At 53.4% G+C, this 115,343-nt stretch carries 98 protein-coding genes and 1 riboswitch (2 of these 99 only partly in view); of the genes, 45 read left to right on the plus strand and 53 right to left on the minus strand.

Annotated features, from left to right (window positions below; all coding sequences use genetic code 11):
• Positions 1-2,059, plus strand: the 3' portion of a protein-coding gene (locus LX66_RS12620) for an efflux RND transporter permease subunit (protein ID WP_145713878.1). The gene continues 1,124 nt to the left of window position 1, outside the view; 2,059 of the gene's 3,183 nt are visible here — the last part of the coding sequence; its start codon lies beyond the left edge, outside the window; its stop codon occupies positions 2,057-2,059.
• Between the two features lie 73 nt (positions 2,060-2,132).
• On the opposite strand, the gene LX66_RS12625 is transcribed toward LX66_RS12620, so the two are convergent.
• From LX66_RS12625 to LX66_RS12645, 5 genes are all read right to left on the minus strand, one after another.
• A complete protein-coding gene (locus LX66_RS12625) occupies positions 2,133-2,552 on the minus strand; it encodes an SdpI family protein (RefSeq protein WP_145713881.1) in 420 nt (139 codons plus the stop codon).
• A 240-nt stretch (positions 2,553-2,792) separates the two neighbouring features.
• Positions 2,793-5,465: an AsmA family protein gene (locus tag LX66_RS12630; protein WP_145713884.1), complete on the minus strand. Its 2,673-nt coding sequence runs from the start codon at positions 5,463-5,465 to the stop codon at positions 2,793-2,795.
• A 55-nt stretch (positions 5,466-5,520) separates the two neighbouring features.
• On the minus strand, positions 5,521-6,288 hold the full coding sequence (locus LX66_RS12635; protein ID WP_145713887.1) for a LytR/AlgR family response regulator transcription factor: 768 nt from the start codon (positions 6,286-6,288) through the stop codon (positions 5,521-5,523).
• Positions 6,269-7,315, minus strand: a complete 1,047-nt coding sequence (locus tag LX66_RS12640; RefSeq protein WP_145713890.1) for a sensor histidine kinase — start codon at positions 7,313-7,315, stop codon at positions 6,269-6,271. Before LX66_RS12640 ends, LX66_RS12635 begins: the two co-directional genes overlap by 20 nt.
• The gene (locus LX66_RS12645) at positions 7,312-8,625 is read right to left on the minus strand and encodes a cytochrome P460 family protein (RefSeq protein ID WP_145713893.1); all 1,314 of its coding nucleotides are present in this window, start codon (positions 8,623-8,625) and stop codon (positions 7,312-7,314) included. The genes LX66_RS12640 and LX66_RS12645 overlap by 4 nt, the downstream gene beginning before the upstream one ends.
• 168 nt (positions 8,626-8,793) lie before the next feature.
• On the opposite strand from LX66_RS12645, the gene LX66_RS12650 reads away from it, so the two are divergent.
• On the plus strand, positions 8,794-9,375 hold the full coding sequence (locus LX66_RS12650) for a Crp/Fnr family transcriptional regulator (RefSeq protein ID WP_145713895.1): 582 nt from the start codon (positions 8,794-8,796) through the stop codon (positions 9,373-9,375).
• Positions 9,376-9,382: 7 nt separating this feature from the next.
• Here LX66_RS12650 and LX66_RS12655 read toward each other — a convergent pair whose 3' ends face one another.
• From LX66_RS12655 to LX66_RS12675, 5 genes are all read right to left on the minus strand, one after another.
• A complete protein-coding gene (locus LX66_RS12655; protein ID WP_145713898.1) occupies positions 9,383-10,003 on the minus strand; it encodes an alpha/beta hydrolase in 621 nt (206 codons plus the stop codon).
• Between the two features lie 10 nt (positions 10,004-10,013).
• A complete protein-coding gene (locus LX66_RS12660) occupies positions 10,014-10,949 on the minus strand; it encodes a ring-cleaving dioxygenase (RefSeq protein WP_145713900.1) in 936 nt (311 codons plus the stop codon).
• Positions 10,950-10,980: 31 nt separating this feature from the next.
• The gene (locus LX66_RS12665; RefSeq protein ID WP_145713904.1) at positions 10,981-11,307 is read right to left on the minus strand and encodes a hypothetical protein; all 327 of its coding nucleotides are present in this window, start codon (positions 11,305-11,307) and stop codon (positions 10,981-10,983) included.
• A gap of 3 nt (positions 11,308-11,310) precedes the next feature.
• The gene (locus LX66_RS12670; protein WP_145713906.1) at positions 11,311-11,856 is read right to left on the minus strand and encodes a YceI family protein; all 546 of its coding nucleotides are present in this window, start codon (positions 11,854-11,856) and stop codon (positions 11,311-11,313) included.
• Between the two features lie 75 nt (positions 11,857-11,931).
• A complete protein-coding gene (locus LX66_RS12675; RefSeq protein ID WP_145713908.1) occupies positions 11,932-12,666 on the minus strand; it encodes a pirin family protein in 735 nt (244 codons plus the stop codon).
• Between the two features lie 102 nt (positions 12,667-12,768).
• On the opposite strand from LX66_RS12675, the gene LX66_RS12680 reads away from it, so the two are divergent.
• Both LX66_RS12680 and LX66_RS12685 read left to right on the plus strand, forming a co-directional pair.
• Positions 12,769-13,359 (plus strand): TrmH family RNA methyltransferase, encoded by a 591-nt coding sequence (locus LX66_RS12680; RefSeq protein WP_145713911.1) that lies wholly within the window; start codon positions 12,769-12,771, stop codon positions 13,357-13,359.
• Positions 13,360-13,504: 145 nt separating this feature from the next.
• Positions 13,505-15,904: an ABC transporter permease gene (locus tag LX66_RS12685; protein WP_145713913.1), complete on the plus strand. Its 2,400-nt coding sequence runs from the start codon at positions 13,505-13,507 to the stop codon at positions 15,902-15,904.
• A gap of 61 nt (positions 15,905-15,965) precedes the next feature.
• On the opposite strand, the gene LX66_RS12690 is transcribed toward LX66_RS12685, so the two are convergent.
• Entirely contained in the window at positions 15,966-18,347 is a 2,382-nt protein-coding gene (locus LX66_RS12690; RefSeq protein ID WP_145713915.1) for a ribonucleoside-diphosphate reductase subunit alpha, read from the minus strand.
• 110 nt (positions 18,348-18,457) lie between these two features.
• Complete coding sequence (locus LX66_RS12695) at positions 18,458-19,429, minus strand: ribonucleoside-diphosphate reductase small subunit (protein WP_145713918.1); 972 nt, start codon at positions 19,427-19,429, stop codon at positions 18,458-18,460.
• A gap of 118 nt (positions 19,430-19,547) precedes the next feature.
• Positions 19,548-19,716: riboswitch (cobalamin riboswitch) on the minus strand.
• 262 nt (positions 19,717-19,978) lie between these two features.
• Here LX66_RS12695 and LX66_RS12700 point away from each other — a divergent pair.
• Positions 19,979-22,108 carry a TonB-dependent receptor gene (locus LX66_RS12700; protein WP_158642621.1) on the plus strand — a complete coding sequence of 710 codons (2,130 nt, stop codon included), beginning with the start codon at positions 19,979-19,981 and terminating at the stop codon, positions 22,106-22,108.
• Between the two features lie 9 nt (positions 22,109-22,117).
• Here LX66_RS12700 and LX66_RS12705 read toward each other — a convergent pair whose 3' ends face one another.
• The gene (locus LX66_RS12705) at positions 22,118-24,544 is read right to left on the minus strand and encodes an ABC transporter permease (RefSeq protein ID WP_145713924.1); all 2,427 of its coding nucleotides are present in this window, start codon (positions 24,542-24,544) and stop codon (positions 22,118-22,120) included.
• A gap of 214 nt (positions 24,545-24,758) precedes the next feature.
• On the opposite strand from LX66_RS12705, the gene LX66_RS12710 reads away from it, so the two are divergent.
• Both LX66_RS12710 and LX66_RS12715 read left to right on the plus strand, forming a co-directional pair.
• Entirely contained in the window at positions 24,759-25,640 is an 882-nt protein-coding gene (locus tag LX66_RS12710) for a helix-turn-helix domain-containing protein (protein ID WP_145713927.1), read from the plus strand.
• A gap of 81 nt (positions 25,641-25,721) precedes the next feature.
• Complete coding sequence (locus LX66_RS12715; protein WP_145713930.1) at positions 25,722-26,702, plus strand: aldo/keto reductase; 981 nt, start codon at positions 25,722-25,724, stop codon at positions 26,700-26,702.
• 12 nt (positions 26,703-26,714) lie between these two features.
• Here the strand turns inward: LX66_RS12715 and LX66_RS12720 are convergent, their stop codons facing one another.
• A complete protein-coding gene (locus LX66_RS12720; protein ID WP_145713933.1) occupies positions 26,715-27,281 on the minus strand; it encodes an NADPH-dependent FMN reductase in 567 nt (188 codons plus the stop codon).
• A 44-nt stretch (positions 27,282-27,325) separates the two neighbouring features.
• Positions 27,326-28,879 (minus strand): hypothetical protein, encoded by a 1,554-nt coding sequence (locus LX66_RS12725; protein WP_145713936.1) that lies wholly within the window; start codon positions 28,877-28,879, stop codon positions 27,326-27,328.
• Between the two features lie 216 nt (positions 28,880-29,095).
• Between LX66_RS12725 and leuC the strand changes: the two genes are divergently transcribed.
• From leuC to LX66_RS12750, 5 genes are all read left to right on the plus strand, one after another.
• On the plus strand, positions 29,096-30,493 hold the full coding sequence (gene leuC, locus LX66_RS12730) for a 3-isopropylmalate dehydratase large subunit (protein ID WP_145713938.1): 1,398 nt from the start codon (positions 29,096-29,098) through the stop codon (positions 30,491-30,493).
• A gap of 118 nt (positions 30,494-30,611) precedes the next feature.
• Positions 30,612-31,358 (plus strand): methyltransferase domain-containing protein, encoded by a 747-nt coding sequence (locus LX66_RS12735; protein ID WP_145713940.1) that lies wholly within the window; start codon positions 30,612-30,614, stop codon positions 31,356-31,358.
• Positions 31,359-31,387: 29 nt separating this feature from the next.
• Entirely contained in the window at positions 31,388-31,987 is a 600-nt protein-coding gene (gene leuD / locus LX66_RS12740; RefSeq protein WP_145713943.1) for a 3-isopropylmalate dehydratase small subunit, read from the plus strand.
• A 62-nt stretch (positions 31,988-32,049) separates the two neighbouring features.
• Positions 32,050-33,129: a 3-isopropylmalate dehydrogenase gene (gene leuB, locus LX66_RS12745; protein WP_145713945.1), complete on the plus strand. Its 1,080-nt coding sequence runs from the start codon at positions 32,050-32,052 to the stop codon at positions 33,127-33,129.
• Between the two features lie 105 nt (positions 33,130-33,234).
• Positions 33,235-34,740 (plus strand): 2-isopropylmalate synthase, encoded by a 1,506-nt coding sequence (locus LX66_RS12750; RefSeq protein WP_145713948.1) that lies wholly within the window; start codon positions 33,235-33,237, stop codon positions 34,738-34,740.
• A gap of 31 nt (positions 34,741-34,771) precedes the next feature.
• On the opposite strand, the gene LX66_RS12755 is transcribed toward LX66_RS12750, so the two are convergent.
• Positions 34,772-35,503: a M15 family metallopeptidase gene (locus tag LX66_RS12755; protein WP_145713952.1), complete on the minus strand. Its 732-nt coding sequence runs from the start codon at positions 35,501-35,503 to the stop codon at positions 34,772-34,774.
• A gap of 112 nt (positions 35,504-35,615) precedes the next feature.
• On the opposite strand from LX66_RS12755, the gene LX66_RS12760 reads away from it, so the two are divergent.
• From LX66_RS12760 to LX66_RS12805, 10 genes are all read left to right on the plus strand, one after another.
• Complete coding sequence (locus LX66_RS12760) at positions 35,616-36,398, plus strand: SDR family NAD(P)-dependent oxidoreductase (protein WP_145713954.1); 783 nt, start codon at positions 35,616-35,618, stop codon at positions 36,396-36,398.
• Positions 36,399-36,434: 36 nt separating this feature from the next.
• Positions 36,435-37,181 (plus strand): hypothetical protein, encoded by a 747-nt coding sequence (locus tag LX66_RS12765; protein WP_145713957.1) that lies wholly within the window; start codon positions 36,435-36,437, stop codon positions 37,179-37,181.
• Between the two features lie 83 nt (positions 37,182-37,264).
• Positions 37,265-38,122 (plus strand): fumarylacetoacetate hydrolase family protein, encoded by an 858-nt coding sequence (locus LX66_RS12770; RefSeq protein ID WP_145713960.1) that lies wholly within the window; start codon positions 37,265-37,267, stop codon positions 38,120-38,122.
• Positions 38,123-38,159: 37 nt separating this feature from the next.
• The gene (locus LX66_RS12775) at positions 38,160-38,489 is read left to right on the plus strand and encodes an L-rhamnose mutarotase (protein ID WP_145713963.1); all 330 of its coding nucleotides are present in this window, start codon (positions 38,160-38,162) and stop codon (positions 38,487-38,489) included.
• An 8-nt stretch (positions 38,490-38,497) separates the two neighbouring features.
• Positions 38,498-39,325: an amidohydrolase family protein gene (locus tag LX66_RS12780; RefSeq protein ID WP_145715688.1), complete on the plus strand. Its 828-nt coding sequence runs from the start codon at positions 38,498-38,500 to the stop codon at positions 39,323-39,325.
• A gap of 21 nt (positions 39,326-39,346) precedes the next feature.
• On the plus strand, positions 39,347-40,126 hold the full coding sequence (locus LX66_RS12785; RefSeq protein WP_145713966.1) for an L-fucose dehydrogenase: 780 nt from the start codon (positions 39,347-39,349) through the stop codon (positions 40,124-40,126).
• Positions 40,127-40,177: 51 nt separating this feature from the next.
• Positions 40,178-41,422 (plus strand): L-fucose:H+ symporter permease, encoded by a 1,245-nt coding sequence (fucP, locus tag LX66_RS12790; protein ID WP_145713969.1) that lies wholly within the window; start codon positions 40,178-40,180, stop codon positions 41,420-41,422.
• 67 nt (positions 41,423-41,489) lie between these two features.
• Positions 41,490-42,257: an MbnP family protein gene (locus tag LX66_RS12795; RefSeq protein ID WP_145713972.1), complete on the plus strand. Its 768-nt coding sequence runs from the start codon at positions 41,490-41,492 to the stop codon at positions 42,255-42,257.
• Entirely contained in the window at positions 42,254-43,315 is a 1,062-nt protein-coding gene (locus tag LX66_RS12800; protein ID WP_244620386.1) for a cytochrome-c peroxidase, read from the plus strand. The genes LX66_RS12795 and LX66_RS12800 overlap by 4 nt, the downstream gene beginning before the upstream one ends.
• Before the next feature lie 189 nt (positions 43,316-43,504).
• On the plus strand, positions 43,505-43,867 hold the full coding sequence (locus LX66_RS12805; protein ID WP_211366190.1) for a septal ring lytic transglycosylase RlpA family protein: 363 nt from the start codon (positions 43,505-43,507) through the stop codon (positions 43,865-43,867).
• A gap of 91 nt (positions 43,868-43,958) precedes the next feature.
• Here the strand turns inward: LX66_RS12805 and LX66_RS12810 are convergent, their stop codons facing one another.
• The 4 genes from LX66_RS12810 to LX66_RS12825 all read right to left on the minus strand — a co-directional run bounded on the left by LX66_RS12810 (position 43,959) and on the right by LX66_RS12825 (position 51,214).
• Positions 43,959-44,528: a DNA-3-methyladenine glycosylase I gene (locus LX66_RS12810; RefSeq protein WP_145713977.1), complete on the minus strand. Its 570-nt coding sequence runs from the start codon at positions 44,526-44,528 to the stop codon at positions 43,959-43,961.
• 97 nt (positions 44,529-44,625) lie between these two features.
• Positions 44,626-46,842 carry a DUF4954 family protein gene (locus tag LX66_RS12815; protein ID WP_145713980.1) on the minus strand — a complete coding sequence of 739 codons (2,217 nt, stop codon included), beginning with the start codon at positions 46,840-46,842 and terminating at the stop codon, positions 44,626-44,628.
• Between the two features lie 118 nt (positions 46,843-46,960).
• Positions 46,961-48,796 (minus strand): glutamine--fructose-6-phosphate transaminase (isomerizing), encoded by a 1,836-nt coding sequence (gene glmS, locus LX66_RS12820; RefSeq protein WP_145713984.1) that lies wholly within the window; start codon positions 48,794-48,796, stop codon positions 46,961-46,963.
• 48 nt (positions 48,797-48,844) lie between these two features.
• Positions 48,845-51,214: a S9 family peptidase gene (locus LX66_RS12825; protein ID WP_145713987.1), complete on the minus strand. Its 2,370-nt coding sequence runs from the start codon at positions 51,212-51,214 to the stop codon at positions 48,845-48,847.
• Positions 51,215-51,261: 47 nt separating this feature from the next.
• Between LX66_RS12825 and LX66_RS12830 the strand changes: the two genes are divergently transcribed.
• A complete protein-coding gene (locus tag LX66_RS12830; RefSeq protein ID WP_145713990.1) occupies positions 51,262-51,795 on the plus strand; it encodes a histidine phosphatase family protein in 534 nt (177 codons plus the stop codon).
• A gap of 5 nt (positions 51,796-51,800) precedes the next feature.
• Here LX66_RS12830 and LX66_RS12835 read toward each other — a convergent pair whose 3' ends face one another.
• From LX66_RS12835 to LX66_RS12845, 3 genes are all read right to left on the minus strand, one after another.
• Positions 51,801-52,592 (minus strand): DUF899 domain-containing protein, encoded by a 792-nt coding sequence (locus LX66_RS12835; RefSeq protein WP_145713993.1) that lies wholly within the window; start codon positions 52,590-52,592, stop codon positions 51,801-51,803.
• Positions 52,593-52,730: 138 nt separating this feature from the next.
• Entirely contained in the window at positions 52,731-54,107 is a 1,377-nt protein-coding gene (mgtE, locus tag LX66_RS12840; RefSeq protein ID WP_145713996.1) for a magnesium transporter, read from the minus strand.
• Between the two features lie 41 nt (positions 54,108-54,148).
• A complete protein-coding gene (locus LX66_RS12845) occupies positions 54,149-55,018 on the minus strand; it encodes a bestrophin family protein (protein ID WP_145713999.1) in 870 nt (289 codons plus the stop codon).
• Between the two features lie 128 nt (positions 55,019-55,146).
• Between LX66_RS12845 and LX66_RS12850 the strand changes: the two genes are divergently transcribed.
• The 6 genes from LX66_RS12850 (at position 55,147) to hutG (ending at position 61,595) form a co-directional block, all read left to right on the plus strand.
• On the plus strand, positions 55,147-55,536 hold the full coding sequence (locus LX66_RS12850; protein ID WP_145714002.1) for an SET domain-containing protein: 390 nt from the start codon (positions 55,147-55,149) through the stop codon (positions 55,534-55,536).
• Between the two features lie 86 nt (positions 55,537-55,622).
• Positions 55,623-56,129: a MarR family winged helix-turn-helix transcriptional regulator gene (locus tag LX66_RS12855; RefSeq protein ID WP_145714005.1), complete on the plus strand. Its 507-nt coding sequence runs from the start codon at positions 55,623-55,625 to the stop codon at positions 56,127-56,129.
• 19 nt (positions 56,130-56,148) lie between these two features.
• Positions 56,149-57,717 carry a histidine ammonia-lyase gene (gene hutH / locus LX66_RS12860; RefSeq protein WP_145714008.1) on the plus strand — a complete coding sequence of 523 codons (1,569 nt, stop codon included), beginning with the start codon at positions 56,149-56,151 and terminating at the stop codon, positions 57,715-57,717.
• Complete coding sequence (hutU, locus tag LX66_RS12865; protein WP_145714011.1) at positions 57,695-59,371, plus strand: urocanate hydratase; 1,677 nt, start codon at positions 57,695-57,697, stop codon at positions 59,369-59,371. The genes hutH and hutU overlap by 23 nt, the downstream gene beginning before the upstream one ends.
• A 14-nt stretch (positions 59,372-59,385) precedes the next feature.
• Positions 59,386-60,609, plus strand: a complete 1,224-nt coding sequence (gene hutI, locus LX66_RS12870; protein WP_145714014.1) for an imidazolonepropionase — start codon at positions 59,386-59,388, stop codon at positions 60,607-60,609.
• Positions 60,606-61,595: a formimidoylglutamase gene (gene hutG, locus LX66_RS12875; protein WP_158642622.1), complete on the plus strand. Its 990-nt coding sequence runs from the start codon at positions 60,606-60,608 to the stop codon at positions 61,593-61,595. Before hutI ends, hutG begins: the two co-directional genes overlap by 4 nt.
• 7 nt (positions 61,596-61,602) lie before the next feature.
• Here hutG and LX66_RS12880 read toward each other — a convergent pair whose 3' ends face one another.
• Positions 61,603-62,433 (minus strand): CHAD domain-containing protein, encoded by an 831-nt coding sequence (locus tag LX66_RS12880; RefSeq protein ID WP_145714019.1) that lies wholly within the window; start codon positions 62,431-62,433, stop codon positions 61,603-61,605.
• A 101-nt stretch (positions 62,434-62,534) separates the two neighbouring features.
• On the opposite strand from LX66_RS12880, the gene LX66_RS12885 reads away from it, so the two are divergent.
• A complete protein-coding gene (locus LX66_RS12885; RefSeq protein ID WP_145714022.1) occupies positions 62,535-63,140 on the plus strand; it encodes a hypothetical protein in 606 nt (201 codons plus the stop codon).
• Between the two features lie 75 nt (positions 63,141-63,215).
• On the opposite strand, the gene purU is transcribed toward LX66_RS12885, so the two are convergent.
• The 7 genes from purU to LX66_RS12920 form a co-directional block, all read right to left on the minus strand.
• Complete coding sequence (gene purU / locus LX66_RS12890; RefSeq protein ID WP_145714025.1) at positions 63,216-64,079, minus strand: formyltetrahydrofolate deformylase; 864 nt, start codon at positions 64,077-64,079, stop codon at positions 63,216-63,218.
• Positions 64,080-64,225: 146 nt separating this feature from the next.
• Positions 64,226-65,566 (minus strand): ankyrin repeat domain-containing protein, encoded by a 1,341-nt coding sequence (locus LX66_RS12895; protein ID WP_145714028.1) that lies wholly within the window; start codon positions 65,564-65,566, stop codon positions 64,226-64,228.
• 4 nt (positions 65,567-65,570) lie between these two features.
• On the minus strand, positions 65,571-66,761 hold the full coding sequence (locus LX66_RS12900; RefSeq protein WP_158642623.1) for an ankyrin repeat domain-containing protein: 1,191 nt from the start codon (positions 66,759-66,761) through the stop codon (positions 65,571-65,573).
• A 175-nt stretch (positions 66,762-66,936) separates the two neighbouring features.
• Positions 66,937-68,271, minus strand: a complete 1,335-nt coding sequence (locus LX66_RS12905) for a pectate lyase family protein (protein ID WP_170232375.1) — start codon at positions 68,269-68,271, stop codon at positions 66,937-66,939.
• A 24-nt stretch (positions 68,272-68,295) separates the two neighbouring features.
• Positions 68,296-69,900 (minus strand): DUF5123 domain-containing protein, encoded by a 1,605-nt coding sequence (locus LX66_RS12910; protein ID WP_145714034.1) that lies wholly within the window; start codon positions 69,898-69,900, stop codon positions 68,296-68,298.
• Positions 69,901-69,935: 35 nt separating this feature from the next.
• The gene (locus LX66_RS12915) at positions 69,936-71,759 is read right to left on the minus strand and encodes a RagB/SusD family nutrient uptake outer membrane protein (protein WP_145714036.1); all 1,824 of its coding nucleotides are present in this window, start codon (positions 71,757-71,759) and stop codon (positions 69,936-69,938) included.
• A gap of 19 nt (positions 71,760-71,778) precedes the next feature.
• Positions 71,779-75,003, minus strand: coding sequence for a SusC/RagA family TonB-linked outer membrane protein (locus tag LX66_RS12920; RefSeq protein ID WP_145714039.1), 3,225 nt, complete (start codon positions 75,001-75,003; stop codon positions 71,779-71,781).
• A 418-nt stretch (positions 75,004-75,421) separates the two neighbouring features.
• Between LX66_RS12920 and LX66_RS12925 the strand changes: the two genes are divergently transcribed.
• Entirely contained in the window at positions 75,422-75,916 is a 495-nt protein-coding gene (locus LX66_RS12925) for a metallophosphoesterase family protein (RefSeq protein ID WP_262713211.1), read from the plus strand.
• Positions 75,917-76,022: 106 nt separating this feature from the next.
• Here the strand turns inward: LX66_RS12925 and LX66_RS12930 are convergent, their stop codons facing one another.
• Entirely contained in the window at positions 76,023-78,293 is a 2,271-nt protein-coding gene (locus LX66_RS12930) for an aconitate hydratase (protein ID WP_145714043.1), read from the minus strand.
• Positions 78,283-78,477, minus strand: a complete 195-nt coding sequence (locus LX66_RS12935) for a hypothetical protein (protein WP_145714046.1) — start codon at positions 78,475-78,477, stop codon at positions 78,283-78,285. The genes LX66_RS12930 and LX66_RS12935 overlap by 11 nt, the downstream gene beginning before the upstream one ends.
• Positions 78,478-78,501: 24 nt before the next feature.
• Here LX66_RS12935 and LX66_RS12940 point away from each other — a divergent pair, with 24 nt between their 5' ends.
• The 3 genes from LX66_RS12940 to LX66_RS12950 all read left to right on the plus strand — a co-directional run bounded on the left by LX66_RS12940 (position 78,502) and on the right by LX66_RS12950 (position 80,261).
• Positions 78,502-78,723, plus strand: coding sequence for a PspC domain-containing protein (locus tag LX66_RS12940; RefSeq protein ID WP_145714049.1), 222 nt, complete (start codon positions 78,502-78,504; stop codon positions 78,721-78,723).
• A 23-nt stretch (positions 78,724-78,746) separates the two neighbouring features.
• A complete protein-coding gene (locus LX66_RS12945) occupies positions 78,747-79,313 on the plus strand; it encodes a thioredoxin family protein (protein WP_145714052.1) in 567 nt (188 codons plus the stop codon).
• 144 nt (positions 79,314-79,457) lie between these two features.
• Positions 79,458-80,261: a DUF4382 domain-containing protein gene (locus LX66_RS12950; RefSeq protein ID WP_244620387.1), complete on the plus strand. Its 804-nt coding sequence runs from the start codon at positions 79,458-79,460 to the stop codon at positions 80,259-80,261.
• Positions 80,262-80,359: 98 nt separating this feature from the next.
• Here LX66_RS12950 and LX66_RS12955 read toward each other — a convergent pair whose 3' ends face one another.
• Together LX66_RS12955 and kdsA are read right to left on the minus strand one after the other, a co-directional pair.
• Positions 80,360-80,761 (minus strand): hypothetical protein, encoded by a 402-nt coding sequence (locus LX66_RS12955; RefSeq protein ID WP_145714055.1) that lies wholly within the window; start codon positions 80,759-80,761, stop codon positions 80,360-80,362.
• Between the two features lie 52 nt (positions 80,762-80,813).
• Positions 80,814-81,650 (minus strand): 3-deoxy-8-phosphooctulonate synthase, encoded by an 837-nt coding sequence (kdsA, locus tag LX66_RS12960; RefSeq protein WP_211366193.1) that lies wholly within the window; start codon positions 81,648-81,650, stop codon positions 80,814-80,816.
• A gap of 195 nt (positions 81,651-81,845) precedes the next feature.
• Between kdsA and LX66_RS12965 the strand changes: the two genes are divergently transcribed.
• Positions 81,846-82,784 (plus strand): NAD-dependent epimerase/dehydratase family protein, encoded by a 939-nt coding sequence (locus LX66_RS12965; protein WP_145714057.1) that lies wholly within the window; start codon positions 81,846-81,848, stop codon positions 82,782-82,784.
• A gap of 183 nt (positions 82,785-82,967) precedes the next feature.
• Positions 82,968-83,789, plus strand: coding sequence for a glycerophosphodiester phosphodiesterase (locus tag LX66_RS12970; RefSeq protein ID WP_145714060.1), 822 nt, complete (start codon positions 82,968-82,970; stop codon positions 83,787-83,789).
• 95 nt (positions 83,790-83,884) lie between these two features.
• Here the strand turns inward: LX66_RS12970 and LX66_RS12975 are convergent, their stop codons facing one another.
• From LX66_RS12975 to LX66_RS13015, 9 genes are all read right to left on the minus strand, one after another.
• On the minus strand, positions 83,885-85,132 hold the full coding sequence (locus LX66_RS12975) for a sulfate adenylyltransferase subunit 1 (protein WP_145714063.1): 1,248 nt from the start codon (positions 85,130-85,132) through the stop codon (positions 83,885-83,887).
• A gap of 82 nt (positions 85,133-85,214) precedes the next feature.
• Positions 85,215-86,123, minus strand: coding sequence for a sulfate adenylyltransferase subunit CysD (gene cysD / locus LX66_RS12980; protein ID WP_145714066.1), 909 nt, complete (start codon positions 86,121-86,123; stop codon positions 85,215-85,217).
• A gap of 108 nt (positions 86,124-86,231) precedes the next feature.
• Complete coding sequence (locus LX66_RS12985; protein WP_145714069.1) at positions 86,232-86,921, minus strand: phosphoadenylyl-sulfate reductase; 690 nt, start codon at positions 86,919-86,921, stop codon at positions 86,232-86,234.
• A 113-nt stretch (positions 86,922-87,034) separates the two neighbouring features.
• Positions 87,035-87,451 carry an RrF2 family transcriptional regulator gene (locus LX66_RS12990; protein ID WP_145714072.1) on the minus strand — a complete coding sequence of 139 codons (417 nt, stop codon included), beginning with the start codon at positions 87,449-87,451 and terminating at the stop codon, positions 87,035-87,037.
• Positions 87,452-87,519: 68 nt separating this feature from the next.
• Positions 87,520-88,236: a 4-hydroxy-tetrahydrodipicolinate reductase gene (gene dapB, locus LX66_RS12995; protein WP_145714074.1), complete on the minus strand. Its 717-nt coding sequence runs from the start codon at positions 88,234-88,236 to the stop codon at positions 87,520-87,522.
• Positions 88,237-88,298: 62 nt separating this feature from the next.
• Complete coding sequence (locus tag LX66_RS13000) at positions 88,299-88,994, minus strand: DUF5683 domain-containing protein (RefSeq protein ID WP_145714077.1); 696 nt, start codon at positions 88,992-88,994, stop codon at positions 88,299-88,301.
• Entirely contained in the window at positions 88,987-89,904 is a 918-nt protein-coding gene (locus LX66_RS13005) for a ParB/RepB/Spo0J family partition protein (RefSeq protein ID WP_145714080.1), read from the minus strand. Before LX66_RS13005 ends, LX66_RS13000 begins: the two co-directional genes overlap by 8 nt.
• The gene (locus LX66_RS13010; RefSeq protein WP_145714083.1) at positions 89,888-90,709 is read right to left on the minus strand and encodes a ParA family protein; all 822 of its coding nucleotides are present in this window, start codon (positions 90,707-90,709) and stop codon (positions 89,888-89,890) included. The genes LX66_RS13005 and LX66_RS13010 overlap by 17 nt, the downstream gene beginning before the upstream one ends.
• A 72-nt stretch (positions 90,710-90,781) precedes the next feature.
• Positions 90,782-91,462, minus strand: coding sequence for a metal-dependent hydrolase (locus LX66_RS13015; protein ID WP_145714086.1), 681 nt, complete (start codon positions 91,460-91,462; stop codon positions 90,782-90,784).
• 338 nt (positions 91,463-91,800) lie between these two features.
• On the opposite strand from LX66_RS13015, the gene LX66_RS13020 reads away from it, so the two are divergent.
• The 4 genes from LX66_RS13020 (at position 91,801) to lon (ending at position 97,615) form a co-directional block, all read left to right on the plus strand.
• The gene (locus LX66_RS13020; RefSeq protein ID WP_145714089.1) at positions 91,801-93,072 is read left to right on the plus strand and encodes a metallophosphoesterase; all 1,272 of its coding nucleotides are present in this window, start codon (positions 91,801-91,803) and stop codon (positions 93,070-93,072) included.
• Positions 93,073-93,221: 149 nt separating this feature from the next.
• Positions 93,222-94,196 carry a hypothetical protein gene (locus tag LX66_RS13025; protein ID WP_145714093.1) on the plus strand — a complete coding sequence of 325 codons (975 nt, stop codon included), beginning with the start codon at positions 93,222-93,224 and terminating at the stop codon, positions 94,194-94,196.
• A 152-nt stretch (positions 94,197-94,348) separates the two neighbouring features.
• Positions 94,349-94,972 carry a porin family protein gene (locus LX66_RS13030; RefSeq protein WP_158642624.1) on the plus strand — a complete coding sequence of 208 codons (624 nt, stop codon included), beginning with the start codon at positions 94,349-94,351 and terminating at the stop codon, positions 94,970-94,972.
• Between the two features lie 240 nt (positions 94,973-95,212).
• The gene (gene lon / locus LX66_RS13035; RefSeq protein WP_145714098.1) at positions 95,213-97,615 is read left to right on the plus strand and encodes an endopeptidase La; all 2,403 of its coding nucleotides are present in this window, start codon (positions 95,213-95,215) and stop codon (positions 97,613-97,615) included.
• 76 nt (positions 97,616-97,691) lie between these two features.
• Here lon and LX66_RS13040 read toward each other — a convergent pair whose 3' ends face one another.
• A complete protein-coding gene (locus LX66_RS13040; protein WP_145714100.1) occupies positions 97,692-98,015 on the minus strand; it encodes a type II toxin-antitoxin system RelE/ParE family toxin in 324 nt (107 codons plus the stop codon).
• The gene (locus LX66_RS13045) at positions 98,005-98,229 is read right to left on the minus strand and encodes a hypothetical protein (RefSeq protein ID WP_145714103.1); all 225 of its coding nucleotides are present in this window, start codon (positions 98,227-98,229) and stop codon (positions 98,005-98,007) included. The genes LX66_RS13040 and LX66_RS13045 overlap by 11 nt, the downstream gene beginning before the upstream one ends.
• A gap of 103 nt (positions 98,230-98,332) precedes the next feature.
• On the opposite strand from LX66_RS13045, the gene porQ reads away from it, so the two are divergent.
• On the plus strand, positions 98,333-99,382 hold the full coding sequence (porQ, locus tag LX66_RS13050; protein WP_145714105.1) for a type IX secretion system protein PorQ: 1,050 nt from the start codon (positions 98,333-98,335) through the stop codon (positions 99,380-99,382).
• 7 nt (positions 99,383-99,389) lie between these two features.
• On the opposite strand, the gene LX66_RS13055 is transcribed toward porQ, so the two are convergent.
• A complete protein-coding gene (locus tag LX66_RS13055) occupies positions 99,390-100,121 on the minus strand; it encodes a pyridoxine 5'-phosphate synthase (RefSeq protein WP_145714107.1) in 732 nt (243 codons plus the stop codon).
• A 155-nt stretch (positions 100,122-100,276) separates the two neighbouring features.
• Positions 100,277-101,605, minus strand: coding sequence for an adenosylhomocysteinase (gene ahcY / locus LX66_RS13060; RefSeq protein ID WP_145714109.1), 1,329 nt, complete (start codon positions 101,603-101,605; stop codon positions 100,277-100,279).
• 483 nt (positions 101,606-102,088) lie between these two features.
• On the opposite strand from ahcY, the gene LX66_RS13065 reads away from it, so the two are divergent.
• Together LX66_RS13065 and LX66_RS13070 are read left to right on the plus strand one after the other, a co-directional pair.
• A complete protein-coding gene (locus LX66_RS13065; protein ID WP_158642625.1) occupies positions 102,089-108,181 on the plus strand; it encodes a Calx-beta domain-containing protein in 6,093 nt (2,030 codons plus the stop codon).
• 25 nt (positions 108,182-108,206) lie between these two features.
• Positions 108,207-109,130, plus strand: a complete 924-nt coding sequence (locus tag LX66_RS13070) for a PorP/SprF family type IX secretion system membrane protein (protein WP_158642626.1) — start codon at positions 108,207-108,209, stop codon at positions 109,128-109,130.
• A 277-nt stretch (positions 109,131-109,407) separates the two neighbouring features.
• Here LX66_RS13070 and LX66_RS13075 read toward each other — a convergent pair whose 3' ends face one another.
• The 5 genes from LX66_RS13075 to rplU all read right to left on the minus strand — a co-directional run bounded on the left by LX66_RS13075 (position 109,408) and on the right by rplU (position 112,852).
• Positions 109,408-109,905, minus strand: coding sequence for a GNAT family N-acetyltransferase (locus LX66_RS13075; protein WP_145714117.1), 498 nt, complete (start codon positions 109,903-109,905; stop codon positions 109,408-109,410).
• A 90-nt stretch (positions 109,906-109,995) separates the two neighbouring features.
• Positions 109,996-111,669 (minus strand): DNA polymerase/3'-5' exonuclease PolX, encoded by a 1,674-nt coding sequence (locus LX66_RS13080; protein ID WP_145714120.1) that lies wholly within the window; start codon positions 111,667-111,669, stop codon positions 109,996-109,998.
• Between the two features lie 119 nt (positions 111,670-111,788).
• Entirely contained in the window at positions 111,789-112,169 is a 381-nt protein-coding gene (locus LX66_RS13085; protein WP_145714122.1) for a histone, read from the minus strand.
• Positions 112,170-112,265: 96 nt separating this feature from the next.
• Positions 112,266-112,520, minus strand: a complete 255-nt coding sequence (rpmA, locus tag LX66_RS13090) for a 50S ribosomal protein L27 (RefSeq protein WP_145714125.1) — start codon at positions 112,518-112,520, stop codon at positions 112,266-112,268.
• Between the two features lie 29 nt (positions 112,521-112,549).
• Positions 112,550-112,852, minus strand: a complete 303-nt coding sequence (gene rplU, locus LX66_RS13095; protein ID WP_145714128.1) for a 50S ribosomal protein L21 — start codon at positions 112,850-112,852, stop codon at positions 112,550-112,552.
• Positions 112,853-113,182: 330 nt separating this feature from the next.
• Here rplU and LX66_RS13100 point away from each other — a divergent pair, with 330 nt between their 5' ends.
• A complete protein-coding gene (locus tag LX66_RS13100) occupies positions 113,183-114,676 on the plus strand; it encodes a GH3 auxin-responsive promoter family protein (RefSeq protein ID WP_145714131.1) in 1,494 nt (497 codons plus the stop codon).
• A gap of 68 nt (positions 114,677-114,744) precedes the next feature.
• Positions 114,745-115,343, plus strand: the 5' portion of a protein-coding gene (locus LX66_RS13105; RefSeq protein ID WP_145714135.1) for a 1-deoxy-D-xylulose-5-phosphate reductoisomerase. It continues 568 nt past the right edge of the window; the window shows 599 of its 1,167 coding nt (coding positions 1-599); the start codon lies at positions 114,745-114,747; its stop codon lies off the right edge, out of view.

Below are 115,343 nucleotides of genomic sequence, written 5' to 3' on the forward strand. Positions count from 1 at the left end.
GGTATCCATCATCGCTACATTTATCTTCTTTATACCCTTAGGCTTCACCATTAATACCCTGACGCTGTTCGGCTTTGTGCTGGCCATTGGTATCGTGGTGGATGATGCCATTGTGGTGGTAGAAGCGGTGCAGCATAATATCGACCACGGGAAGATGTCGCCGAAGGAGGCTACGGCGCAGGCTATGAAAGAAATATCCGGGCCGGTGATCGCCATTGCGCTGATCCTGGCGGCGGTGTTTGTACCGGTGGGCTTTATACCCGGTATCGTAGGGCGCCTCTACCAGCAGTTTGCCATCACCATCGCCATCTCCGTGTTGATCTCCGCTTTTGTGGCCCTGTCGCTCACGCCGGCGCTGTGCACGCTCATCCTGCGGCCCATGCACCTGGACAAAGATTCAAAGGGCCTGAACCAGTTCTTCTACCGGTTTAACCGCTGGTTTGGGCATACCACATCACGTTACTCCGTGGGCGTGAAAAAGAGCATCCGCTATTCCCGCTTTGTGCTGATCATATTGCTGTGCATTTGTGTAGGTGCCATCATGCTGTTCAGGGCCAAGCCTACCGGCTTTATCCCCACGGAAGATGAAGGACGTATCTACATTACCTATGACCTGCCGGAGTCTTCTTCCACAGAGCGTACCGTAGCTACACTGAACCAGATGATGAAGATACTGGACAGCGTACCGGCTATCGGTCACTATGCGGCACTGGGCGGTTTGAACGTGGTAAACTTTGCCACCAAGTCCAACAGCGCCACCATCTTCTGCCAGCTCCGGCCCTGGGACGAGCGTAAGGAGAAATCCGAACAGCTCTCCGCCCTGGTAGCTACCTTGCAACAGAAACTATCCCGGTTTAAGGAAGCCAACGTGGTGGTGATCACCCCGCCGGCTATTCCAGGCCTGGGGCAAACAGGCGGTTTCTCCTTTGTGCTGCAGCAAAGAGGCGGTACGGATATCAAGGCGTTTGAAAGCGTATTGCAACGTTTTACCATGGCCATTAACCAGCGTCCTGAAATATCCCGGGCCTTCTCCTTCTTTACGGCCCGCACCCCCGGTTACCGGTTGGATATAGACCGGGAAAAGGCCAAGAAGCTGGGCGTACAGATATCAGATATTGCCACGGCCCTGCAAACTTACATGGGGAGCGCCTATATCAATGACTTCACCATCTACGGGCGCAATTTCCGCGTGGTAACACAGGCGGATTCCACTTACCGTGGCAGCATCCAGGACCTGGGGCAGTACTTTGTGCGTAACCAGGCCGGTAACATGGTGCCGTTGAGTGCGCTAACCAGCTATAAGGTAATCGAGAGCGCACCGGTAATCTCGCACTACAACCTGTTCCGCTCCGCGGAGATCAACGGTAGCGCGGCGCCGGGCTACAGTAGTGGTGATGCCATTAAGGCCCTGCAGGAAGTGGCGGCACAGGTGCTGCCGGAAGGTTATGGCTACGAGTTCTCCGGCCTTACGCGCGAGGAAATATTGTCCGGTTCCAAAACCGTGTACATCTTTGCGCTGTCCATCGTCTTCGTGTTCCTGTTCCTGGCAGCGTTGTATGAGAGCTGGTCGGTTCCGTTCTCCGTACTGCTGGCAGTGCCCATCGGTATGTTTGGCGCCATCCTGGTGCTGACCTTACTGCCCAAGCTTAGTAACAACGTATATGCGCAGATCGGTATGATCACCCTGATAGGGCTGGCGGCCAAGAACGCCATCCTGATCGTGGAGTATGCAAAAGAGCGTGTGGACCGTGGCATGGAAGTGGTGACGGCAGCGGTGGAGGCAGCCAAGCTGCGTTTGCGGCCTATCGTGATGACCTCGCTGGCTTTCCTGTTGGGTATTTTACCGCTGGTGCTGGCCTCCGGCGCCGGTGCGGAAGCGCGTAAAACCATGGGCTGGACCGTATTGGGCGGTATGTTCACAGCCACCTTCCTGGCTATATTTATTGTACCGGTACTGTTCGTGGTGATCACCCGTATCTCCTACGGCAAGGAGAAATTGCGGAAATTACGCGAAAGCTATAACAATATCCCTGAGCACGACGTGCAGGGAAAAATCTGATAAAAAATTCCAAATCCCAAAAGCCAAATTCCAAATTGACGGCAATTGCCTGACTAACGGTAACAGTTCCGTATTATTGATGGCCTGCCTGCGGTTTGGAATTTGGCTTTTGGGATTTGGAATTTCTCAATTTTCCATCTTCATCAAAATCCTGCCCCAGTTTCCATTCCGTATACCCCACCATGTACAACGCACCGATTACTACCGGGCTGATGGTTACGTAAAAGAACAGTTCCGTTTGCGCAGTAAAGAAAATCGCGCAGGCGATGCCGAAAACGAACAGCAGCAGGCCTATACGCCTGGAAATATGGGCGGCATAAGCGTTGGCGGCGTGCCAGGTCTCCTGGTTCTGCGTGGAGTAAAAGCTGCGGTAGCCGTACCAGGTGCGGATGCTTTTGGGCGGGTACCGCCGTATAAAGTAGCCCATGAAGAGGAATGCCAGGCCTGCCAGCAGGCTGGCATTGCAGTAGGTGCTGTGAAGGAACGTTTTCATACACGCGGCCTTTGTTGACACCCAGAAGTTACGAAAAAATAACGGCTTATTTTATCAATATCCCCTTATACAGCATGCCATCTCCAGCCGGCATCTCCAGTTGCAGCAGGTGGCTGATCAGCGGAGCAATAGCAGTGAGATACAGAGTGCAACAAGTACTTTTTGCATATAAGCTTTTTTGAAAGATAAAATACCCCCCAGGTAAGTGGGGGGTATTCAGATAAAGTTTATGTTAACTTTTTAATTCTCTTTCTTCTTGAAAATGCCTTTCAGTGTATTCTTCAACGTTTGTTCCGTCTCTTTTCCAACGTTCTGCTTTTGCTGGCCGGTGGTATCTTTTTCCCCGCCCAGTTGCCTGGCCAGTTGGTCTTTCAGGGCATTGGTGGCTTTTTGCCCTGCCTGCTGCAGGGAGTCTTTTACAGCGCTTTTTGCGGAATCCACTTTATTCTTTACCAGTTCGGTGGCCTGGGTTTTCAGGCCTTCCGCAGCACGGGAAGCGGTTTCCTGCAGGTCTGTTTTGTAAGTGGGTTTGGTAATGTTGCCGCCCAGCAGCACCTGCAGGTGCACACTGTCGCTCACATTCACCGGGATGCCTTTGTTGCTGGCCTGGGTTACCAGGTTGTTCACCAGTGAATTGGCCTGCTGTCCCATGATGCTGCGGGGCAGGGCCAACTGCAGGGTATAGTCCAGTGACTGGTCAAACCCGTGGGAGCCGGCAATGGCCATGTTAATATCTTTCAGCTTCACAGTAAAAGGGCTCACCTTTACGCGGCCGTCCTCGAAGGAGAAATAGCTTTTGATATCGCGCAGGGAAATATCTTTTAACTGGCTTACGTTCAGTTGGTTGGCCAACTGGTCTACAGGGGCGAATTTTTTCAGGAAGCCTTCTATCAGCAGCAGGCTGCCTTCGCCGTCCAGTGAGCTGAGCACCGGCATCATGTCTTTACCCAGTTTGCCCTGCAGGTTCAGCTTGGAAGTGATTTTGCCGGACAGGAACTGGCCGATGGGCATCAGCTTCTGCACGGTATTGAATGCATTAAAGGTCTGTTGCACATCCAGGTCCTGCACGTTATAGGAAAGGTTGATATCCGGGTTTTGCCTGCTTTGTTTGGTGCTGTAGCTGCCGTTTACTTCCATGGTGCCTTGCAGGGCGTTGCCTTTTACCTGTTCCAGCGTCACGGTTTCATCTTTTATCCGCAGGTTGCCTGTAAGGTTGGTCAGGTCCAGTTTATCGTAATGCACTTTGCCCACCTGTGCCTGCAGGCCAAAGTCCAGGTTACCGGGTACGGCAAAGGGCGTGGCAGCGGCGCTGTCGGCAGGGGTTGCTGCGGCGGTGGCGCTGGTGGTGCCCATCCATTTATCCAGGTCCACATTGTCTGCCTTTACGGCCAGGTTGCCGTCCAGCGCCTGGTTCTTGAACATATAGGCCAGCAGGTTATTCACCTCGCCATTGGCCTGGAAGTTGGTGCCCATGTACTGGCCGTCGAACTGTTCTACCGCTACATTGCGCGGGTTGAATTTCAACGAGAGGTTATTCACCTTCACGCCATCGGGATAGTCTTTGCTGCGGTACAGCAGGTTGTTCACCAGCAGGCGGCCGGCAGCATAAAACCTGTCGTATTGTTGTTTTTCAATGGCGCTCATATTGCCTTTGGCGCTGATGTCCGCATCCAGCAGGCCGGTGAGCTGGGTACCTTCTTCCAGCTTTACGAACTGTGTTACTTTAGACAGGTCCAGCTTGCCTTTGGCAGCGCCGTCCACGTACATGTCCGATACCGGTGTTTTTACCAGCAGGCGCAGGTCCAGCGGGGTATTGTCCATTTCCAGGTGTGCGGCCGGCATGTCCACCACGGTGTGATCCGGTACGCCGTCCGGGTTGTTCACGTGCATGGTCAACTGTATGTTCTTTACGGGCTTGGGCAGGTCAGGATACTGGAAGAAGCCGTTCTTCACGGCCAGGTTTATGGCAAAGGCGGGCATTTGCGCAGGGCTGTAGGTGCCTTTCACAAAGCCGTCAAAGGCGGCGGTGCCTTCTGTTTTGATCTTGCCAAAATCCTGCTGGTACACGGCCGGCACCAGCGAAAGCAGGTCTTTGAAGTTGGTGGAGGGCGCTTTAAAGCTCAGGTCCATGCCGTAGGTGCTGTCATTCACCAGCTTGAAGAAGCCCTGAACGGCCAGCTCCAGGTTATTCAGCAACACTTTGCCGTTCTTGAAGGTGTAGGTGCTGCTGCGGTTGTCTATCTCAATATCCGCGTCTATTTTGGTGGCGGCGTGAGAGAGGTAGGGGATCAGCCCGTAGCGGAAGGTCACCGCATCGGCGGTGGTACTGGTGCTGAGAGTGAACAGGTCCTGGGTAAAGTCGCCCTTGCCCTCGTGGGTCAGGTGATCCACGATCATCTGCATATTGCCCTGCTGGTCATCATAACTGATATAAGCGTCCTCTATTTTATAGCGCTGCAGGCTCATTGAGAAAGGCTGCGCAGCGGCGGTATCCGTATCGGTTTGCGTGGTGTCCGGTTTGGTAATGTCCCAGTTGGCATCGCCGTTGCTATGCACAATAGCGTGCACGCGGGGCTGCTCCAGGGTTACGTTGTAGATCTCCATCCGGTCGCCTTTGATCACGCTCATCAGGTTCAGGGCCGCATCCACTTTTTTTACGGCCAGCAGCGTATCGCCTTCAAAGGGGGCTACATTAATGACCTGCAGGTCTTCCAGTCCCACGGCCAGCCGGGGAAAATGCCGGATCAGGCTAATGTCCACATCCTTGAAATCCACTTTGGCGTTCAGTTGTTTGTTCAGCTCTGTTTTCACAATGGCCATGATCTTGTCCTTGAAGAAGTAAGGGATAGCAATGGCGGCTACTACCAACACAATAAAAACAACCAGTACGATCTTCAGTATTTTTCGCAACATAGGAACAACATGATATTTTAAAGGGTGAGATGTGAAGATAATAAGAATTGTGGTATTACCTTTCTTCCAGCCAGGCAAGAAAAGCGGTGGTTTTGTCCTTGCCTATCAATAATTCGTCGCCGGTGGGTACTTTCAGGTGTACCAGCAGCTTGCGGGCAAAATAGTGCTCCACTTCCTTTACGGCGCTGAAATTCACCAGGTATTGCCGGTTTATCCGGAAGAACTGCCTGGGCGGCAATTGGTTATGTACTTCTTCCAGGGATGGCTGGATGGGGTATTCCTCCCGGTCAAAGGTAACAATGGTGGTGGCTTCGTGGCGGATATAGAAATAGGCGATATTATCGGTAGGCACGGTTAAATATTTGTTATTGCTGAATACCAGGAAGCTCTTTTTCCCGCCGCTTTGCCCCGCCAGTTGCAGCAACACCGAAATATCCGGGGCCTGGGGCTTTGCCGCCTGGAAATAGTTCTCAAAGCGGCGCACCTTTTCAAATGCGGCGGCCAGGGTATCCTGTGAGAAGGGCTTCAGGATGTAGTCTATACCGTTAGCCTTAAACGCTTCTATGGCATATTCGTCATAGGCGGTACAGAATATTACCGGCGCTTCCACCTTTACGGCGGAAAATATCCCGAAACAAAGCCCGTCGGACAGTTGAATGTCCATGAAGATAAGTGCCGGCTGCGGGTTGCCGGAAAGGTATTTTACCGCTGTCTGTACGCTTTGTATCACGCCTACGATCTCCGCATCCGGCCGTACGGAGAGGATGAGCCGTTCCAGCGCTTTGGCTGTTTTTACTTCGTCTTCAATAATGAGTATCGTCATAGATCACCGGCAGTTTAATCCTGAAAAAAGCGTCGTCCTTTTCAATGGTGATTTCCCTGTGCAGCAGGTGCTGGTAGCGCTGGTTGATGTTCTCCAGGCCGGTACGGGTGGATACTTCGGGCATGAGCTTCAGTTGCAGCCGGTTTTCCACCACGATGCTGCTGCCTTCCGAATACAAACGGATATGTAAGGGCTGCTCCAGGGAGATCACGTTATGCTTTACACAATTCTCTATGAGCAGTTGCAGGGTAAAAGGTGGAATGTAGGAGCGCTCATGCGCCGGGTCAATGGCTATGTCCAGTTGCATGCCGCCTTCAAACCGGGCTTTCAGCAGGAAGAGGTAAGCCTGCAGGATGGTCATTTCCTGCGACAAGGGAATGATGTCCTGCCTGCGGTTTTCCAGCGTAAAACGGTAAAAGTCCGACAGCTTTACGATAAAATCCGCCGTATGCGGGTCCTGTATCTCTACCATGGATTTAAGCGTAGTCAGGCTGTTGAACAGGAAATGCGGGTTTACCTGCTGTTTCAGCAGCTCGTACTGCGCGCCCAGGTGTGCGGCCCTGCTGCTTTCCAGCTCCGTATTGATCTGCTGCACATAGTGGCCCTGGTATAGCAGGTGCAGGAACAGGTAAATGGTGAGATTGATGAGAATGCCCCTGAACTGGTACATCAGCATCATGGACAGGAACTGGTAATGCGGGAATGCCAGTTGGTGGCAAAGCACCAGCACGGCCATCAGCACTATACCCCACAGCAGGCTTCCTGCCAGGTGCCGGTTAAAGAACTTCCGCGTGATCTCCTGGCTGCTGAATTTTGGCAGGCGGTAGATGTTGAAGTACCATACAAACAGGGAGAACAGGAATGCGATTGATGCATCCACGGCCAGCTCCGGCCCTTGTATTCCCAACCGCATGATCTTGGGAATGGAGGCCAGTATGCCCATAAACAGGGCGCTCAGCCAGATCAGCGCCGGCGATACAGAGAACACTTTCTTTTTCCTGGTATATATGGAGCCTGCTGGCGTCATGGTATTACGGACGGCTTTTGCGCCAAAATATACTTAATTCTGGCATTTACCTGCAAGGTATCTGTATTGGGGACCGGCGCAAGTGCCGCGCCTGCATACTGCCGGTAGGTGGCGGGTGCAGCTACCTGCACTACTTCTACAGATTGCGGTGTGCCGGGAATGTTGGCACCAAACCAGTGCGGGTCCTCCCGCTGCCGCCAGGTCACCAGTGTCAGCTCCGCCCCGGTAGGATAGCCGGTATCCATGGCTTCCGCAGCATGGTCAAATGCCAGTTGGTTGCCGTAGAGGGTGGACATCGTGTTTTGCTTCCGGTCGATGGAGGAAGTGATTACCTTCAGCCCTTTTTCGCTGAATTGGAAGGCGGGGAGCGTGGTGGGGATAGTAAAAACATAATCTTTGTCCTTCATGGGCCGGTGGCAGTTCACGCATTCCGTGGTGAACAGGAGGTGCTTGCCGTAAGGCGCCAGTTGCGGGCCTCTCCAGCGCGCCCAGCCCCATCCCTTGGTGTCCGCATATTTTTTGTCGTCTTTGATCATGAATTCCACCTGCCAGAATTCGCCGGTGCGCACCTGGCCGTCTGCGTCCTGGAGCTCTTTCCAGGCTGCCTTGGCAAAGATAGTGCCGTTGGGCCAGGGGTTAGTGCGGTTTTCGCGGATGGCTTTCATGGCGATGTCGTTGCCGTAGATCACGCGCATGGTGCCGTTGTCAAACCGGTCGGAGATGGTGACCACCTGCCAGTTGCGGTAGTCTGGTATATAACCGATTCCGTTAGGCGCGTTCTGCACCTGGCCGGGTTGGAGCGCGCCGGCCGTCCACTGCCGGTATTGCTTGTCTGCGCCTGCAATGGCGGCACTATCTGCCGGTTGGATGGACACCAGGCTGCCCACGTAGTTTTTCAGCAGGGCCAACTCAGCGGGCGTTATTTTAGCGGAGGGGTGCACCAGTTGGTAGTCCGCCAGGGGCATGGCCCCGGCCTGCACCTGGTTATAGCTCTCGAAAAGCTTTCCTTTTTGCACGGCAGGAGGAAGGCTTTGCCAGGCGGAGAAGTTCAATACTTCCCGCCCTTCGCGTACGTGTGCAGCCACCCGCCAGTATGCCGGCGCCAACTGGTCGTACCAGCGCAGCTTTGTTTCGTTGGAGTGGCAGTCGTAGCAGGCCCGTTCCAGGATCGCCTTTATTTCCGGGGGAGCCTCCAGGTCGCCGGTTACCGGCGGATGCCCAATCTCCGGGCGAATGAATTGTATTGCCAGCAGGCAGGCGCCTGTCAGTAGCAAGAGCAAGCGGGTCTTTTTACTAAACCGTTTGAACATGGCGTCAACTTTTCCGTAAAACAAAGGCATGTGGCCGGGTCCGGGAAGCGGAAAAGGGGGAAAGCGGCAAATGAGCCCCCTAACCCGGCCACCCGGCCGGCGAATGTCCGTACAGGCTTGTAAAAAAAGCCCGTTATCTTTACATGCAGAACAAAAAAAAGAGCTTTTATGTTTGAACAGATCGATGCTTCTGTAGCCAGGTATATACAACTAACCCCTGAAGAGCAGGAGCTGTTCCATTCCCTGCTCAGGTATAAAAAAATAAAGAAAAAGAGCTTCCTGCTGCAGGAAGGGGAGGTGTGCGATTTTGAAGCGTTCCTGTTAAAGGGTTGCACCCGCTCGTATTATATCAACCAGGAGGGAACGGAAACCATCCTGCTGTTTGCCGTAGAGGGCTGGTGGGTGAGCGATCTTACCAGCTTTACGGAACAAAAGCCCTCCAATATGTTCATAGAGACCGTAGAAGAATGCGAGCTGCTGATGATAGACTACCAGCGCAAAATGCAGTTGTTTGAAAAGATCCCGAAGTTTGAAAAGCTGTTCCGCATACTGGTGCAGCGATCCCTGGGCGTGCTGCAAACCCGCTTTTATGCCTCCGTTTCCCAAACGGCGGAAGAGCGTTATCTCGCTTTTATGGAAAAATACCCGCACATTGCGCAGCGGGTGCCCCAGCACCAGATAGCCCGCTACATCGGGGTTTCCCCGGAATTTCTCAGCAAGGTAAGGAGCACTATGTATAAAAAGCACTGAGCATGGCTCAGGGCCGGAATACCAGTTTATTGGCCAGGTCTATCTCGTCCTGGTTAATGGTATGGCCCATATTGGGGTATACCTTTTCCGTAACAGATGCGCCCATATTTTTCAGGATATTGGTAGTTGCATATACTCTTTCCACCGGTACGTGCATATCAGGGTCGCTGGTGCCTATGAAGATGGGAGTGCCGTTAAAATCGCCTTTATAATTTTCCGGGTATATTTTATCGCCGACCAGCCCCCCGGTGAAGGCCGCTGCTCCACCGTACTGCGCGGCATTACGGGCTATAAACTCCAGCATCAGGCAGGCGCCCTGTGAAAAGCCGAGGAAGTAAATGTGCTCCGCGGGAATGCCCGCTTTTTGTATATCATCCGTTACTTCCTTTAATACAGACAGTGCGGAGGAGAGCCAGGGCTCATTTTGCGCGGGCGGCGCCAGGAAGGAATAAGGGTACCAGGTGTGGTTGGCAGCCTGGGGCGCCAGCAATGCAAAATCGCTTACCTGTAAATGGGCGGCCAGGGACAATATGCTGTCTGCACTTGCCCCGCGCCCGTGTATCATGATCAATGCTTTCCTGGCTTCGCCCAGGGGCTTGCCGGCCGTTATGATCTTTTTGTCGTGCATATGGATTGTGTTACTTTAAAATAGGCAATACTTTTTCAATATCCGCGCGTATCGGCTCGTATTGTGGGGGAAGCTTCAGCGCGCTGCCCAGCGCATCCAGCGGCTCGTCTACCGTAAAGCCGGGATTATCCGTAGCCAGCTCAAATAATACGCCGCCCGGCTCCCGGAAATAGAGGGAGAAGAAGTAGTCGCGGTTGATCCTGGGCGTTATGTTCAAGCCCCGGCTCAGTATCTTTTCACGGAAATTCATCTGCACTTCCTCGTTGGCTACGCGAAAAGCCACGTGGTGGTTGGTGCCGGTGGCTACTACGCCGGCCGGTGTTCCGGGCGCTGCTACCAGGTCTACGATGGCGGCATTGTCTGCCGCGCCGGTGATGAAGCGGTAGCGGTTGCCTTCCTGCTCCAGCAAGGTATAGCCAAATATATCCGTCAGGATCTTTGCCGTGGCGTCAATGTCTTTCAGCGTTAAGGTGATGCTGTGAAAACCTTTGGTAGCGTGTTGCGCCGTTACTTCAGCAGTTTCCCAGGGCTGGCGGGTATCTGTTTTTTTCGGAACAATGAGCTGTAGCTGCAGCCCGTCCGGGTCCTGGAAAGGAAGATAGGTTTCGCCCAGCTTTTCGGCCACCGGGCCATGCTGCACGTTGAGTGCTTTAAAACGCTCCGCCCAGAAGTCCAGGCTACCGGCGGGCACGGAGTAACCTATTTCCGTAGCCATGCCGGTGCCGGTACGGCCTGCCTGCATGCCCTCCCAGGGGAAGAAGGTAAGGATGGTGCCGGGTGTGCCTTGTTCGTTTCCAAAATAAAAGTGATAAGTGCCGGGGTCGTCGAAATTCACCGTTTTCTTCACCAGCCGCAGCCCCAGCACTTTTGTATAGAAATCATGGTTACGCTGGGCATTTCCGGCAATAGCCGTTATGTGATTGATGCCTGTTATCATGTCTTTCATCTGTTGTAATCGTTTAGCGTGTAAATAATGATCAGCGGAGCTGTATCTGGTGCGCATCCAGCGCGGCCCGTATTTCACTTTCCAGCAGCCCGCTGCCGCCACCGAAGTGGCGGATGATGATAATGTGCGGTTGCAGTGCGGCCAGGCGTTCCTTTATCACTGCTGCATCTGCTTCCGGGATACCTGCGCAAAGTAGCAGGATGTGGTAGGGCGCCTCGCTGCAGGCTGTAATGGCTTCCTCAGTGGAGGCCACCACCTTTCCCGTCCAGTTCTCACGCCCGTTGATCAGCCGGTGCAGCACCTGCATGATCTCCTGGTGATGGCCTGCCGCGAGGATATGAAGTTGATCAAGTACCATTGCTTATGCTTGTTCTACCAGTTGAATATCTGCCAGTATGCGGATGTCTTCCCCTACCAGCACACCGCCGGTTTCCAGGGCGGCATTCCAGTTAAGGCCGAACTCCTTCCGGTTGATCTTTGTATCAATGCTGAAAGCTACCTTGGTATTGCCCCAGGGATCACGCACCGTACCGCCGTATTCCACGGGGATGCTGATGGTTTTTGTCACGTCCCTGATGGTAAGCTCGCCTTCCAGCGTGTAGTCGCCTTTGTTATCCGATTTTTTGAAGGAGCGGGACACGAATTTCAGTTGGGGATATTTTTCCGCTTCAAAGAAGTCGGCAGATTTCAGGTGGCCGTCCCTTTGCGCATCGCCGGTATTGATGGAAGCTGTATCCACAGTTACCGTTACATTGGCGTCGGTAAAGTCCTCTTTGGAAGCATCCAGTTGTACATCGAACTTGTCGAATTTGCCGGATACGGTAGATATCATCAGGTGTTTTACTTTAAAGTTCACTTCAGAGTGAGCGGGGTCCAGTACCCATGTAGTTTTAGTTTGCGTTTCCATATTTGTAAGTTTTAAGTGTTTGTTGTTGATGATGTAAAGTTACGACCGGTGCAGGCTGTGGTCCATTAACCTAGGTTAAGACTTTTGGGTGACCTGCATGGGCACTTCCATGACCAGTAGTTGCGAATTGTCCTCATTGGCCGTGATGCTTACCTGTGCCGTTCCTTCTATGCCCAGGCCGTCCCGTTTTTCCAGTGACTGTCCGTCTATGGTAAAGGAGCCGTTGATCACGAACAGGTATACGCCGTTGCCTTCCTTTTTCAGATCATACGCTACCTGCCTGCCTTTTTCAAAGGCGCCCATGTGAAACCAGGCGTCCTGGTGTATCCAGGCGCCGCCATGGCTGCCGGGCGCCGGGGAGATGATCTGTTGCAGGTTGTTCTGCATCGCCGCCATATCCAGCGTTACCTGGTCGTAGCGGGGAGATACATTCAGCCGGTTAGGGAACAGCCATATCTGCAGGAATTTCACTTCCCGGTCTGCGTGTTTGTTATACTCGCTGTGAAATACGCCGGTGCCGGCGCTCATCACCTGTACATCACCCTGGCGGATCACCTCGGTATTGCCCAAGTTGTCCTTATGTTCCAGGTCGCCTTCCAGGGGAATGCTGATAATTTCCATGTTGTCATGCGGGTGGGTGCCAAAGCCCCGGCCACCGGCCACGGTATCGTCATTCAGCACGCGCAGCGCGCCAAAGCCCATTCTTTCCGGGTTGTAGTAGCTGGCGAAGCTGAAGGTCTGCCGGCTGTTGAGCCAGCCATGTTCCGCGTTGCCGCGGGTATCTGCCTTATGTAATGTGTGTGTTGCCATTGTAATTGTTTTTGACAGTACAAATTTCCGGCAGGAAGGGGGGTGCGTCCATTAACCTAGATTAAGAAATGATGCTATTTTTGCGGCAACCAAAAGTTGACTATGACACCGGAACGCAGGGAAAGACTAACGGCTGTGCTCAACAAACGCCAGCCGGACCTCACCGTAGTACTGGAAAATGTGCAGGACCCGCACAACATATCCGCCGTGATGCGCACCTGTGATGCCGTGGGGATACAGGAGATATATGTGCTGAACTACAAGATACCGCGGCACAGGAAGTGGGGCGCCAAAAGCTCGTCCAGCGCGGCCAAATGGCTTACTGTTCACCAGTTTTCCGATGTAGGGGAATGCATGGCGGCCCTGCGTAAAAAATATAACAAGATACTGACCACGCACCTGGCGGCAGATGCGGTGAGCCTGTATGATATTGATTTTACCGGCTCCGTGGCGCTGGTGTTCGGCAATGAGCACAGTGGTGTGAGCGAGGAGATACGTGCGCTGGCAGACGGTAATTTTTTAATACCCCAAATGGGCATTATCCGTTCCCTGAATATATCTGTAGCCTGTGCTGTCAGCATTTATGAAGCGCTGCGGCAAAAGACGCTGGCCGGGCATTATGATCAGCCGCGGCTACCGGCAGCGCAGGCAAAGGAGCTATGGGAAACGTGGAGCACGAACAGCGCAATGTAAATTGTCCGGAATCGTACAGCGGCCGTTCATATCCGTACAGGGAAAATAGGTTCAGGATAGGTACAGGCCTGTGTTACAGGTTTTGGCATAAATGGCAGCCTTATTGCGGCAACTGGATGCACCTTTTTATGTAATATGCTGTACTATGCTTAAAAATTATTTCAAAATAGCCTGGCGCAACCTGGCGCGAAACCGCTTTTTTTCCGGTATCAACATTGCGGGGCTGGCCATCGGGCTGGCTTGCGCCCTGATGCTGACCCTGTATGTGAAGGATGAACTGAGTTACGATCGCCATCATGCGAACGCCGACAGGATATACCGCTTATCCCGCACTTTTTTGTCCAATGAAGGGTCGGTGTCGTTACGTTTGGGAGTGGTGGCCCCTCCTTTCGGGCCGCTTATCAGGCAGGATTTTCCCGAGGTGGAGGAGGTGGTGCGCCTGATTGAAACCGATGCACTGGTGCGCTATGGCGATCATTTTTTTGAGGAGAAAGACGTATTTGCGGCTGAGCAGAACCTGTTCAGGGTATTCAGCATTAAAGTGCTGCAGGGGAGCCCGGACAAGGCGCTGGAAAACCCGTTCTCCATTATGTTCTCCAGGCCGATGGCGGAGAAATATTTCGGGAAGGAGAACCCCATCGGGAAAACCGTGCGCCTGGATAACCAACTGGATTATACCGTGACCGGCGTTTTTGAGCCGCTGCCTGCACAGTCCACTTTCCACCCGGGCTTCCTGATATCCTTTTCAACATTGAACGATGAAAGGGTGTACGGAAGGGAGCAACTGAGAACCAACTGGGGAAACAATACTTTTTCCACCTTTCTTTTGCTGCCGCCTCATTATAACCCGGAAAAACTGGTCAGGGCCTTCCCGGCTTTTCAGAACAAGCATATTGAACCGAATGCCTCCAAATGGTCGGTGTTAAACCTGATGAAGCTCACGGACATTCACCTGCATTCTCACCTGGATGCGGAGATGGAGGCGAACGGGGATATACGGTATGTTTATTTCTTTTCCATCATAGGCATTTTTATACTGGCTATTGCCTGCATCAACTATATGAACCTGGCTACGGCGCGTTCTGCCAAAAGGGCGAAAGAGGTGGGTATGCGGAAAGCGGTGGGCGCCATGCGCAGCCAGTTGATCAGGCAGTTCTTAAGCGAATCTTTCCTGCTCATTTTTATTGCATTGGCGGCGGCGGTGATCATAGTGATGCTATGCCTTCCGTTCTTAAATGAGCTGTCTCAAAAGGAGCTGACAATAAGGGACCTCCTGACCCCGGGCTTCATTATCGCAATAGTATGTATTACCTTATTTACCGGGCTGCTGGCGGGCAGCTATCCTGCTTTTGTGCTGACCGCTTTTCAGCCGGTGAATGCATTAAAAGGCAGGATTGCCTCCACTTTCAAAAAAGCGAGGATACGGCAGGCGCTGGTGATCATGCAGTTTGCCATTGTAGTGGCGCTGATCATCAGCACGATGGTCATACGTCATCAAATGAAGTATGTGCAGGACTACAAGCTGGGCTATTCTAAAGACCAGGTAGTACTGCTGCCTGCCATTGGTGACTCCGCGGCTTATGAAGGGTTCAAACAACAGCTCAGGCAAAGCAGCAGCATTGCGGATGTGACACGTTCTTCCCGCATACCCTCCGGCCGCCTGCTGGACTCATGGGATGCGCATATTATGAAGGGAGATACCATGACGCCGACGGATATCAATATTAAATCCCTTTCAGTGGACGAAGATTTTATACCCACTTACCGGATATCGATGGCGGCAGGGAGAAATTTTTCCCGGAACCATCCTACAGACAGAACCAGTGGTTTTATATTGAATGAAACGGCCACCCGCCTGCTGGGTTGGAAGGTTCCGGCTGATGCCATCGGCAAGCATTTTAAGTATGGCTCCATCAGCGGCCAGGTCATAGGGGTGACGGCGGATTACCGCTTTGAGTCGCTGCACCAGCAGGTGCCTCCCATAGTGATGTTCATGAACGGCGGCAATTTCCGGCAGTTGTCCGTGCGGGTAGCCGGGCGGGATATACAGGGCGGGCTGGCTGCGATGACAGCCGCCTGGGAAAGCCGGTTCCCGGACCGGCCTTTCACCTACCAGTTCCTGGACCAGCGTTTTAAAAAGCTGTATGCCCGCGAACAAACGCAGCAGTTGTTATTCAGTATCTTTTCGGGTATCGCCATTTTTATTTCCTGCCTGGGTCTTCTTGGGCTATCCATGTTCATGGCAGAAATTCGTATGAAAGAAATAGGGGTACGTAAAGTATTGGGGGCATCGGTTTACAACCTGGTGGCGCTGTTGTCGCGCGATTTCCTGAAGCTGGTGTTGATCGCCATCCTGGTGGCCTCTCCCATAGCCTGGTATGTTATGGATAAATGGCTGGAAGGCTTTGCATACCGGATAACCATGCAATGGTGGATGTTTGGCCTGGCGGGATTGCTGGCGGTGGCCATTGCCCTACTGACCGTAAGTTACCAGTCGGTAAAAGCAGCGCTTGCAAACCCGGTGAAGGCGTTGACGCTGGAGTGAAAATAATAAAACCCGCGCTCAACCGGCGCGGGTTTTATTATTTGTTTCGTATAATGATCCTTTACGCGCTGCAGGTTACACAACCTTCTTCCATGGTGCATACCGCTCCTTCAGGAATATCGTCCAGCATGGTTTGTCCGGGCTGGCCGGGAGCCACTACCGGTTCCATCTGCTGGCCGCCCTGTTTTTCCACGGTAAACTGTACGGCTTGCGTAGCAGCTTGTGTACGCAGGTAGTACATACCTGTTTTCAGGCCCTTCTTCCAGGCGTAGAAGTGCATGGAAGTGAGCTTGGCCGTAGAAGGCGTGTCTATAAACAGGTTCAGCGACTGTGACTGGCAGATGAAGGCGCCGCGGTCGGCCGCCATGTCAATGATCGTACGCTGCTTGATCTCCCATACCGTTTTGTAGAGCTCCTTGATATTGGCCGGTATCTCGTTGATCTGCTGTATGGAGCCGTTGGCGGCAATGATCTTGTTCTTCATATCATTATCCCACAGTCCCAGTTCTACCAGGTCGTTCAGCAGGTGCTTGTTCACCACCACAAATTCGCCGCTCAGTACCCGGCGGGTATAGATGTTGGAGGTGTAGGGCTCGAAACATTCGTTGTTGCCCAGTATCTGCGAGGTAGAGGCGGTAGGCATGGGCGCCAGCAGCAGGGAGTTGCGGATGCCGTGCTGTTTGATCTCCGCTTTCAGCGCTGCCCAATCCCAGCGGGAGGAGGGCTGTACGCCCCACATATCGAACTGGAGCCGGCCTTTGGAGGCGGGAGAGCCTTCGTAGGTCTCGTAAGCGCCGTCTTTTTGGGCCAGGTCCTTGGAAGCGGTCAGTGCGGCAAAGTAGATGGTCTCAAAGATCTCCTTGTTCAGTGTTTTGGCGGCTTCGCTCTCAAAGGGATGGCGCAGCAGGATGAAGGCATCTGCCAGGCCCTGCACGCCCAGCCCGATGGGGCGGTGGCGCAGGTTGCTGCGGCGGGCTTCCTCTACGGGGTAATAGTTGTTGTCTATGATCCGGTTCAGGTTCAGCGTAGCCTGGTAAGTTACTTCGTACAGCTTCTGGTGGTCAAACTTCCCGTCTATTACAAAGCGGGGCAGCGCCAGGGAAGCCAGGTTACATACGGCTACTTCATTTGCGTCGGTATATTCAATGATCTCTGTGCAGAGGTTGGAGCTTTTGATGGTGCCCAGGTTCTGCTGGTTGGACTTGCGGTTGGCAGAGTCTTTATACAGCAGGTAAGGCGTGCCGGTCTCAATCTGCGCTTCCAGTATGGAAAACCACAGGTCCTGCGCTTTTACGGTTTTGCGGGCGCGGCCTTCCTGCTCGTATTTTTCATACAGCTTTTCAAATTCCTCACCCCAGGTTTCGTGCAGTCCCGGCGCTTCATGCGGGCAGAACAGGCTCCAGTTGCCATTGCTTTCCACCCGTTTCATGAACAGGTCGGATATCCACAGGGCATAGAACAGGTCGCGGGCGCGCAGCTCTTCCTTGCCGTGGTTCTTGCGCAGGTCCAGGAACTCGAATACGTCGGCATGCCAGGGCTCCAGGTATACGGCAAAGGCGCCTTTGCGCTTGCCGCCGCCCTGGTCTACATAGCGGGCGGTATCGTTAAATACGCGCAGCATGGGAATAATGCCATTGCTGGTGCCATTGGTGCCGCTGATATAAGAGCCGGTAGCGCGGATATTGTGAATGCTCAGGCCAATGCCGCCGGCGCTCTGTGATATTTTGGCGGTTTGCTTCAGCGTGTCATAGATGCCGTCTATGCTGTCGTCTTTCATGGCCAGCAGGAAGCAGGACGACATTTGCGGCTTGGGCGTGCCGGCGTTGAACAGGGTAGGCGTGGCATGGGTAAACCAGCGCTCGCTCATCAGGTTATATGTTTTGATGGCGGACTCAATGTCTTCCTTGTGGATGCCTACGGCCACGCGCATGAACATGTGCTGCGGGCGTTCCGCGATCCTGCCGTCCAGCTTCAGCAGGTAGGAGCGCTCCAGCGTTTTAAAGCCGAAGTAGTCAAAGGCAAAGTCGCGGTCGTAGATGATGTTGGAGTCCAGTATCTCGGCGTTCTTGCGGATGATCTCCCATACATCGTCTGCCAGCAGCGGAGCGGGCTTGCCTACTTTTGGGTCTATATATTCATACAGCTTCTTCATTGTTTTGGAGAATGATTTCACTGTATTCTTGTGCAGGTTGCTTACCGCTATGCGGGAGGCCAGTTGTGCATAATCCGGGTGCTTGGTAGTGAGCGACGCGGCGGTTTCCGCAGCCAGGTTATCCAGCTCGGTGGTGGTTACGCCGTCGTACAGGCCCTGTATCACTTTTTTGGCTACGTCTATCGAGTCTACATATTCCGGGTTCAGTCCGTAGCAAAGCTTTTCAATACGCGCAGTGATCTTGTCAAACTTTACCGCCTCTTTGCGGCCGTCCCTTTTAATTACGAACATATGTATTGAATTTAAGCGGTTAGAAAAATAGGAAGTTGGAAGTAAGATGTATGAAGTAAGATGATTTAATCGGATTCCAGCATCTTATTTCATACTTCTTACTTCATATATCAGAAATCCTCATCCAGGCTAAAGGTCTGCGTGTCTTTACCGGACATAACGCCGGCTTTCTGGTAGTCGCCTACACGTTTTTCAAAGAAGTTGGTCTTGCCCTGCAGGGAGATCATTTCCATGAAGTCAAACGGGTTGGCGGCATTGAACATTTTGGCATAGCCCAGCTCGGCCAGCCACCTGTCCGCTACGAACTCAATGTACTGCGCCATCAGGCGGCTGTTCATGCCGATCAGGTCTACGGGCAGCGCGTTGGTAATAAATTCTTTTTCGATGGTTACTGCATCGCCAATGATCTCGTGCACTTCTTCCTGCGTCAGCTTTTGCTGCAGCATGCTGTACAGCAGGCAGGCAAATTCGCAGTGCAGGCCTTCGTCGCGGCTGATCAGCTCATTGGAGAAAGTAAGCCCCGGCATCAGTCCTCTTTTCTTGAGCCAGAAGATGGAGCAGAAGCTGCCGCTGAAGAAGATGCCCTCCACGGCGGCAAAGGCTACCAGGCGTTGTGCAAAGTTGCCGTTCTCTATCCAGCGCAGGGCCCATTCCGCTTTTTTCTTCACGGCCGGCACGGTCTCAATAGCGTGGAACAGGCGGTCTTTCTCTGCCGGGTCCTTTACATAGGTGTCTATTAACAGGGCATAGGTTTCGGAGTGGATATTCTCCATCATGATCTGGAACCCGTAAAAGCAGCGGGCTTCCGGTATCTGTACTTCGCTCATGAAGTTCACCGCGAGGTTCTCGTTCACGATACCGTCGCTGGCGGCAAAAAAAGCCAGCACATGTGTAATAAAATGGCGTTCGCCATCGTTGAGGCTGGCCCAGTCTTTCAGATCGCCGCTCAGGTCTATTTCTTCTGCTGTCCAGAAGCTGGCCTCATGCCGTTTGTATACTTCCCATACTTTCGGATAGTTGATGGGCAGCAGTACGAAACGGTCTTTGTTCTCTTTCAACAAGATCTCATTTTCATAGTTCATACGCCAAATATTTTTATTGTTGTCTGCTATACGGTTTATGATAAGGGGGGTGACGGAGGATACCAATCCCGGAGTGAGGAAGGTGTCACTTGCGTCAATACCTTATACGCGAAGGCTTCGACAAAACGTTGCGCTGGCAGGTATCTGGCTTCCCTGATACTAAAACCGTTTTTGCGCACGGGGAGATCAGGAATCACAGTAGCGCGTCTGCTCGTGATTCTAACACGATTCCCTATTAATCCTTTCGGGCCTGCAGGCCGTCAGGAACCAATGCAACGAAGTGAAGAACTGCCACAAATGTAAGTACGAAATACAGGGAGTGGCGGTTAAAGTTTTTAACAGGTGTGGAAAAAGAACGGGAACAATTTGCAAATGTAGCAGGGGTGGGAATATAGGGGGAAAACATCCGTTAAGGATATTAAATTCATTGATAATGTGACATTTGTCTGGCACGGGAAGATGGAAAGTATTGATAACGAGTAAATTTTTCCCGATCTCGTAAACGGTCAAATACCGGTCATGGTAGCTTTGCGGCAGAACAACGAACCAATGAGAATATACTTAGGTTTTCTGCCGGTGATGCTGATAGCCAGCCGGCCTGCTTTTTCACAGGAAGATACTACCCGCCGGGATACCATTCTGAAAAAGGATACACAGCTAAAGGAAGTGATTGTTTCCGCCAGCCGCAGAGAAGAAACGCTGGATGAAGTGCCTTCTTCCGTTACCATATTAAAGGCAGGGGACCTGGCCGTTCAGAAAAGCATTAACAACAACCTGAGCGATATACTCGCCAATACCGTGCCGGGACTGGGATTTAACAGCAACCGCAGTAATAACGTGGGGCAAACGCTGCGCGGGCGCACTGTATTGGTAATGATCGACGGTATTCCACAGTCTACACCGCTTCGCAACGGCGCGCGCGATATCCGCACCATCGACCCGGGCGTCCTGGAACGGGTGGAAGTGATTAAAGGAGCAACCGCCATTTACGGGAATGGAGCAACAGGGGGATTGATCAATTACATTACCAAAAGGCCGGCAACAGATAAAGCTATCAGCGGCCAAACATCCCTGGGTGCCAATACTGCTTTCAAAAGCGCACAACATACGGGCGGCTGGCATGTTGGTCAACTGCTGTCCGGTACCATAAAACAGTTTGATTACATAGTATCCGGCCGCTATGAACAAACCGGCGTGCTGAAAGATGCCAGAGGCCAGGTGCTTTCGCCGGATTATGGTTTGAACGAACTGCAGATGTGGAACGCCTACGCCAGGCTGGGCTACAACATTAATGCCCGCAACCGCGTGGAGCTGATGTATAATTATTTCAGCAGCAAGCAGCGAACGGACTATGTTGTAAAGGCGGGCAAGTACGGCAATACCGATTCTGCTACTACCGGCATTCCGGGCGCCCGCCCCGGCGAGCCGGAGGGCACTCCTTACAACCACAATGCCAGCCTGCGTTACACCAGCCAGGGATTGATAGGCGGCACAGACCTGGATGTAAACCTCTACCTGCAGGATTTTAATACGATCATCGCCTACAGTAATTTCTTTGAGCATAACGGGCAGCCTGCCATCATTGGTAAGAAGAAAGGCCTGCGCATCAACTTCAATAGTCCTTTCACCATCAGCAGCCAATGGAACGGCAGCTTGTTGTATGGACTGGATGTGCTGGCGGACAAGACTTCGCAGGTGCTTACTGATGGCCGTGTGCCCGTTCCCGAAATGAGCATGCGCAACCTGGCGCCATACCTGCAGGTAAAATCGGTGTTCCTGCAGCACCTCGTCTTCAAAGCGGGAGCGCGCTTTGAGAACATAAAAATAGAGGTGCCCACCTATACCACTGTCAATACGCTGAACTACAGCACCGGCGAATACACAGGCGGCGGGGTTACCGTGAACGGGGGAAGCCTTAGCTACAATACCTTTGTTTTTAATGCCGGGTTGCGGTATAACAGGCTGCCCTATTTTAAACCTTTTATCAGCTTCTCACAAGGCTTTAGCGTGCCGGAGCTGGGACTGATATTGCGCGGCGCCCGGGAAAACACATTGGCGAACATAGAAACGGAAGCTATCACCACTAATAACTATGAAGCGGGCTTCAGCAGCTCCATTGGAAAACTGAGCCTGGAGGGAGCGGCCTATATCAGTACATCCAACCTGGGTGCTTCCTATGTAATGGTAAACGGTAAATACGAAGTGGCCCGCTCCCCGGAAAAAGTATATGGCTTTGAAGTGGCGGCAGATTATGCGCTGCTGCAGTGTCTTTCACTGGGAGGTTCCTGGTCGTATACCGAAGGGAAAAGGGAAGTGAACGATCAAAAAGTTTACTTGGGCGGGGACCGTATCAATCCTCCAAAGGTTACCGCTTACATCAATTATACCCCGCTGTCTCACTGGATGGTACGCCTGCAAATGCTGCATGCCGGTAACCGTAAACGCTTTGATCCTGTGAACGGCAGGTATAGCTATGGCACCGGCCCCATGAACGCATTTACGATATTCAACCTTTTCACCAGTTATGAGCCGGACAGCCACAGCAGCTTCCGGGTAGGCGTGGAGAATCTGTTTAACAAAGACTACTTTACAATCCCATCGCAATGGCAGGCAGATAACCTGGCTTACGTGAAAGGCAACGGGGCGAGGATCAACCTGGGTTATACATACAGGTTTTAGGGAGTCCTGTCACTCCGATCTTAGACTCGTTACCGGATTTACCAACGCGGCTTTAATTGTGCGGAAGCTGACGGTAGCTAGCGTGATCATTGCTACGATGCCGGCAGCGGCAACAAATATCCACCCGCTAATGTGGGTCCGGTAGGCAAAATTTTCGAGCCATTTATGCATGCCCCACCAGGCAAGGGGGCAAGCAATGATACCTGCCAACAGCACCAGCTTTATAAAGTCTTTCGACAACAGCCCCACTACACTTGTAACCGTTGCACCCAGTACCTTGCGTATGCCAATTTCCTTGGTGCGCTGCTCCGCGGCAAAGGTGACCAGGCCAAACAGGCCCAGGCAGGCGATCAAAATGGCCAGGCCTGTGAAGGAGATAAATATCTTCCCGGTGCGCTGGTCGGACTGGTAGAGCCGGTTAAAATCATCATCCATGAAGGAATAGAGAAAAGGCTGGCCGGCCATTTTATGCTGCGCATGGTATGCTTCCTTTATCTTCCCGACAACAGCAGGGATATTGCCGGTCTGAAGCCGGAAGGAAATAGCTCCTGCTTGTTCTCCGAGCGTAAATAGCATAGGTGCTATCGCGTCATGTAGAGAACCCACATGAAAGTCCTTTACAACGCCGATAATGCGCTGAGCTAATGGCGCGCCATTCGCGCCATAGGTGTAGACGGTTTTATGGAGGGGGTCTTTAAATCCCAATACCTTCACAGCGGTTTCATTTAGCAGGACAGCGGAAGAGTCGGTCGGCATCAAAGGGGAAAAGTTCCTGCCGGCGGCCATTTGTATCCCCAGTGTAGGAATATAATCTGCATCAATACGCCCGATCTGCAGGAGAACGGTATTGTTGAAATTGAATGTGGGGGTTAAAAAATAACCTTGAGGCTTAAAACTGCCTCCATTAGGCAGATCACTGGTGATGGTGCCACTTATCACCCCGGGAATGCGCAGTACTTCGTCCCTGAAGGTGCGGGCATGGGTAGAGAGCGCGGCGGTATTGCGCAGGATAAGCACCTGTTCACGATGGTATCCCAGGTCTTTGTTACGGATATAATTCAACTGGCTGTAGATAACCAGGGTGCCTACGATGAGGAGAATGGCAACGGTGAATTGAAAGACCACCAGGCTGTTGCGCAGCCAGCCGCTTTTAAACCCGTTGGCTGCTTTCCCTTTCATAACCTGCATGGGGTGCACAGAAGAAAGATAGAATGCGGGATAACTGCCAGCCAGTACGCCAACAACGATGGAGGCGCCCAGCAAAACAATGATTAACCAGGCATTTGAAAAAAGATCAAGCGTAATCGCTTGCCCGGACACCTGGTTGAAATACGGCAATAGCAGCCAGGTTATCAAAACACCAAGCACCATGGACAAGATGGTTGTAACAACCGATTCGGTCAGGAACTGCGAGATCAGCCCGGTATGCGCCGATCCTAATACCTTTCGTATCCCTACCTCTTTAGACCTGCCGGCAGCGCGGGCTGTAGACAGGTTCATGAAATTCACACAGGCTACCAGGAGTATGAATAAGGATATCACTACAAAGATCCTGACATATTGAATATTCCCATTGGCTTCAAATTCGTCCGGTAAATGGGAATGCAGGTGTATCCTGCTGAGCGGCATGATAGGGTACCGGATATAATGACCGGTTTTAGCCAGTTCATCGAGGGTGGAATGAATAAACCCCTGCAGTATGGGATCAATATATTTCCGGGTGACGCCGTCAATGGCTGCAGTAATAGCGCCAGGATCAGTGCCGGGCCTTACGAGAATATAGGTAGCGCATCCTTCTTCGAACCAGTCGTTTGCCCGGCTGATATTTAATTCAGACATAGCCCGGAAAAAATCAAAATGGAAATGGGACCGGGCCGGCATGTCCTTCATTACACCCGTTATCTTGTAAGACACCGTATCATTGGTTACCAGTGTTTTTCCCAGCACATCCGTGCTGTTAAAATATTTTCTGGCCATTGATTCGGATATCACCATGCTGAAAGGCGCTGTCAATGCGGTTTGTGGGTTACCCGCCAGCAGGGGCAACGTAAAAATGTTGAATAAAGTGGAGTCCGCATATGCACTGCGGGGCTCTAAAAAAGTTTCCCGGCCCTTCTTTAGCAGGAGATCCCCTTTTTGATAAAGGCGAACGGATTGTTCAATTGCCGGGTACTCCCGTACCAGGGCTGTAGCCAGCGGGAGAGGGGTTTTGGTGCCACGATAGGTGATCACATCATTGGGGTGCATATCAGCTTCAAGCCGGTAGATGCGGTCCGCCTTCTTATTGAACCGGTCATATCTGAGCTCATTGATCACGAACAGGGAGATGATCAAGCTGGCCGCAAGCCCCAGGGCAAGGCCAAAAATATTGATGGCGGCGGACATCCTGTTCCTGCTAATGTTGCGCCAGGCTATCCTGAGGTAGTTACGGAACATGGCAATAGTTTGTTTAAGGGCCATACGCGAAGAAAGTGCCAGAGTGTTATATTATTGATAATAATTATTATATATATAGTTGACTATATTTAAGTGTTCGTTTTCAGTACATGGGGCGTTCACAATGGCACACCATTAATTTATCTTATGCCAGGAGAACTCGGGCTGCAGTGTAATATTAATTAATAAGGTTTGATTTCCTTAATTTTGCCACATGGCAAGCCGTGGTACATCCGGAATCTCAACAATTGTCAGGGAGGACCTGGGTTTGAAAGGCTTTAAGGTCTACGAGGTATCCCGGCCTGCAAATGCCTTGCATATCCATGACAGGCGCGATTTTTACAAAATAGTGCTGGTAACCGGCGACATGATCATCCAATATGGTGATAACACCATCGAAATAAATGACACCTTCCTGTTCTTCGCCAACCCCAGGGTACCCCATACCGTAGTGCATCGTTCCATGGATAGAAAAGGCTATGCCTGTCTTTTTACCGAAGCGTTTATCGGCGGCAGGGAGCGCCGGGAAATGTTGCACAATTCCCCTTTATTCCGCTTCGACGGGATAGCGGTGATCCCTGTTAACGGCGAGCAGACGGCATTCCTGGCCGGCCTTTACCAGAAGATGCTGTCTGTATACAATGGCGACTATCATTACAAGAATGCATTGCTCAGGAGCTGTATAGAGCTGATCATTCACGAGGCATTGCGCATCCAGCCGCTGCAGCATGCGCTGAAGCCAAAGAATGCAGCTACCAGGATCACCTACCTGTTCACAGCATTGCTGGAAAGGCAGTTCCCGGTGGAAAGCCCTGCCGACCCGATCCGGTTGAGAACTGCACAGGACTTCGCCGGCGCGCTGGCGGTGCACGTCAACTATCTCAACCGCTCGGTAAAGGAAGTGACGGGCAAACCCACCTCCATGCTGATAGCAGAACGTATGATCGCGGAAGCAAAAGCCCTTTTACAGCATACCGGTTGGAGCGTGGCAGACATCGCCTACGGCCTGGGTTTTGAATATCCCACTTACTTTAATAACTACTTCAAACGCGCAACCGGCGTTACACCCCAATCCTTCCGGAAGGGAAAAGTTTGAAAGTCATACTTTTTGGTTTGATTCTCATTTAAAGCGGGACCGCTTTAGCCGGAACTTTGTATGCGTAAAAACACAAGTATCATGCAAAAGAGAAAACTGAACGGCCTGGAAGTATCTGCTATCGGGTACGGCTGTATGGGCCTTAGCCAGGGATATATTCCCACCCCGGATAAAGCGGAAGCATTGAAATTAATTCGCCTGGCCTATGACCTGGGCTGTACCTTTTTTGACACGGCGGAAAGGTATGCTATGGGCGCCAACGAAGAGCTGGTGGGAGCGGCTTTGCAGCCTGTCCGGCAGGAGGTGGTCATTGCTACCAAGTTTATGATTGAAGCGCAGGAAGAGGAGGAGGCCCGCGGAGATCTGCCGGATCGCCTCAGGAAGAAGCTGGAGCACTCCTTACGCAGGCTGCGCACAGACCATGTTGAGCTGTATTACCAGCACCGGGTGAATAAGCATATCCCGGTGGAAGAGATCGCCTATTGCATGGGAGAATTTATCAGGGAAGGCAAGATACTGGGCTGGGGGCAATCGCAGGCAACGGCGGAAGAAATAAGGCGCGCGCATGCGGTTACACCGCTGACCGCAATACAGAATGAATATTCCATCATGGAGCGCATGTTTGAAAAAGATGTTATCCCGGTGTGTGAAGCGCTGGGCATCGGTTTCGTACCGTTCTCTCCTTTGGCCAACGGGTTTTTGTCCGGGACCATTCATGCCGGCACGCAGTTTACCGGCCTGGATGCGAGGAGGGTGATCACCCGCTTCGATAGGAACAATATCACGGCCAACCAGCCGCTGCTGGATCTGATTAACCGGTTTGCGGCGGCAAAGCAGGCTACACCGGCGCAGATATCGCTGGCCTGGATGCTGCATAAAAAGGATTTCATTGTGCCCATTCCCGGTTCGCGGAATGCTGCGCGGATAGAGGAAAACCAGGGAGCAGCCGCTGTTGTGCTGGCGGACGCGGAATATGCGGAGATCGAGGCGGCACTGGCGAAGATTGAAATTCATGGCAACCGCAGGGATGAAGATATTGCAAAGCTGAGGTTGCTGAAATAAGGAGCGGTATTGTTACCCTGCCGCCTTCAGCTTCTCGCTCAGCGTGGCCAGCGCTTCCAGCAGTTGCGGGATCTGCTTTTTAGCCGTTTCATCCGTGAGGTTTCCCTGCTCGTCAAATTTGTCCTGCGCTTTGGCGATCATCACTTCCGGCCGGTTCACGGCATAGGCATTCAGGAACACCATGACCTGCCGCAGGTGGTACTGCATGCGCGCGGTGCCCACCTGGCCTATGCTGGCGCCCATTATGGCTACGGCCTTGTTGTCGAAGGGTTTGTCCGGGTGGCGGGACAGCATGTCAATGGCATTTTTCAAAACGCCCGGGATGGAGTAATTATACTCCGGCGACACGATCAGTACGCCGTCGGATTGCCGGATCTGTTTTACCAGGTACGCTACGTGCTCCGGGAAATGACCGGTATGCAGGTCCGCATTATAAAGGGGAATATCGCTGATGTCCTCCTGGGTAATGGTGATATGGGAGGGAGCCAGTTTTTGCGCAGCGTGCAGCGCCATCGTGTTGTAGGAGCCCCTGCGCAGGCTGCCGGAAAAGGCAACAAAGTGGAATTTGCTCTCAGACATGATTAAAACGGTTTTTCAATAAAGCGAATATAAGCAATACAGGCCTATATCCTCGGCTCCTTGTGCAGGAATTTTCTCCTGATCACGTCCTGCACCGGCACGCCCTCTATCTTGCTTTCCAGCCAGCTAATAATATCCAGGTACAGGAAGGAGCGGCGCTCGTAAGGGTTGCGGGATATCTGCACCAGTCTTTCCTTCAGGTCGGCAAAAGCATTGCGCAGGGCTTTGGGATGCGCGTAAATGTTCTTGCGCAGGAATTTGAGGATCTCCTCCATCATCTGCCCCAGGTCTTTGTTCTTGGAAATGAAGTGGTATACGGATTTGATCAGGTATTCCACCAGGCTGTAGTTTTCCAGCTCGTAATGCGCTATCAGGTGCAGGATGCGCGCAAAGCACTGTATGTCTGCCCGCAGGTTGCCGATGCGCAGGTGGATGATCTTGTTGAGGTACACGATGGCTTTGTTATTATCGCCGCTGCCAAAGTACAGGCAGGCTATTTTGTAGTAGAACACCAGCACCCGGTGCTGGTCCACTTTTAGCTGGTGCTCCGCAATGCGCTCTTCCAACTCCGGCACCAGGGCCAGCCCCTCGCTGAAGGTGCCTTCCAGGAAGTGGCGGTTTATTTTGGCCGTGTACAGGTATACAAAGGCGCTGGTGCGGGTGTTTTCGTTGAAGGATTCCTGCTGGCAGTTGATAAAACTTTCAAACTCCTGCAGCACGTTAATGAACTTGTCGTCGTTCATGGTGTAGAAGTGGGCCGTCAGCAGGTTGTGCATGGCCTTGATGTACATGTCTACGTCCGTTCTCAGCAGGGAGGGGTATTCCTTGAACAGGTTCACCCATTTCTGCGTATAGCGGTAATACATCACAAAGTCCTGCAGGATATAGTAATACCAGCAATACGCCTGGTACAGGTATATCTTCTCATAGAAGCTCATGTGGGTTTGCGTTACATGGGGCGCATTCTCTTCAAAGAAGTGTTTCACCATCTCCGCGTCCCTTTCATTGCGGGCATGGCCCAGCTTCAGGTACAGGCCGTACAGGCGCAGGGAGAGGGTGCTGAGGCGGTTAATGCTGGTCAGTTGCAGCTCTATACGCCGGGACTCCTCGCTCAGCTCATCCGCCCGGTTCTCCAGGCTGCGGGTAATGTGGCGCGACTCTATCAGCTTCTCAAACTCCACGATCTCATAGGCCAGCATCACCTCCTCCTGCTCCATGGCCATGCTCTTGGCTTTGGACAGCAGCTTCAGGCTCTGGTTGTACAATCCCTTATTATAGAGCACCCGGGCATAGTCAAGCTGCTCGCGCAGGTCTATCAGCGGGTCTTTTTGCTTGTAAAGCAGGCGCAGGCTGGTAAGCAGGTGCTTGTACAGGTGGGCTTTAACGTTGCTGAGCTGCTGCTTTTTGATGGCAGGGATCTTTTTCAGGATCTGTTCCTCGTCATAGTCCTTCATTTTGTCCAGTGTGTTGAACAACTGGATGAACAGTACATCCTCTTTCGTGTTATTCTTGTTGAAAGCGAGCTGGAAGTTCCTTTTTTCTGCTTTTGTTAGCGTTTTTATTAATATGAATAAAGCGTCATGCTGACTGTTGGGCATCGTTAATAAAGTCTTGTAAATAATTGTTTTTCAACAGATTAAATGTTCCCATCCGATCTTACGGATCGTAATTATGGCAAATTTAACGATATGGCTATTAACTATTGACCATTAGATTTGGTAGTAAATCTAACAAAATCCCAAATTCCGGGTTCCAAAATCCAAAGGAAGCCGGGTTTGAATTTTGGGATTTGGTACTTGGAATCAGGAATTTTTATGAAAAGAACATTAGTCGATAAGATCTGGGACAGCCACGTGGTGGTAAGCAAATCCGGTTTCCCGGATGCGTTGTACATCAATACGCATTTTATTCATGAAGTAACCAGCCCCCAGGCATTTGACGGGCTGCGTAAAAGGGGGATCCCCGTTTTCCGTCCTCGGAAAACAAGAGCCACGGCAGACCACAACGTACCTACCATTGACCAGCACCTGCCTATCAAGGAAGCGCTGAGCCGCCACCAGGTAGAGATGCTCACTAAGAACACCGCGGAATTCGGGGTGGAGCTGTACGGCCTGGGCCATCCTTACCAGGGCATTGTGCACGTAATAGGCCCGGAGCTGGGCATCACCCTGCCGGGTATGACCATCGTCTGCGGCGACAGCCACACCTCCACGCACGGCGCTTTCGGGGCCATGGCATTCGGTATCGGCACTTCAGAGGTAGAGCAGGTGCTGGCCACCCAGTGTATCCTGCAGTACCGTCCCAAACGGATGAAGATCGAGATCAACGGTCAGTTGAAGAAAGGCGTGGTGTCCAAAGACATTATATTATATATCATTTCAAAGATATCCGCCTCCGGCGCTACCGGCTATTTCGTGGAATATTGCGGGGAAGCCATCCGCAGCCTGAGCATGGAAGCCCGGATGACCATCTGCAACATGAGCATTGAAATGGGCGCCCGCGGCGGCCTGATCGCCCCGGACGAGACCACCTTCGCCTATATTAAAGGCAGGGAGTTCGCACCCAAAGGGGCAGACTGGGAAAAAGCGCTGGCGTACTGGAAAACCCTGTACTCCGATGCAGATGCCCAGTTTGATAAGACCCTCCGCTTTGACGCCGCGGACATTGAGCCGATGATCACTTACGGCACCAACCCTGGTATGGGCATGGGCATTACCCAGCACATTCCCGCGCTGGAGCAGGTGGAGGACAAGGAACGGCCCTCTTTCAAAAAATCACTCGACTATATGGCCCTGGAGCCGGGCAGCGCCCTGCTGGGGAGGCCGGTGGACTACGTGTTCATTGGCAGTTGTACCAACTCCCGCATAGAAGACCTGCGCATGGTGGCCGATTTTGTAAAAGGCAAGCGCAAGGCAGACAACGTGGTGGTGTGGATCGTGCCGGGCTCCAAACAGGTGGAAGCCCAGGCTAAAAAAGAAGGGATAGACAAGGTATTTGAAGCGGCCGGCTTCCAGCTCCGTGAACCGGGCTGCTCCGCCTGCCTGGGCATGAACGAGGATAAAGTGCCCGCCGGCATGTACTGCATTTCTACTTCCAACCGCAACTTTGAAGGCCGCCAGGGTCCCAATGCCCGCACCTTCCTGGCCAGCCCGCTAACAGCAGCAGCAGCGGCTATTACGGGTAAAGTAGCTGATGTGAGGGAACTGGTTTAAGAATGTAAAATGAAAAACCTTAAATGTAAAATGTAAAAGTAAAATACCTGGCATCGCTGTATTCCCTTTTACATTTGAAATTTTACATTCAGGATTTTTCATTCTAAAAAACGGAATAATGTCCTGGAACGCCGATCTCTATAGAGACAAACACGCCTTTGTATTTCAGTATGGCAACAGCCTTATTGAATGGCTGCAACCGCAGGCCGGTGAAAAGATACTGGACCTGGGCTGCGGCACCGGCGAGCTTACTGCCCGGCTGGCGGCTACAGGCGCGCAGGTAACGGGCCTGGACAGCTCGGCGTCTATGATCGCCGGTGCGCAGCAGCGCTTTCCGCAGGCGGAATTTGTAGTGGCCAATGCCGCCTCCTTTTCCCTGCCGGAGCAGTTTGATGCGATCTTTTCCAACGCGGCCCTCCACTGGATGCTGGACAAGGAAGCCGTAGCCGCACGCATGTACCAGCATTTGCGGCCCGGTGGCCGCCTGGTGCTGGAAATGGGTGCACAGGGCAATGTAAGCAGCCTGCTGCAGGCGCTGGAAAAGGCCATGCAGCAGCACGGCCGCCAGTACCGGCCGTTCTGGTACTTTCCTTCCGTAGGGGAGTATACCTCCATCCTGGAAAAGTACGGTTTCCGTATACAGCAGGCGCACTGCTTTGACCGTGCTACCGAGCTGGCTGACCCGGACAATGCGATCATAGAGTGGTTTGAAATGTTCGGCGATCATTTCTTTGAGAACGTGCCAGCAGCAGAGCGCCGGGCCATTTTACAGCAGGCGCAGGAAATACTGCGGCCCACCCATTTCCGCAACGGGAAGTGGTATGCCGATTATGTGCGTTTGCGCATTGCGGCCGTAAAACAATAACATTAAAGTACACACAGCGCATAGTATATATGAAGAAGAACTTTCAACACCTGATCTCCACGGCAGTGCCGCTGCCTATTGAAAATATTGATACGGACCAGATCATCCCGGCGCGCTTCCTGAAAGCCACCACCCGGGAGGGCTTCGGGGAAAACCTGTTCCGCGACTGGCGTTACGACGCCGATAACCAGCCCAAGGCGGATTTTGTACTGAACGATTCCCGGTACAAAGGAGAGATACTGGTGGCCGGCAAGAATTTCGGCTGCGGCTCCTCCCGCGAGCACGCCGCCTGGGCCATTGCCGACTATGGTTTCAAGGTAGTGGTGAGCAGCTTTTTTGCGGACATCTTCAAGAACAATGCGCTGAACAATTTCATCCTGCCCATACAGGTAAGCGATGATTTCCTGCAGCAGGTATTCAGCGCCATAGAGGCGGATGCCAACGCGCAACTGGAAGTAGACCTGGAAGCCCAGTTCATTAAGATCGTGGCTACCGGCGCGCAGGAGAATTTTGACATCAACCCGTATAAAAAGGCCTGCCTGATCAACGGCTACGATGATATTGACTACCTCTTAAGCCTGCGCCAGGAAATTGAAAAGTACGAAGCCGGCAGGGAGTTCAACTTTTAACACGCAACCGCTGCAGCCTTTATAAACGGCCGCCTGCAAATACAAACTACAAACAGACCTAAATGGGAGTAAGCAAAAAGATACTCGTAATTCCGGGAGACGGAATAGGGCAAGAGGTAACTGCCTGGGGACAAAAAGTATTATCCGCCATTGCACAGAACTTTAAGCACGAATTCACTTTTGAAGAAGGTACCATGGGGCATGTAGCCATTGAAGCTACCGGCCAGCCCCTGCCGGACGAAACGCTGGAAAAAGCCCGGAAAAGCGATGCCATCCTCTTTGGCGCCATTGGTCACGCCAAATACGACAATGACCCTACCCTGAAGGTAAGGCCGGAGCAGGGACTGCTGAAGATCCGCAAGGAGCTGGGCCTGTACGCCAACCTGCGACCCATCAAGCTGTTTGACGAACTGCTGGAAGCCTCCAGCATAAAACCCGAAATACTACGGGGAGCAGACATCCTCTTCTTCCGCGAGCTGACCGGCGACGTGTATTTCGGTGAAAAGAAAAGGACCGAAGACCGCAATACGGCTTCCGACCTGATGATCTACCACCGCTATGAAGTGGAGCGCATTGCCCGCAAGGCCTACGAAGCGGCCCGCACCCGGCGCAAAAAGCTATGCTCCGTAGACAAGGCCAATGTGCTGGAAGCCAGCCGCCTGTGGCGCGAGGTAGTGCAGGAAGTAGCCAAAGAATATCCCGATGTGGAGACCGAACATATGTTCATTGACAATGCCGCCATGCAGCTCATCAAGGACCCCAAGCGCTTTGACGTGGTGCTGACGGGTAACCTGTTTGGTGATATCCTCACCGATGAAGCTTCGCAGATAGCCGGTTCCATGGGCATGCTGGCCTCCGCCTCCGTAGGCGATTCCACCGGTTTTTACGAGCCCATACACGGCTCTGCGCATGATATTGCCGGCAAAGGCATTGCCAACCCGCTGGCCTCCATCCTGTCCGCCGCGCTGATGCTGGACATTTCCTTCGGCCTCAAGACCGAGTCCCAGCGCGTGATCAAAGCTGTGGAAGCCACCCTGCGCCAGGGTTTCCGTACCATGGACATTGCCAACAAGCATACGGAGAACGGCTTCATCATGGGTACCGATGCTATGGGCGCTAAAGTGCTTGAAAATTTGAATTAATAATTAGGAATTAATAATATTCGCAACACAAGTCTTTCATTGAAGCACCAGCCTTACAATTATTAATTCTTCATTATTAATTATTAATTAATTAAAACCGCAACTATGGATAATAATCGTGTATATGTGTTCGATACCACCCTGCGTGACGGAGAGCAGGTGCCGGGCTGCCAGCTTACCACAGTAGAGAAGATAGAAGTGGCCAAAGAGCTGGAAGCGCTGGGGGTGGATATTATCGAGGCGGGCTTTCCCATTTCCAGCCCGGGCGATTTTCAGAGCGTGGTAGAAATTTCCAAGGCAGTATCCGAACCGGTGATCTGCGCATTGACCCGTGCCAATACCAAGGACATCGATGCTGCAGCAGAAGCCCTGCGCTTTGCCAAACGCAAGCGCATCCATACCGGTATCGGCGCTTCCGATATGCATATCAAGTATAAATTCAACAGCACCCGGGAAGAGATATTGAAACGCGGGGCAGACGCCGTGAAATACGCCCGCCAGTTTGTGGACGATGTGGAGTTCTATGCAGAAGATGCCGGCCGTGCGGACAACGAGTTCCTGGCCCGCATGGTGGAAGCCGTAATAGCCGCAGGCGCTACCGTGGTGAACATACCGGACACCAACGGCTACTGCCTGCCGGACCAGTACGGCGCCAAGATCAAGTACCTGATGGACCATGTGTCCAACATTGACAAGGCCATCATTTCCGTGCATTGCCACAATGACCTGGGCCTGGCTACTGCCAACACCATTGCCGGTATCATGAACGGCGCCCGCCAGGTGGAATGCACCATCAACGGCATCGGTGAGCGCGCCGGCAATACTTCCCTGGAGGAAGTGGCCATGATCCTGAAAACGCACCACAGCCTGGGCCTGCACACCAACATCAATTCCAAACATATTTACGGTATCAGCACCCTGGTATCTACCATGATGCGTATGCCCGTGCAGCCTAACAAGGCCATCGTGGGCCGCAACGCTTTTGCGCACAGCTCCGGCATTCACCAGGACGGTGTGCTGAAGCACCGCGAGAACTACGAGATACTGAACCCGGAAGATGTAGGGATTGCTACCAACTCTATTATCCTGACCGCGCGCAGCGGCCGGCATGCGTTGAAGCACCACCTGGAGCGCCTGGGCTACAAGCTGGACAAAATAAACCTGGATGAAGTGTACCAGCGCTTCCTGGAAATGGCCGACCAGAAAAAAGAGATCAGCGATGCGGACCTGCAGCAGTTGATGGGTGACGGCGATGAGAAGAACTACGTGGACAAAGCCATTAAATTAATGTTGCTGCAGGTGGTATGCGGCGATCCGCTGCGGCCCATGGCTACCGTAAAGCTGAAGATCAACGGCGAGGAAAAAGAGGCCAGTGCAGCCGGCAACGGTCCCGTGAATGCTACCATTAACGCCATCCACGAGATCATCAAGGATGATATTGACCTGGATGAGTTCAGCATACAGGCCATGCATGGCGGCAGCGAGGACGTGAGCAAGGTGAACATGCGCGTGAAATACAATGGCCAGTCCTACTACGGTTTCGGCTACTCTACTGATATTGTGAATGCATCCGTGAATGCATATGTGGACGCACTGAATAAGATATATTGAAGTAAGAAATAAGAAGTATGAAGCAGGCATCCTACTTCATACTTCCTTCTTCCTGCTTCCTATTTCCTATTTCCCCGAATCCTACATTCATCAACGGGTACTGCTCCACATCCGGCAGGTAAAAATGCCACCACTCCGTTTCCAGCGCTACAAACCCGTGCTTTTCCATGATGCTGCGCAGCAGTGTGCGGTTGTTGCGCACCATGGTATCTGCGGGCACATAAGTGTAATGCGCTTGCTCCGTAAAATTATCATAGCCGGTAGGCATCGGTACTGCTTTCCCGCTGGCCAGTTCAATGATCGTAAGGTCTACCGCTATCCCGCGGTTATGCCCGCTGCCTTTGCGCGGGTCTGCCGCATAGCGGTCGTCCGGCACTATTTCCCACATCTTTTCCGTAACATGATAGGGCCGGTAGCCATCAAATATTTGAAGGCCCAGTCCTTTTTCCCGCAGCTCCTCCTGTACCGCTTTCAATGCTTTGGCGGCCGGCAGCCGTAATAATACTTTCGGGTGTTTGTACAATACCTGGTGGGTGAAGTTATTGCGCGTGGCGTACCGGATATCCGTGCGGATACCGGGTATGTAACGGGTAATGTCCACCATGCGCAGGTTGCTGTCTGCCGCGGCCTGCTGCCGGTACAGGGCTGCGCTGTTCACGATGGGGAGTCCGTACTGGTTGAGGGGGATGTCCTGCGCAAAGGCCGGCCGGCAGTAGCAAAGCAGCAGCAGGATACCGGCATATATGTGCATGGATTGCTTCATATTTACTCAATTTTCTTAAAAATAGTGAAGAAAGTATACAATACAGTTAAAAAACAATTGTAATACCCTGGTTTTAATCGGTATTTTAGAACCCTTAAAACTATAGGGAAGTATGAGCTTATTCCGGTTAGATAACAAGGTGGCCGTAGTGACAGGCGCCGGCAGCGGTATTGGCCAGGCGGTAGCCAGGTGCTTTGCTGCGCAGGGCGCCATTGTGCATATTATAGAGCTGAACGAGGATGGCGGGAAAGGTACGGTAGAGGAGATCAAAGCAGCCGGCGGACAGGCGCAGGTGCACGCCTGTAACGTAGCCATGCAGGAAGAGGTGATAAAGATCATGGGCGCCATACAGGCCATATCCGGCCGTATCGACATACTGGTGAACTGTGCCGGCATTGCGCACATCGGCAAGCTGGAAACTACTTCCGAAGCGGATTTTGAGCGCGTGTTCCAGGTAAATGTAAAAGGCACCTACAACTGCATGTATGCAGTGATCGGGCAGATGAAGGAGCAGGGCGGCGGCGTGATCCTGAATGTGGCTTCTGTTGCGTCCAGTGTAGGTATCCCGGACCGTTTCGCCTATTCCATGAGCAAGGGCGCCGTGCTTACCATGACCCTTTCTGTAGCAAAAGATTATATACATGATAATATCCGCTGCAACTGCATATCGCCCGCGCGGGTGCATACGCCGTTTGTAGACGGGTTCCTGCAAAAGAACTATCCCGGCAGGGAACAGGAGATGTTTGAAAAACTGTCAAAGACCCAACCCATCGGCCGTATGGCCAGGCCCGACGAGGTAGCCTGGCTGTCGCTGTACCTGTGCTCCGACCAGGCGGGCTTCGTTACCGGCTGCGATTACCCGATTGATGGCGGTTTTCTGAAATTGAATAACTGATACGGCTTATCTTGCAGGATATTATAAGTTCTCATCATGCAATATTTTAAGAAAGCAGTATTAGCCGCAGCCATTGCCCTGGGCATGGCGGCCTGCCAGTCAGGCACAAAACCCGCCACCGAACAGGAAGCCGGTGCTGAATTAACCCCGGCGGAACCGGCGGGCACCATACAAGTGTCATTTACACACGAAAATGATACGCAGCAGGTAAAGATACACTTTACCATAGGCGACCAGGCAGTAGAAAAATCATTCGACCTGCCCCTGGCGAAAGATGTGGATAAGGAAGACCTGTACCGTACTGTATGGGACAAGCCCAACAGTTGCTACATAGGTGTGCTGAAGCAGAACCGCTCCACCCGTTACTATCATGCCAGCCAGAAAGAGGATGGCGACCTGCAGATATTCCAGGTAGGCACGCCGCCGGCTGCCGTGTGGCACTACGCGGAAGGTGAGCTGGGCCTGGGTAAGATCAGCGCGAAGAAGGAGCTGACGGAAAGCTACCAGAAAAACCTCCAGTCGGGCAAGATCATCGCGGATTTTATCGTGCGCCTGGAACCGGCCACCAGCGAGGACTCTGTAACGTTGTACACCGAGTTTGGCGGTGTGAACAGGCGGCAAACGCTGGCCGTGCCCAAAGGCTATGTGCCCATGATACAGCTCACCGGCGAAGCAGACCACTGCATATTCGGCCTGCGCCGAGACGACGGGTTTGACGCCGTGCTGGATATCAGGGTGCGGGATGGCAACCTGCAGCTCACGGAAGTAGGAAGGGTATTTTAATAGTGAATAGTGAAAGGTGAATAGTGAAAAGATTCACCTTTCACTATTCACCAACGCAATAATTAAATGAACAATTATCAACGATGAAACTGATACGATTCGGACAACCGGGCGAGGAAAAACCGGGCATAGTTACAGCGGAAGGCAGCTTTGACGTAAGCGCTTTCGGAGAGGATTACGGAGAGAAATTTTTTGCTGCCAACGGCCTGGAACGCCTGGCCCAGTGGTGGGCCGCCAACAGCGGCAGCGCACCCCGCATACCGGAAGGCGTACGCCTGGGGCCTCCCCTGCAGCGTCCTTCCAAGATCATCTGCATTGGCCTGAACTATGCAGACCACGCTAAGGAGAGCAATATGCAACTGCCCACGGAACCGATCGTGTTCTTTAAAAGCACCTCTTCACTGGTAGGACCGGATGACAACCTGGTGATACCCAGGAACAGCAAAAAAACGGACTGGGAAGTGGAGCTGGCCGTAGTGATCGGCAAAAAGGCCTCCTACGTGGAAGAGAAAGATGCGATGGACTACGTGGCCGGCTATGCGCTGCATAACGACTACAGCGAGCGTGAATTCCAGTTGGAGCGCAACGGGCAGTGGGTAAAGGGCAAAAGCGCCGATACCTTTGCTCCCCTGGGCCCCTGGCTGGTGACCAAAGACGAGATCAGCGATGTAAACAAGCTGCGCATCTGGCTGAGCCTGAACGGTAAAATGGTGCAGGACGGCAACACGGCCAACCTCATTTTCAAAGTACCGTTCCTGGTGCATTATCTCAGCCAGTTCATGACCCTGCTGCCCGGCGATGTGATCTCTACCGGTACGCCCGCCGGCGTAGGCCTGGGTATGAACCCGCAGGTATATATTAAAGAAGGCGATGTGATGGAGCTGGGCATTGACGGCCTGGGCACCTCCCGCCAGCAGGCAGTGGCCTGGAAGCCCGAATAAGCAGCCTGTTTTATTGACCATTAAATTTGTAAATTCCATGCAACGTTACTGTCTGGCGCTGGATCTGAAAGATGATCCCCAACTGATAGCAGAATATGAAAAATACCACGAGGCGGTATGGCCTGAAATACTGCAAAGCCTCCGGGACAGCGGTATTGAGCGGATGGAAATATACCGCGTCATGAACCGCCTGTTCCTGGTCATGGAGGTGAACGACACTTTTTCCCTGGAAAAGAAAGCCGCCGCTGATGCTGCCAACCCCAAAGTACAGGAATGGGAGCAGCTCATGTGGAAGTACCAGGAAGCCCTGCCCATTGCGGCGCCGGGACAGAAATGGGTGAAGGCGGATAAGGTATTTTCGTTATGAGAACTGATATGATAATAGATTCCCACCAGCATTTCTGGCAGTATCACCCGGTAAAGGATGCCTGGATCACGGACGATATGAAAGTGATCCAGCGGGATTTCCTGCCGCCGGACCTGCAGCCTGTGCTGGAGCAGAACGGGGTGGACGGTTGCGTGGCCGTACAGGCTGACCAGTCTGAAACGGAAACGCAGTTCCTGCTGGACCTTGCTGCCGCTCATCCTTTTATTAAAGGCGTGGTAGGCTGGACAGACCTGCGCGCACCGGACCTGGCCACAAAGCTGGAGCGCTATGCCGGGGCCGGCAAGCTGAAAGGTTTCCGTCACATTGTACAGGGGGAGCCTGATCCCGATTTCCTGCTGCGGGAGGATTTTTGCAAAGGCGTACAGGCGCTGGCCTCCTACGATTTTACATACGATATACTGATATATCCCATACAACTGCCTGCTGCGGAGAAATTCGTACAGCGGTTCCCGTTGCAGCGCCTGGTGATCGATCATATGGCCAAGCCCTATTGCAAGACCGGCGATATCGCGGAGTGGGAAAAAAGTATGCGCGCCATTGCGCAGTCACCTAATGTGTACTGCAAAATAAGCGGGCTGGTAACGGAGGCCGACTGGCAGCGCTGGCAACCGGCGGACTTTGCGCCCTACCTGGACGTAGTGCTGGACGCTTTTGGGCCGCAACGCCTGATGTACGGCTCCGACTGGCCGGTATGCCTGGTGGCGGCGGAGTATGCGCAGGTAAAAGGTATTGTCACGGATTATATCAGCCGCCTGGGCGCAGCCGAACAGGCCGCCATCATGGGTGGCAATGCCACCGCATTTTACAAATTGTAACGCTATTAAAACGTATTAACTATGGATCTGGGATTAAAAGATAAAGTGATCATTGTAACCGGTGGCGCCAAAGGCATCGGGGAAGCCATTGCCAAACTGGTAGCGGCAGAAGGCGGCATTACAGTTATTGCCGGCAGGAACGCCGCGGATAACGAAAAAACAGTGGCCGCCATCCAAAGCAGCGGCGGCAGGGCTTTTGCCATCCAGGCCGAGCTGGGGCAGGTAGCAGATTGCCGCAAGGTAATAGACACTACCGTGCAGCAGTTTGGCACCATACACGCGCTGGTGAACAATGCCGGTGTGAACGACGGCGTAGGCCTGGAAAACGGCGACCCGGAAAAGTTCATGGCATCCCTGCAAAAGAACCTGTCGCATTATTACAACCTGGCCCATTATGCATTGCCCTACCTGAAAGCCAACAAGGGCAACATTGTGAATATCGGCTCAAAGGTGGCCACTACCGGGCAGGGCAACACCTCCGGCTATGCCGCTTCCAAGGGCGCTATCAATGCGCTCACCCGCGAGTGGGCGGTGGAGCTGCTGCCGTATTCCGTCCGCGTGAATACCGTGATACCGGCGGAGGTATGGACGCCGCTGTATGAAACCTGGATCAATTCCCTGCCCAATCCCAAGGAGAAGCTGGCTGCTATCGTATCCAAAATACCTTTGGAGCAGCGGATGACCACTTCCGAGGAGATTGCCGCTATGACCGTTTTCCTCTTGTCCGCACAATCTTCCCACACCACGGGGCAGATCGTTTATGTGGATGGCGGGTATACGCACCTGGACAGATCGATATAGGAGGTGAGAAGTAAGAAGTGATAAATAATAAACCACTAAATTATTCATACTATGGCCGGCGCCACTGTTTCCACGTCTTCCGTTACTGCTGTAACGGATAGCAAAAAAAGTTACCTGTTCCCTTTCATACTGGTTACCAGCCTGTTCTTTCTTTGGGGGCTGGCTTACGGCCTGCTGGATGTGCTGAACAAGCATTTCCAGGAAGTGCTGAATATTACCAAAACCCGGTCTACCCTGCTGCAACTGGCCTATTTTGGCGCGTATTTCCTGATGGCGCTACCGGCAGGGTTGTTCATGAATAAGTATGGCTATAAGCGGGGGATCATACTGGGGTTGCTGTTGTATGCAGTGGGGGCTTTCCTGTTTTATCCGTCTGCGCATTACGCCAACTTTGAATTTTTCCTGCTGGCCCTGTTCATCCTGGCCAGCGGGCTTACCTGCCTGGAAACAGCGGCCAACCCTTATGTAACGGTATTGGGCAGCCGGGAAACATCCGAATTCCGGCTGAACCTTTCGCAGTGCTTTAACGGAGTGGGCTCGTTCCTGGGGCCTATCATTGGCGGGGCATTGTTCTTTGGCGGAAAGGAGGAAGGAGGCAGCAGCGACCTGGCTTCCGTGCAGTTGACCTACATCGTGATAGGCGTTGTGGTGCTGCTCATCGCCTTGTTCTTTTACAGAACGGCGTTACCGGAGATCAAGGAATCAACACCACAGGATGGAGGGGCTGAACAGGTGGTAGCCAAACCGCTTTTTGCACATACGCATTTCGTGTGGGGCGTGATAGCGCAGTTCTTCTATGTAGCGGCACAGGTAGGTGTAGGCGCGCTGTTCATCAACTATGTAACGGAATACTGGCAGGGCACCAGCAGTGAAAAAGCGGCGTACCTGCTGGCGGTGAGCCTGGCGCTGTTCACTGCCGGCCGTTTTGTAGGCACCGCTATCATGAAAACGGTGGCGCCCAACAAACTGTTGTCGTTATATGCCGTCATTAACGTGGTGCTGTGCGCCATCGTAATGATGGGCAAAGGCGCGCTTTCCGTATATGCGTTAATGGCAGTGTTCTTCTTCATGTCCATCATGTTCCCCACCATTTTTGCGCTGGGCGTAAAGGACCTGGGAGCACATACCAAGAAGGGCGGCGCTTTCATCATTATGTCTATCGTAGGTGGCGCGGTAGTGCCTTACGTAATGGGCCTGGTGGCAGACGGACGGTCCACTGCTACGTCCTACATTGTACCGCTGTTGTGCTTTGCCGTGGTGTTTTACTACGGCTGGAGGGGCTACAGACGAAAATAGCGCGATAACAGATTATTACCATACTATTCCGCAAAATCATCGTAATTTACTGCTGTAAAACCACGCGATGATGCTGCGGAATTTTATTTGGCGGCTACCGGCCGCCGCCCTCTGCCTCCTCCTGCTATCCGGAAACCTGGCTTGTACAAAATCCAGCGCTCCGCCTCCGCAAACTGCTTCCCTGCTGCTGACCTTTACCAACGTTGTGGATGGACAGCCCATGGTGCTGCGGGAGCAAACTTATATCAATGCAGCAGGAGAATCCTATAACATCACCGCCTTCAAATATTACATCAGCAATTTTGGGTTGATCAACACGGCGGGAGAGGAGCAACTGCTGCCGCCGGAATATTACCTGGTAAACGAGGACAGCGCCCAATCTAAAACGATCACGCTGCAGCAGTTGCCGGCCGGCCACTACCAGGGCATTTCCTTTCTGGTAGGGGTAGACAGTGTACGAAATGTAAGCGGCGCGCAAACCGGCGCACTGGACCCGGTGAACGGCATGTTCTGGACCTGGAACAGTGGCTACATCATGGCCAAGCTGGAAGGCACTTCGCCGGTATCCACCGCGCCTGCCAACCTCATCCAGTACCATATCGGCGGTTTTAAAGGAGCTTACAACGCGCTGCGCCGGGTAACGCTCACTTTTCCCCAGGCACTGGAGCTGGCAGCGGACAGTGAAGCTGCCCTGCACCTGCAGGCAGATGCGGAAGCCTGGTTCCAGCCCAATGCGGTGAGCTTTGCCAGCCTGCCGGCCATCCATACGCCCGGCGCCCAGGCGGCGGCCATAGCGGATAATTACAAGAATATGTTCAGTATAATAGCAGATTGAGAACTGTATATGTCATAACGATATTTTGCCTGGTGCTGGTGCTGGCCGGTTCGGAAGCCTGCGGCCGCAAAGATGCGGTAACGCCGGAGGAGGAGGGGCCGGAGCCGTATACCCTGGAACTGCCGGCAGAGATACCGTCCCCGGCCTATGATTTTTCACAGAACCCGCTGACAAAGCAGGGCATTGCGCTGGGCCGGCACCTGTTTTACGATCCAAAACTTTCCCGCGATAGTACCATTTCCTGCGGCTTCTGCCACCAGCAATTTGCGGCTTTCGGGCATTTTGACCATGCATTGTCGCACGGCATTGAGGGCCGTATTGGCACCCGCTCTGTACCCACATTGTTCAATCTCATCTGGCAAACGGAATTTATGTGGGACGGCGGGGTGAACAACCTGGAAATACAGCCGCTGACACCCATAACCGATCCTAATGAAATGGGAGAGGACCTGGCCAACCTGCTGCAGCGCCTGCAGGCCGATGCCAATTACCGCAAAATGTTCAGGGCCGCGTTCGGCACGGAGGAGATCACCAGCCAGCGCCTCTTCAGGGCCCTTACACAATTCATGGCCATTATGGTTTCCTTCGGGTCAAAATATGACAGCGTGATGCGGGGCGCTCCCGGTGTGGCTTTTACAGCAGAGGAACAGGCGGGCTACACCATTTTCCGGCAAAAATGCGCAGCCTGCCACCAGGAGCCCTTTTTTACGGATTTCAGCTACCGCAATAACGGCCTGCCGTACCTGCCCGCCCTGAATGATGTGGGCCGGATGAAGATCACCAGCAATACGGCCGACTACCTGAAATTCAAGGTGCCTTCCCTGCGGAATGTGCTGAAAAGTCCGCCCTACATGCATGATGGCCGCTTTTTTGACATTTACCAGGTATTTGCCCAGTACGACCACGGCGTGGAGCAAAGCAATACCCTGGACCCGCTGGTAAAGAATGGCATTCCCCTTTCGGAATCCGAACAAAGGGCGCTCTATATGTTCCTGAACACCCTCACGGACCCCGGCTTTATCAATAACGAGGCATTAAGCGAGATACTGATAGAGTGAGGGGTATTTTACTAATTATATATTGATTGTGTTTTAATATATTTATTCCAAATGTGTTAAAATAACACCTGTTTGGCCCCGTTTCTAGCATAGTTTTTGTAATTTTGCGCCGTGATGAAAAGGCAAACAGTTAAGTGGATCAGATTTGCAGTGATATGCCTCTGCAGTGGCTTATTGCTGGTAGTCCCTATGCTGACCGGAAAGGCAGGTAGGGAGCACACCGGCGACGAGGTAACTGTTGTTGTCCCCGAAAAGAAAAAGGAAACCGGCGCCCGCGGCGTTGCCAGCTATTATGCAGACAAGTTCAACGGTCGTTTGACCGCCAACGGTGAGGTATTCAGCAACAGCAAAATGACGGCTGCCCATAATACCCTGCCCCTGGGCACTTATGTGAAAGTAACCAACCTGCGCAATGGCCACTCCGTGATCGTACGTATTACAGACCGCCTGCACCGCGAAAATACCCGCATAATAGACCTTACCAAAGCCGCTGCCCGCAAGCTGGGCTTTCTTACGCGCGGCCTTACCCGTGTACGGGTGGAGACCATATAATTAATTAACAGTTAATAATTAATAATTTCCGTAGCACGGGTGTTCCAATGAAGCACCGGTGTCACTGGTATTATTAATTCTTAATTCTTAATTATTCATTATTAATTTTTCTCCAGCAGCTAGCAATATGATCATCCACCATGCCGGTGGCCTGCATAAAGGCATAACAGATCGTGGAGCCTACAAATTTGAACCCTCTTTTCAGCAGGTCTTTGCTCATGGCATCAGACACGGGCGTTTTAGCCGGTATTTCCCGCAAGCTGCGGAAGTGATTAACAATAGGCTGGTGCCCTACAAACTGCCAGATGTACTGATCAAAGCTGCCAAATTCCTTTTGTACCTGCAGGAATGCTTTTGCATTGCCTACCGTGGCATGGATCTTCAGGCGGTTGCGTATGATGCCGGGGTCCTGCAGCAGCTTTTCTATTTTTTTATCGGTATACCGCGCTATTTTTTTCGCATCCCAGTTGTCAAAAGCGCGGCGGTAATTTTCCCGTTTAGTCAATACCGTATACCAGCTAAGCCCTGCCTGTGCACCTTCCAGGTTCAGCATCTCAAACAGGCGGGTATCATCATGCAGCGGCACACCCCATTCATGGTCGTGATAGTCTTTATATAGTTGGTCTTTCAGTGACCACTCGCAGCGGATCTTTTCGTTCATACTTCAAATTGGCAATTAATAATAACGCGCATTATTGTTTTAGTGAAGCACTCGTGTTCCACAAATTATTAATTCTTCATTATTAATTATTAATTTATCAAAGCTCCCACTTTTTCAGCAGTTCCTTCACTTTCCTTTTATACGCTTTCAGTTCCGTGATCGTTTCCTGGATAAAGCCGTTGTCCGCCAGTTTTCCTACAACAGCTTCCATTTCCGCCTCGTTTTCATAGGCCATTTTTCGGTAGGGGTTCTGGTAATCCTTTTCCCGGGAGCGGTAAATGCTTTCCGTCAGCCAACCCAATGTATATACGGATTGTTGCAGGTTATGCTTGAAAACGGCCGGTGTCAGCTCTTTGGCGGTGATGCCTTGGATGTGCAGCATACTGGCAACGGCATGTTGCAGCTTGTCTGCCGTGTATTGTTCCCCGATCTGTACATAAGCTTCATGCATTTGCGGCCAACTGTTGATCCTGCCTTTTTTGATCCGTGTTTTCAGTTCTTCCACGGTAGTTGCTTTCATGAGCTGGCCGCCTACATTGATCCAGGGGCCTCTTTTAGCTGTTCTGGCAAATGCCTGCAGGCTGGCAAAGGAATTGATGCCGCTGGCATCCATATGGGTCAGCAGGTTCCGGATGCCATACAGCACCACCAGCTCGCGGAAAAGAGGGTAGGCCTTGTCCACTTTCAGCAGTTGCACTTTTCGCTGGCTGTTTTCCATATCGGTGGCCAGTACGGTCAGGCGGGCCACCGCTTCAGGCTCCTGCAGCAACAGTTGCCGGCCTTTTTTCTGCAGCGCCGGTTCGCCGGGCATTTCAGGCTTCTGCCCCGGCTGCAGCGCATACCAGGCTTTGGCTACGGCTGTTTCCATCAGCGGCATGGAGGCGATCATTTCTTCCACGCTGTCCGGCGCCAGGTAGTCGTATTCTATCAGTTGGGTCTTGTCTGTGCGTTTATCACGGTCCACGTACTTCCAGGAGTTGCGGGCCAGCGCATACATGTTGTGCAGGAACCAGTAGCCGGGCATGATCTTCAGGGTATTATCATGCTCGCTGTTCAGCACCAGGCTGAAAGGAACAGGAATGTTCAGCTCCTGCATGTAATTACCTTTGGCGATGAGCGTGAAGCAGGCAAACTTCGAGTTATGCTTCAGGCTTACGCACAGGCCGGGCCAGAAACCACGGCCGGCTATCACTTCACCGTCGGCCCCGCGGGAATTATGGTTGGAGCCGATGGTGGCGCCGGCAGCCATGTTGCTCTGCCCCATCACCAGCGCGGCGCAGAGGAATGAGTTGTTATGGTGCTGCTCATGCGCCGGGAAGATGAGGGAGTTCAGCACCTCGCAGCAGGAAATGGTGGCATTGTTGCCCAGGTAGGAATTGATCAGGCGCGCGCCGTACTTCAGTTGCGAGTGGGAGGCCATTATAAAGCGCACGGCTTTTACGCCGTAGAACACGCGGCAGCCGTAGCCGATAATGCCGTTCACCAGCTCGCAGCCTTCGCCTATCTGCGAGGCCGCACCGGCCATGCTGTTAATGGTCAGGTTCTTGAGCTTGTTGGCGCCTTTCAGGTAAGCGTCACTGCCGATGGTCACATCCTTGATGATCTTGCAGTTCTTGATCACGGAGCGGTCGCCTACCATGCCATAGTAGCCGCGCTTTTTATCAAACTGCTTTTCGGTAAATGCCTTGAACTGCTGCTGCAGCGCGGCATCGTCGCGGTTGCGGGTCCAGAGGTAGGCATCGCCGGGCAGCATGCCGTCAAAAGGCATGACGCTGCGGCCGCCATTCTCGTTGCACAGCTCCAGCCAGATGCGGATGTTCTCCTGCTCCCCGTCCTTGATAATGCCGTTGCCGAACTTGGAATGATCGGTGGTGGCCATTTCATTTACATTGGCAATGATCACTTCATTACCGATAATATAGTGCGAAAGGAAATTCGCGTTATGCACCACTACATTGTCCCCGAAATCACAGGCGCAGATGGTGCTGTTGTACAGGCCCACCGGCAGGCGCAGGTTGTGGAACTCCAGGAAGTAAGGCTCCAGCTTGCCGATGCGCACCATGCCAAAGAAGTGGCAGTGCTGCACGAGCTGCGGGTTGAATTCCTCTGCTACAAAAATGCAGTTCCAGTCATCAGAGGTATTGTCATTCCTTACCAGTATCTCTATCTCCTGCGCATTTAATTTGCGGTATACATTGTGCTTGCCCCATTGCTGGTCGCGCAGGTAATATTCATCCTTCCCTTTGGGGAGCCAGGCCGCGTCAACGAAATTATAACCCAGTTGGGTCAAGGGTTTTTTCTGTATCGCATTCATATGAGGTATGATGTAAGATGTAAGATGTATGAAGTATGATGTAGGATGTATAAAGTATTTCAAATGTTATATCAAGTGTCAATCATCATACTTCATACATCTTACTTCCTACTTCAGGTTATTCTACCGTCACTGACTTGGCCAGGTTCCTGGGCTTGTCCACGTCATATCCTTTCAGCACGCCGATATGATAGGCCAGCAGTTGCAGCGGTATCACGGAAATCACCGGTGCTACCAGCTCATCTGCTTCCGGCACTTCGATCACATCGTCGGCCATACCGGGAATGATCTGGTCGCCTTCCGTAACAATGGCAATCACCTTTCCTTTACGCGCTTTGATCTCCTGTATGTTGGAAACGATCTTTTCATAAAAGCTGTCGCGGGTGGCCACAAATACCACCGGTAGCTGCTCATCCACCAGGGCAATGGGCCCGTGCTTCATTTCCGCCGCCGGGTAACCCTCTGCATGTATGTAGGAGATCTCTTTCAGCTTCAGCGCGCCTTCCAGCGCTACGGGGAAGTTGTAGCCCCTGCCCAGGTACAGGAAGTCCCGGGCGTCCTTGTATTTGTCCGCTACCTGTTTTACGGCGTCATTGAGCTGCAGGGTGGCAGCCACTTTTTCCGGGATGTCCTGCAGCTCGTCTAGCAGGTGCTGGAAGCGCTGCTGGGTGATGGTGCCTTTCTCGCTCGCCACCTTTAAGCCAATAAGGCACAGCACCACCAGTTGGGCGGTAAAAGCCTTGGTGCTGGCCACGCCTATTTCCGGCCCGGCATGCGTATAGGCGCCGGCGTGAGAGAGGCGGGCTATGGAGGAGCCTACTACGTTGCACACGCCCAGTATGATGGCGCCCTTTTGTTTGGCGCTTTCCATGGCTACCAGGGTATCGGCTGTTTCCCCGGACTGCGACACGGCAATGATCACATCGCCCGGTCCTACCACCGGGTTGCGGTAGCGGAACTCCGATGCATATTCCACCTCTACAGGTATGCGGCAAAGCTCCTCTATCATGTATTCGGCTACCAGGCCGGCATGCCAGGAGGTGCCGCAGGCTACAATAATGATCCGGTTGGCATTTTTCAGCACATCGGCATATTCCCGTATGCCCCCCAGCGTTAGCTGCCCGTTCTTTGCGTCCAGGCGGCCGCGCAGGCTGTCAAAAATGGTCTGCGGCTGCTCAAATATTTCCTTGAGCATAAAGTGGTCGTAGCCGCCTTTTTCAATAGCGGTCAGCTCAATGTCCAGTTTCTGTATGTAGGGCGTTTGCCTTTCGTTGGTAATATTCTTCAGTATCAGCTCATCCGCTTTTACAATGGCGATCTCGTAGTCATTTACATATACCACCTCTTTGGTGTATTCTACAATGGGCGACGCATCCGAAGCAAGGAAGTGCTCTCCTTTGCCTACGCCTATTACCAGCGGACTCCCTTTGCGGGCGGCGATCAGCGTATCGGGATTGTCCTCATCCACGATCACGATCACGTAGGCGCCCACCACTCTTTTGAGCGCAATGCGCACGGCTTCTTCTACTGAACATTGATTGCTGTTCCGGATCTCTTCAATAAAATGGATCAGTACTTCCGTATCGGTATCGCTGCTGAAAACATGGCCCTTGTTCAGCAGCTCCTGTTTTAGTTGCGCATAGTTCTCGATAATGCCGTTGTGGATCATGGCCAGTTTGCCATCGCCGGAAGTGTGGGGGTGGGAGTTGCGGTCGCAGGGCTCGCCATGTGTGGCCCAGCGGGTGTGCCCGATGGCGATATGGCTTTCCATGTTCCTGCCGGTCAGGTAATCTTCCAGCCCGGCCACTTTGCCTTTCTTTTTGTATACATGCAGGCCGTGGTTGATGATGGCAATGCCGGCGCTGTCATATCCCCGGTACTCCAGTCTTTTCAGCCCTTTTAATACTACGGGGTAGGCATTGCGTTGCCCTATATAAGCTACTATTCCACACATGGTGCTAAATTTTGGTAGATGTTTAGCATGCAATATGCTAATAAAAATTTAATTCTTAAGCAAGATCGTATCGAACAAAGTTAATATCCGGTTATATTCATCCGTCCAACTGCTGGGTTGTGTGAACCCGTGATCTTCTACAGGATAGACGGCCAGCTCCCAGTTGCGCTTGCCCAGTTCTATCAGCCGTTGTGAAAGCCTTATTATATCCTGGAAGTGCACATTCACATCCACCATGCCGTGGCACATGAGCAGATGTCCCCGCAGCCCTTCTGCAAAATAGATGGGCGAGGAGCGGCGGTACGCAATGCTGTCCGTGAAAGGTTCATTCAGGATATTGCTGGTGTACCCGTGGTTATAATGCGCCCAGTCTGTTACAGAGCGCAGGGCGGCGCCTGCTGCAAATGTACCGGGTTTGGTGAACATAGCCATCAGCGTTATAAAGCCGCCGTAGCTGCCGCCATAAATACCGATGCGGTTCCCGTCAATACCATAGTGGGCTGTGAGATATTGCGCGCCATCCACCTGGTCGTCCAGGTCCCTGCCGCCCATATGCCGGTAAATGCCGGTACGCCAGTCGCGGCCGTAGCCGGCGCTGCCGCGGTAGTCTATATCCATCACAATATAACCTTTATCCGCCAGCAAATTGTGAAACATGTATTCGCGGAAATAGAGGCTCCACCATTTATGCGCGTTCTGCAGGTAGCCCGCCCCGTGCACAAATATCACGGCCGCGCCGTTCTTCTTAGCAGGCTCAGGTATATAGATGCGGGCATGTACGGGCGCGCCATCGCGGGCTTTGAAGGTGATCACCTCCGGGTCGCGCCAGGGATAGGAGCGGAATTCGCCGGACTGTGCTTTATGCGTTACCTGCACCGGTTGTGCGCCGGGCTTATTGGGCATTATATATAGCTCCCAGGGTTGGTTGGTGTAGGAATAGCGGTAGGCGATCCACTTTTCGTCCGGCGACAGGAACATTTCATGCGCGCCTGCCTGTCGGGTAAGGCGTACTTTGTTGCTGCCGTCTGCATGGATGCGGTACAATTGTTTTTCACCCGGGGCCGTTTCGTTGGTAACGAGATAGAAGTATTTTTTATCCTGCGACAGCTCCGCGTCCAGCACTTCGTACCGTCCGCTGGTAATGGCTTTGGTTTGCCCGGTATTTACATGGGTCGTATAGATGTGCGAGTAACCACTGGCCTCCGACTGGTACCAGCAGGTATTTTCATCTATCCAGCCCAGGCGGGTCCTGCTGTTCCAGCCAATGCCGGGGCCGGCTATCCAGGCTTCGTCCCGCTGCCGGTTCAGCAGCTTCAGCTTCCCGGTAGCCGCATCCAGCAGCATCAGCCAGCGGTCTTTATTATCTTCGGAGCGTATATCCACGATGGCGTGCGTACCGGCATCAGACCAGTAAGGACCGTGTATGACCACCGGCCGGGGCTTCCTGGTACCATTGCTATCTGCCCGTTTGTAACCTTCCAGGTAGTCCGGCTGATCGGTAATGCCCGGTATCTTATCCGTAGCAATGGGCAGCACGGTATCCTGCTGCCGGTCATATACAAAGCTTTCAAAAGAGCCTTGCGCGGCGCCCACTTTGGTGCGGGTGGCCAGTTCTTCCGTAAAGCCGCTCTCCGTTACAAAGGAAGGCACGCGGGTGCTGCGCACACCGGTAGGACCGGTGTACAGGCGGTAGGTAATAAAGCGGCCGTCCGGGCTGATGATGATATTATCATGGTTTTTATCCCCGGTGTACAATACCCGCAGTTGCTGTGACCTGTGCGCTTCGTTGAATGCTTTGGCGCTGTCCCTGCGCGCTTTGGCCTCCCGCAATACCTGCATTAGTTGCAGTTGTTCGGTTTGCAGCCACTGTTCCTGTTTGTTGAGTGCAGCCGGTTCGCCAGAGGGCGCGCTGCCCCGCTGGAAGCTGGTAAGCTGCCGGGTAGTGCCACCGGCAATGTCCCAGGCGTAGAGGTTCTGTTCCTGCTGGTATACGACCTGTTTTTCCCCGAAGCAGAACTGCGGGTTGCTTTCATATGCCGTGGTGCTGGTAATGCGCTTTACCGTGCCGCTGCTAATGTTCATCATATAGATATCACCGTTATAGCTATAAACCAGGGCCGTTTTATCCCGGTTATAGCTGCCATTGGCGCGGGCCTGTATCAAGGCCCTTTCCTGCGGGGCGGTTTTGTAGGGGCGGGCGCTGTCTGCTGCCGCCGCATACAGGGAGTCGTCCTGGGCGGATACAGGGTTCCAGTTAAAGTAAAGGGTTTTGCTGTCCGTTCCCCAGAAAATATGCGCTGGCGAGGTGCCGATCCATTTGGGGTCGCGCATGATCTTTTCCACGGTCAGGGAGCCTTGCTGGGCATAGGTATTGTCAAATATCAATAAAATAATAGCGGGTAGCAGCCATTTTCTCATGGTAGTGTGTTATTTTGTTAAAAGTAAAAAAACAGGAAAATAATCCTATGCTACCCGGCATCAGAAATTTCATCATCATGCTCCTGCTCGTTTCCTGCGGGAGCGGTCCTTCCCGGAAACCACTACCGGTGACGGAAGACAGCACTTTTTTAACCGGTACGTTTTTCATGGTAAGGCATGCCGAGAAGTTCGGGGGAGTGGATTCCACGCTGACGGAAGCGGGGCATGCGCGCGCGGAGAAGCTATACCGGCTGCTGAAGGATTCGGGGTTGCAGAAGGTGTATTTTACTCCTTTCAAAAGAACGGTGCAAACGGCCGCTCCTTTGCTGGCACAACTGCGCCTGGATACGGTTTTTTATATGCCTGATACGACGGGTGAGTCGCTGATATACGAGATCACCCGCCGCGGGGACTGGGGCAAGCGCCTGCTGATCATAGGCCACAGCAATACGCTGCTGCCCATGATGCGTGCGCTGGATGCAAAGCCGCCGGTAGATTCCATCGGCGACCAGGATTATGGCCACCTCTTCATATTATATAAGCACCGGGATTCAACCCGGGTGAGATTGCAGCAATACTGATCCCGTCAGCGCTTATCGTATTCGTCATGGCGCCGCCACCATACGCCGCCTGTTTCGTTGCGTCCCCCGGGAGCGCGGTCCAGCCACTGGTAGGCGCCCCAGAGGCTGTCCAGCCCGCGGGCATAAGCGGAATAGGTGTGGTACACTACGCCGTCCCGGAGCGCAAACGCGCTCATGCCCGGCCGGTCGCGGTGATAAGTAGGCGTGTCGGTGCCGCACATGGCAGCGAATTTGCTTTCCGCTCCCTGGCCGCCACCCTGCTGGCCCGGGCGCCACACAAATCCCGGTTCACGCCTGTAGTTGTACTCAATGTCTCCCTGTTGCTGTTGCTCGGGGGTGAACCATACATTGAAGTCGAAGTTGAAATCGCCCGGCTGCGAGGAGGCCCAGGGAAAGGTCCAGCCCATACGCTGTTTGTACCCCTGCAATTTGGCAAGCGGCGCGCGTGAAACTGCCCAGAGCATCACATCATGGTTGGCCAGGTGAGTGGCAAAACCGTTAAAGCCGTCCGCGATCATCGAGCAGGACGGGCAGCCTGCTGTGTAGTCCGGGCCAAACATAAAATGGTACACGAGGAGTTGTGAGCGTCCGCGGAAGAGGTCCGCCAGTGAGGCGCTCCCCTCATCGGTATCAAACCGGTATTCCTTGCTGACCGGTACCCATGGCAGTTCCTGGCGGCGTTGCGCCAGTTCATCGCTGCGCCGTGTGAGCTCCTTTTCTGCTTCGAGCAGTTCCAGCCGGGCCTTCAGCCACTCGGCGCGAGTGCCGGTCTTGTGCGTGATCGTTTGATTTTCCATGGTTTTCACTGTTTTTGAAGTTTAAGAGGAATGGCAGTGAAACAAAGGTAAAGGCCCGGTTTGTAACAGGGAGGGTGTAAATTAGACTTTGGGGTGGACCGATTTGGACACAAATAAATTAATAATTAATAATTCTACTTAAAGGAGCACGCCCCGCATCAGCGTATAGGCTACGGAGAAGTAGATCAGCAGGCCGGTAACGTCCACTAAAGTGGCTACAAACGGAGCAGAGGAAGTGGCCGGGTCTGCGCCCAGCTTCTTCAGGAACAGGGGCAGCATGGAGCCGGAAAGGGTGCCCCACAGCACTACGCCTACCAGCGATATGCCAACGGTAAGGCCTATGAGGAAAGTATGGTCGCCATAGGTATGGAACAGGGAGTTCCATAACAGGATGCGCACAAAGCCGATCAGGCCCAGTACGCCGCCCAGCATCAGGCCGGAAAGGATCTCCCGCCGCATCACGCGCCACCAGTCGCTGATGGATATCTCGCCCAGGGCCATAGCCTGTATGATCAGGGTGGAGGCCTGCGAGCCGCTGTTGCCCCCGCTGGAAATGATCAGCGGTACAAACAGCGCCAGCACCACGGCCTTGGCAATTTCGTCCTCGAAAAATCCCATGGCAGTGGCGGTCAGCATTTCACCGATGAACAATACTACCAGCCAGCCTACCCGCTTTTTTACCAGCCGTAGCAGGGGCATGTCCAGGTAGGGCTCGTCCAGCGCTTCGGTACCGCCTATCTTCTGGATGTCTTCCGTATGTTCTTCATTGGCGATCCACAGCATATCGTCAATGGTCACAATACCCAGCAGGATGCCCTGGTCATCTATTACGGGAAGGGCTACACGGTTTTCTACCCGGAACACCTGTATGGCCTCTTCCTGCTCGTCATTGGCATGCAGGGCCACAAAGCGGTCGTCCATCAGGGTATGCACCTGGGTGTCCGGCGATACCAGCAGGAACTCCCGTATCCGGAAGTCGTCCAGCAGCTTCCCTTTTTCATCGATCACATAGATCACGTCAATGGTTTCGCTGTCCTTGCCATGCTCCCGGATGTAATCCAGCACCTGCTTTACGCTCCATTCCTCCCGTACGGCAATGTAGTCCGGGGTCATGATACGGCCTACGCTGGTTTCAGGGTAGCCCAGCAGCGAAAGGGTGATGCGGCGCTCTTCAGGGGTCAGCAGCTTGATCAGCTCTTTCACGGCTTCGCTGTGCAGCTCCCCCAGGAAGGCGGCGCGGTCATCCGCCGGCAGCTCGTTCAGCAGCTCTGCTACCTTGGCGGCCGGCAGGTTGCGGATCACCTCCTCCTGCTGGGGAAAGTCCAGTATGCGGAAGGCGGCGGCGGCCCGGCTGATGGAAAGGTGGGTAATGATCAGGTCTGCCTGCTCCGGGTCCTCGTAGATCAGCTCCGCGATGTCGGTAATAAGCTGATCGTCCAGGTACACCCGCAGCTCCTGGTAGTTGCGCTCATTGGCCAACATGCCGAATTTTTCCAGTAAGGCTTCATTTTCCATATTCCATTGACTCTCTGAACGAAAATAAACAAATAAGTTTGCTATAACACTTCGGCTACATGCTTCCGGATATTCTCACAGATCGTATCGGTAGGCAGGTCGTTGGCGTCTTTCCCGAAGGGGTCCTCGATCTCTTCCGCTATCAGCTCCAGGCTGGCCAGCACATAGAATATGAACACCACCATGGGGATGATCAGGTAACCTACGCTGAACACATAGCCGAAAGGCAGGGTCATGACGTAAAAGAAAATGAATTTTTTCAGGAACACGCTGTAGGAAAACGGGATGGGCGTGTTTTTGATGCGCTCGCAGGCGCCGCAGATATCCGTGAGGGCCTGCAGCTCCTGGTTGATGGTGATCAGTTGGTCGCCGCTGATCTGCTGCCGGCGGTACAGCTCATGCACGCGCCGCAGTAAAAGGGCAGCCGCCTGGTTGGGCACGTGCTGCTGGATATCGGGCGCAAATTCCTGCACGGGCGCCAGCTCTTCCGGCACAAAGGTGCCGCGTAAATGATTTTTCAGGCAAAAGGCATAGTTGGGGATCATGTGCCGGAAGAAAAGCCGGTCCGCTTCATTCCCGGCCGGCAGTATGGCTTCGATCTTCATGGCCAGGTTGCGGCAGTTGTTCACCATGGCGCCCCATTGCTTGCGGCCCTCCCACCAACGGTCATACGCCGTATTGGTGCGGAACACCAGCAACAGGGAGATCACGAAGCCCAGCAGGCTGTGCACGATGGACAGGTGCTGCAGCTCCGTATACCGCCGCAGGTTCCATACCTCCAGCTCCAGCATGCCAATGATGCCGGCATACACGCTCAGCCCGATGAACATGGGGAACAGCTTCCTGACGGTATCTGCCTTATGGATCCGGAATATAAAGGTGAACCATTCCTTCGGATTGTAGTTGATCATGTATTGAAAGTTATAGGCCGGTAAAATATCCTTTTCCGGGCGCAAACCTAAAATTTTTACGCCTGATTTTGATAACTTGTTGCTTTACCTTTATTTTACGCTTCTTAATTTATACCAAGGCGAGCGCTATGATCAAGCCGTACTTATACGTCGATAAGACAAAGAGAAAGGGCAGAGGAGTATTTACGAAAGAGAAAATACCTGCCGGAACGTTAATTGAAGTATCCCCGGTAATTGTATTGTCGTATGATGATACGGAGATAGTGGACAAAACCAAGCTGCACAACTACATTTTCCTGTGGGGCGTAAGGGAAACCCGCTCCTGCGTGGCGCTGGGCTTTTGTTCTATTTACAATCACTCCTACGATCCCAACTGCGAGTATGAAATGGATTTTGAAGCGGACACCATGAGCATCAAGACCCGCCGTGAAATCAGGAAGGGGGAGGAGCTGAGCATCAACTACAATGGCGAGGTGACCGATACATCACCGGTATGGTTTGATGTAAAGAGAAAGTAGGGGAGTTATCCATACCCGGCTTTTTTGCCGGAATGATAATTTCCCTAAATTTGTAAATAAATGTATAAGTACTTATATAATTAACAATGTCCTTTTACCACTCACTCGGTTTCCTGGTTTTCGGCAGCCGCCTGCGCAGGTTGAGCGAATACTTCCTGGCGGAGGTGAACAAAGTGTATGAACAGGCCGGTATTCCCTTTGAAGCCAGTTGGTTCCCGGTATTCTATTTGCTGTCACAGCAGCAGCCCATGTCTTTAATAGACATTGCCGATGCGCTGGAAGTGTCCCACTCGGCCATCAGCCAGTTAGTGACCGGCCTGCGCAAAAAGGACCTGGTGAAAACAGCGCCCTGCCCGGAAGACGGGCGCCGGCAACTGGTGATGCTCAGCAAAAAAGGTGAGGACCTGCTACACCGGGTGCAGCCCATCTGGGACGCCATTACTGCCGCCATGACGGAAATGGTAGCTGCGCATAAGCAAAGCCGGCAGGTGCTGGAGGCCATCGGGCAGGTGGAACAGGCTATGCAGGCCGCGCCGCTGTCCGAACGCGTATCCGCCCGCTTGCCCGGTCATCATCAACCCATCCATCCATAAAACAAAAACATACACCAAAATGAGCGAAGCTTTCAGATACGGTATAGATCAGCTAACGGTAGGCCGTGCGCTGGATATAGCGGCCGGCCGTACCCGCGCGGTCGTCACACCGGAAGTTACCGCCAGGATAAAGGCCAGCTATGACCATGTGCAGGCCATTGTAGCCCGGCACACCACGGTATACGGCATTAACACGGGCTTCGGCCCCTTATGCGATACCAAGATATCCGAGGAGGATACCCGGGCCTTGCAGTACAACATCCTGCAAAGCCACAGTGTAGGCGTAGGCGATAGTATCCCGGAGGAAACGGCGCGCATCATGCTGATCGCCAAAGTGCAGGCCCTGGCGCAGGGCTATTCCGGTATTGCACCCGCCACCCTGGAGCGCATTACCTGGCATATTGAGCAGGGCATTACGCCCCTGGTGCCGGAAAAAGGCTCCGTAGGCGCTTCCGGCGACCTGGCGCCGCTGTCGCACCTGTTCCTGCCGTTGATAGGGCTGGGAGAAGTGTGGTATAAGGGAAAGGTAACGCCGGCGGCCGCCATGCTGCAGCAGGAAGGCCTGGAGCCCGTAGTGCTGGGGCCAAAGGAAGGGCTGGCGCTGATCAATGGCACACAGTTCATACTGGCGTTTGCGGTAAAGGCCCTGCAGCGCCTGCACAATGCGCTGGAGGCCGCGGACATCATCGCTGCGCTTTCGCTGGAAGGCCTGATGGGTACGGCCAAGCCTTTTGACCCGCGCCTGCATGCTATCCGTCCTTTTCCCGGCAACCAGTTGGTGGCGCACCGTTTAAAACTGCTGCTGGATGGCTCGGAGATCATGGCTTCGCACGTGGACTGCGGCCGCGTACAGGACCCTTACTCCCTGCGCTGCATTCCGCAGGTGCACGGCGCATCCCGCACCGCCTGGCAGCACCTCATGGAGCTGACCACCATCGAGCTGAACGCGGTAACGGACAACCCCATCATCTTCAACGCGGAGGATACCATCAGCGGGGGCAACTTTCACGGGCAGCCCATGGCCCTGCCGTTGGACTATGCCACCATAGCGGCTGCGGAGCTGGGCAACATCTCCGACCGCCGCTGCTACATGATGATAGAAGGCCGCTACGGCTTGCCCAAACTGCTGATAGAAGATGCCGGCCTTAACTCCGGATTTATGGTGCCGCAATACACTACCGCTGCGCTGGTAACGGAGAACAAAACGCTTTGCTTCCCGGCCAGCGCCGACAGCGTGCCCACCTCGCTGGGGCAGGAGGACCATGTGTCCATGGGCTCCATCAGCGGCCGCAAGCTGAACCAGGTGATCGGCAACCTGGAATACATACTGGCCATTGAGCTGCTGTATGCCGCGCAGGCCGTGGATTTCCGCCGCCCGCTGAAGTCCGGCCCTATCCTGGAAGCCTGCCACGCCTATGCGCGGGAGCAGGTATCCTTTGCACGGAAAGACCGGGTGTTTGCCACTGACATCCGGGCGCTGCATGCCATCGTTACAGACCAATCGCTTGTTCGCCTGGCCAATGAAACGGCCGGCGCTCATCATTTACCTTTAAACGGCATTCACCATGACCAGTTCGGACTTTATTAATACCTACGCGGCGCACCCGCATTACAAAGCGCCCCGGGGCGCGCAACTGCATGCCAGGAGCTGGCAGACGGAAGCCCCGCTGCGCATGCTGCTGAACAACCTTGACCATGAAGTAGCCGAAAACCCCGCTGAGCTGGTAGTGTACGGCGGCATCGGGCAGGCGGCCAGGAACCGGGAGGCCCTGCAGCGCATTATTGAGCTGCTGCTGGAACTGGATGAAGAACATTCCCTGCTGGTGCAGTCCGGCAAGCCCGCAGGCATTGTGCGCACGCACCCACAGGCCCCGCGCGTGCTGCTGGCCAACAGTAACCTGGTGCCCAAATGGGCCACCTGGGAGCATTTCAACGAGCTACGCGCAAAAGGCCTGATGATGTTCGGCCAAATGACCGCCGGTAGCTGGATATACATTGGTACACAAGGCATTTTACAGGGCACCTACGAAACCTTTGTGGAATGCGGGCGCCAGCATTTTAACGGGAACCTGCAGGGCCGCCTGCTGGTAACGGCCGGCCTCGGAGGTATGGGCGGCGCACAGCCCCTGGCCGCTACCATGGCCGGTGCGGTGTTCCTGGGCGCGGATGTGGACCCGGCCCGCATACAGAAAAGGATAGACACCCGCTACATTGACCGCATGACGCACTCCTACGAGGAAGCCATACAATGGATCACCGCCGCCAAAGCAAAAGGAGAGGCGCTGTCCGTAGGACTGGTGAGCGATGCAGGCGACCTGCTGGAAAGATTATTGCAGGATAATATCATACCGGATATACTGACAGACCAGACCTCCGCGCATGACCCGGTGAACGGCTATATACCCAACGGGCTGTCCCTGGAGGAAGCGGCGGCGCTGCGTAAAAGCGATCCGGCCGCCTACCAGCAGCGGGCCTTCAAAAGCATGGCCCGGCATGTGGGCTATATGCTGCAACTGCAGGAGCGCGGCGCGGTTACCTTTGATTATGGCAACAACCTGCGGGAGTTTGCGAAGCAGGGTGGCGAGCCCAACGCGTTTAATTTCCCGGGCTTCACGCCGGCGTATATACGCCCGCTGTTCTGTGAAGGGAAAGGACCATTCCGATGGGTAGCCCTGTCCGGCGACCCGGAGGATATCTATACCACGGACCGGGCGCTGATGGAAGCATTTCCTGAGAACACGGCGCTGATCAACTGGCTGCAGCAGGCGCAGCAGAAGATTGCCTTCCAGGGTCTGCCGGCCCGCATTTGCTGGCTGGGTATGGGCGAGCGGGAAAAAGCGGGCCTGATCTTTAATGAACTGGTGCGCAGTGGCAAGGTAAAAGCGCCCATCGTAATCGGGAGAGACCACCTGGACTGCGGGTCCGTAGCCTCCCCCAACCGGGAAACGGAGGCCATGAAAGACGGATCAGATGCGGTATCCGACTGGCCGCTGCTGAACCTGATGAGCAATACGGCCGGTGGCGCTACCTGGGTGTCCTTTCACCATGGCGGCGGGGTAGGCATGGGCTACTCCCAGCATGCCGGTATGGTAGTGCTGGCCGATGGTACGGACCGCGCAGCGGAATGCCTTAAAAGAGTACTGTTCAATGACCCGGCCATGGGCATTTTCCGGCATGCAGATGCCGGTTATGAGCAGGCGCAGGAGTTTATGGACGGATTGAGGATAAAAGCTAACTACTAACAATTGTTTAAGCAATGTTATTGATCGGACCTTTTTCCCAGATACTGCCAATGAACGGGCTGCCCCTGAAAGGGCCCCTGCGTGATGAGCAGTTGCCGGTCATTGAAAAGGGCGGCATTATTGTTACAGACGGGGCCATTGTTACCATGGGCCGTTTTGCTTCCCTGCGCGTACAATACCCGCAGTGCGAGGTGCATTTTATTGACCGGCCGATGGTGCTGCTGCCGGGATTCATTGACTGCCATACGCACATCTGTTTTGATGGCAACCGCAGCCGTGACTATGCCCTGCGCATTGCCGGCCAGAGCTACCTGGAAATAGCGCGGGCCGGCGGCGGCATCTGGGACACCGTTACCAAAACACGTGCAGCCGACGACGTTACCCTGGCGGAAAATACCGTGGCGCGCGCCAACCAGCACCTGCGGGAGGGCGTTACTACCATGGAAGTGAAGAGCGGCTACGGCCTGGATATGGTGAACGAGATGAAGATGCTGCAGGCCATACAAAGCGCATCGCTGCACACGCCGGCCACACTGGTGCCTACCTGCCTGGCCGCGCACATGCTGCCAAAGGATTTTAACGGCACGGAAAACGATTATCTCCACTGGATCATTGCGGAGCTGCTGCCGGTGGTGCAGGCGGAACAACTGGCCCGGCGGGTGGACATTTTCGTGGAAGCAACCGCCTTTACGCCGGCAGCCGCCCTCCGTTTCCTGGAAAAGGCCATGGGCATGGGGTTTGCCGCTACCGTGCATGCAGACCAGTTCAGCGCCGGCGGCAGTGAGGTAGCGGTGAAGGCCGGTGCACTGTCGGCCGATCACCTGGAGGCCAGCACCGAAGCGCAGATAGCGCTGCTGGCAAAGTCCGGCACAACGGCGGTGGTGCTGCCCGGCGCTTCCCTGGGACTGGGCATGCCTTACGCACCGGCCCGCCGCCTGCTGGATGCGGGCGCCAGCCTGGTCATTGCCAGCGACTGGAACCCCGGCTCTGCGCCCATGGGCGACCTGCTGCTGCAGGCAGCCGTAATGGGCGCCGCAGAGAAGCTGACCATGGCGGAAACCCTGGCCGCCCTGACTGTAAGAGCTGCTCCCGCCCTGCAACTGCGCAATGCCGGCCACCTGGGGCCGGGGCATGCGGCAGACCTGCAGGCCTATCCCTGTGCCGACTACCGGGAGATACTCTATTACCAGGGCAGGATGAAACCGGAAATGGTATGGAAGAAAGGCGTGCTTATATGAACACAAAATATTACCAGCCTGCGGCTGATGGCGTATGGACGGGCAGGATAGACGGCTCCGGGTCCGAAGTGCAGCGGTGGCACCAGCGCGTACAGCCGGTGTACCTGCCGGAGGAAGCGCTGCCGGTGCTCCGGCCATCGCAGCAGGGCGTGGTATTGCTGGGCTTTGCCTGCGATGAGGGCGTGCGGCGCAACAAGGGCAGAACCGGTGCTGCACAGGGGCCGGCGGCGCTGCGCCGCGCCTGCGCCAACTGGCCGGTGCATTTCCCCGCGCAGCAGCTACTGCTGGACGGCGGCGATATTATCTGCCCGGATCAAAACCTGGAAGCAGCCCAGGAGGCGCTGAGCGAAGCCGTGCAGCGGGTGCTGCAGGCCGGTTACCTGCCCCTGCTGCTGGGTGGCGGACATGAAATTACGTATGGTCATGCCCGTGGTATCTACCGGTTCTTTCAACAGCAGGCGTTAGGCCTGGTGAATTTTGACGCGCATTTTGACCTGCGCATACCCGGCCCGGAAGGCCCCAGTTCCGGCACCGGTTTCTGGCAACTGGCGCAGGACTGCCGGCAGCAACACCGGCCTTTTCACTACCTGGCCCTGGGCATACAGCAACACAGCAACACGGCACAACTGTTTCGTATAGCCGGCGAGTTGGGCGTACAGCACTTGCCTGCCGATGCCTTTCACCGGCAGGACAGCACGGCGCTGAACGCAGCTATCGATCAGTTGTTACAGCAAACCGCACCCTTATACCTCACTATAGACCTGGATGTGTTTGCTGGGCCGTTTGCCCCCGGCGTAAGCGCTGCTGCCGCCAACGGCATTTTGCCGGGCGGTGTATTTATGGAGGTGTACCGTAGGATATTACGAAGCGGCCAGGTAGCGGGGATAGACATTGCAGAGCTGAACCCGGCGCTGGATATGGATAACCGCACTGCGAAGCTGGGCGCTGCATTGATATTCGAAGCAGTGATGCACCGGTTGGGGTAGGGCAGGCTTACCATTCAATGGCCGGCCGCTGCTGCAGCCATTGCCGGCACTGTTGCAGTTGTTTCCTGATATCGCCTGTTACTGCAAGTAAAAGTTGGTCCGTACCTGCCGGCACATTTATCTTCTCTCTCCGCATCAATTGCACGTTATCTTTCATGAACTGCCGGAAGGCCAGCAGGTCATGCCAGTCGCCCAGCCGGGAGCCGGCCTCGCCTGTAAAGCGTAGCATTGCTTCCAGCGGTGGCTGCTGCTGCCTGCTGAAACAGGGCTGTACGATCTCCAGTTGATAGTGCAGGCGTTTCACCTGTTTGCGCAGGTCATGCCATTTTTCCGCCGGTACATTCCCCGCTGGTATGGTAATAGCGGCGTACTGCTCCTGCAGGTAGGCGCTGAGGTCTTTCCGTGAAGCGGCGTGATGGTCCAGTTTTTTTTCCAGCCGCCCGGGCAGTTCCTTTATGAAAGCCAGCGGGAAAGTGCCTGCAATAGCCTGTGCCTGCCGGGCCGCCAATTGGCAGTGCTGCTGCAGCAGCAGGTGATAGCCCCGGTAATGCGCGCGTTTGCTTTTCGTATAGTGCTGTAGGTATGCCTGTTGCAGGTGCAGGTCGCGCAGGGCGCCTGCGGCCTGGTGCAGCACTTTCAGCAACTGTACATATTTCTTTCCATTGAAGCCATGACCGGTGAGCTGCCTGGCCAGTTGCAGGCAGGCGCGCGCTTTTTTAACGGATACACGCAGTTTGTGCACAGCCTTTTCATCCGCCTTTTTGTGAATGAGGGGCAGCAGTTCCGTAATGGTGTGGCATTGCGCGGCCAGGTACTGATGTAAAGTTTCCCCGATCATATATAACTGTATTAAAGTTAGTATATATTTGCTATCGGTTTCACAAGCGTACCATACATCCCAGTTATTCAACAGTCATTTATAACCACAAACATTTGCAAATGAAATTAATCCCGATGATGGCCGGTGCATTATTAGCGGCCTTTTCCTGTACTTTATCGTTATCCGTAAGCGCGCAGCGCCTGAAGCTGACAACGGGCAATCTTGATGTATTAGAGGGACAAACCGAGATCAACACGGAATTTACCTATGAAAACCTGAAAGTAGGCAAGTTTGACCAGGAAGATGAGTACATCCGGCAGAAAACGGAGGAGTACAACAAGAAAGAGGCCGGCAGGGGCGACACCTGGGCCAAGGCATGGAAAGACGACCGGGCGGCCCGCTACGAACCCAAGTTCATTGAGCTGTTCAATGACAACGGCGATCTGAAAGCCGGCCATCAGCCCAATGCAAAGTACACGCTGATCTTTAAGACCAGCTTTATTGAACCTGGTTTCAATGTTGGCGTATGGCGCAAGAACGCGTCCATGAACGGTGAAGTATGGATCGTGGAAACCGCGCACCCCGGTAAGCCGCTGGCTAAAATTGCGGTGGATAAAGCGCAGGGCCGCATATTTGGCGGTTTTGACTTCGATACCGGCGTGCGTATTGCCGAAGCTTATGCCGATGCCGGCAAGGCGCTGGGGAAGTTTATAAGTAAAAAGTAACGAAAGAAAAAAGAAAAAAATTAAAGGCAGCCTTTCATAGAAAAGCGCTGCCTTTTTTCTTTCGTTACTTTTTACTTAAAACACGATCGTCTTGTTCCCGTGCACGATCACCCTGTCCTCGATATGCGCTTTCACCGCCCTGGTAAGCACCTGCCGCTCAATATCCTGTCCCAGCAGCACCAGGTCGCCCACGGAATGTTTATGGCTTACCCGGGCCACATCCTGCTCAATGATAGGCCCTTCATCCAGGTCGTCGGTCACGTAGTGAGCCGTAGCCCCGATCAGCTTTACTCCCCTGGTATAGGCGTTCAGGTAAGGCCGCGCCCCGGCAAAGGCGGGTAGGAAGGAGTGATGGATGTTGATGATCCGCCCGGGGAATACGCTAACGAAGTCCGGCGAAAGTATCTGCATGTACCGCGCCAGTACAATAAAATCCGTTTGATGCTCCTGCAGCAGCGCAATGGTTCGCTGCTCCTGCTCCTGTTTGTTAATGGCATCCACCGGCAGATAGTGAAAAGGAATGTCAAAATCAGCCGTCAGCTTCCGGAGCTGCTCGTGGTTGGAGATCACCAGTGGAATGTCCACCTCCAGCTCCCCGCTGCGCCAGCGCAGGAGCAGCTCCATCAGGCAATGATCATATCTGGACACCATAATGGCCATCCGCTTCCGGTGGTCCGTATAATCAATACGCCATTCCATTTGCCTGGGCAGCGCTACTTTTTCCCGGAAATCATCTTCCAGTTGCTGCCGGCTCATACCGGTATTTTCGAGGTGGAACACCATGCGCATGAAGAACAGCCCTTCCCGTGGATCGGTGCTGTGCTGGCTGGCATCCAGTATGTTGGCGCCATGGGAGAACAGGAACTGTGAAACGCCGGCCACAATGCCGGGACGGTCAGGGCAGCAGATCAGGAGCCTGCCGGTGATATGCACATGCATGCGGAAATTTTTATAATGCAAAATACCAAATTCCAAATACCAAATACCAAATTCCAACCGGAGGCTATCACCTGGCTAACCGGAACTGCTCCGTGTTATGGGTGCCCCGCCTGCATTTTGGAATTTGGCATTTGGTATTTGGAATTTTAAGCATTCAGCACTTTTGCTTTCTGGGCGTCAAACTCCTCCTGGGATAATATGCCTGCGTCCAGCAGCTCCTTCAGGTCCAGCAGGGCCTTTTTAATATCCGCAACGCCTGGCTGGGCAGGAGCCGTTTGGGACGGAGCCGCACCGGGCGTGGCTTTGGCGGCAGGCGAGTGATAGCTGAGGAGCAGCGCCGCAATTTCGTTGAAGCCTTTGATGGAGGCATAGTCAATGGCTTTCTGCTCCTTGGTGTTCACGATGGATACATCCGCCTGTTGTTCCAGCAGGTATTTTACGATGTCCTTTTTGCCGGCGGAGCTGGCATAGTGTAAGGCGGTATTGCCGGATTCGTCCTGCCCGTTGATATTGGCGCCGCGCTCCAGCAGCAGTTTTACCATGCTGAGATGGCCGTTCTTGGCGGCTACATGCAGCAGGCTTTCGCCGCCATAGCTGTAGGTGTGGTTAAAACTGTAGGCCTGCGTAATAGAAAGATTGCCGGCGCTTTCCACCCAGTCCAGGTAGCTGTTCATGCTCGCTGTATCCTGCGACAGCGGCTGGCTGAAGTTAACGTCAATCCCTTTGTCCAGGAACATGGACACGATCTCCTTCTGGTTGTTGGCGCAGGCATACCAGATGGGGGAGAGGCCTTCCCGGGAGGTAGTGAACACATCGGCGCCATGCGCTAACAGCAGTTGCGTGAGCGCGCGGTTGGTATCATAGCAGGCAATGAGCAGGGCGGATTCGCCGGCATGGTTGGTATGATTCACATCCGCATGGTTGCTGATCAGGCAGGTGGCCATCGCGGGGTTTTTGGCGCGAACGGCCACGATCAACGGGCTGTCGCCTGTTTTATTGGTGGTATTTACATGAGCGCCGTTATCGATCAGCAGTTGGGCAATATCCCTGTTGCGGAAGGCGGCTGCAATGAACAGCGGCGTTTCCGCCTGGTTGTTTTCCTGGTCTGCCTGCGCGCCCTGTTGCAGCAGGCGTTCCATCACTTCCTTCTGGCCGGTTCTGGCGGCGAGGTGCAGCAGGCTGTTGCCCTGCAGGTCGTTGATATCCGTTCTGGCGCCACGTTCCAGCAGGGAAAGCGCGGTTTGCTTCTGTTTCTGCAGGCAGGCAAAATAAAACGGGGTTTCCCCGTTGTGATCTTCGTAGTCCAGGACCGCGCCCGCATCCAGCAACAGCTTTACCAGGTCCAGGTAGCCATGGTGCGCAGCATAGTGCAATGCCGTTCTTCCTTTTTCATCGGTGTATTTAACATCCACTTCATTATTGGCCAGCAGGGTTTCTGCTATCTTGCGTTTGCCGCTCTCACAGGCAATGATGAATGACATTGACATGATACTATGCTTTATGTTTTAACAGTAGCTCAACGGTTTTTACCTTCAGGTTGTCCTGCGCTGCCAGGTCCACCGGGCGCTGATCCTGGTCATTGCTGATGTTGACATCCGCGCCTGCGGCTATCAGCATTTTTACCTTCCGGTATAGCTGCCGTGCGGCCTCCTGGTCATAATTAACATTGTAGCCGCATACTTTGTGCAGCAGGGTGTTGCCCTCGTTGTCGCGGCGGTCCGGGTCTACCACACCGGTTTCCAGGATACCTTCCAGCATACCGGCGGGCTGCTCGCTTACCCAGTCCAGCGCGGCTTTGTCTTTATTATAATAAAGGGAGGTCTGGTAAATATCAGCGCCGTCGCGGATCAGCGCTTTTACCAGCCGCACCTCAGCTTCAGAAGCATTGCGACGCATGCGTAGCGCTCCGCAGAGAACCGTTTCGCCGTCTTTATTGGCGATGTCGAAATCAGGGGGCGCGTATTGGGCCATTTTTTCGTACAGCGCGGCGTCGCATACCTGGTGTACAATGGCGATATAAAAGGCGGTCTCCCCGTCCTTGCCGGGCTGGTTGGGATCGGCGCCCTGCTGCAGCAGCAGCTCCACGTATTTTTGCTTGTTTCTTTCCAGGGCCTCATGCAGGGGTGTTTTCCGGACAATATTGCCGGCGTTCGGATCAAGCCCCTGCCCAAGGAGGTAATCGAGGTACCCGACGCCGGTTTCTTCCTTGATCGAGTACTCCTTTATGATCTTATGCAGGTAGCTTTCCTCGTAATTATCCTTGTAATGAATATCGCAACCGGCATCCGCCAGTACCCGGATCTGCTCAAGGGGCACGGAATGGGTAAATGCCAGTTCCAGCAAGGTCTGGTTATTGACCGCGTCATTAACATTGTCGATCTTTTCCAGGAAGGATGCCAGGAACTCCAGGTCCGCCGGCGCTGCGCCGGTATTCCGGAAAATACTTTCAAAGACGGAGCCATCCAGCTTCTCATATTCATAAAGATCTGTTTCGATGGTTTGACTTGCCGTCAACGCATGAACGATGTCAAAGGCTTTTGACTGCAGGAGCCGGTCATAGATGTTTCTTTTCTGGTGGGAGGGGAGATCTTTCGGCAGCTTTTGCCCCTGGTTTATCTGTTTCCTTGCCTCGTCCAGGAGCCCTTTGTTCAGCGCCTCCGCAAGCGTGTTAACTTCAATCATAGCATGATGTCTTGGGTTACCTGCAAAAATAGAAGTTCTCATCAAATATCCCCGGTTGAATGATGCGCTTGTGAAATGTGTAAGTATTTGGTTATTATTTCATAATAAGGTTTGTAGGCGCATTGTAGACGCCCTGTTTTCCACTTGTAGTCGCCGTGTAACGCGCTGCAGCCATTCATTTTGCGGCGAGGCTGTTCAAATACACCTCCACGTTCGTATACCCGGGGTCCAGTTGGTGAGCGGCGGCGTCTGCCGGGTTGTCGGCATGCAGGCCATGCGCAGCTTCCCAGGTATCGGGCATGCCGTCGCTATCGGTGTCCGCTGGAGGAGGAACGTTGCGCAGCTCAGGCCATCCGCCCACGTCCGCAGGTGTATCGATAATGCCATTATGCAGCGCGCCTGCGCTGGACCGGCCGCTGCGCACTTCCGCTACGATCCTGCTGTCTACTGCATCCCGGTACAGGCTGGCCCCGGCCTTTTGCAGCACCTGTCCGTAAGCCTGCAGGGCGCTTTGCGGCGGTAGGGGCAACACTTCAAAAGGAGTAGCGGCTTTTGTGGCCGCCGGGCTGTCGCACTGCACACCGCCGTTCCAGTTGTTGCGGCTCACCTGTTTATCGCCGTGCACATAGTTCCCGTGCACATAAAAGCGGCCATAGGGCCGGGAGGGGTTCACGATCCTGCTGCGTTTGGACGCGGGGGTGGCCGGGCCGGGCTTGTAATAATTATTCACCAGGTTGTACTGCCCCTGCTCGCCGCCGTATATGCTGTTGCCCATCCAGTTGTAGATCACGTTATTGCGGAAGTCTACCAGCTCGCCTTCCGGGTTGCGGGTGGTGGCGGAACCGGCCAGCCGCGGATTCCGGCTGTTGTGGCAGGCCAGCAGGTTGTGGTGAAAGCTGGCCTTTTCGCCGCCCCAGATGCCGCCATAGCCATGGGCGCCCTTTACATGCACGGAGCGGTTCAGGCTTTCGCTGACAATGCACCATTGCATGGTAAAATCCCGGTTCCAGTAAAAGGAGGCGCATTCATCCACGGACCAGCTAAGGGAGCAATGGTCAATAATAATATTGCGGTGCTTCCGCGCGCCCAGCGCATCGCTCTCCTGGCCTGCTTCGTCGCCCAGCCGGAAGCGGAGGTAGCGGATGATCACGTTGTCGGCGTTGATGTAAGTAGGGTAGTTCCGGATGCAGATGCCATCACCGGGAGCGGACTGCCCGGCAATGGTAACATCGTTGTGCCGTATCTGCAGGGGAGACTGCAGGGCGATGGTGCCTGATACGGCAAATACAATGATCCGCGGACCTTTGGTATTGACGGCTGCCCGCAGGCTACCCGGGCCGCTGTCTGCCAGGGTGCTTACCACCAGCACCCGGCCGCCCCGGCCGCCGGAGGTATATTTTCCAAAACCTTCCGCGCCGGGAAAGGCGGGCTGCTGCGCCCGCAGGCAATAGCTGAACAGGCAGGCCGCAAGGGCTGGCAGCAGGCAGGTAAGCCAGTTTTGTTTTTTCATCTGAATATTTTTGTCTTATGGATTTTATGGCCGCCACCTGGGATCTCCCGCAGTGCTGCGCCCTGCAAAGCTGTTGTCTGTGATGGTAAAGTCGCCCTGCGCCGGCGCCAGGAACAGGCCGGCAGCGGTGCCATCATAGGGTATCAGGCCGGGAATGGCATGGCTGACCGCCTCGTAATCCGCGGTATGATAGCTGTTGCCGGATGATACCTGCGTGGAAGCGCCGGCTCTGATGCCCCTGACCGTCAGGTTGCCGTTATTGTTCCTGCCGGTGCCCAGTATGCAGTTGATCACGGATATGCCGTTGACCACCTGGTTGGCATTATAGTCCACCAGGTAGTTGGAGCCGCCTCCCTGGGGCGCTTCATGGATGGTGCATGCATCCAGCACCACGGAAGTGGACTGCTGCTTGCTGACCAGCACTTTTTCCGCTTTGTAGATGGTGCTGTTCTGCACGGCGATGTGCTGCACGGCGCAGGCGGCATTGTCCACGTTGATCACGCCATAGTTGGAAATGCTGTCTATTACGCAGTTGTTAATGTTCACGCTGTTCACCTGGGTGCCGCCGACGGCGGAGGTTTGCAGGCGTACCACGCCCCGGAATATTTCGATGTGGCAGGACTCAAAGCTGATATTCCCGATGGCGCCGGCTTTGTTGATGTTCATTACATATTTGCTGGAGAAGCTGCTGCCTCTCAGGGTCAGCTCACGGAATACCAGTGAATCGATATTGCTGCCCGTAGCAATGTTCATGTTGCTGCTGAAATAAATAACGGGTAGCGCCGGGTCAAAGCTGTTCTCACTGATAATGCTGACCCCATTGCTGACAACCAGCTCGGAGGAGACCTCATAGGTTTCGCCGCGTTTTAGCACCACAATGCTGCCTGCGGCCAGCGCGGGCAGCGTATCCGCCAGCACGGAAGGCCGGCCGGTAATGCCGCTCAGGTCCACTATATGATCACCGCTCAGGGAGGCTTTGGTGCTGAACTCCAGGTATCCTTTGCTCTGCTCTTCTTTGAACAGTTCCGCCGTGTATTGGGTAGAAGGCGTAAGGGCGCTGATCATTTTCTGTCCACCCGTACTTTCTGCTGCGGTGAGCGGTATGGTTAGCGACGTGCCTCCGGCCGGTGTGATCACAATTTTTGTCAGCCCCGGCGTAGCTTCCCATTTCAGGATCACCGCCTTATCAATAATGTCCGTGCTTTCCAGCGGCAGGAACAACTGCTCCCCGGTAATGGAAAATCCATTGCTGGTCAGCCACTTTGATTCTGGGGTGCCGTTGGCGCCGTTGGTTTTGACGCGGATAAAATATTTTTCCCTGGGCGCCAGGTGCTCCTGTGTGATGGTAATGCCGGAAGTATCAGTCGTAAAGGTTTGCCCGGCCGACTGGAACAGGGTATCCTGCGAGAGCTCTACGGTATAGCTGATCACCTGCCCCCGGGTGAAAAGGGCGGCATCCCAGGTAAGCATCGCGCTGGTATCGTCCGTGGTGATGGCAATGTCTCCCGTGGGCATGAACATGCGTTCCAGGGCCAGCTCTTCCTCCTGCTTTTTACAGCCGGCCATACCCGCCAGTATAAGGCATGCCAGGGAAAGCGCCGGGAATATGTTGCGTGATAATAGGTTCATGTGAAAAAGTTTGTTTTGTTAGATACCAATGCCGTTCAATACCCCCAGTTCTGCGTAAGCCGGAAATTGGTGTTCAGCGCATCGGTAGGTATCGGCAGCAGTTCTTTTTTATTTTCCTCGAAATAATACACATACCCTTTGCGGTCGCTGCTCAGGTAATCTTCGTTCACTGAAGCGCGCCAGGCCCTGGTGGTATAAGCATTATCCGGAGATTTGGAGTCGCCGGCGCCCGGCTCAAACAGGGTCTGCGAAACGGGGCCGCCATAGGTATCCAGTGTAGCCACTTCCGTTACCGATGGAATGATGTTATAGTCGGCCGGTTTGGCGTACACATATAAGGGCAGTTGGGCATAACGCCCTTCCCCGTTCATGAACCGGCGGAGCTTTTGCCGGGTCTCCTCCAGCTTCACCGCCAGCAGGTTCCAGCGTATAAGATCGTACTTACGGATGCCTTCCCCGCCAAATTCCAGCAGGCGCTCCTGCACAATGGCCTGGAAGAAGCCTGCTTTATCAGCCGGCGCCGGCGGTACCCGGTCCTCATGCCCTGCATAGGCCCTTTTACGAACGCGCATCAGGGCGTCGGCAGCAGCGGGAGAGGGGCCGTTGTTCAGCTCATTGTCCGCTTCGGCAAACATCAGCAGCACATCCGCAAAGCGCAGTATGGGCCAGTTAATGGCCAGGTTCTGGGAAGTGCCGCTGATGCTGGTCCAGGACCGCCTGAATTTGCCATCCGTCATGTTGGCGGCCGTATTCAGGATCTTTTTACTGTTGGCGTCAATTTCGAAGCTGCCGATGGTCACATCGCGGCGGCAGTCGCCAATGGAGTCGAATTCATAGAAATAAGTGGGCAATGCATTGATGCCCCCGCCACCGCGGCCAAACCTGGAGCCATCGTTATGCCTTAGCCCGTTGTAGTATCCCAGCTTGCTGTCCGTGCTGGCATTCCCGCCAAAGGCGCCCACCTCGAACATCAGCTCGTGCGCATCATCCAGGCGGGTGCCGCCGTGCAGGGTCTTAAACAGGTTTTCATATACCGGGTTCAGGTCGTGCTGTTCCGGGTGCTCCATGATCTCTTTGCATTCATCGTAGGCTACCTGGTAATATTTTTTATAATCCTCCCGGCGGGCCATTACATGCGGATCGCTGCGCAGGGAGTAACCGCCGCGGGCCAGGGCTATACGTGCGCGCAGCCCTTTGATGGCGCCCTTGCTAAGGCGGATGTTCTGGTCGGGCGATTCCGTGCGCCAGGGCACCAGTTGCGCTGCCAGGGCCAGGTCGTCCAGCAGCCGGTCGTAAATGGTGTCCCGGTCTGTTTTGGGCAGGTAGAGGTCCGGCAGGTCTGCCGCCGGCACAAAATGCGCAGGCAGGTCGCCCCAGTTGCGGATGGCCTCATAGTAGAACTGCGCCCGCAGCGCAAGCGCCTCGCCGTACAGTTTTTTCATGGTGGCCTGCTCAGCGGGCGTACCTCCCGTGTACAGGGGAGACAGCGGTATGTACCTGATGCAGACATTCGCCCTTTCTATCCCTTCGAACAACTGGTTAAAGGGCCGGGGCAGGTCCGTATTGCCCGGGCTGGCGCCGTAGGTGCTGATGCCCCGGCGGTCATTGGCATTGTAGTCGCCGGATGTTTTGAAATCGTCTGCAGACTGTGGGAATAAAGTAGCAATACGGCTGCCGTACCCGTTGTCGCCTATCAGCATCGCATATACGCCTACAACGGCGGCATTGGTATTGGAAACGCTTGAAAAGACCGCTTCCTGCGATACGGTGGAAGGCGATTCCACCTCCAGGTATTTTTTGCAGGAGGCTGCTGCCAGCATAGCGGCAGCGGTGAGCAGTATATATATTCGTTTGTTCATGGAGTGCGGGATTTAGCAGTTAAAAGGAAACATTCACACCGGCCAGCACAAACCGGCTGCGGGGATAGGCGGCGTAATCCACACCGGGTGTAAGGGGATTATTGCGCCGCGTGTTGGCCTCCGGGTCATAGCCGGTATACCTGGTGAACGTATGCAGGTTGTTAACCGTAGCGTATATACGAAACCTGGAGAACACCCTGGTTCTTTTCAGCAGGCGTTCCGGCAGCGAATAGCCGATGGTAACATTGCTGATGCGAAGGAAAGAGCCATCCTCTATGGCAAAGGAATGGAGGAAGTAATTGCCGCCGGGAGCGCTCCAGTATTTCGTGTCCTTGTTCAGCGCGCGCAACTGCTCCGGGTCCGTTACCCGCACCCCGTTGTCGTCATACCATTTCCAACTGTCTTTCATAAAGGACAGCAGGTTGTTATCCTTATAGAGGTAGGCGGTGGTAAACTCGATCTTGTTGGCGTTGTACACCTTGTTGCCATAGGAGAAGTTCACGAATATGCTCAGGTCGAAGCCTTTCCAGGCAAACTGCTGGTTAAGGCCGCCGTAGAATTTGGGTTGCGCGTTGCCCAATACGGTCCGGTCGTTCAGGCCGATGACCGTCGAGGAATCTTTGGACAGTTTCTTCAGCTTCAGGTCGCCGGGTTGTACTTCTTTGGCGCCCAGCGCGGCGGCGCTGCTGTTGGGGACGCCGGGTTTCAAAGTATATCGTTGCGTGGCCGCATCGTAGTCAAAATCATCGATGGTATAATAGCCGTCCGTTACGTAGCCGTAGAACTGCCCGATGGGCTGCCCTACTTCCACCAGGAAATCGGTGAGGCTGTTTACCCAGCCGGACTGCACCAGGTAGGACTGCAGCGGGTTGCCGGAGGGATCTATGCCCAGGCTTACGATCTTGTTCCTGTTGGAAGCAATATTAAAGCTGGCGTTCCAGGTGAAATTCCGGGTGTTCATCACCACCGCGCTCAATTGTAATTCTATCCCCGTATTCTGGGTGCGCCCCACGTTCTGTATCTGGTCCGTATAGCCGGTGGTGGTAGGTATTTTCACGCCCAGCAGCAGGTCACGGGTACTGTTGCGGTACAAGTCTATGGAGCCGTTTATCCTGCTGTTAAATAGGCCGAAGTCAAGGCCCAGGTTGCGGGCCACCGTGGTCTCCCATTTAAGCCGGGGATTGGAAAGGGACAGCGGCGCCAGGCCGGGCGTTACGGCTTCTTCAAAAGCATAGCTGGAGGTGCTGGTGCCGTACATGGTTTTGAACAGGTCGTTACCGATGCGGTTGTTGCCGGAAGTGCCGATGCTGACGCGCAGCTTCAGGTCCGAAAGCCAGCGCAGGCCCTGCAGGAAGCGCTCCTGGCTGGCGCGCCAGGCCAGCGCCACGGAGGGGAAGAAGGCGAAGCCGTTCTCGTACAGGAACTTGGACGACCCGTCCTGGCGCGCCGTAAAAGTGGCCAGGTACCTGCCGTCATAGGCATAGTTGACCCGGCCAAAGAAGGAGATCAGGCGGTGCTCCGCTTCTGAAGTGGTGGGCGGGTCCTGTATTTGCCCGGTAGGCGGCGTGGCTTTTTGTATGCCGGCAAAAGCCTGCTCCGGCGTAAGGTCTACCGGCATCCATTTTACAGTGCTGTTAAAGCTTTTGCTTTTCTGCTGATAGATCTCCTGGCCGGCCAGTACATCGAGATTATGTTTTTTGTTGAAGGTGTTCTTGTAATTGAGCGTGTTGGAATTGGTGAGGCTCATGGTCTCACCGGTGCCGATCACCACCACGGGCATGTCTGCGTTGGAGCGCGCCACGCTGGTCACCTTGCCATTATAGGTATTGCTGCGCCGGTTGGTGCCGGTAATACCCGTCACGCTGCGGAAGGTAAGCTGTTTGGTGATATTGTAGCTGAAGTAGCCGCTAAGGTTTACGTCGTTCCTGTAATCGTATCTCAGTTCGTTATTGGCCAGCAACACGGGGCTGGTCAGGTTGGTGAGGTTGGCGTATTCCGGGTCAAACACGTCTACCATGTCCTCGTCGCCCGGCGCAATGAAGGGTTTGTAGCGAACGGCGTTCCGCAAGCGGTTGGTGCCCTGGGAGCCGGTAGCGGAAGTGCCTACCCCATCTATGCGCTGGCGGCTGTAGCGGGCGGTGAGGCCTATGCGCAGCCGGTCGGTGGCTTTGTGGTCAAATTTGAAGGAGCCCATGGTGCGCCGGTAGCCGGAGTTCAGCATGATCCCGTCTTCCGATACATTGTTCAGCGTCAGGTTAAAGGTGGTGGTCTTGGAGCCGCCGCTTACGGTCACCACGTGTGTTTTGTTCCAGGCATCCCGGCCAAACACTTCATCCTGCCAGGTGGTCAGCGGTACATCACGGTACAGCTCCAGGTCTTCCCAGCGGCCGTATTTATCGCGAAAGGCCTTTTTGGTAAGATCGTCCGTATTGTAATTGTACAGTTTGTACTGGTACATTGCATAGTCATAGGGCTCCAGCACGTCCAGTTTGTTCACGATCTTCCTGATGCCGGCATAGCCGTCGTAGCTCACCTTTGTTTTCATGGCCTTGCCGCCTTTGGTGGTGATGATCACCACCCCGTTGGCGCCGCGCGCGCCGTAAATGGCGGTAGAGGCGGCGTCTTTCAGCACATCGATGGATTGTATCTCCTGGGGCGAGAGGAGCGACAAGGCGTCCTCCACCTGTATGCCGTCTACAATGTACAGGGGAGAATTGTCCTGTGTAATGGAGCCGCCGCCGCGCACGCGTATCATTATTTCGGCGCCGGGCTTTCCTTCCGTGGTGGTGACCTGCACCCCGGCGAGGCGGCCGGCCAGGGCTTCCGCCACGGTATTGGCCGGTATGTCCTTCAATTCTTTGGGCGCGTTCAGGGAAGATACCGCACCGGTAAAGTCTCCGCGCGGCACGGTGCCATAGCCCACTACCACCACTTCATTCATCTGGCTGTTGGCCGCCTGCAATTGCACCTGGAGCGTTTGCCCCGCCGCCGCGCTAAGCGTGCGGTTTTCATAACCGATGTAGGAGAACACCAGCACTACCTGCTGATCGCTTTTCACCGGCAATGCAAAGCGGCCGTTTACATCCGTGGTAGCCCCTGTCGAGGTGTTTTTGATGCGTACCGTTACACCGGGTAGCCCGTCCCCGGTTTCTTTGCTGGTAACGGTCCCTGTTACCTGGCGGCTTTGGGCAAAGCCGGTCAGACTGCCATATAGTATGGCAGTAAGGAGTAGTAGTCTTTTCATAAGTGGAATTAAGAAGTTGATATCATATTATGCCTGCAGCACGCCGCGGCATGATCGTCATAAAGAAATAGTCTGATTGATTATTGTGAAAACTGCTCTTGTACCCGAAAAGAAATGATCGGCAATCTGTGTTTAACATTTTTCATAACGCGTGAAATAAAGTGAACAATGGCTGCTCTCAAAGACAAATGCCAGGTATAGTCATCTGGTAACAGATTCCACAGGGTATATTTCCAAGGCCACTGTAAACAAGTATACTTTGCAATTTCCTATTTGCCAACGGTTTTGATCCTTTTATTTACGCAATCGTTCCCGGTAACGATCTCAAAAATTCCAAATCCCAAATTCCAAATGTTAGTGAAGTGATAGCCGCCAGTTTGGAATTTGGGATTTGGATGCTGGAATTTTCTATTTTCACATGATGAAGAAAATAGGCCTGATGTCAGACACGCACAGCTACCTGCACCCGCAGGTGTTTAAATATTTTGAACAGGTAGACGAGATCTGGCATGCGGGCGATATCGGCAATGTGACCCTGGCGGACGAACTGGAAGCCTTCAGGCCTTTCCGCGCAGTATACGGCAATATTGACGGGGCAGATATCCGTATCCGCTACCCGGAGCAGCTTTTCTTTGAAGCGGAAGGCGTGCCCGTATGCATGATCCACATTGGCGGCTACCCGGGAAAGTATGCGCCGGGCGTAAAGGAGCTGCTGCTGCAAAAGGCGCCCAAACTCTTTATCTGCGGGCATTCCCATATTCTAAAGGTGATGCCGGACCCTAAGCTGCAGTTGCTGCACATCAACCCCGGCGCCTGCGGGCAGCAGGGCTGGCACAAGGTAAAGACGCTGGTACGTTTTGAGCTGCGGGCGGGGAACATTCAAAACCTGGAGGTAATAGAGTTGAAAAAATAAAAAAGGAAAAGTAAAAAATTAAAAAAAGCGATTAATCATAAAAGTAAGGCAGCTCCTCTGTTATGAAGGGCTGCCTTACTTTTTTTACTTTTTTCTTTTTTACATTTTACTTCACTGCGGCGAATTGTGAACGGATCACGTTCAGCGCGCCACCTGCCTTGAACCACTCGATCTGTTGCTCATTGTAGGTGTGGTTAACGGTGATCTCGTCGCTGCTGCCGTTCTTGTGGTTTAATACCACGGTGAGCGGCTTGCCGGGCGCAAACTCGTTCAGGCCCACGATATCGATCACATCATCTTCCTGCACTTTCTCGTAATCCTCCTTATCGGCAAAGGTCAGCGCCAGCATACCCTGCTTCTTCAGGTTGGTTTCGTGAATACGTGCAAAGGATTTTACCAGGATGGCCCTTACGCCCAGGTGACGGGGCTCCATGGCGGCATGCTCACGGCTGGAGCCTTCGCCATAGTTCTCATCGCCTACTACTACGGAGCCGATGCCGGCGGCTTTGTAAGCGCGCTGGGTAGCCGGTACGGGACCGTATTCGCCGTTAAGCTGGTTCTTCACGGAATCCGTCTTATCGTTGAAGGCGTTCACCGCGCCGATCAGCATGTTATTGGAGATGTTGTCCAGGTGGCCGCGGTATTTCAGCCAGGGGCCTGCCATGGAAATATGGTCGGTGGTACATTTGCCTTTGGCCTTTATCAGCAGCTTCAGCCCTTTCAGGTCGGTGCCTTCCCAGGGAGCAAAGGGGCTCAGTAACTGCAGGCGGTCGCTTTCCGGGGATACCACTACCTGTACGCCGCTGCCGTCTACTGCAGGGGCCTGGTAACCGGCGTCTTCCACATCAAAGCCTTTGGAGGGCAGCTCAAAGCCGGTAGGCTCGTCCAGCATCACTTCCTGGCCGTCTTTGTTCTTCAGCTTGTCGGTGAGCGGGTTAAAGGTCAGGTCGCCGGCAATGGCCAGGGCGGTCACTATTTCCGGGGAGGCTACAAATGCGTGGGTAGCGGCGAGGCCGTCATTACGTTTCGCAAAGTTGCGGTTAAAAGAAGTAATGATGGAGTTCTTACGGTTGGGATCGTCGATATGACGGGCCCATTGACCGATACAGGGACCGCAGGCATTGGCCAGCACTACGCCGCCTATCTGGTCAAAGGTATTCAGCAGGCCGTCGCGCTCTATGGTAAAGCGTACCAGCTCGGAGCCCGGGGTGATGGTGAATTCTGATTTCACTTCCAGGTGCTTGTCGATGGCTTGTTTTGCCAGGGAGGCGGAGCGGGTGATATCTTCGTAGGAAGAGTTGGTGCAGGAGCCGATCAGGGCTACTTCCAGCTTTTCCGGCCAGTTGTTCTCTTTTACAGCCTGTGCAAACTTGGAGATGGGCCATGCCAGGTCCGGTGTGAAAGGACCGTTCACATGCGGTTCCAGCTCGCTCAGGTTGATCTCTATCACCTGGTCGTAGTATTTGGACGGATCGGCATACACCTCGGCATCCGGGCGCAGGTGATCCTTAATGGCGTCTGCCATGGCGGCTACTTCCGTACGGCCGGTGGCTTTCAGGTAGGCAGCCATTTTATCGTCATAGGTAAATACGGAGCAGGTAGCGCCTATTTCCGCACCCATGTTACAGATGGTGCCTTTACCGGTAGCGCTCATGCTGTCCGCGCCTTCGCCAAAGTATTCCACGATGCAGCCGGTGCCGCCCTTTACGGTCAGGATACCAGCCACTTTCAGGATCACGTCTTTGGCGGAGGTCCAACCGCTCATTTTGCCGGTCAGCTTTACGCCGATCAGCTTGGGCATTTTCAGTTCCCATGCCAGGCCGGCCATTACATCTACCGCATCGGCGCCGCCTACGCCAATGGCCAGCATGCCTAAGCCGCCGGCATTGGGGGTGTGGGAGTCCGTACCGATCATCATACCGCCGGGGAAGGCGTAGTTTTCCAGCACTACCTGGTGAATGATACCGGCGCCGGGCTTCCAGAAACCGATACCGTATTTATTGGAAATAGAGGAAAGGAACTCGTATACTTCTTTATTGGTGTCCAGCGCAGTGGCCAGGTCTTCCTGGGCCCCTGTTTTGGCCTGGATAAGGTGATCACAGTGTACAGTGGAGGGAACCGCTACTTTATCCCGCCCGCAGGTCATGAACTGCAACAAGGCCATCTGGGCGGTGGCATCCTGCATGGCCACACGGTCCGGGGCAAACTCCACGTAGGATTTTCCCCTTTCATACGGCGTAGTAGCAGGATTGAAAAGGTGGGCGTATAAGATCTTTTCTGCCAGTGTGAGCGGACGGCCTAACAGTTTACGGGTAGCTTCCACCTTACCCGGCAGTGCCGCATACACTTTTTTAATCATTTCAATATCAAACACCATGAGAAATAAAAAATTTAAGAGCGGTTAAAAATTGCACCGCGAAATTAACTAAAATCGTGAATATTTCTGCACAAATGCCGGGCCATATAGGGGGCAGCATGCCCGGCAGGCCGGGACCAGCCTCTTGTTTTTCCCCCGGAAATTTATTATCTTTTACATAGGTCGGGTGGAACTTGCGTTTCACATCGGATTTTAATAAATTTGATATATGAAGCGTTTTAAGGATTTTGTGGAATGGCAGGCCTTTGGCGTATGCGCCGCCATAGGCGAAAAGCTGGGAGTGGCCACTTCCCGTATCCGGCTGTTTTTCATCTATGCTTCCTTCCTTACGATGGGGTCGCCGGTGATCATTTACATGATACTGGCTTTTTGGGTGAACATGAAGAATTATATCCTCAATGCCCGGCGCAACCCGTTAAGATACCTGTAATTTCCCTAAATTTACAGTGCATCATGGCCCGCACCCCTTCCCATATGGTCCCTCTAGGCACCCCGGCGCCAGACTTTGAGCTGCTGGATGTGATATCCGGGAAAATGATCCATTTGGCCGCGCTGCCGCCCGCCATTGGTACCGTTATTATGTTCATCTGCAATCACTGCCCCTTTGTACGCTACATACAACCGGAACTGGTAAGGCTTACGCGGGAGTATATTGTAAAGGGCATCCGTTTCCTGGCCATCAGTGCCAATGATGCCCGGCAATACCCCGAAGACGGGCCGGAGCACATGCTGGAGGTGGCCAGGGAGCTGTGCTACCCCTTTCCCTACCTTTATGACGAAACCCAGGAAACCGCCCGCGCTTACGAGGCCGCCTGTACCCCCGACTTCTTTATTTATGACCGCCAGATGAAACTGGTATACCGCGGCCAGATGGACGATGCCCGCCCCGGTAATGACCAGCCGCTGAACGGTAAGGATATGCGCGCCGCCCTGGATGCGCTGATCAAGGGCGAACCGGTAAGCCCCCTGCAGAAACCCAGCCTGGGTTGCAACATTAAATGGAAAATGGAGATGATATAAGTTATTGTGAATGACCTGCTTGCCAGATAAATTAACAAAAAATTAAATATTTTTTGGCAATATTTTAAACTTTCCCCTTTTCTCCCGCTCTAAGCTGCAGTGGTTGCCACCTAATGGTGACCCTATCTTAACCGTAAAACTTGTATGATGAACGTTTCATTGAGAAACCTTTTGACCAGTGCGCTGGTAATGACCGGCGTTTTGTTCTTTGCTTCCTGTTCTAAAAATGACAGCAGCAACAGCGGGAAAGCCCGTTTCCAGGTAGCGCTTACCGATGACCCGGGCGATTTCAAAGCCGTGTACATTGATGTACAGGATGTGAACATCAACTACACTGACAGCGATGACGACGGCTGGGAATCCTTACCGGGGGTTAAAACAGGCATGTACAACCTGCTGACACTGGTAAACGACAAGGACACCGTGCTGGCAGATGCCTACATCAACACCGGCGTGGTGAAAGAGATCCGCCTGGTGCTGGGAGAAGACAATTTCGTAGTGACCAACGATGGTGACTCCATCCGCCTGCAGACGCCCAGCGGCCAGTCTTCCGGCGTAAAGCTGAAGCTCAATTCCACGGTAGCGGCGGATGTGCTCTACAAGCTGGTGCTGGATTTTGATGTGGCGAAATCCATTCACGAGGCCGGCAATGCAGGCAAATACATGCTGAAGCCGGTGATACGCGGCTTCATGGAAGCCCAGGGTGGCAGCATTAAAGGCGTGGTAGCGCCGGATTCCGTAACAACAGCCGTACTGGCCATCAGCGGCGTAGATACAGTGGCCAGCACGTATACAGACAACGGTAATTACCTGATAAAAGGTATTGATGCGGGTACCTATTCCCTGCACTTCATTCCTACAGACACCACCTTCAGCACGGCTGTAAAGGATGGGGTAACGGTAACATTGGGCCAGGTAACGACTGTGGATACACTGAGGCTACAGTAAGTAACGAAGCTGAAAGCATAACGCATAAAGCAAAAAGCTGATTGCCTCGTAGATATTCGCGACAATCAGCTTTTTGCTTTTTGCTTTCAGCTTTATGCTTATTCCAAATGGAAATTGGTCATTCCATGATAGTGGTTCTGCAGTTGGTTGACCGTTAGCGTTCCCTTGATCTCCCGGTGTTCGTCCCGGTAATCCAGCCGGGTCATGTCCTGCCCGTCCTGCTGGTACAGTTTTATGCTGAACGGGCCGCGTACATATACAGCGCTGCCGTTGCTGGACTGTGTTTCATCCTTCTGGAATTTGAGGCGCAGTAACTGCGTTTCGTCCAGCGGAATGGGGTGCAGGCTTTCCAGGTCGTACCAGAATTCCTGCTCTTCATGGGTTAATACGCATACCTGCTTATCCTCATGATTGATCTCCAGTACTTTGCCTTCCACCAGGCTGCCTTCATACGCTACTAATACCGTATCACCTGTTTTTACATCTTGTAAACGGATCATGGTGAAATTGAATTTAGTGTAGCATGAATTTAAAGAAAAAACTGCACAAAAATTACCCGATCGCTACATTCTCCCGCACGGCTTCCCTTATGCGTACCAGTTGTTCCAGCAGTTCTTCCAGGAGGTCCAGGCGCAGCATGTTGGCGCCATCAGACAGGGCGCAGGAAGGGTCCGGGTGCGTTTCAATGAACAGGCCGTCGGCGCCCGTGGCAATGGCCGCTTTGGCAATGGTGCCGATCATCTGCGGGTTGCCCCCGGTAACGCCGCTGCTCTGGTTGGGCTGCTGCAGGCTGTGGGTACAGTCTACCACCACCGGCACGCCGTGCTGCCGCATAATGGGAATATTGCGGTAGTCCACTACCAGGTCCTGGTAGCCGAAGGTAGTGCCGCGCTCTGTGAGTATTACCTGGTTATTGCCGGCCTGCCGCACTTTTTCCACGGCAAACTTCATGGCTTCCCCGCTTACGAACTGGCCTTTCTTTACATTCACCACCTTGCCTGTTTCTGCAGCCGCTATCAGGATGTCCGTTTGCCGGCATAAAAAGGCGGGTATCTGCAGTACGTCCACGTAGGCGGCCGCCATGGCGGCTTCTGCGGCGGAATGGATATCGGAGGTCACCGGCAGGTTAAAGGCCCTGCCTGTTTTTTGCAGCAGGTCCAGCCCTTCCACATCGCCCACGCCGGTAAAGGAATGGATGCTGGTACGGTTGGCCTTGCGGTAGGAGGCTTTGAACACGTAAGGTATCTGCAGCCGTTTACAGATGCCAGACACCTTTTCGGCCACCGTCATCAGCAGCGCTTCGTTCTCCACTACGCAGGGGCCGGCTATCAGGAAAAAGTTGTCAGGGTTATATTGCTCTTTGAATAATGCTTTCAGTTGATTCATCATCTTATTTTTTTCAGGACCGTAAAGGTACGGAATCCGGCAAATGTTTAAATTGTCATAATATTGTAACCGGTCAACGCGGTTACCGCCGTTTAGGCATTCCTCCTGCCGGGCAGATTGTTGAAACATTGTCATGTGCAGCAGCGCCCTGTTCTTAATTCTCTTTGAAGCCGTTAATATTACGGGGTAAATTTTAATATGAAAAAGGATAAAATACTCATCATAGGCGCCTGCGGGCAAATAGGCGTGGAGCTGACCCTGGCCCTGAGAAAGATATACGGCGGCGCAAATGTTGTGGCATCGGACCTGCGGGAAGAGCATGAGCTGCTGAAAGGCACCGGGCCCTATGTATCCCTGGACGTGATGAACAAGGAAATGCTGCATGTGCTGGTGATCCGGCATAACATCACCCAGGTGTACCTGCTGGCGGCCATCCTGTCCGCCACCGGGGAGAAGAACCCGCTGCTGGCCTGGCACATCAATATGCAAAGCCTGCTGAACGTGCTGGATATTGCCAAGGAAGAAAACCTGGACAAGGTATACTGGCCCAGCTCCATAGCGGTATTTGGTCCCAATTCACCCAAAGAAAACACGCCCCAGCATACCACCATAGAGCCTGCCACCGTTTACGGCATCAGCAAGTTTGCCGGCGAGCGCTGGTGCGAATACTATCACCGTCATTACGGCGTGGATGTGAGAAGCCTGCGCTACCCGGGGCTGATCAGCTATAAATCCGCGCCGGGCGGCGGCACCACCGACTATGCCATCGAGATATTCCATGACGCGCTGGAACACAAACAATACACCTGCTTCCTTTCGGAAAATACCTATCTCCCCATGATGTACATGCCGGATGCCATCCGCGCTACCATAGAGCTGATGGAAGCAGACCAGCAGCAGATCTCCGTACGTTCCTCCTACAACCTGGGCGCCATGAGCTTTTCGCCCAGCGAGATCGGGAATGAAATAAAAAAGCATGTGCCTGCATTCGTAATGGATTATGCTCCCGATTACCGGCAGCAGATAGCCGACAGTTGGCCCAAAAGCATTGACGACAGCCAGGCCCGTGCGGACTGGGGATGGAAGCCTGAGTATGATCTTCCGAAGATGGTAAAGGACATGCTGGAGCACCTCTGATCTGCCCTGTGGCACAGCCCGTTTAGCGGTCCCCCAACACTTCAGGTACAATTTGCATATGTTGCCGTATCTTGCCATGCCATCTTCCAACAATGGCACATAAATTGGTATTATTGCGCAAATTTTTCATTTTGATGAATGTGCCAATCTTGGTATTTTATCCGGTGAATTCAGTGGTTTTCTATGAAGTGTAAAAAGGGGGACATTTATTTTTCACTGTTGCTGAGCCTTTGTTGCCTGTGCCAGCCTGTTTGGGCGCAATCCAGCCTGCCGAGCAAGGGTTTTGGCCGGTATTTCCTTATTGCCCACCGGGGCGGCGTGGTGGACAGCAGCCATGCGGAAAGCAGCCTTTCCGCCCTGCAGGACGCCATTGAGCGCGGCTACTGGATGGTGGAGCTGGACCTGCGGCTTACAAAGGACAGTGTGCTCATTATACAGCATGACAATAATTTCAGGCGTTATTACAGTATGGACAAGCCCGTTTCCGCCATGACCTGGGAAGAGATCAGCCAGTTGCAGGGCAGCAGGGGCAACCAGGTGATGCGGCTGGAAGAGGCGCTGGCCAACTGCAGCGGCAGGATACAGGTGATGCTGGACAACAAGATCAGCGGTAATGATACCCTGCTTTTCAGGCGGGTGTTGCGTTTATTGCAGCAGTATGGCCTGGACAAGCAGGCCATGATGATAGGCACCGACGAATCTACCGAATATTTTACCGGCAAAATAAAGCTAAGCTGCACCCGGCAGCAACTGGAAGTGAACCGGCAGAAGCCCGGCTATAACCCGGAGCACTACTATCTTTTCGGAGATGTGAAAAATATGTCGGAGGACGATGTGAAGTGGGCGCAGTACCAGGGCATTATGGTAGTGGGCGTTATCAACTCCTTCCGGTACCGCGGCCGTGCCAGGCCCCAGGCGGTAGCGGCAAGGGAGATAGCCCGGCTAAAATCCTGGGGAGTGCAGTACTTCCAGATCGATTCGGAATTTGACAGGTTCTTTCATTGAAGAATTAATAATTAACAATTAATAATCGTTACATGCCTGTTCCATTGAAGCATCAGTGTTACCGGGATTATTAATTGTTAATTATTAATTATTAACTACTCCACAAACCCTACTGCTACGGTAGCATTGCTGAACTCATCCACCAGTATAAATGCGCCATTGGCGGGATTTACGTGGTAAGGATCGGCAAACACGGGTTGCGCCGTTTTCAGGGTTATTTTACCGATATCATTCAGTCCCAGTTCTTTCTTATCCTCCAGCGGGCGGGAGGTGGTCACTTCTATCACGTGATGTATCTGCTGTACCTTGGCTTTTACCCGGTTAATGCCATGCTGCAGCAGGTAGGTTTTACCGGGCACCAGTTTTTGCTGGTCCATCCAGCAGATATGTGCGGCAATCTCTTTCAGCGCGGCCGGCGCCTGGTCCGGTTTGGCCAGCATGTTGCCCCGGCTGGTATCTATCTCACTTTCCAGCGTGATCACTACGCTATCGCCGGCATTGGCTATTGTTTTCGCGGTCTCGAACTGCTCGATGGTCTTGATGCGGCTTTTTTGCAGGGAGGGGAGGGAGATCACCTCATCGCCCACGTTGAAATGGCCGCTGGCCACTTTCCCGGCAAAGCCCCGGAAATCGTGGTGGGTTTCTGTTTTAGGCCGTATTACGTATTGTACGGGGAAACGGGCCGGGTGGTTCCTGTCCAGGTGGTCAAAAGAGATCTGCTCCAGGTAGGCCAGCAAAGGCTCGCCCTGGTACCAGCTTATTTTGTCGGAAGGGGCGGCCAGGTTCTCACCGTATAATGATGAAATGGGGATGAACCGCACTACCTGCTCTTTGAAGGCAGCAGTTTGCAGCAGTTGCTGAAAATCGGCCACTATCTGGTCAAAGCGCTCCTGGCTGTAGTCTACCAGGTCCATTTTATTGATACATACCACCAGGTGCGGTATGCGCAGCAGGTTGGCAATGAAGAAGTGCCGGTAGGTTTGCTCTACAATTCCCTTGCGGGCGTCTATCAGTATCAGGGATACCTGCGCATTGGAAGCGCCGGTTACCATGTTGCGCGTATATTCCACGTGCCCGGGCGTGTCGGCAATAATGTATTTGCGGGTAGGAGTGGAGAAGTAGATATGCGCCACATCTATGGTAATCCCCTGCTCACGCTCCGCCACCAGTCCGTCCGTTAACAAAGACAGGTCCGTAAAGTCAAGCCCCTTGCGTTTGCTGGCGGCATGCAAGGCCTCCAGCTTGTCCTGGGGAATAGAATTGGTATCGTACAGTAAACGGCCTATCAAAGTGCTTTTACCATCATCCACACTACCGGAAGTGGTTATACGTAAAACCTCCATTGAATAAAATTGTTAATTGTTGTAATGTTATATGGTTGGTTACAATAGCTGTATAACAATGCAGCTATCTAACATCCAGCCATTAAAAATATCCTGCCTGCTTTCTCTTTTCCATGGCTGCTTCAGAGCGCTTGTCGTCTATACGGGCGCCTCTTTCGGATATTTTGGCTTCCAGTATTTCCGAGATAATATCCTCCAGCTTGTCGGCTTCGGAAATTACGGCGGCGGTACAGGTCATGTCGCCTACGGTGCGGAAGCGCACTTTCTGGCGGAAGGGCACCTCTTCCTCGCTGATGTTCAGGAAAGGAGAGTAGGGCCAGTACATGCCGTCGCGTTCTATGATCTCCCTTTCGTGGGAGAAGTAGATGGAGGGAATGGCCAGTTGCTCGCGGCGTATGTAGTTCCATACATCCAGCTCGGTCCAATTGGAGATGGGGAACACCCTCACCTGCTCGCCTATATGAATTTTACCGTTCAGCATGTCAAACAGCTCGGGGCGTTGCATTTTGGCGTTCCACTGCCCGAATTCGTCCCTTACGGAAAATATCCTTTCCTTGGCGCGGGCTTTTTCCTCATCCCGGCGGGCGCCGCCAATACAGGCATCGTACTTCAGCTCTTCGATGGCGTCCAGCAGGGTCACGGTCTGCAGGGCGTTGCGGCTGGCGTACTTGCCGGTTTCTTCCTGCACCTTGCCCTGGTCAATGCTGTCCTGCACGCTGCGCACCACCAGCTCCACGCCCAGTGAAGCTACCAGTTGGTCGCGGAACTCCAGCGTTTCCGGGAAGTTATGCCCGGTATCAATATGCAGCAGGGGAAAAGGTATTTTCCCCGGGTAAAATGCTTTTTGCGCGAGCCGCACAATCGTAATAGAATCTTTTCCACCTGAAAACAGGATCGCCGGCCTTTCAAACTGGGCGGCGGTTTCACGGAGAATGTAAATGGCCTCATCTTCCAGTGCCTGCGGAAATTCCCATTGTATTTTGTTACTCATACCCTTTCTAATTAATAATGAATAATTAAGAATTAATAATATAGTACATTACTCTTACACTGTAGCACAGCGCTCTTAATTATTCATTGTTCATTATTAATTATTAATTCATTCATGTAGTCCGCACTCTTTCTTGGACGCTTCCCACCACCAGCGACCGGCGCGGGGGTGCTCTCCAGGTTCAATAGCGCGGGTACAGGGTGCGCAGCCAATGCTGATGAAGCCCTGCTGGTGCAATTTATTGAACGGTACATTGTGCTTGTCCAGGTAGGCCAGCATGTCCTCATAGGACCAATGGATCAGCGGGTTGTACTTGTACAGGCCGCGTGCGGCGTCCCACTCCAGGGCCTCCAGGGCCTGCCGGTTCTCCGACTGCTCTGCACGGAGGCCGGTGATCCACACCTTTACTCCCTGCAAGGCCCGGTTCAGGGGCGCTACCTTCCGGATGTAGCAGCACTCCTTACGGTTTTCCACGGAGTCATAGAAACTGTTCATCCCTTTTTCCGCCACCAGCTTTTCTACGGCGGCGGTTTCGGGGAAATATATTTCAAAAGGCTGTTTATAGCGGGCGCGGGTAAGGTCCATAAGCTCATAAGTTTCCTGGAACAAACGCCCGGTATCCAGCGTAAACACCCTTACCGGCAACTGATGGCGCCAGATCATGTCCGCCACCACCTGGTCTTCCTGCCCGAAGGAGGTGGAGAAGGCCACCGCCCCGGGAAACTGCCGGGTAAGGTATTCAATTGCGGCTGTTTCCGAAAGACCAGCCAACGCGGTTTTGATGTCTGTATCTGTCATGTGCTTCCTTAAACACAACAAAAATACATAAATCCTATAAAAACTATAGGATAAATGCTGGAAATGCTTCCATCATTTTGCGGATCTGCCTGTCCGCACGGCGGCGCACCGGGTTAGTTCCGCGTCAGAATATCCTTTAAGGTCTTGTTTTCCAGTATTTTAAGCGTGGCGTCCCGCACTTTGGACATCACTTCATTGAGCCCGCATATGGCTTCGTCCTTGCAGTTTTCGCAGCGCTCGTAATAGTTGAGGCTTACGCAGGGGAGCAGCGCAATGGGGCCGTCCAGCAGGCGGATGATACGGGCCAGGGGTACTTCCCTGGGAGGCCGCATGAGGTAGTAGCCGCCTCCCTTTCCTTTCTTACTGCCTAAAATGCCTGCATTCTTGAGCTCCAGCAGTATATTTTCCAGGAATTTGATAGAAATATTCTTCTCCTGGGCTATTTCAGATATAAGAATGGGACCCTTGTCAACATTTTCTGCCAAATGTATCAAGGCGTGAAAAGCATATTGTGTTTTTTTTGAAAGCATATAAATACGATTTGCATCCCATCCAGACGTGCGACAATTGCTGACAAATATATTTAAAAGTTTGAAGTTTAGAGGTTCAGCACATCTTTCATGGTAAAGATACCCTTTTTGCCGTTAAGCCAGGCGGCGGCCACTACGGCGCCGGCGGCAAAGCCCTCGCGGGAATGGGCCGTATGGGTGATCGTAATATCGTCGATGTCGGAAGCATAGGTGACAATGTGCGTACCGGGAGCGGGGTCAATCCTTTTGGACACGATAGACAGCTCTTCCGGCTTGCAGCGCTCCTTGTTTACCCAGCGCGTTTTCTTATACTGCCTTTCCAGTATCTGCTCCGCCAGGGTAATGGCGGTGCCGCTGGGAGCGTCCTTTTTCTGGGTGTGGTGGATCTCTTCCATGCGCACGTCATACTGCGTCTGGGAGGCCATCAGCTCCGCCAGCCGTTTGTTGATCTCGAAGAATATGTTGACCCCGATGCTGAAATTGCTGGCGTACAGGAAGGCCTGGTGCTTTTCCAGGCAGCGGGCTTTGATATCCGGCAGTTTGTCCAGCCAGCCTGTAGTGCCGCATACTACCGGCACATTGGCCTCAAAGCATTTGAGTATGTTATCGTAAGCAGTTTCAGGGGTGGTGAATTCAATCGCTACATCCGCCTGCTGCAGGTGCTCTTTTTCCAGCAGGTGCGGGCTGTTCACATCTATCCGGTGTATGATCTCATGTCCTTTGGCAGTAGCAATGGCTTCTATGGCCTTTCCCATTTTACCGTATCCTATAAGCGCAATTTTCATCTGTTAGTTGAATGTGAAATATTAAATGTAAAGTGTAAAGTAAACTTCTGCAGGGCGCGGCGTTAAAAGCCGAAAGCCAATCCCTTGTTGTGGCCATGCCTGCGGCCTTTACCCAGCTTGATCTGCAGGCTGAAGCCAATGGCGTTGTTGTTCAGCACTTTGGGCACTACGCGCATGCTCAGGTCGTCGGACATGTTCCAATCCTTCAGGTGGGCAAATACGGTAGCGTCTATAATATTCAAACCGTATGCGAGCACAAACACCAGCACGGAATAATCCACGTATTCCCGGTAGGCGTCGCGCAGTATTTTCAGGGAATTGGCGTTGGGATAGATCTCCGCGTATTTGTCCACCGTATTGGCATTGCCGTCCATGCGGATGCGGTAGGCGTCGCGGTAGTCCTTATAGTAATTGAAGTTCCCGATAAAGAAACCGGCAGAGATGCCCATGGCGGCGTACACCAGCGGTATCTTCCAGTATTCGCGGTTGTAGGCCTGTCCCAGCCCGGGTAATACGGCAGAGTAAAAGGCGGCTTTACGCGGGCTGTGGGGTGGTTTGGCCTGGAAGGCAGGCTCCGTGGCGGGCGCCGGCTCCACGGTAACGGAGGGCAGGCTGTCATTTACAAGCCGGGCGCTATCCGTTGTAAGCCGGGTAGTATCCTGCGCATACAGCGGCCTGCAGGTACAGGCGGGTATGATGAGTATGAGTAAAAAGCGGGATAATAAATGGTGAAAAATATGACCTGCTTTGTTAGCCACCGTATAAATCTATTTTTTCCAGTATACTGTCCAGCTCTTCGTCCGAATAAAATTCAATGGTAATGCTTCCTTTACCGGCCTTGCTTCTGTCCAGTACTACTTTCGTTGAGAAATGTGAGGCTAAGTTATCTTCTATTTTCTGATATGCCGGCGGCAGGGAATTTTTTACCGGTTTTTTAACACTCCCTTTTTCAATGTGGTTCACTTTTCTCACCAGTTCCTCTGCCTGGCGCACGGAAAGGCCCTGCTGGATGATCTCGTTGAAGATATACAACTGCTTTTCCACGTTCTCTACGGTAATGAGCGCGCGGGCGTGGCCCATGCTCAGTTGCCCGTTGCGCACGGCCACCTGGATGTCCGGCGGCAGCTTCAGCAGCCGGATATAGTTGGTAACGGTGCTTCTTTCCTTGCCCATCCGGTCGGCTACCTGCTCCTGTGTAAAGGTGCATTCGTCCATCAGGCGCTTGTAGCTAAGGCCTATTTCTATGGCATTCAGGTTTTCCCGCTGCAGGTTTTCCAGCAGGGCCAGCTCCAGCAGTTCCTGGTCATTGGCCTGCCGTATGTAGGCGGGAATGTCCTTTAACCCGGCCATGCGGCTGGCGCGCAAACGCCGCTCACCGGCCACAAGCTGGTACTTTTTGTTACCGGCTTTGGATACGGTGATGGGCTGTATCACATCGTGCAGCTTGATGGAATGGCTCAGTTCCTGTAATGCCTGCTCGTCAAAGTCCCGTCTCGGCTGCTTGGGGTTTACCTCTATCTGGTCCAGCGGTATGCGCTCAATGCCGGTGGCAGCGGCTACTACCTTTTCCTCCAGGGCACTGGTGGTTTGCTTCAGATCAGTGTCAATGTTTTGCAGCAGCGAGCGGATGCCTTTTCCCAACGCCTCTTTCTTACTCGGATTGGTCATCGTTAATTGCTAGTATTTTGTCTTCTGATTTAATTTTTGTGTAGTTGTTCTTTTGGAGGATCTCCTTGGCCAGGTTCAGGTAGTTGATAGCGCCGGTGCTGGCGGCATCGTACATGATCACGGATTTCCCGAAGCTGGGAGCTTCCCCCAGCTTGGTGTTGCGGTGAATGATGGTATTGAACACGCTTTCCTCGAAATGCTGCTTTACTTCGTCCACCACCTGGTTGCTCAGGCGCAGGCGGCCGTCGTACATGGTCATCAGGATGCCTTCAATTTCCAGGGAGGTGTTCAGGCGGCTCTGCACGATCTTGATTGTATTCAGCAGCTTGCCCAGGCCCTCCAGGGCAAAGAATTCGCATTGTACCGGTATGATCACGGAGTCGGAGGCCACCAGGGCGTTCACGGTGATCAGGCCCAGCGAAGGCGAGCAATCCACGATGATAAAGTCATACTCTTCCCTTACGGCGTCTATCACCTGCTTCATAACCTGCTCCCGGCTGGGATGGTTGATCAGCTCCAGCTCCGCGCCTACCAGGTCTATATGGGAGGGCAGCACTTTCAGGTTAGGCGTGTCCGATCCCAGGATCACGTCTTTGGCCTGCACGTCGTTTACCATGCAGTCATACAGGCTCTGTTGTATATTCCGCAGGTCAAAACCCAGACCGGTGGTGCTGTTAGCCTGCGGGTCCGCGTCTACCAGCAGGGTCTTGTATTCCAGCACGGCCAGGCTGCTGGCCAGGTTGATAGCGCTGGTGGTTTTACCTACGCCCCCTTTTTGATTGGCGATTGCAATTATTCTTGCCATTGTTTAACTTAAAAATGTTCTCTTAGGTTTTTGAAGGATAATAGGAACAGATGACGACCAGGCTACACCGCCTTACAGCTCCACACTGCTGTTGATGGCCGGCAGTAATAATTCCAGTCCTGCATCGGCAAATGCCTGTTTGGCTTTGGCCGGATCTATCTTTATATAGCCGAAGGTGTCGTAATGCACCCCTACAATACGCTTGCATTCTATGAACTCTGCCGCAATGATCGCATCTTCAGTGCCCATGGTAAAATTATCCCCAATAGGCAGTATGGCAAAATCTAATTTGGCCCAGCGGGGTACCAGCTCCATATCGAAGGTAAGGGCGGTATCGCCACTATAGTAGAAATTGCCTGCTTCCGTCATAAAGATGAACCCCAGGGGATTGCCGCCGTAGGAACCGTCCGGCAGGCCGCTGGAGTGATGGGCTACCACGCATTTCACCGTGCCGAATTCAAACTGCCATTTGCCGCCCGTATTCATGGGATGCGTTTTTTCAATGCCCTGCTTCCCGGCCCAGGTGGCCAGCTCAAAGCTGCCTACTACCGTGGCGTTGGTGCGGCGGGCCAGGTTTACCAGGTCCGCTACATGATCGTCATGCCCATGGGAAACAAAAATGTAATCTGCGCCTATCTTATCTACCTCCACCTCCTTTGCCAGCTCGTTGTAGGTGATGAACGGGTCGAAAAGTATTTTCTTGCCTTTTATCTCTACCGCAAAGCAGGAGTGACCATAATATGTAAGCTTCATAACCAGTTAATTAATAATGAAGAATTAATAATTAATAACACACGTCACATCACTCTTTTAGTGCTAACACGATTCCTCCGAATGATTAATTATTAATTTTTAATTGTTAATTAAAAAGGGGGAATGTGACAAAAATACAACGATTAGACAAATATATATTGGCGCCGGGTATTTATTTATTCACAAAAAATAGTGGAGTTCGATGTTAATAGGATGATTATTAGCCGGTTATAGAAATGGCCCTTCCTGGCGGCCCGTCCTAGCAAAATTTTTGATAAGGGGTACAATATTGCGCCCGGTCAATCGTCATCTGAATTTGACATAACTTTACTTTCATCATGCGCTCAGGACTGAACTCGGTTGTACTTATTCTATTGATCATCTGCCTGGATATTTATGTTTTCATGGGCATCAGGGCCATCATGGCCTGGTCTGCCCCCCGTACCAGGGGCCTGGTGTACGGCGCCTACTGGCTGGTATCCATCGTTTGCCTGCTCACCATCATATTGCTGCCTTACCTGAACTGGCACGACTGGAAGCCGATCGTGCGGTCCTATGTGCTGGCCATTCTCATCGGGCTGGTCATGGCCAAGCTGCTCACCGTGGTGTTCCTGCTGGTGGACGATGCCCGCAGGGGGGTACAGTGGATCGTCAGCAGGTTCAGCAGTGCGCCGCCGGCAGCCGCAGGGGAGGAAGCAGCGGCCGACGCCATTACCCGCTCCCAGTTCCTCACCAAAATGGGGCTGCTCATGGGCGGCAGCCTGTTCGCCACGCTCACTTATGGATTTTCCAACAAGTATAACTACAAGGTACGCAAGATAAAACTAGCCTTCAAAAACCTGCCTCCGGCCTTTAAGGGCTTGCGCATTGTGCAGCTCTCCGATATCCATTCCGGCAGCTTCAACAATAAAGCCGCCGTGCTGAAAGGCGTGGAGATGGTGAACGAGCAGCAGGCGGACCTGGTGCTGTTTACCGGCGACCTGGTGAATGACCGCGCCACGGAGATGGACCATTACATGGAAGTGTTCAGCCGGATCAAAGCGCCTATGGGCGTGTATTCCACCCTGGGCAACCACGACTACGGTGATTATTACCCCTGGCCGGACCGGGACGAGTCCGGCTACAGCGTGCTGCGGGCGCAGAACCTGGACCGGCTGAAGCAGGTGCATGCGGAGATGGGCTGGCGCCTGCTGATGAACGAGCATGTAGTGCTGGAACGGAACGGCGAGCAGATAGCCCTGCTGGGCATTGAGAACTGGAGCGCCATGAGCCGCTTTCCCAAGTACGGCGACCTGAAAAAAGCCTATGAAGGGGCTGCCCACCTGCCGTTCAAGATACTCCTTTCCCATGATCCCACTCACTGGGACGCCCAGGTGAGGCCGGAATACCCGGATATAGACCTCATGCTGGCCGGCCATACCCATGGCATGCAGTTTGGCGTGGAAATACCCGGCGTAAAATGGAGCCCCGCCCAGTACTTCTATAAGGAATGGGCCGGCCTGTACAAGCAGGGCGCGCAACGCCTGTATGTAAACCGGGGCTTTGGTTTCCTGGGATATCCCGGCCGCGTGGGCATACTGCCGGAAATTACACTGATAGAGCTGGTATAAGACGCAGAAAGCATAAAGCTAAAAGCAGGAAGCTGACCGTAGCGAATTTATCATCCGCCGTAATCAGCTTTTAGCTTTATGCTTTCTGCTTTCAGCTTTTTTTCTATCTTGCACCCGGGTATATTAGCAAAAACTATCATTAGTTTCGCATGCGGAAACACTGGTGCATCATATGGGCATCCCTGTTAGGCTGTAGCGCCGTAGTAAAGGGACAATCGCTGGCGGAGCTGGAAAGGCAACTGGATTCCCTGTTGCAGAAGCAGGCAAAGAATGAAGTACTGATCGGCATCGGCTACGGCAATAACCCGGCCTATGGCGCCAAGACGCCCGATTACGAGCAGCCTATCGTGATGAAGGATTTCCTCGCTCCCTCTGTAGCCTATTACCATAAATCGGGCTTTTTCGGCGCGCTGAATGCCTACTACCTGTTCAATTCAGAAAAGAACCCCTGGTTTGAGTGGGACCTCTCTGCCGGGTACGATTATACGAAAAGCCGGCGTTTCCTCGCGGGCATTTCCTATACCCGGTATTTTTTCCCGGACTCCAGCGATGTGCCGGCCACCCCTATCAATAACGAGCTGTTTGCCTACTTCTATTACCGTGGCTGGTGGCTGCAACCCGGCATCAGCCTGGACTTTGGCTGGGGCAGCCGGACAGACCAGGTAACGGAATACCGGCAGATAGGGCGCTCGCCGCTCAGGATAGGCGAAGAGATCACCAGCAAGGTTTCCGGATCAGACTTTAACATGATACTGGCCCTACGCCATCCTTTCATTTTCATAGATGTGCTGAAGTATGACGATGCTATCCTGCTGACCCCTTCCCTGGGATTTACCGCGGGTACCGCCAATTACTACAGCAACATGAAGGGTTTTCAATACATAACCCGCTCCGCCAAAATAAAGAACGATATCCAGAAAAGTAAAAAGAACAGTAACGGCGAGCCCGTTGAAACGGAGGACCATACCGGGTTTGAGCCGCGTGCGGTGGATGTGACCCTTCACCTTTCCTACATGATCGGCAAGATCACCTTTACCCCTTCCTACACCGTGTTTAAACCCCTGCAGGGAGAAGAGCAGAACATCATGGGGTATTTTACCGCCCGTATCAGTCTTGCACTTTAATTATCTATTTTTTTACTATGTTGCGCCCGCTTTTTGAACGGGTAAGAAACATAGCATAGATTTTGCTATGTAATGGCCGGAGGTTCTAAATTCGGTTCACATGAAATCACTGATTTTGTGTGGCAAATTTCAGATTAAAAAACATGGTTCACATGAAAAAACTGTTTCTTGTAATGGCAGTACTGGGAGTAGCTGCCTTATCCACATCCACTGCGCAGGCCCAGGACAGGCTGCTGAGATTTGGTTTTAAAGGAGGTGCTAATCTTGGTAAACTGGATGGCACCGGTTACCAGGATGGTTTTAAACTGGGCTACCACCTCGGTGGCTTTGCACAGGTAAACCTGGTAAAAGGTTTCGGTGTACAGGGAGAACTGATCTTCTCTTCCACCAAAACAAAGACCACCGACGATTTCAGCGATATCTACGACACGGATAATCTTAATGATCCGGATAACAACAACAAGAAGATCAGCCTCAACTACCTGAGCATTCCCATCCTGGCCAACATCAACCTGGGCTCTCCCCGTTTGAAATTGCAGGTGGGCCCGCAGTTCAGCGCCCTGCTGAGCGGCAAGAACGCGCTGGAAGGTTCCAAGGAAGCTTTTAAAGGCGGCGATGTGGCAGGCGTAGCCGGTTTATGGCTGCAGTTACCGATCGTGAATGTGAGCGCAAGATATATCATCGGGTTTACCGACGTGAAGAATGCAGGCGATGTGGCCAACAGCAGCAACTGGAAGAACCAGTCCATACAACTGGGCGTGGGCGTAACGCTGTAAATGCAGAAAATTCCAAATCCTAAAAAGCCAAATCCCAAACGGGGATCAAGTGTTTCAAACAGCAGCAATCTGCTTTTACTTTTGACACACTTCCCCGTTTGGGATTTGGCTTTTTAGGATTTGGAATTTTACCCTTTTCCTTGGCATTAAACTTGAACACTATGTACGTATACTAAAAATAAAGGGGACAAGACCGTTATACTGACAAATTGTCTACCTTAAAGGAATTAAACTATTGCGATGAACAGATTTTATTTAGGGAATCCGGAAGAAGAGATGGAATTTATGCCTATTATCCCTTTGAACGAAGATGGAGAGGGTCAGGAAGACGAGAAGATACCCGACGAGCTGGCTATATTACCCCTGAGAAATACCGTGTTATTCCCTGGTGTGGTACTGCCCATAACGGTAGGAAGGGACAAGTCCATAAAGGCAGTGAACGATGCTTACCGGGCTGACAAAATGATTGGAGTAGTAGCACAAAAAGACAGTTCCGTAGAAGATCCCAATGTAGCAGACCTGGCAGATGTGGGCACCGTGGCCCGCATTGTAAAATTGATAAAAATGCCCGACGGCGGCACCACGATCATTATACAGGGCCGCAAAAGATTTAAAATAAACGCCATTACCGCGGAAGATCCCTACTTCAAGGCCGGCATTACCATCCTGCAGGATGAGACCGGGGATAATGACCAGGAGTTTGACGCCTATATTTCTTCCATTAAAGACCTGGCCGGCCAGATCATCCAGTTGTCTCCCAACCTGCCTTCCGAAGCCAGCGTGATCCTGAAGAATATTGAGAACGCCGCTTTCCTGGTGCACTTTGTGGCCTCCAACCTGAACAGCGAGTTGAAGGACAAGCAGCAGTTGCTGGAGATCAACAACCTGCGCGCCCGGGCGGAGACACTGTTAAAGCTGCTGCAGGTAGAGCTGCAACTGGCGGAGCTGAAGAACAAGATCACGAATAAAACAAAGGCCGACCTGGACAAGCAGCAGCGGGAATACTTCCTGCAGCAGCAGTTAAAGTCCATCAGGGAGGAGCTGGGCGGCGATACGAACGACCGCGAAATACGGGAAATGCAGCGCAAGGCCGAGCAGAAAAAATGGACCGAAGCGGCTGCGGACCTGTTCCGCAAAGGCGTGGAGAAGCTGGAGCGCATGCATCCCAGCACGCCGGACTACAGCGTGGTGTACAACCACCTGGACCTGATGCTGGACCTGCCCTGGCAGGAATATACCCAGGACAGCTACGACCTGAAAAAGGCGCAGAAAGTGCTGGACCATGATCATTACGGCATGGAAAAGATCAAGGAGCGCATACTGGAATACCTGGCCGTGCTGAAGCTGAAGGGGGATATGAAATCGCCCATTCTTTGCTTTGTAGGCCCGCCGGGCATCGGTAAAACCTCCCTGGGCCGCTCCATTGCCAATGCCATCGGCCGCAAATATGTGCGCCTGAGCCTGGGCGGCCTGCATGATGAGAGCGAGATCCGCGGGCACCGCAAAACCTATATCGGCGCCATGCCCGGCCGCATCCTGCAGTCCATCCGCAAGATCAAGACCTCCAACCCGGTAATGATACTGGACGAGATAGACAAGATCGGCAACGACTTCCGGGGTGATCCCAGCTCCGCCCTGCTGGAGGTGCTGGACCCGGAGCAGAACAGCACTTTTTATGACAATTACCTGGAGCTGGAATATGACCTGAGCAAAGTGTTGTTCATTGCCACGGCCAACAATATCAACGCCATTAACCCGGCCCTGCGCGACCGCCTGGAGGTGATAGACCTGAGCGGTTATTCCATCGAGGAAAAGGTGGAAATAGCCAAGCGGCACCTGCTGCCCAAGCAGAAGGAAGCGCATGGCCTGAAGGACCTCAAAATGAAGTTCAGCAACCAGGTGCTGGAAAAGATCATACAGCAGTACACCCGGGAAAGCGGGGTGCGGGAGCTGGACCGGCTGCTGGCTTCCATCATGCGCTCGCTGGCCAAGGAGATCGCGCTGGAGCGCAAGTTGCCCGATGCCCTTACAGAAGCCGCCGCGGAAAAGATACTGGGAAAGACCCGCTACTCCAATGAGCTGTACAAAGCCGGTAACCCGGCCGGCGTAGCCATTGGGCTGGCCTGGACCTATGTGGGCGGCGATATCCTGTTCATCGAGTCCAGCCTCAGCGAAGGCAAGGGCGAGCTGCGGCTGACCGGTAACCTGGGCAATGTGATGAAGGAATCCGTATCTACCGCGCTGAGCTACCTGCAGGCCAATGCGCAGCAGTACAAGATAGACCCGAAGCTGTTCTCCCATAAGAACGTGCATGTGCACGTACCGGAAGGGGCCGTGCCCAAGGATGGCCCCAGCGCGGGCGTTACCATGCTCACCGCCCTGGCTTCTGCCTTTACAGGCCGGAAAGTGAGGTCCTACCTGGCCATGACCGGCGAGATCACCCTGCGGGGCCAGGTATTGCCGGTAGGCGGCATCAAGGAAAAGATACTGGCGGCCAAACGCGCCGGTATACGGGAAGTAGTGCTATGCTGGCAAAATGAAAAAGATATCAAGGACATCAACCCTGACTATATCAAGGGCCTGAAGTTCCATTTTGTAAAAGAAATGAACCAAGTGCTGGATATAGCGTTATTAAAGAAGTAAGTAAGTATACTTCATGTTGATTGTTTTAAGGGTTACAAAGCCCCGGTTAAAAGCCGGGGCTTTGTTATAAGATTAGCTATAGCCCCAATTCTTTCAGAATAGTTTTCAGTTCTTTATCAGTAATGTCTTCCCGTTCGGATTTGTCGTAGATGGTAGTTAGGTATATTATGTCGTCCACAATCTGTACGCAGGTGATTACCCTGGCACCGCCACTTTTGCCCTGGTTTTTGCTTTTAATGGCCATACGGATTTTGTAGAGGTGATGGCCTAAGGGAGTTCCCATCTCGGGTGTTTTTTCAAGTTGCCCGATCAGGCTTAAAATATCTTTATATATGGAGGGGTATTTTTTTGCAAGGCGTCTGGCCTCTTTTTCAAAGTGGCTAGTGGTTTCAATCCTCATGCTCCTGCTGCCTTGCTAAATCTTCAAATACCTCCCTGGCATTCTTTAGCTTTAGTTTTCCTTCCCGGTGCAGTTTTACCTCCTTCAGCCCTTCCCGAAGACCATCAGCGGCCCTGGGCTTCACCTGCTGGGCCTTCCTTACAAAAGGAAGGCTTTTCAGCAGCTCCAGCAGAAATCCTGCTTTGCTTTCTTTCACTTCAACCAGTATTTTCATTATTACCAGATTTACTAGTTTATGCAGCAATTAATTTACAGCAAAAATAACGCTTTTTGTGCGGTGGTAAGCAAGATCACCTAAAATTACTATTTTGTGCCTGATGCTGCAACGCTGCTGCCTGCTTATACTCGCTTTCCTGCACTTTCAATCCCTTACCGCGCAGGTGTTGGGAGGCAAAAGCGTTTTCCCTTTCCTGGATCTTCCCGCCACGCCCCAGCTCACGGCGCTGGGCGGTATCAGCGTGAGCCAGCAGCAGAACGACCTGTCGCTGGCCATGGCCAGCCCCGCACTACTGCGGCCTTCCATGCACGGGCATTTGCAGGCCAGCTATACCAGCTATTTTGCGGATGTGCGCTACGGGCATGCCATGCTGGGCTACCACGCGGAGCGGCTGCAAACCACCTTTGCCGGTAGTGTGCAATACGTGCATTATGGCACCCTTACCCAAACGGACGCCGCGGGCAATGTGCTGGGCACCTTCAGCCCCCGCGATATTGCCTGGCAGCTCAGCGCCTCCCGGAAGTACCTGCAGCGGTGGTATTACGGCATCAACCTGAAGTTTATTCATTCCCGTTACCAGCAATACCGCTCCTCCGCTATAGCTGCCGATGTAGGCATTGCTTACCAGGACACGGCCCGGCAACTGCAGGTGGGGCTGGCGGCCCGGAACATGGGCGCACAGTTACGCACCTACGTAAGGGGCGGGCAGGAGCCCCTGCCTTTTGACCTGCAACTGGGCATCTCCAAGCGCCTGCAACATTTGCCGCTGCAGTTGTCCGCTACTATTCATCATATCTACCAGTTTGATATCCGCTATGCTGACCCGGCCATGGAAGAGGAGGGATTGGTGTCAGACGGGGATACTACCCGTGCGGGCAGCAAAACCTTTGACAAGCTGTTCCGGCATTTTGTGCTGGCCGCCCAGTGGGAAATAGCGCGCTACGTGGAGCTGACGCTGTCGTACAATCATTTGCGCCGGCAGGAGCTGGCGGTGTCCGGGCAGCAGGGGCTCAGCGGTTTTTCCGCGGGCATCGGGGTCATTACCCGGAAACTGCAGTTACGGTATGCCCGCTCCTGGTACCAGCATGCTACCGCCTTTAACCAGTTGGGCATTAACCTGCCTTTGCAGCAGTGGGGGATACTTAATTAGTAATTGCTCAGTCTGCCAATTGTCTTTTATACAACTGTATCGTATTCTCCAGGCCTAAATAGATAGCGTCGCAAATGAGCGCATGACCAATGGATACTTCCTTCAGTTGCGGGATGTGCAGCTTGAAAAAGCGGAGGTTGTCCAGGTTCAGGTCGTGGCCGGCGTTCAGGTCCAGCCCGATGGCTGTAGCCTCGCGGGCCGTGTTCTTGTAGTCGTTGAACAACTGCAGGTTCTGCGGCTGGGTCCGTGCATTCGTATATTCTTCCGCGTAAGGGCCCGTATACAGCTCAATGCGGTCGGCGCCGGCGCTTTTGGCGCCCGCTACTTTGTCCACCTCCGGATTGAGGAAAATGGATACACGGATGCCGGCTTCCTTCAGCGCAGCGATCACTTCTTTCAGGAAAGACTGGTGGGCAACGGTATCCCAGCCGGTGTTGGAGGTAACGGCATCCGGAGGGTCGGGCACCAGCGTGCACTGGTGGGGCTTTACCGCCAGTACCAGCTCCATAAATTCTTTGGAAGGATAGCCTTCTATATTAAACTCGGTGGTAACAAGCGGCTTGAGGTCCCATACATCCTGGTAGCGGATATGCCGCTGGTCCGGGCGGGGGTGTACGGTGATACCGTCGGCGCCGAAACGCTCACAATCCTGGGCTACTTTTAACAGGTCGGGAAGATTGCCGCCACGGGCATTGCGCAGGGTAGCAAACTTGTTGATGTTCACGCTTAGCTTGGTCATGCAGCAAAGGTAAAAAATTCCAAAATCCAAATTCCAAATCCCAATAAGGGAAAATCCAAATCCCAAAATCCAAACTGCTACAATAGGTGGATGACTGCCACCATTTTGGAATTTGGATTTTGGGATTTGGAATTTAGGTGCTGGAATTTCACGTATTAGTATCGGTAGTAGTCCGGTTTGTACGGGCCTTCCGCCGCAATACCGAGGTACTCGGACTGTGCAGGCGTCAGTACGTCCAGCTCCACGCCGATCTTCTTCAGGTGCAGGCGGGCTACTTTTTCATCCAGGTGTTTGGGCAGCACGTATACTTTGTTCTCGTACTGTGCGCCGTTGGTCCACAGCTCCAACTGGGCCAGCACCTGGTTGGTGAAGGAGTTGCTCATCACGAAAGAGGGGTGGCCGGTAGCGCAGCCCAGGTTTACCAGGCGGCCTTCCGCCAGCAGGATGATGTCCTTGCCGTCGATGGTATATTTATCTACCTGCGGTTTGATCTCCACTTTCGTATTGCCGTAATTTTTGTTCAGCCAGGCCACGTCTATCTCAATATCAAAGTGACCGATGTTGGACACGATGCATTTATCTTTCATGGCTTTGAAGTGCTCGCCGGTAATGATATCCCGGCAGCCGGTGGTGGTCACGATGATGTCCGCTTCCTTCACGGCGTCGGCCATTTTCTTCACTTCATAGCCTTCCATGGCAGCCTGCAGGGCGCAGATGGGATCTATTTCCGTAACGATCACGCGGGCGCCGGCGCCTCTCAGTGATTCGGCGGAGCCTTTGCCCACATCGCCAAAGCCGGCCACTACAGCCACTTTGCCGGCTATCATTACATCGGTAGCGCGGCGGATGGCGTCCACGCAGGACTCGCGGCAGCCGTATTTGTTATCGAACTTGGATTTGGTAACGGAGTCGTTGATGTTGATAGCGGGCAGGGGCAGGGTGCCGTTCTTCATACGGTCGTACAGGCGGTGTACGCCGGTAGTGGTTTCTTCGCTCAGCCCTTTGATATGCTGTACCAGCTCGGTGTAGGTATCCAGCACCATGTTGGTGAGGTCACCGCCATCGTCCAGGATCATGTTCAGCGGACGGTCGGCGCTGCCAAAGAACAGGGTCTGTTCTATACACCAGTCAAATTCTTCAGCGGTCATGCCCTTCCAGGCAAATACCGGGATACCCGCAGCAGCAATGGCGGCAGCGGCGTGGTCCTGCGTGGAGAAGATGTTGCAGGAGCTCCAGCGTACTTCTGCGCCCAGGTGCACCAGGGTCTCAATCAGTACGGCCGTCTGGATGGTCATGTGCAGGCAGCCGGCAATGCGCGCGCCTTTCAGCGGTTTGGCAGCGCCATATTCTTCTCTTAAAGACATCAGGCCCGGCATTTCTGCTTCTGCCAGCTCTATTTCCTTACGGCCCCAGTCGGCCAGCGACATATCTTTCACCTTATACTGAAGGCTAAAGTCAATGTTGGATTTAGCGATTGTTGACATGCTTTACGGTTTTGTGCAAATCTACCTTTATTTTGAGTGATGACCCAACGGTCAGTAAAAAAATCCACTTTATAAAAGAATGCCAGTGTTTTGTTCTATACAGGGTGGGTTTTCCACATGTATACAGGACAAAGTTCTAAAAAAATGCAGGCCCCCGGGGGCTGCCGCCCGGCTGTACCCGACCCCCGCACTTGTTAACACAGTGTGGAAAAATTAAATTTAATTGTTTTAATATATTTATTTTATATAAATTCGCTTATTATATAATATGAGTGGGCTTTCATTATCAGCGGCGGCTACCGTTACAAAGCGGCTAACCTGTTGATACTGAAGCCCTGCCTGCAACTAAGGACTGGATGTAGCTCAGCGGCGCAAACAATGCCGTAGAACAGTGAACACAGGCTTTTCAATGATGCACTGCCTTGCGGCAAGCATATTTGTTGGATCTACGAAGCAACTATGGATAGAAATCTACACACTCTTATGTCAGTTTTTCCCTGTACACTTCCCGGCAAAGTCCATAGTGGCTTTTGCAAAGCCCTTGCACGGCTGCAAAAGCATACGGCGCTGTTGGTCTTGCTGTTGTTACTGGCCGGCGGTAGTGTACGCGCCCAGGTGATAGAAACGATCAACAACACCGGCGGCACTGCCGGCGATCCGGGGCTGAAGATGGAGATACTGGCAGATGGTACTTTTCGTGTATTCAAGAACGGTTTGAGCCAGACTTACGAAGGAACGGACGACCCGCGCGGAATAGCGGCCTACGTAGGGCAGAACACGCTCTTCTATGACGATATGCCCCGCCAGGTAAAGCGGGTGGCCTGGAGCTTTGTTTCCCCCCTGGCAGGCACAGGTACGGCGGCAGATCCCTGGCGTATCCAGATGGTGGGGAATGTGCAGAACTTTATATCCACGGCCGATATTACGGTGATATGCGATCTCACCTATGTAAAGGACCAGCCTTATTTTATACTTGACTATACGGTGGCCGTGCTGGCCAACGGTTTTGAAACATACGGGCACCTGTATGTGGCGGAGCATGCCGTGCTGGATGTGAGCGGCAGCGACTGGTCCGCTAACAGCGTATGCACGCAGGGATACGGGCCCTATCCCGGTCCTTTCGGCACCGTAGGCGTGTACCGCGATGCTGCCTGTGGCGGCTACCCGGTGAACCGTGCGCATATGTTCCGCATGCAGAACGGTTTTTCTTCCTACCTCGCTACAGACGCAGCAGGCATGGCCAGCACCAGTATCCCGGAGAACGGCTTCCTGGCCAATATTTCCAACTCCAGCTTCGATGGTACGGAGAACGGCGTGATCGTGCATAAATACCTCGGACCTGTATACGGCGGCAACACGTCCAATGTAAAGGTATTTACCGCCCGTATACTGTCCGGCTACGGCAATACCATAAGCGACCTGGACGGGGTAACCGGCCTGGACTCCATTGCGCCGCCTGCCAACCGGCAGTTGAGGGTGGAGTTTGACAATGCTACCGCAGCAGGCCAGGAGGGCGACGACCGTCACGCGGCCACCAACCTGAACCTGCGGGTAAAGGGCACCTCCTCCACCGTTACGCTTACCCGTCCCCTTTACGTGGGTATAAATGTGACGCCTTCCGGTACCTATCCTGCCGTGGCCGGCGCCGACTATGAAGCCAAAAGAGGCATTGTGATCCCTCCCGGCAGCTATTCCACCGGCGGCAGGCTCATAAGCCTGGATACCAGCATTATGATCCTGGGCAATACCGTGCTGGAGAACAGTCCCCGCACTTTCACCATTAACCTGGACAATAGCTATAATAATAACCTGGTGACGGTCAATACCTCCAAGAACATCTGCGAATACCAGATACAGGACGATGAGGACCGCACCCTTACCATTACCGCCCCGGTGGAAATAGACGAAGGACAAACCGCCAATGCCACCATCAGCCTGCCTGCCGGTGTACTGGCATCGCAGGATATAACGGTAACGCTGGCACGTAATAATTCGTCCACTGCCGCCGCTTCCGACATTGTGCTGCCGGCCAGCGTGGTTATCAGGCAAAATACCAACTCGGCCACCTTTACCATACAGGCGGAGAATGATAAGATACTGGAGTACACCGAAACGCTGAATATACAGGCGGATGCTACCGTGCTGGGATCTGCGCAAACTGCCGGCGCTGCCGTGAACATCAGGGACCGGACCTACGATGATCCCGCCAACCGTGTGATCACTATGCGGCCGGTGCCGGGCATTACCGTGGCAGAGCCCTATACCGGCGGCCTGCAGTTCAGCCTGCCTGCCGGGGTGACGACAGATATGCCGCTCCACTTTACACTGGGCGCGCTGCATAATGATCCGTCTTCCACCGCTTCCGCAACGGATTATACGCTGGACAGCACTGCTTTCAGGATCAGCACCGGCAATTCCGTAACCATTCCGTTCACCGTGGTAGATGACAACCTGGTAGAAGGCACGGAGGCATTATATGTTACGGCTACGGTGGTGGATGCGGAGTCACGCACTTACGACTTTACGCCTTATAATATCCAGATACTGGATGATGATGCCAGCGCGCTGACGGTAACCGCCTCTGCTACGGAGATCGTGGAAGGCGGCGCCACCATTACCCTTACCATCAGCCTGCCCTCCGGCACTTTTGCCAGCTCGGATATCCCGCTTACGGTAACAGGCGGCGGCAGCTCCTCTGCTGCGGACTATACGCCGCTGCCGGATGCCACGTTCATGATACCGGCAGGCGCCAATAACGCCACCTTTAGCCTGATGGCGCTGGCAGACGACATGGTGGAAGGAGATGAAACGCTGGTGATCAGCGGCAGCGCCACGGATTATACCATTACACCCTTTACCCTTACTATACGGGATGTTACCTGGAACGACCCGTCCAACCTGCAGTTGGAGATGTCGGTGACAGGAAGCCCGGTAAAAGAGGGCAACACCGCCGGCCTGCGTGTGCGTTTTGTGAATGATGTGAAAGCCGGCAAACCGATCGTGGTAACGCTTACCCGCGCGGCTTCCTCTGTGGCCGGTACATCGGACTATGCGCTGGCTTCCGGCACCATTACCATTCCTGCCGGGCAGCGGGAGATCACCGTGGCGGATTTCATTACCGCGCAGACAGACATGGTACTGGAAAATGCGGAAAGCTTTACCCTGAACGGCGCGTCATCCGATCTGCCAGGGCTGACGGTATCATCCGCCACCGGCACCATTGACGATGCCACCGGTGATGATCCGGCCAACAAGGTGATCACCATTGCCACGCAGCCGGCGCCCATGAATGAAGGCAGCGGGTACAATGTTACCTTCAGCCTGCCTGCCGGCGTCACTACGGAAGTGCCCATCAATATCATGGTGAAGACCGGCAGCGGTTCCACCGCTACCGGTGCGGACTACAGCATGGCTACGGTACCACCGCTGGATAACAACAACGCATCCGTAAGCGGCACCATTACCATAACGGCAGACGGCGTACTGGAAACAGACGAAACCCTGATGCTGGACGGTGAGTCCGCCAGCCTGCCGGGTATTACCTTTGTGCCGGCCAGCATTACTTTAAAAGACCAGGATTATGTGGCCGGCCTGCCGCTGGAAGTAACGGCAAACAATACGGTGATCACCGAGGGCAGCACCACGGGCGCCCTGGTAACAGTATCCCTGTCCGGTAATAAAATAACCAGCTACGATATACCGGTCACTATTACCAAAGGCAGCTCCTCCACTGCAGGAGACGCGGAGCACAACGCGCTGCCGGTAACCGTGACCATTGCCGCAGGCACCGGGGCGGTAACCTTCCCGCAAGCCTTACTGGCCACTGCAGACAACCTGCTGGAAGACGATGAAACGCTGGTGGTACGCGCAGCTTCCACCGGGTTTACCGAAGACTCCCTGGCGCTGACCGTCCGCGATGGCAGCAACCGGAAGGTGACCCTGCAGCCCCAGCCCTTCTCTGCGGGTTATACCATGCAGGAAGGCAACAGCTATACCGTGCGCATAGCCCTGCCGGCCGGCATTACGCCTTACAAGCCGCTGCAGGTAACAGTTAGCGCGGGCGCTGCCACGCAGGCCGCCACAACGGACTATACCGGCCTGCCTGCCATCATCACCATCTATCCCGGCGAGAACTTCAAGGATATTACCCTGGCGGCCGTTACGGATAATATCGTAGAGCTCACCGAGCTCCTGCGCTTAAAAGGCACGGTCAGCGGGTTTGCAGGCGTAACGGCAGACAGCATGGACGTACAGATACAGGATGTGACCGGCCAGGACCCTGCCAACCGCCAACTGATGGTGACCATAGATTCCACCACCCTGCATGAAGGCAGCGATGCCCGGGTAACCATCGGGTTTGTAAAAACAACGATCACTTCTTCACAGCATATTACGGTCAATATCACCCCGGATGCCGCCTTTACCGGCGCCGCCGCAGATTACAGCGGGCTGCCCGCACAGGTGCAGTTGCCGGCCGGCAGCAACCGGGTACAGCTCACCCTGCACATGGTGGATGATAACCTGGCGGAAGGCACGGAGCAGTTGAAGCTGAACACTACCGTCACTACCGGCTATACGGTGCTGCCGCCTGCCACGGTGACCATACCGGAAGCCACGCTGCAGATCTCCGCTACCAAAACGGCGGATGCCGCGGAACCGGACACCAATGGATCATTCACCATTCAGTTGCCCGGAACGCTGCTGGCGGGCGCGGATATCAACGTAACGAGCCTGATCGGTGGTACGGCCGGTGCGGCAGACTGGAGCGTGACCGGGGCCAACGTAGTGATCAGGGCCGGTGCGCACAGCGTAACCGTTCCCGTTAACGTGCTGGACGACAAGCTGATGGAAGGAGATGAGACCGTAACGCTCACGCTCCAGCAGGCCCGTATGCCGAGGGGCAGCAGCGTGGTGAATTTTACCGTGGATGCTGCCATGCATACAGTCGTTCTGCGGGATGACGAGAACGATGCGCCGGGCCGCAGCATGATGGTGGAAAAGGTGACGGATGCCGCAGAGCCGTCCACAGCAGGCGCATTCCGTATCCGCTTCTCCGATCCGCAGCTCACGGTACTAAAAGACGTAGAGGTAACGTATGCAGTAACGGGCACGGCTATAGCAGGTACTGACTACACGCCCCTGCCGGGTACCCTTACCATACCTGCCGGGCAGAACGGCGTAACCGTGAACCTGGCGCCGGTAGATGATATCCTGGTAGAGGATACCGAGCTGGTGAACATCCGCATACAGAGCGTCAGCAGCACCATGACGGGCATTACCTGGCCGCTGGCCGACAACCCGCAGGCCGATGTGCCCCTGGTAGACAACGATACCATGTTCCTGAACATATTTGCCACACCGGCATCCGTAACGGAAGGAGACACCATACAGGTCACCATACAATCGCCCGTTGTCAGCAGCGTGGACATCCCGGTATACCTGAAGGTAGTGCATGACCCGGTAAGAACGGTCGCCACCAGCGAAGGCACTATTAACGGTAACGGGGATACGCTGGTAGTAACCCTGCCGGCCGGCGTGACTGAGCATACCTTCACCGTTGTTACGGATAACAATGACATGAATGATGATGAGGGCTTTGTGTTCCTGCAGGTATTACCCGATGCTTCCGGCGCGCCCCGGCCGCTGTACCGCCCGGGTCTGGCCAGCGAGATCAACGCGGTTGTAAGCGATAACGATCCGCTGGAGCTGAGCTTCAGCGCAGCGGTGTACCGGGTGAATGAAGGCAACCAGCCGGAAGAGAACTCCCTGACCTTCGAGGTACGCCTGAGCAGGATGAGCTCCCGGACCATTACCCTGCCTTACCGCTTTGTAAGGCCGGCCGGCGTAACCGCTATCGGCGCCGCCATACCCGGGGTGGACTACGACAGCATCATGAAGCCGGTAGAGATACAGCCCGGTGAGCTGGGCAGCTACATACCCGTGCCCATTATGGGCGACAGCACTTTTGAAAGGGATGATACCCTGGGCATTGTACTGCTGCCTCCCACGGTGCTTTCCGGGCAGAATGTGCCCACAACGGCAGCGCCTGACTCCGTGCTCGGCATCATCATGAACGACGATCCTTTCTGCGCCGAGTGCGATACGGACGGTGACGGCATTCCGGACGGCAAGGAAGACGTGAACGGCAACGAAGACCCCCTGGACGACGACAGCGACGGCGACGGCATTCCCAACTACCTGGACGATGACTCCGACAACGACGGGGTGCCTGACCGCATAGAGGGATGGATCACCGACGACCGCTGGGTAAATGACAATGAGGGCAAAATACGCGTGCACCCGGCCATATCGCCTAACGAGGACGGTATGGGCAATGATGCCATGTACATTGAGAATATCGAGAAATACCCGCGCAATGAAGTGGTGATATTCAACCGCTGGGGAGGCACGGTATTCAAAATGTCCGGCTACAACAACCAGGACAAGAATTTCAGGGGCCTCAATAATTCAGGCAAGGAAGTAACGGACGGTTCCTACTTCTACCTGATCGAGATCCAGGATGAAACCGGTAAAAAAGAGCAGTACACCGGGTTTATAGTGATAAAACGGAAATAGTCTGAACATCGTGAATATGCTGATCATGAATATACAGCAACGCCTTTTGCAATGCCTGGCAGCCTGCCTGCTGGTAGCAGGACACAGCCTGCCGGCGCTGGCGCAGCAAGACCCTATCTATTCCCAATACATGATGAACGGCATGGTCATCAATCCTTCCTATTCCAGCATGGATGAATCGGCCAGCCTTACCGTGGTGGGCCGCAACCAGTGGGTAGGCGTGGATGGCGCGCCCAAAACCGCGTCCCTTTCTTTCTATACGCCTTTTAAGGCCACCAATACCAGTGTGGGCTTTTCGGCCATGAACGAGAAGGTGACGGTACAGTCGCGCACCGCCTTCAATTTCCATGTATCCCAGCGCATCAACCTGAATGAGAATGGCCTGCGCCTGGCGCTGGGCCTGAAGCTGGGCATGTCGCAGTTCCGGGAGAACAACAGCGAGCTAACCACTACGGACCCGGTATTTGCAGAGAACGCGAGCTATTTCAAATCGGAGGTGGGCTTCGGCTTTATGCTCTTTACGGACAAATTCTTTGTAGGCCTTTCTTCTCCTACTTTCCAGAGCTTTGATGTGGGCAACAAGGTGAACAAGATCGTGTACAAACCACATTATTACCTGCAGGCGGGCTACCTGCTGGATGCAGGGGACAATGTAAAAGTGAAGCCCGGCCTGTTGCTGCGCAGGGTAGGAGGGGCCCCGCTGGGCTTTGACCTCAGCACCCAGGTGCTGATAAAGGACCTGGTGTGGGTAGGCGCCGCTTACCGGTCTGAAGGCACCATTACAGGGCTGGTGCAGGCAAGGCTGACCAGCCAGTTGCAGTTGGGCTATTCTTACGACACGCCCATGTCTTCCAACCTGAAGGGGGCCCAGTCTGTTTCCCATGAGGTGATGATCAACTACCGTTTTTCCTGGTCCAGGGAGCGGGAAGTGGAGCCACGTTACTTCTAACATGCTGTCTGCTACGTGATTACGAAGCCCATTAAATGATATACACCTGCTTTTTACCTGAAAGTTCCCGCAAATGCTTGTCGTGCGGGAACTTTTTCTTTAAAAAGCACTGTGAACCAAATCCGCGGGCGGTTTGTTGTCGTAAGTAAATAGTAGTACGTTTTAGCGCTTATTGCCGTATACACTTATAAGACATTGAAGCAACATAAATGAAGTTGTGTCTTTTTAATGGTTAACATGGGAAACAGCCTGGTATTTCTTACCAGGCTGCTTGATTTTATAGTACTTTCTGCATAATGTAATCATTCATCTCATACCCGTTCCCGATGTGCGTATCTTTTTCCCCGGTAATAGTAAAGCCCAGCTTTTCATAGAAAAGGCGCGCTTTGTTATAGCGGTTCACATCCAGCTCCAGGATGCGCGCCTGCGCTGCTTTTACGCGGTCTGCCACGGTGTTCAGGAAAAACCTGCCTACGCCCTTGCCCTGGTAGCCGGTGTCCACGTAGATCTTGTGCAGCTTATAGATATCCGCAGCGTCGGTGGTGCTGTAGGAAGCATAGCCGATGGCGTTTTCCCCCTCATATAGCAGGAGAAAGCGGTGCTGCTGCGTTTCCATTTGCCGGGTCAGGGAAGCGGTGCTGTACATGAGGTCCAGCATGTAGCTGATCTGTTCGGAAGAAAGGATGGCCTGGTAGGTAGGCCGCCATATTTTCTCCACCAGTGTTTGTATGAGCGGGATGTCCGCCGTGGTTGCGTCTTTTATGTGTAGTTCCATTGTGTAATTAATAATTAAGAATTAATAATTAATAATCGTAGCATAAGTGTTTCGGTGTGACATCATTAATTATTAATTATTCATTGTTAATTATTTTCTCCGTTCACGGAGAAAATCCTCCAACCCGGCCCTGCCCAGGCTGCTCAGGTTCCTTTCTTTGGTAAGGCCGCCTTTGCGGGCTGCAAGGGCGCCGTAGCTGATATCCCGGAATCCTTCAATGCTATGCGCATCGGGGTCGATGGAGATCAGCACGTTCTTTTCCATGGCATAGGGCAGCCACTGCCAGTCAATATCCAGGCGGCGGGGGTGGGCGTTCAGCTCTATCACCACGCCGTTGGCCGCGCAGGCGTCAATGATCTTTTGATGGTCTACCGGGTAGCCGTTGCGGCTTAACAGCAGGCGGCCGGTCATATGCCCCAGGATGGTGGTGTAGGGATTTTCAATGGCTTTCAGTAGGCGGCTCATGGCCTTTTCTTCCGTCATTTTCAGGTTGGCGTGCACGGATGCGATCACCAGGTCAAAGGTGGCCAGTATTTCGTCCGGGTAGTCCAGGCTGCCGTCGAACAGGATATCAGACTCTATGCTTTTGAAGATGCGGAAGGGCGCCAATGTTCTGTTCAGCTCATCGATCTGGGCATGTTGCGCCTGTATGCGTTCCACGCTCAGGCCATTGGCATAGAAGGCGGAGCGGGAGTGATCGCTGATCACCAGGTATTCAAACCCTGCTTTTTGGGCGGCAACGGCCATTTCTTCCAGGGAATGCAGGCCGTCGCTCCACTGGCTGTGGGAGTGGATAATGCCTTTGATGTCGCCGGGCGTTATCAGCGCGGGTAATTGTTTCCGTTTGGCCAGGTCCAGCGCCAGGCCGCCGTTGCGCATGCAGGGCTCAATATAGTCCATGCCGGCCCGCTGGAAAATATCGGTCTCGGAGCTGCTGCCGGCCAGGTGCTCCGCAGCATGCCCGTCCGCGTCAAAATGCTCCAGGAATGCGGCGTCGCCGGTGGTGATGAACAGTGTTTTCACAAAATCGGCTGCCTGGCAGGGATATATGCGCAGCTTTACCTGCTGTTCGTGCTTCCATAGCAGCGAGTGGTCTGTTTCCTCCACCAGGGTAAAGGCCGGTATGGCGCCCAGGTGCTGCTGCAGGACAGCGGCGGGCACGCCGGCCACCAGCTCTATTTCATCGATGATCACTTCGGTGCGCCGTATCTGCCCGGTAAGGGATACGGGGGCGGGCGCCAGCATTTGTTGCAGCCGTTTTTCCAGCTCCTGCGCCAGTGCGGCTATTTCCGCGTACAGGAAGCGCTCCCGGTTGGAGAGGTAGAATTCAATGCTTTGTTTTACGTTGTCCTGTGTTTTCTGGCCAAAGCCTTTGAGCAGCAGCAGCCGGTTCTCGTTGCAGGCGTACAGCAGCTCGCCCAGGGTTTCCACTTCCAGCTCTTTCCAGATGGTAGCGATCTTTTTGGGCCCCAGTCCCTTTATTTTCAGCATTTCCAGGATGCCGGGCGGGGTTTGGGCAATGAAGGTTTCCAGCAGGGACAGGCGCCCGGTCAGCAGCATTTCCTGGATACCTTTGTTAATGGAGCTGCCAATACCTTTTATACGGGCAATATCTTCCGGGGCGGTATCTTTCAGTTGTACCGGCAGTTTTTCTACCGTAAAGGCAGCGCTGGCAAATGATCGGGCCTTGAAGCTGTCCGCTCCGTGTATGTCCATCAGCTTGGAGAGGAGGGAGAAATTATCGGCTATGGTGTAATTGTCCATATGTACGCATTTAGCTATGAACCGCAAGCTAATAAGATTTTATACTTTCCGCTGACCTGCCATAAAAAAAGATCCCGGCATTTGCCGGGATCTTTATTCTACAAGTTGTAAATCCGATCTTACATCGCCGGAGCGGAAGGTGCTGAAGGAGTAGCCGGAGAGCTGGAAGGTTTCTTCTTAGCAACCGGTTTCTTCTTCGGAGCCGGCTTTTTAGCGGCCGGTTTCTTAGCAGCCGGTTTTTTAGCGGCGGCTTTCTTTTTAGGAGCAGCCTTCTTAGCAGCAGCTTTCTTTTTAGGAGCAGCTTTCTTAGCGGCGGCTTTCTTTTTAGGAGCAGCCTTCTTAACAGCAGCTTTCTTTTTAGGAGCGGCTTTCTTAGCAGCAGCTTTCTTTTTAGGAGCAGCTTTCTTAGCAGCAGCTTTCTTTTTAGGAGCGGCTTTCTTAGCAGCAGCTTTCTTTTTAGGAGCAGCTTTCTTAGCGGCTGCCTTTTTAATTGTTGCCATTGTTTTTTGAATTTGGGTTAGTAAATGATAAATTGGGTATTAAAAAAACTTTATGGCAATCATCGCTGGCTCGGGTCTCGTTACCCGGCGATGGTGTCAAATGCTTTTAACGGAAACGTAGGTCTTGTTCTCACGTCCTTTGCGGAACTCCACTACACCGTTGCTGGTGGCAAAGATGGTGAAATCTTTACCCATGCCTACATTCTCACCAGGATGGTAAACGGTACCTCTCTGACGGATAATTATGTTACCGGATATAGCAGGTTGTCCTCCGAATATCTTTACCCCCAGCCTTTTGCTTTGGGAATCGCGGCCGTTCTTTACGCTGCCTTCACCTTTTTTGTGTGCCATTCTATGATTAGCGTTTAAATTTTAAAAAATTAAGCAATGTCTTCGATCCTGATCTTTGTAAAATGGGTACGGTGACCGATTTTCTTCCTGAAGCCTTTTCTTCTCTTCATTTTGAAAGCGATCACTTTATCACCCTGTACATGGCCCAGGATCTCTGCTTTAACCACTGATTTTACATCAGTACCTATTGTCAGCGCACCAGCATTATCAGTTAACAGCACGTCAGAGAATTCAACCTTGTCGCCAATGTTGCCTTCCAGTTGCTGAACGAATATTTCCTGGTCTTTTTGCACTTTGAATTGCTGACCCGCGATTTTTACAACTGCAAACATAGTTATCCAAAAATAATTTCCTGCAAAAGTACCACTTGTTTTTCAAATGGCAAAGTTTTCTGCTTTTTTTTAGTATAACTAAAGTAGCAGCAAATTGCCACATATAACCCTATGACCTTAACAGGGAAAGAGCTTATACTTTTCAAAGATACGTAATTTGAGTAAGAAGCAGGAAGTAAGAAATTAGGAGGTAAGAAGGCGTTTCACAGTAGTCCGGGTCTTCATCTTATTTCCTGCTTCCTGCATCCTGCTTCCTGTTAATAAAAACCGTTAACTTGCCCCTGCAATTTTTATACATTTGTCATTTCATATATTCTAAACTAACGCGGCATGAAGTTTAAGTCACTGCTGGCCAAACCATTTGCTTCCATTGTGAGCAGCAAGATCAGGAAGGAAATGCAACGGGCGGTAGAAGACCAGGAGGCGATCCTGGAAGATTTAATAAAGACAGGGCGGAAAACTGATTTCGGGAAAGAGCATAAATTCGATGCCATCCATACCTATGCGGACTTTAAAGCAGCAGTACCTATCCGGGACTACGAACAGTTCAGGCCTTACATCAATAAAATAAAGGAAGGAAGGCATAATGTGCTCTGGAAGGGCCAGCCCATTTACCTGGCCAAAACATCCGGCACCACCAGCGGTATTAAATATATACCTATTTCAAAGGAATCCATTTCCAACCATATTGATACCGCGCGTAACGCCCTGCTCCACTATATGTCCGAAACAGGCAACACCGCTTTTGCCGATGGCAGGATGATCTTCCTTTCCGGCTCCCCGGAGTTGGAGCGGGTGGGCGGCATTCCTACCGGGCGCCTCAGCGGCATTGTGAACCATCACGTGCCCCGCTACCTGCGCACCAACCAACTGCCCAATTACGAAACCAATTGCATAGAGGATTGGGAAACAAAGCTGGACCGGATCGTGGAGGAGACCATTCAACAGGATATGACCCTGATCAGCGGCATACCGCCCTGGGTGCAGATGTACTTTGACCGGCTTACGGCCCGCAGCGGCAAGCCCGTAGGGGAGCTTTTCAGGAACCTGGACCTGCTGGTGTACGGCGGCGTGAACTTTGAGCCTTACCGGGCCAAGCTGATGGAATCCATCGGCCGCCCTATCCATACGATCGAGACCTTTCCCGCTTCCGAAGGCTTTATTGCCTTCCAGGACCAGCAGGACCATGCCGGGCTGCTGCTGAACACCAATTCAGGGATCTTCTACGAGTTTATACCGGCCAACGAGATATTCAACGAAAATCCTACCCGCCTCTCGCTGAAGGAGGTGCAGACCGGGGTGAACTATGCCCTGATCATCAACAGCAACGCCGGCCTGTGGGGATATAATATAGGTGATACCGTTAAATTCGTGTCCACTAACCCGTACCGGCTGGTGGTAACCGGCAGGATCAAGCATTTTATCTCCGCCTTCGGGGAGCATGTGATCGGGGAGGAAGTGGAGCACAGCCTGATGAAGGCCGCTGAAGAGGAGAACGTGCGCATTACGGAATTTACCGTGGCGCCTATGGTGCAGACCAACGGCGAGCTGCCTTTCCACGAGTGGTTCATAGAATTTGAGACCATGCCCGCCGATTTAGCTACCTTTGCCGCCAGGGTAGACCAGTACCTCCGGGAAAAGAACATTTATTATAATGACCTGCTGACAGGCAATATATTGCAACCCCTGAAGATCAGGCCCGTGCGCCGGCAGGGTTTCATAGATTTTATGAAATCCATCGGCAAGCTGGGCGGCCAGAACAAGGTACCCCGTTTAAGCAACGATAGATCAATGGCGGAACAGCTCATGCAATATCTTCAATGACAACGGATTGCAAACATTTAACAATTTCAATGCAATCTTAAATCAGTGATAATTGATATTATTGTACAATGACTAAAAAGAACATTGCCATATTTGGCTCCACCGGTTCCATTGGCATGCAGGCATTGGAAGTAATAGCAGCTCATCCTGACAAGTTCAGGGCAGAGGTGCTGACTGCCCGGCAGAATGCCGACCTGCTGATAGAGCAGGCGCTGAAGTTCAGGCCCAATGCCGTGGTAATAGCCGATGAGGACCAGTATGAAAAAGTAAAAGGCGTATTGTTCGACAAAGGCATTAAGGTGTTTGCCGGCAATAAAGCCATGGTAGAAGTGGCCGCCTGGGACAATATAGACATGATGCTGGCCTCCATTATGGGATTTGCCGGCCTGGCGCCCACCCTGTCCGCCATAGAGCACGGTACGCCCGTGGCCCTGGCCAACAAGGAAACCCTGGTGGTAGCCGGCGATATTGTAATGGCCGCCGCCCGTAAAAAGAATGTGCCGGTAATACCGGTGGACTCCGAGCATGCCGCCATTTTCCAGTGCCTGCTGGGGGAGCATCCCCAAATGGTGGAAAAGGTGATCCTCACCGCTTCCGGCGGGCCTTTCCTGGGCAAAAAGCCCAATTTCCTGATCAATGTAAAGAAGGATCATGCGCTGCAGCATCC

Source organism: Chitinophaga japonensis (genome assembly GCF_007830125.1).
GTDB classification, from domain to species: Bacteria; Bacteroidota; Bacteroidia; order Chitinophagales; family Chitinophagaceae; genus Chitinophaga; species Chitinophaga japonensis.

What these genes read in the sequence shown, in the direction of transcription:
- LX66_RS12810 (WP_145713977.1), bottom strand. Translation starts at nt 44,528, where the DNA reads ATGAACGAAAAGATCCGCTGCGAGTGGTCACTGAAAGACCAACTATAT.
- LX66_RS12770 (WP_145713960.1), top strand. Translation starts at nt 37,265, where the DNA reads ATGAAACTGATACGATTCGGACAACCGGGCGAGGAAAAACCGGGCATA.
- ahcY (WP_145714109.1), bottom strand. Translation starts at nt 101,605, where the DNA reads ATGTCAACAATCGCTAAATCCAACATTGACTTTAGCCTTCAGTATAAG.
- LX66_RS13020 (WP_145714089.1), top strand. Translation starts at nt 91,801, where the DNA reads ATGCGCTCAGGACTGAACTCGGTTGTACTTATTCTATTGATCATCTGC.
- LX66_RS12805 (WP_211366190.1), top strand. Translation starts at nt 43,505, where the DNA reads ATGCTGACCGGAAAGGCAGGTAGGGAGCACACCGGCGACGAGGTAACT.
- hutU (WP_145714011.1), top strand. Translation starts at nt 57,695, where the DNA reads ATGACCAGTTCGGACTTTATTAATACCTACGCGGCGCACCCGCATTAC.
- LX66_RS12670 (WP_145713906.1), bottom strand. Translation starts at nt 11,856, where the DNA reads ATGGAAACGCAAACTAAAACTACATGGGTACTGGACCCCGCTCACTCT.
- LX66_RS13070 (WP_158642626.1), top strand. Translation starts at nt 108,207, where the DNA reads ATGAATATACAGCAACGCCTTTTGCAATGCCTGGCAGCCTGCCTGCTG.
- LX66_RS13010 (WP_145714083.1), bottom strand. Translation starts at nt 90,709, where the DNA reads ATGGCAAGAATAATTGCAATCGCCAATCAAAAAGGGGGCGTAGGTAAA.
- lon (WP_145714098.1), top strand. Translation starts at nt 95,213, where the DNA reads ATGAACAGATTTTATTTAGGGAATCCGGAAGAAGAGATGGAATTTATG.
- LX66_RS12950 (WP_244620387.1), top strand. Translation starts at nt 79,458, where the DNA reads ATGATGAACGTTTCATTGAGAAACCTTTTGACCAGTGCGCTGGTAATG.
- LX66_RS12725 (WP_145713936.1), bottom strand. Translation starts at nt 28,879, where the DNA reads ATGCCCAACAGTCAGCATGACGCTTTATTCATATTAATAAAAACGCTA.
- LX66_RS12635 (WP_145713887.1), bottom strand. Translation starts at nt 6,288, where the DNA reads ATGACGATACTCATTATTGAAGACGAAGTAAAAACAGCCAAAGCGCTG.
- LX66_RS12765 (WP_145713957.1), top strand. Translation starts at nt 36,435, where the DNA reads ATGCAATATTTTAAGAAAGCAGTATTAGCCGCAGCCATTGCCCTGGGC.
- LX66_RS12780 (WP_145715688.1), top strand. Translation starts at nt 38,498, where the DNA reads ATGATAATAGATTCCCACCAGCATTTCTGGCAGTATCACCCGGTAAAG.
- LX66_RS12630 (WP_145713884.1), bottom strand. Translation starts at nt 5,465, where the DNA reads ATGTTGCGAAAAATACTGAAGATCGTACTGGTTGTTTTTATTGTGTTG.
- LX66_RS12910 (WP_145714034.1), bottom strand. Translation starts at nt 69,900, where the DNA reads ATGAACCTATTATCACGCAACATATTCCCGGCGCTTTCCCTGGCATGC.
- LX66_RS12680 (WP_145713911.1), top strand. Translation starts at nt 12,769, where the DNA reads ATGACACCGGAACGCAGGGAAAGACTAACGGCTGTGCTCAACAAACGC.
- mgtE (WP_145713996.1), bottom strand. Translation starts at nt 54,107, where the DNA reads ATGGAAAATGAAGCCTTACTGGAAAAATTCGGCATGTTGGCCAATGAG.
- LX66_RS12675 (WP_145713908.1), bottom strand. Translation starts at nt 12,666, where the DNA reads ATGGCAACACACACATTACATAAGGCAGATACCCGCGGCAACGCGGAA.
- LX66_RS12795 (WP_145713972.1), top strand. Translation starts at nt 41,490, where the DNA reads ATGATGCTGCGGAATTTTATTTGGCGGCTACCGGCCGCCGCCCTCTGC.
- LX66_RS12645 (WP_145713893.1), bottom strand. Translation starts at nt 8,625, where the DNA reads ATGTTCAAACGGTTTAGTAAAAAGACCCGCTTGCTCTTGCTACTGACA.
- hutG (WP_158642622.1), top strand. Translation starts at nt 60,606, where the DNA reads ATGAACACAAAATATTACCAGCCTGCGGCTGATGGCGTATGGACGGGC.
- LX66_RS12640 (WP_145713890.1), bottom strand. Translation starts at nt 7,315, where the DNA reads ATGACGCCAGCAGGCTCCATATATACCAGGAAAAAGAAAGTGTTCTCT.
- LX66_RS12925 (WP_262713211.1), top strand. Translation starts at nt 75,422, where the DNA reads ATGATGAAGAAAATAGGCCTGATGTCAGACACGCACAGCTACCTGCAC.
- LX66_RS12665 (WP_145713904.1), bottom strand. Translation starts at nt 11,307, where the DNA reads ATGGTACTTGATCAACTTCATATCCTCGCGGCAGGCCATCACCAGGAG.
- hutI (WP_145714014.1), top strand. Translation starts at nt 59,386, where the DNA reads ATGTTATTGATCGGACCTTTTTCCCAGATACTGCCAATGAACGGGCTG.
- LX66_RS12690 (WP_145713915.1), bottom strand. Translation starts at nt 18,347, where the DNA reads ATGTTCGTAATTAAAAGGGACGGCCGCAAAGAGGCGGTAAAGTTTGAC.
- LX66_RS12835 (WP_145713993.1), bottom strand. Translation starts at nt 52,592, where the DNA reads ATGGAAAATCAAACGATCACGCACAAGACCGGCACTCGCGCCGAGTGG.
- LX66_RS12965 (WP_145714057.1), top strand. Translation starts at nt 81,846, where the DNA reads ATGAAAAAGGATAAAATACTCATCATAGGCGCCTGCGGGCAAATAGGC.
- LX66_RS13085 (WP_145714122.1), bottom strand. Translation starts at nt 112,169, where the DNA reads ATGGCAACAATTAAAAAGGCAGCCGCTAAGAAAGCTGCTCCTAAAAAG.
- LX66_RS13055 (WP_145714107.1), bottom strand. Translation starts at nt 100,121, where the DNA reads ATGACCAAGCTAAGCGTGAACATCAACAAGTTTGCTACCCTGCGCAAT.
- LX66_RS12905 (WP_170232375.1), bottom strand. Translation starts at nt 68,271, where the DNA reads ATGAAAAAACAAAACTGGCTTACCTGCCTGCTGCCAGCCCTTGCGGCC.
- LX66_RS12970 (WP_145714060.1), top strand. Translation starts at nt 82,968, where the DNA reads ATGAAGTGTAAAAAGGGGGACATTTATTTTTCACTGTTGCTGAGCCTT.
- LX66_RS12985 (WP_145714069.1), bottom strand. Translation starts at nt 86,921, where the DNA reads ATGACAGATACAGACATCAAAACCGCGTTGGCTGGTCTTTCGGAAACA.
- LX66_RS12660 (WP_145713900.1), bottom strand. Translation starts at nt 10,949, where the DNA reads ATGAAAGACATGATAACAGGCATCAATCACATAACGGCTATTGCCGGA.
- LX66_RS12735 (WP_145713940.1), top strand. Translation starts at nt 30,612, where the DNA reads ATGTCCTGGAACGCCGATCTCTATAGAGACAAACACGCCTTTGTATTT.
- LX66_RS12850 (WP_145714002.1), top strand. Translation starts at nt 55,147, where the DNA reads ATGATCAAGCCGTACTTATACGTCGATAAGACAAAGAGAAAGGGCAGA.
- rplU (WP_145714128.1), bottom strand. Translation starts at nt 112,852, where the DNA reads ATGTTTGCAGTTGTAAAAATCGCGGGTCAGCAATTCAAAGTGCAAAAA.
- LX66_RS13015 (WP_145714086.1), bottom strand. Translation starts at nt 91,462, where the DNA reads ATGAAGCTTACATATTATGGTCACTCCTGCTTTGCGGTAGAGATAAAA.
- LX66_RS12700 (WP_158642621.1), top strand. Translation starts at nt 19,979, where the DNA reads ATGAGAATATACTTAGGTTTTCTGCCGGTGATGCTGATAGCCAGCCGG.
- LX66_RS12785 (WP_145713966.1), top strand. Translation starts at nt 39,347, where the DNA reads ATGGATCTGGGATTAAAAGATAAAGTGATCATTGTAACCGGTGGCGCC.
- porQ (WP_145714105.1), top strand. Translation starts at nt 98,333, where the DNA reads ATGCTGCAACGCTGCTGCCTGCTTATACTCGCTTTCCTGCACTTTCAA.
- LX66_RS12655 (WP_145713898.1), bottom strand. Translation starts at nt 10,003, where the DNA reads ATGCACGACAAAAAGATCATAACGGCCGGCAAGCCCCTGGGCGAAGCC.
- LX66_RS12830 (WP_145713990.1), top strand. Translation starts at nt 51,262, where the DNA reads ATGCTACCCGGCATCAGAAATTTCATCATCATGCTCCTGCTCGTTTCC.
- cysD (WP_145714066.1), bottom strand. Translation starts at nt 86,123, where the DNA reads ATGAGTAACAAAATACAATGGGAATTTCCGCAGGCACTGGAAGATGAG.
- LX66_RS12945 (WP_145714052.1), top strand. Translation starts at nt 78,747, where the DNA reads ATGGCCCGCACCCCTTCCCATATGGTCCCTCTAGGCACCCCGGCGCCA.
- LX66_RS12710 (WP_145713927.1), top strand. Translation starts at nt 24,759, where the DNA reads ATGGCAAGCCGTGGTACATCCGGAATCTCAACAATTGTCAGGGAGGAC.
- dapB (WP_145714074.1), bottom strand. Translation starts at nt 88,236, where the DNA reads ATGAAAATTGCGCTTATAGGATACGGTAAAATGGGAAAGGCCATAGAA.
- LX66_RS12930 (WP_145714043.1), bottom strand. Translation starts at nt 78,293, where the DNA reads ATGGTGTTTGATATTGAAATGATTAAAAAAGTGTATGCGGCACTGCCG.
- LX66_RS12625 (WP_145713881.1), bottom strand. Translation starts at nt 2,552, where the DNA reads ATGAAAACGTTCCTTCACAGCACCTACTGCAATGCCAGCCTGCTGGCA.
- LX66_RS13025 (WP_145714093.1), top strand. Translation starts at nt 93,222, where the DNA reads ATGCGGAAACACTGGTGCATCATATGGGCATCCCTGTTAGGCTGTAGC.
- LX66_RS12815 (WP_145713980.1), bottom strand. Translation starts at nt 46,842, where the DNA reads ATGAATGCGATACAGAAAAAACCCTTGACCCAACTGGGTTATAATTTC.
- LX66_RS12895 (WP_145714028.1), bottom strand. Translation starts at nt 65,566, where the DNA reads ATGTCAATGTCATTCATCATTGCCTGTGAGAGCGGCAAACGCAAGATA.
- LX66_RS13065 (WP_158642625.1), top strand. Translation starts at nt 102,089, where the DNA reads ATGTCAGTTTTTCCCTGTACACTTCCCGGCAAAGTCCATAGTGGCTTT.
- LX66_RS12845 (WP_145713999.1), bottom strand. Translation starts at nt 55,018, where the DNA reads ATGATCAACTACAATCCGAAGGAATGGTTCACCTTTATATTCCGGATC.
- LX66_RS12720 (WP_145713933.1), bottom strand. Translation starts at nt 27,281, where the DNA reads ATGTCTGAGAGCAAATTCCACTTTGTTGCCTTTTCCGGCAGCCTGCGC.
- LX66_RS12825 (WP_145713987.1), bottom strand. Translation starts at nt 51,214, where the DNA reads ATGAGAAAATGGCTGCTACCCGCTATTATTTTATTGATATTTGACAAT.
- fucP (WP_145713969.1), top strand. Translation starts at nt 40,178, where the DNA reads ATGGCCGGCGCCACTGTTTCCACGTCTTCCGTTACTGCTGTAACGGAT.
- leuD (WP_145713943.1), top strand. Translation starts at nt 31,388, where the DNA reads ATGAAGAAGAACTTTCAACACCTGATCTCCACGGCAGTGCCGCTGCCT.
- LX66_RS13080 (WP_145714120.1), bottom strand. Translation starts at nt 111,669, where the DNA reads ATGGACAATTACACCATAGCCGATAATTTCTCCCTCCTCTCCAAGCTG.
- LX66_RS13045 (WP_145714103.1), bottom strand. Translation starts at nt 98,229, where the DNA reads ATGAAAATACTGGTTGAAGTGAAAGAAAGCAAAGCAGGATTTCTGCTG.
- kdsA (WP_211366193.1), bottom strand. Translation starts at nt 81,650, where the DNA reads ATGATGAATCAACTGAAAGCATTATTCAAAGAGCAATATAACCCTGAC.
- LX66_RS12990 (WP_145714072.1), bottom strand. Translation starts at nt 87,451, where the DNA reads ATGCTTTCAAAAAAAACACAATATGCTTTTCACGCCTTGATACATTTG.
- LX66_RS12750 (WP_145713948.1), top strand. Translation starts at nt 33,235, where the DNA reads ATGGATAATAATCGTGTATATGTGTTCGATACCACCCTGCGTGACGGA.
- LX66_RS13100 (WP_145714131.1), top strand. Translation starts at nt 113,183, where the DNA reads ATGAAGTTTAAGTCACTGCTGGCCAAACCATTTGCTTCCATTGTGAGC.
- LX66_RS12775 (WP_145713963.1), top strand. Translation starts at nt 38,160, where the DNA reads ATGCAACGTTACTGTCTGGCGCTGGATCTGAAAGATGATCCCCAACTG.
- purU (WP_145714025.1), bottom strand. Translation starts at nt 64,079, where the DNA reads ATGCATGTGCATATCACCGGCAGGCTCCTGATCTGCTGCCCTGACCGT.
- LX66_RS12880 (WP_145714019.1), bottom strand. Translation starts at nt 62,433, where the DNA reads ATGATCGGGGAAACTTTACATCAGTACCTGGCCGCGCAATGCCACACC.
- LX66_RS12755 (WP_145713952.1), bottom strand. Translation starts at nt 35,503, where the DNA reads ATGAAGCAATCCATGCACATATATGCCGGTATCCTGCTGCTGCTTTGC.
- LX66_RS12975 (WP_145714063.1), bottom strand. Translation starts at nt 85,132, where the DNA reads ATGGAGGTTTTACGTATAACCACTTCCGGTAGTGTGGATGATGGTAAA.
- rpmA (WP_145714125.1), bottom strand. Translation starts at nt 112,520, where the DNA reads ATGGCACACAAAAAAGGTGAAGGCAGCGTAAAGAACGGCCGCGATTCC.
- glmS (WP_145713984.1), bottom strand. Translation starts at nt 48,796, where the DNA reads ATGTGTGGAATAGTAGCTTATATAGGGCAACGCAATGCCTACCCCGTA.
- LX66_RS12955 (WP_145714055.1), bottom strand. Translation starts at nt 80,761, where the DNA reads ATGATCCGTTTACAAGATGTAAAAACAGGTGATACGGTATTAGTAGCG.
- leuB (WP_145713945.1), top strand. Translation starts at nt 32,050, where the DNA reads ATGGGAGTAAGCAAAAAGATACTCGTAATTCCGGGAGACGGAATAGGG.
- LX66_RS12885 (WP_145714022.1), top strand. Translation starts at nt 62,535, where the DNA reads ATGAAATTAATCCCGATGATGGCCGGTGCATTATTAGCGGCCTTTTCC.
- hutH (WP_145714008.1), top strand. Translation starts at nt 56,149, where the DNA reads ATGAGCGAAGCTTTCAGATACGGTATAGATCAGCTAACGGTAGGCCGT.
- LX66_RS13040 (WP_145714100.1), bottom strand. Translation starts at nt 98,015, where the DNA reads ATGAGGATTGAAACCACTAGCCACTTTGAAAAAGAGGCCAGACGCCTT.
- LX66_RS13005 (WP_145714080.1), bottom strand. Translation starts at nt 89,904, where the DNA reads ATGACCAATCCGAGTAAGAAAGAGGCGTTGGGAAAAGGCATCCGCTCG.
- LX66_RS13030 (WP_158642624.1), top strand. Translation starts at nt 94,349, where the DNA reads ATGAAAAAACTGTTTCTTGTAATGGCAGTACTGGGAGTAGCTGCCTTA.
- LX66_RS12915 (WP_145714036.1), bottom strand. Translation starts at nt 71,759, where the DNA reads ATGAACAAACGAATATATATACTGCTCACCGCTGCCGCTATGCTGGCA.
- LX66_RS12920 (WP_145714039.1), bottom strand. Translation starts at nt 75,003, where the DNA reads ATGAAAAGACTACTACTCCTTACTGCCATACTATATGGCAGTCTGACC.
- LX66_RS12940 (WP_145714049.1), top strand. Translation starts at nt 78,502, where the DNA reads ATGAAGCGTTTTAAGGATTTTGTGGAATGGCAGGCCTTTGGCGTATGC.
- LX66_RS12715 (WP_145713930.1), top strand. Translation starts at nt 25,722, where the DNA reads ATGCAAAAGAGAAAACTGAACGGCCTGGAAGTATCTGCTATCGGGTAC.
- LX66_RS13075 (WP_145714117.1), bottom strand. Translation starts at nt 109,905, where the DNA reads ATGGAACTACACATAAAAGACGCAACCACGGCGGACATCCCGCTCATA.
- LX66_RS12695 (WP_145713918.1), bottom strand. Translation starts at nt 19,429, where the DNA reads ATGAACTATGAAAATGAGATCTTGTTGAAAGAGAACAAAGACCGTTTC.
- LX66_RS12855 (WP_145714005.1), top strand. Translation starts at nt 55,623, where the DNA reads ATGTCCTTTTACCACTCACTCGGTTTCCTGGTTTTCGGCAGCCGCCTG.
- LX66_RS12900 (WP_158642623.1), bottom strand. Translation starts at nt 66,761, where the DNA reads ATGATTGAAGTTAACACGCTTGCGGAGGCGCTGAACAAAGGGCTCCTG.
- LX66_RS12760 (WP_145713954.1), top strand. Translation starts at nt 35,616, where the DNA reads ATGAGCTTATTCCGGTTAGATAACAAGGTGGCCGTAGTGACAGGCGCC.
- LX66_RS12650 (WP_145713895.1), top strand. Translation starts at nt 8,794, where the DNA reads ATGTTTGAACAGATCGATGCTTCTGTAGCCAGGTATATACAACTAACC.
- LX66_RS12705 (WP_145713924.1), bottom strand. Translation starts at nt 24,544, where the DNA reads ATGTTCCGTAACTACCTCAGGATAGCCTGGCGCAACATTAGCAGGAAC.
- leuC (WP_145713938.1), top strand. Translation starts at nt 29,096, where the DNA reads ATGAAAAGAACATTAGTCGATAAGATCTGGGACAGCCACGTGGTGGTA.
- LX66_RS12685 (WP_145713913.1), top strand. Translation starts at nt 13,505, where the DNA reads ATGCTTAAAAATTATTTCAAAATAGCCTGGCGCAACCTGGCGCGAAAC.